The following is a 113502-nucleotide window of genomic DNA, read 5'->3' as shown; positions in this document are numbered from 1 at the left end:
GGGTTGGTGGCGGTGACCGCACGATGGTTCACCACGTCCAGCACGATGCGGTCGTGGCGCAGGCCGGTCAGCAACGACAGCGACGGGACCAGTTCGGTCATGCTTTCCACGTACACCGCCTGCGTATGCAACCGGTTGGTACGGTCGGGCGTGTAGACGATCGCCGTACCGGGTACATCCAGGAAGCGCCCTGGCGTCACCGCGTCGAGCGGCACGGTATCCACCGTGGACGACAGCGACAACGGAAACCGCGTCTGTCGGTTGTAGCTGATGTCCAGGCCGGTGGCCCATTGCGACGGCAGGCCGAACAGCTCGCCCTCGTGGGTCCACTCTAGCCGGTTGCCGTAGACCTGCTGGTCGTGACGCTGCAGCAGCGTGCCGGAGCGGATCACGCCGTCATTGCCGGCGGTCAGGCGGTAGCTCTCGACGTTGCGGTAATCGCGCAGTGCGTCGTAGTGGTAGACCGTGTTGCGCACGGTGTCGTGCTCGCCGGGCGTCCACTCCAGCAGCGACCTGACCCACAATACCTCCTGCCCGTAGTAGCCATCCGCGACGTTGTAATTGCGGCCGATGGTCTGCGGCAGTACCGAAAGTCGACCGGTCGCCGGCTGGCGCACGGGCGTGCCCCAGTAGGGACGATGGCTGTCTTCCTGCTGGTACTCGACGGCCAGCGTGTGGCGCACCGTGGGCGCCCATTGCACCAGCCACGACGCGGCCAGCGTCGACGCTTCGCGTTCCTGGCCATCGATCCAGCTCTCGCCATCGCGCGTACTGGCATCCAGGCGGACGGCCTGGCGCCCCTCATCGCCACCGATGCGCAGGTTGGCGCCCATCGCCAACGTGCCGTCGCGGACTGAGCCCCATGACGCCTGCACCGCGGCTTCGTCGCGATCCAGTCGCGGCAACCGCGTGACGTAGTTGATCGTGCCGCCGACCGCACCGGCACCGTAGAGAAAACTCGACGGACCGCCGATCGCTTCCACCCGCTCGTACTGCCACGCATCGACCGGACGCGCGGCGATGCTGGCGTACTGCACGTCGATGCCGTTGAACAGCTGGGTGATCTGGCTGCCGGAAAAGCCGCGGTAGGTCACCGCATTGCCGTTGCCGGGCGGCGAGGCCACGGTCAGACCCGGGATACCGGCCAGAGCCTCCTGCGTGGTGCGTACGCCGCGGGCATCCAGCGTGTCGCGGTCGAGCACCGTGACGGAAGCCGGCGTTTCCATGACGCTGAGTGAGAGGCGCGTGCCGGTGCCGGCGGCCTGTTCGAGGTCGGTCTTGTGACCTTTGACTTCGACCGTATCGAGTTGGGTGGCGCGGGAACCATCGGGCAGCGCGACGCTGTCGGCTGCATGGGCGGACAAGGACATCGAGAGGGTCGCGGCGACAGCCACGGACAGGCGTGACGCACGCGGCGCCACGCAGGCAAACAGGGACATGGAAACTCCAAAGCACAAGGACGCGGCGCGCGGGCCGCACGATCAACGGAAGGTCTTGTGGTTCAGAGCAGGAGGGGCGGCCCTTGTCCGCCGAGGCCGCGCAGGCGCAGCCGCCCGGGGTATGGAAGCGCCACGGCGCGTGCGATGACGTGCCCCGAAAGACGTGGGAACACCAACGCGATGCAGAGCAGCAGCAACGGCAGCGCGGCGGCCAACGTGCAGTACGCGCAATCGCCGCCCATCGGCATGCCGGCAGGCGACGGCGATTTCTCGACCGGGGATTCCGCGCGGGTGTCGACCCACTTGATGCCATCCGTGGTGCACAGTTCGGTCCAGCCGGCCAGCACCTGCGTGCCGGCGCTGGCCACCCAACGCGTGACCGACGGCGCGGACGCCATCAGCAACGCCGCCAGCAGGGCCAGGTGCAGCATCGGTCGGAGGAAGGCGGACGAGCGGATCACGGCGCGATTCTAAGCGGTCAGTTGCGCAGCGGGCAGATGCGACGAAGTGTCGCACCCGTGCGGATCAGCGGAACACCACGCGCGCGCCCTGCAGTCGCGACGCCTCGGCGGCCACGTCGGTCCACGCCAGCCATGCGGCATCGCCGTGCCATTGCAATCGGGGGATTCCGCTGGCACGGCCGCGTGCGGACAGGGCGGCGACTTCGACGCGTTGCGCGCCGCCCCATGCCTCGTCGTAACGGCCGAGCACCAGGTGCTGGCGTTCGTCGGGCGACTGTTCCAGCCAGCTGGCCAGCAAGTGGCCATCGCCGTGCGCCAACCCCAGCCGACCCAATACCTGCGCTCCCTTCGCCAGCGTCACCGGCGTTCCGAAAGTATCGCCTGCATCATCCGAGCGCGCGGCGCGCAGTTCCGGCACACCGTCCGCTTCCGTGTACCAGGCGACCCACACCCGGCGTCCAGCGGCCACCACCATTGGCCCGTTGACCGGGCAGCCGGCGATCTGCCAGCCATCCGCATGCACGTCACGCGGCGGCGTCCAGCGCTCGCCATCGAAGCGGACGATGCGCGTGTCGCGGATCTCTCCGTCACTCCGCCCGCGGTAGACGACCACCACGCCACGATCCGTCACCGCGGACGACGTGGTGCAGCAATCGCAGGTCGACGTGTCCAATGGCCACTCTCCGCCCTGCTTCGCCTCTGCGTCGTAGAGCGCGGCACGCAGCATCATCGGGGCACCGCCGCCATGGTGGCCGTCGTCGTGGTGCGCATGCGCGCCATCGACGGCTTTCTGCCGACTGTCCAGCCAGGCGATGCCGAGCCGGTCGTGCGCCTGCGGCCAGAACGTCACGAAGCCATGGTCACCCGGCGTGCCGGACGGATGCACCAGTTGAGGTGCACTCCACGTCGCGCCGCCGTCGCCGGAACGGACCAGGTCGATGCCGTAGTCCATGCGCGAGGGACCCGTGCTGCGAAGCCAGTGCGCCCACAGCGAGCCGTCCGCCAGCGCATGGACATGCGGTGTATCGGCCCAGTTGACGAACCACGTCCGGCCTTCGGCGATCGTGCGCGGCGCTTCCCAGTCGCCTGTCTGCGTCGACAGGCGACTGAAGCGCAGGCGATGTCCGGCGTCGCCCGTCGGCTCCAACCAGCTCAACAGCAACTGGCCGTCCGGCGCAGACACCAGATCGGGCTGCGCGGCCCCGGCGGGCGACGGCAGGCTGCGCGCCTCCACCGAGGGAGAACGGTTGGCGGCGGCGGGCGCCGGCGCCTCCGCAGGCGAACACCCCGCAAGCGCGGCAACCAGCATCGGCAACACGGGACGGGACCAGCGGGACAGGCGCATGCGGACGACTCCGGCCATCAGGACCCCGGCATTCCACCACGGAACGCGAGCACCCGGCTGCGACCGCATGTCGCAGGCCTTCGCATCATCCGCCGTCGCCACCGTTTATCCTTGTCGCATGACCGACACCGCGCGCGACATCCTCACGCCCACCCAGCTCAACACGCTGGCGCGCGACCTGCTGGAGGGCGCGTTTCCGCTGGTGTGGGTGGAAGGCGAGCTGGGGAACGTCACGCGGCCGGCATCGGGACATCTGTACTTCACCCTCAAGGACGCGCGCGCGCAGGTGCGCTGCGCGATGTTCAAGCCCAAGAGCCAATGGCTGAAATTCGTCCCGCGCGAGGGCCTGCGCGTGCTGGCACGCGGCCGGCTGACGCTGTACGAAGCGCGCGGCGACTACCAGTTGGTGATCGACAGCCTGGAGGAAGCCGGCGAAGGCGCGCTGCGGCGCGCGTTCGAGGAACTGAAGGCGAGACTGACCGCGGAAGGTCTGTTCGACGATGCGCGCAAGCGCACCCTGCCCGCCCACGTGCGACGGCTCGCCGTGCTCACTTCGCCCACCGGCGCGGCCGTGCGCGATGTCCTGAGCGTGCTGCAGCGCCGTTTCCCATTGTTGGACGTGGACGTGCTGCCGGTGCAGGTGCAGGGCGAAACGGCGGCCGCACAGATCGTCGACATGCTGCAGCGCGCCGCGCGCAGCGGCCGTTACGACGTGCTGCTGGTCGCCCGTGGCGGCGGCTCGCTGGAAGACCTCTGGGCGTTCAACGATGAACGCCTGGCGCGCGCCATCGCCGCCTCGCCGGTACCCGTCGTGTCCGCGATCGGCCACGAGACCGACTTCACCCTTGCCGATTTCGCCGCCGACCTGCGCGCACCCACACCCTCCGTCGCAGCCGAGCTGCTGGTGCCGGACCGGCGCGACCTGCTGGCGCGCGTGCAGGCGCTGCAGCGCCGGCTCGCCACCACCCAGGCGCATCGGTTGCGCAACGCCATGCAGCGCGCCGACCGCGCCGCGCTGCGCCTCAATGCGCTGCGCCCCCAGGCGCGGCTGGAGATGCTGCGGCGTCGCCAGGAAGACGCCGCGCGTCGCCTGCATGCGCTGTGGCGCGACCAGCTGGCACGTCGCCAGGCCGCACTCCGCCATGCCGATGCCGTCCTGCGCGCCCATTCGCCCCAACGTCGGCTGGAACAACTTCGCGCGCGGCTGCTGGCCCTTGCGCCCCGCCCCCAGGCCGCCGTCGCGCGCACGCTGCAACGCGACGCCCTGCGCCTGCGCGGGCTCGCGCGCTCGCTGGAGGCCGTCAGCCCCATCGCGACCGTTGCCCGCGGCTACGCCCTGGTGACCAAGGAGGACGGCACGCTGGTGCGCTCGGTCACCCAGGTGCAGCCGGGCGAGCGCGTCGATGCGCAGGTCGGCGATGGCCGCTTGAAGCTGCGTGCCGAATCGTAGCCTTGGTGCGGATATCGCACGCAGGCCACCAGAGCATCTTCCATGACATCCCCTTTCATCGCGCGACCATCCTGTCGCGCGCGCAACATCAGGAGCACGACATGATCACCCGCGAACAACTGGTCGAGATGTTCGACAACATGGCCAAGGAGACGCCCTGGGACCTGGGCAAGCCGCTGGTCTGGGGCTACTTCTTCACGCATGGCTCGCGTCCCGCACTGGAGGCGGTGGTGCCGCTGCTGCAGGCGCAGGGCTACCGCGTGATCGCGCTGTACCTGGAAGACAAGGACAACCGCAAGGACCCGGACCTGTGGTGGCTGCATGTCGAGAAGACCGAAGTCCACACGCCCGACAGCCTTCATGAGCGCAACCAGGCGTTGTACCGCTTCGCCGAGGAGCACGGCCTGGATGCCTACGACGGCATGGATGTGGGCGCCATCGACTGACGCGACCCGGCCCCGTGCAGGGTCCGGATCCTGAGGCACCACCCCGCTCAACCCCGTTCACCGGCCCCGCGCGTTCGACTCCCTGTCCCACACACGGAGTCACGCCATGTCGCACCGTCTGACCGTCACCCTGCTGTCCGTCGCCCTGCTGGCCGCCTGCCAGTCCAGTCCTACCGCGCAGCATTCGCCCGAAGCGGAGGCGGCCGCTGCCGCTGCCGGCGCCAGCCTCGCCAACCAGGCCGCGGATGCGGCACGGACTGAGCAGGCCACGCTGGACAGCGTCGTCGTGACCGGCAACCGCCTGCGCCGCGAGCAGGCCAAGGCCATCATGCCCGCGGGGCACGCCTACGCACCGCCTCCACCGCCGGCTCCGGTGATGGCGATGGAATACCGTGTCGCCCACGCCGCCATCGCCCCGCCCGCCACGCCGGTCAACACGGAAAAGTACGCAGGGCGCGACGACAACCCTGTGCGCCGGACGCTGGATGAACCTGTCTCCACCTTCTCTGTGGATGTGGACACCGGCAGCTACAGCAACGTGCGCCGGATGCTGCGTGAAGGGCAGCGTCCACCCGCCGATGCGGTGCGCGCGGAGGAGTTCATCAACTACTTCCGTTACGGCCACGCTGCGCCTGCGGACCGCAGCCGTCCTTTCAACGTGACCACCGAGCTCGCCCCGGCGCCCTGGAATGCGAAGCGCCAGTTGCTGATGGTCGGCATCAAGGGCTACGACGTGCCGAAGGCGACGCTGCCGCCGGCCAACCTGGTGTTCCTGCTCGACACTTCCGGCTCGATGGAGTCGCCGGACAAGCTGCCGCTGCTGAAACAATCCTTCGCCCAGCTGGTCCCGCAACTGCGTGCGCAGGATCGCGTCAGCATCGTCGTGTACGCCGGTTCTGCGGGCCTGGTGCTGCCGCCGACACCGGGCGACCGGCATGACGAGATCCTTGCCGCGCTCGATCGCCTGCAAGCCGGCGGCAGCACCAACGGCGGGGACGGTATCCGGCTGGCCTATGCGATGGCGAAGCAGGCGTTCGTCAAGGAAGGCGTGAATCGCGTGATCCTGGCGACCGATGGCGACTTCAATGTCGGCACGGTCAGCCAGGACGCGCTGGAGACCATGGTCGCCGACCAGCGCACCTCCGGTATCGCGCTGACGACGCTGGGCTTCGGCACCGGCAATTACAACGACGCACTGGCCGAGAAGCTGGCCGACGTGGGCGACGGCAACCACGCCTACATCGACACGCTGCAGGAAGGCCGCAAGGTGCTGGTGGACGAAATGCAATCCACCCTGCTGACCATCGCCCGTGACGTGAAGATCCAGGTGGAATTCAACCCCGCCGTCGTCTCGGAATATCGTCTGATCGGCTACGAGAACCGCGTGCTGGCCAACGAGGACTTCGCCAACGACAAGGTGGATGCCGGCGACATCGGCGCGGGCCACGAAGTCACGGCCCTGTACGAGATCACGTCGGTCGATAGCGGTGCCGAGCGCCTGCCCGCACTGCGCTACGGTGGCAAGCAGCTCGCCACTGGCGCCTCCACCAACGAGGTCGCGCATGTGCGTCTGCGGTACAAGTTGCCGGGGCAGGACAGCAGCCGCCTGATCGAGACGCCGATCGCGAGCACGTCGCTGACCACCCGTCCCAGCAATGCCTTCCGCTTCGCCAGCGCGGTAGCAGCCTATGCCGATCTGCTGCGTGGCGGACAGCGTATCGATGGCTGGAGCTGGAACGACGTGGCGCGCACCGCGCGCGGCGCGGCCGGCCGCGACCCGCATGGCCTGAAGGCGGAGTTCATCGGGATGATCGACCAGGCACATCGGCTGGTGGCCGTACAGAACGACGCACCTGCCATTGCGGGCGACTGAGTGGAGAAAGCCGGGGCCGAGGGATCGGCCCCGGCCCTTATCCTCATACCCGAAGAGCGTCTCCCCATGAAGCGCCTCACTCTGTTGCTCTCGTGCCTGCTGCTGGCTCCCATCCCTGCGTTCGCTGACAGCTGTGGCATCCGCATCGTCGTGGTGAACCACCGTGCCGATGCGGTCTCGGTAGCGCTGAAGAGCTTCTATGCGGATCGCGCGTTGGCCGCTCCGTCGCCCCGGGACTTCGACGCCCCCCTCTACGGCAACACGGTCCCTCCCCACTTCTCATCACTGCAGCAGATCGAGGTTCCGGCGCATGGCTCCGCCAGCGTGGCCTTCAGGCGACTCTGTGTCGGTGACTTCTGGGTGAACTGGCGGGAGGTATCCGCCGACGGGAAAGTCCATTCCTCGGGCCAAATGCAGCCGGATAACAATGAACCCATCCACATCCGCTAGCACGGCGTGTGCAGCGAATCACAGGGCTCAGGCGACGTCGGCCGCCACCGCCTCCATCTGCGCTGCCGGCCGTCCCAGCAGGTAGCCCTGGCCGAGCAGGCAGCCCAGTTCGATCAACGTCTTTCGCTGCTCTTCGGTTTCAACGCCCTCGGCGATGGTCTCGATGCCCAGCGTACCCGCCAGCGCCAGGATCGCGCGCACCAGCGCCAGGCTTTCCGGCCGCGCTTCGCTGCCCAGCCCGGAGACGAAACTGCGATCGATCTTGAGCACCGAGATCGGGAAACGGTGCAGGTAGGACAACGCCGAGAAGCCCGTGCCGAAGTCGTCCAACTGCGCCAGGATGCCGTGCTGGCGCAGCGTGCGCAGGATGCGCAATGTGCGTGGGGCATCATCCAGCAGCGCCACCTCGGTGATCTCCAGCCGCAACCGTGCGGGATCCGCGCCATGCGCTTCGAACATCGCCAGCAGACGATCGCCGAAATCGGGCGAACGGAAATGCCGTGGCGACACGTTGACCGAGATGTAGCCCTCCACGCCACGCGCGATCTGCCGTACCACCTGCTCGTACAACAGCCAATCGACCTGCTCGATCAGTCCGCTGTCCTCGCCCAACCCGATGAACTCCGCCGGCAGCAGCAGCCCGCGCCGTTCGTGCTGCCAGCGCAGCAGCGCTTCATGGCCGATCACCCGCCCGTCGTCCATGCGACGGATGGGCTGGTAGAACGGCAGGAAGTCGCGATGGTTGATCGCGCGGCGCAGGTCGGCCTCCAGGTCCAGGCTCTGCATCGCCGCTTCGCGCATGGCCTCGTCGAACAGGGCGCAACGGTCGCGCCCCTGTTCCTTGGCGCGGTACATCGCAGCGTCGGCATCGCGCAGCAACTCCTCGCCATTCCGGTAGCGCGGGTGCCAGACGGCGATGCCCAGGCTGGCGGAGGGAAACAGTTCGCGCCCCGCCACCCACATCGGCCGCCCCAGCAACGCCAGCAGGCGCTGGGCGAAGTCGCGTACGTTCTCCACGCCATCCGCATACTCGACCAGCAGTGCGAACTCGTCGCCCCCCAGGCGCGAGACCACGTCGTCGTCACGCACGCTCATGATGATGCGTCGGGCGACTTCCACCAGCAGTTCGTCGCCCGCCGCGTGCCCCATGCTGTCGTTGACCAGCTTGAACCGGTCCAGGTCGAGGAACAGCACCGCGAAGGCCTGGCCGTCGCCATGGCGCGCGCGGTCGATGGCAGCCGACAGCCGATCCAGCAGGTGTGGGCGGTTGGGCAGCCCCGTGAGTGCGTCGTGCGTCGCCTGGTACGTCAGCTGCTGTTCGGCGCGCAGGCGCTCGCCGATCTGCGCACGCAACTGGTGGTTCGCCTCGGCCAGCTCGCGCGTGCGCTCGTCGACCCTGCGCTCCAGTTCCGCGTGCGCACTGCGCAGGCGCTCCTGCGCGCGCTGCCGGTCCAGGCCGTTGCCGATGTGGTGCGCGACGAAGGTCAACAGGTTCTGGTCGTGCGAAGTGAACTTCACTTCTTCGGTGTAGCTCTGCACCACTACCGTGCCGACCACGTCTTCGCCGCGGAACAGCGGCACACCCAGCCAGCTGTACGCGGGTGGACCGTGCTGCAGGAGCTTGCCCTGCTCCGCCAGTTGGCCGATCACCTCGCGGTCGGCCAGCAGCGGCCGACCGGTGGCGATGACGTACTCGGTCAACCCGTTGGTCATGCGCCGCGACTTGCGCATCGGGTCGCGTTCGTCGATCGAGTACGGAAAGGCCAGTTGCTCGCCATCGTCCGAAATCAGGGCGATGTAGAAATTGCGCGCATTGATCAGCTCATCGACCACCACGTGCACATCGGCGTAGAAGCGCTCCAGACTCTCCGATGTGATGGCCAGGTCGGTGATGCGGAACAATGCGCGCTGCAGCTTCTCCGCGCGCTTGCGCTCCATGATCTCGGCCTGCAGCTCGCGGTTGGCGCGCTGCAGTTCGTGCGTGCGCACCGCCACGCGGTGCTCCAGTTCCACGTGCGCGTGCTTGCGATCCAGCGCGGTCAGGATGTGCTGTGCCACATAGCCGAGCAGCGCGCGATCCTCGTCGGCATAACTCGCCGGCGCGTCGTAGCTCTGCACGACGATGGCGCCGCAGACCCGGTCGTCCCGGCGCATCGGCACACCCAGCCAGTCCAGACTGTCCGGGCCATGCGAGGGATCGCGCATCACGCCCAGCTTCTGCCGGATGACGGCCGACGGTCCGCGCAGCGGCTGGCCATGGCGCAGCAGCGCGAAGGTCATGCTGTTGGCCATTTCCTCCTCGCCGAACTCGCGCTCGGGTTCGGCGACATAGGGATCGCGCTGGTCGGCGAAGTAAAGAAAGCGGACCGAACGGCGCTGGTCGTCGTACAGCACGATGTAGCAGTTCTCGGCATACATCAGCGAGTTCACCACCGCGTGGATGCGGCGGAGCATCTCCGGCATCTCGAGGTCGGCACCGGCCAGGTCGGCGATTTCGTAGAGCGCCTGCTGAAGCCGCTTGGATTTTTCCAGCGAAACGATGCGCGCCTGCGCGCGCGCGGCATCCAGCGAGGTCACCAGCAGCGTGCGGGCCAGCGACAGCCACGCATCTTCCTCCGGCGCCGCCAGCGGGTGCGGCAATGCCAGCGCCAGCGCAACGCGCGCAGTGCCATCGGCGTTGTCCCACGCGTAGGTGCGCTGCACGGGGCCATCGTGCTCCACCTGCGTTTCGGCGAGCGCATGCTCGGCGCGGCGCTTCAGCGCACCGGAAGCCCCCGGCGTGGCACCGCTGTCGTTGCCCAGCGCCCAGTCGCGCCAGCTGAGCGCCAGTTCAGCGCCGGCCGGCAGCAGCCCGCGCAGGATCGACGCAATCCGGTCCGCCGGCGAGGCGTCTGCGCTGGCCGGGTTGTCGGCGCTGATCGATGGCGTAGGCATGCCCTTGTCCCGACCGAGTCGGTGCGTGGTGTCTGGAAGTCCCCCGCGGCGAGCATACCGCCTGTGCCCCCCTGAACGGAAACGGCCAGGGCAACCCCTTCAAGGCCCGTCGCGCGTTTGAAAACGTGTGCCCCGCCCCGTTCCCCCTGCCGCCTTGACCCACCCGACCACGATCCCCGACGGGCGTCGATCACTGAACGTGTCGGCGCCGCGGCCCCGCCCCGACTTCACGGGCGTGCGCGGACGGCTTACGCTGGTGTCGGTGAACGACCTCGCAGAACCCGCCGACGAGACCCTGATGCTGGCCTACGCCGCCGGCGATGCGTCGGCCTTCGAACAGCTCTACGCGCGCCATCGCGGGCCGCTGTACCGGTTCCTGTTGCGCCACCTTCGCGACCCTGCACTGGCCGACGAGTTCTTCCAGGACACCTGGCAACGCGTGATCAGCGCGCGCCAGGGGTGGAAACCGGAGGCGGCGTTCGGGACGTGGCTGTACCGGATCGCGCACAATCGGTTGAACGACCACTGGCGCGCGTCGAAGCATCGACCCGCCGCGCCCGTGGATGCGGACGAGCGGACCGCACGCGTTCCGGACCCGGATACCCCGGAGCGCCAGCTCTCCGAGTTCGAGCAGCGGCGGCAGCTGCAGCTGGCCATGGATGAACTGCCGCCGGAACAGCGCGAGGTCGTGCTGCTCCGGCTGGAGCAGGAACTGACCCTGGAGGAAATCGGCGACATCACCGGCGTGGGCCGGGAAACCGTGAAATCGCGCCTGCGCTATGCGATGGACCGGTTGCGGACGAGATTGAATCAATGAAGACGCCCCACGAGCCCCTGACGCCCGAAGAACGCGCGCTGGCGCAGTCGCTGTCCCGGCTGGGACCGCACGGTGCGCCGTCGCCGGAGCTGGATGCGCGCATCCTGGACGCCGCGCGGGCGGCGGTGGAGGACACGCCGTCACGAGGCGGCGCGGTGCCGCCAAACCGCCGTCGTTGGCCGCTGGGCATGGGCGTGGCGGCATCCGTGCTGCTGGCCGCCGGCATCGCCTGGCAGCTTCGCCCCAGCCACGACATTCCGGTGGCCAGCGAAGCCCCGGCACAGACGCAGCGCTCGGCCCAGCTGATCGGCGAGGACGCCGATGTCGCCGCCGCGGATGCCGCCGCGCCCGCCGTCGAATCGCTCGCTCCTCCGCCCGCGATCGTGGCGACGGAACCTGCCGCCGCGACAAAGGCCATACAACCTCCTTCGCCATCCGCCGCCATCGAACGCGACGCCACGCCGTCCGGCCCGGCGCGCAAGAACGCGGAAGCGGCCGCGCGCCAGGAAGCCGTGCCGAAGCGCAGCCCCCTTGCGCTGATTCCCGCTGTTCCGGGCCTGCCTTCAGCCGAGGAGACATCGCCGCGCGAGCAACCGGCCGCACCCCAGGCCTTCCCGGCCGAAATGGACGCGTACGCGCCGCCGGCAGCCATGGCTGCGGACGTCCCGGAAGCCGTCACGGGAGCGCAGACGCAACATCGTGCGGCGATCCAGCAACAAGAGGAACAGCGCATCCGGTACGAGGAGGAGCGCAAGCAGGCAGCAGCGAATGAAAGCCGCACCCTCGACACCATCTCCGTGACCGGCAGTCGCGTGAGGACGCGCGAACGCCAGGCCCGTGCGCAGGACGGGGCACCGGTAGCTGCAACTGCAGCCGCCGCCCCACCGCCCCCGCCCGCCCTGGCCGCCAGTGCCGCAGCACCCAGCCCAGTGCCGCACGCACCGCCCTTCGGCGCACCGACCTGCAGCTACCCGTCGACGCGGACACGCGATTGCCTCCCGACGAATGGCTCGACCGCATCCGCCTGCGCCGCGACCTGGGCGACAACGCCAATGCGCTGCGCAGCCTGCAGCTGTTCGTGCAGGAGCACCCGTTCCAGCGTGTCCCGGACGACCTGCGTCCCCTGCTCGGCACGCCGTGAGCCACACCCTCGCCGCGCGCGCCTCCCAAGTGCTGGAGGTGAAGCACAGCCGTTTCCTGGCACAGGCCGCCCCCGTCACCGATACCGACGGCGCGCTCGCCTTCCTGCGCGAGGTCGGCGATCCCGCCGCGACGCATAACTGCTGGGCCTACCGGATCGGCGGCGAATACCGGTCCAGCGATGACGGCGAGCCCTCGGGCACCGCGGGCCGGCCGATCCTGGCTGCCATCGACGGCCAGGGTTTCGATCGCATCGTTGTCGTGGTGACGCGCTGGTACGGTGGCATCAAACTGGGCGCGGGTGGACTGGTACGGGCGTATGGCGGTGCAGCGGCGGAATGCCTGCGTACGGCCCCAAGGCAGGCACTCGTGGCCACCACGCACCTGGTGCTGGCCTGCCTGTTCGACGATCTGGGTGCGGTGCATGCCGCGCTCGCGCCGCATCTGGCGACCAGGCTGCAGGAATCGTTCGACGAGAACGGAGCCTTGCTGACGCTGGAACTGCCGGCGGATCGCGCCGACGCCTTGAAAAACCATCTGCGCGACGCCACCCGTAATCGGGTACGCGTTGTCGATCCGGTGTGATCGCCCGGGCTGCACAGGTGTTTGTGGAAAGGGCTTCCGGCACGAGGGAAGCGCAGCGGCCTGGTCGGGGCTGAAGCCCCTTCCACAACCGCTTTGAGAACGGATCCCCGATGAACACCCCGCTCGAGACGCCGGACGGTACTCCCTCGTCCAAAGCCAAGGCCAAGCTGGGCACCCTGCGTGCCCTGTGGCCCTTCGTGCGCCAGCACGGCGGCCTGTTCACCGCGTGGCTACTGGCGCTGGCGCTGGCGTCTGCGGCGACGCTGAGCCTGCCGGTCGCCTTCCGGCAGATGATCGACAACGGCTTTACCGACGGCGCGAACATCAACCGTGCGTTCCTGTTCCTGTTCGTGGTGGCTGTCGTGCTGGCGCTGGCCAGCGCGGCGCGCTTCTACTTCGTGTCGCTGCTGGGCGAAAAGGTCGTGGCGGACCTGCGCGGTCAGTTGTACGGCCACCTGATCGGACTGGACGCCGAATTCCATGACCGCAGCCGCTCCGGCGAACTCGTATCGCGACTCTCCGCCGACAGCGAGCTGCTGCGCACGGTGGTAGCCACCAGCATGTCGGTAGCGCTGCGCAGCAGCGTCACCGTGATCGGCAGCCTGGCGATGCTGTTCGTCACCAGCCCCCGACTGGCGGCCTTCGCACTGATCGGCATCCCCCTGGCGGTACTGCCCATCGTGCTGGGTGCCCGCCGGCTGGAGAAAGCGTCGCGCGCCAGCCAGGACCGCGTGGCCGATGCCAACACGCTGGCCAGCGAAACCCTGAGCGCCGTCCGCACGGTGCAGGCGCACGCACGCGAGCCGTACGAACGCGGCCGCTTCGGTGCCGCCATCGCGACCGCGGTGGAAACCGCCCGCAAGCGCATCCGCGCGCAGGCATGGGTGACCGCCGCGGCCATCACCCTGATCTTCGGCGCGATCACGCTCGTGCTCTGGTCGGGCGCGCATGACGTGATCGACGGCACGATGAGCGCCGGCACGCTGGGCCAGTTCGTGCTGTACGCGCTGATCGGCGGTGGATCGGTCGGTGCACTGGCCGAGGTATGGAACGAACTGCAACGCGCGGCCGGCGGCATGGGCCGCATCGCGGAGTTGCTGGGCGAAACACCTGCCATCCAGGCGCCGACACAACCACGCACATTGCCGCAGCCGGTCAACGGCGAGATCCGCTTCGACAACGTCTCGTTCCACTACCCGTCGCGCCCCGATCTTCCCGCACTGGATGGCTTCGACCTCACCGTCAATCCAGGCGAAACCGTGGCCCTGGTCGGCCCGTCCGGCGCCGGCAAAAGCACGGTGTTCTCGATGCTGCTTCGCTTCCATGATGCGCAAACGGGCGGCGTGCGCATCGATGGCGTGGACCTGCGTGAACTCGACCCGGCGCAGTTGCGCGAACACATCGCACTGGTGCCGCAGCAACCGACCATCTTCGCGGCCAGCGCAGCGGAGAACATCCGCTACGGCAAGCTGGATGCCACCGATGCCGAGCTGCAGGCGGCCGCCGAAGCCGCCGAGGCCGAGGACTTCATCCGCGAACTGCCGGGCGGCTTCGACAGCCAGCTCGGCGAGCGTGGCGCACGCCTGTCGGGTGGCCAGCAGCAGCGCATCGCCATCGCCCGCGCCCTGTTGAAGGACGCCCCCATCCTGCTGCTGGACGAAGCCACCAGTGCCCTGGACGCGCAGAGCGAGCGCGCAGTGCAGCAGGCGCTGGAAAGGTTGATGGACGGCCGCACCACATTGGTCATCGCGCACCGGCTGGCCACCGTGTTGAAGGCCGATCGCATCGTGGTGATGGACCGGGGCCGCATCGTCGCGCAGGGCACGCACGCGGAACTGCTGGCGCAGGATGGCCTTTACGCCGAGCTTGCGCGACTGCAGTTTCTGGATTGACCGTGCGCGGATCGCATCCGCCATTCCCTTGTTGCTTGGACTAGGATGCGGCGGACCAGAGCCGGAGCCCGCGCATGATCCATGAGTCACTCCCACCCTTGCTGCGTGGCCTGGGCACCACGCTGATCCTGCTGACCAGCGCACTGGTCGTCACGGTGGAACGTCGTGAAGACACTGACCCCACAGGACACGCGGCAATGGCGCGCCTGGCGTTGCAGGCGGAGGAAGCCGCTCATCGTGGCGAATCCGGATCGGACGCACTGGCCACGGAAGTACGCCTGCTGCGCCTCCAGTTGCAGGACAGCGACCTGGCCGACGAGGTCTTCGAGAATCCCTGGTTCCAGTGGCTGTGCCTGCTGGGTACGGGCCTGATCGCCGCTTCGTTCTTTGCCGAATGGCGACTCAGGCGCGACATCGCGCGTGCGGCGCGTGCCGTGGCACCACCGGGCGGCGCCGCGTAGCCCTTAGGCGACGGCTTCCGCCTGGACCAGCGCCATCGCGCGTCGCGGCCGGCTGGGGAAGGCATGCCGCACGATGCGCCAGCAGACCTGCCCGAACTGCGTGAGCAGCGTGCCGGTGTTGTAGTGCTGGCCGTAGCGGGCGCAGATCGCGCGCACTTCGCGTGCCATCTCGGCGTAACGGTTGGCCGGGATGTCGGGGAAGAAATGGTGCTCGATCTGGTGGCTCAGGTTGCCCGACAGCACGTTGATCAGGAATCCGCCGCGCAGGTTGGACGAACCACGCAACTGGCGCAGGTACCAGTGGCCACGCGACTCGTTCTTGATGCATTCCTTGGGGAATGTTTCCGCATTGGCGGTGAAGTGCCCGCAGAAGATGATCACGTAGGTCCATACGTTGCGCAGGCCGTTGGCCACCAGGTTGCCCAGCAGTACCGGCAGGAAGAAAGGCCCGGCCAGCGCCGGATAGATCACGTAATCCTTGGCCAGCTGGCGCCCCATCTTGCGCACCACCGGTGCGGACTTGCGGCGCAGCTGCTGGGTGGTCATCTTGCCGTGCCACCAGCGGCCCAGCTTGAGGTCCTGGATGGCGATGCCCCACTGGAACAGCAGCGCGAACACCACCGCGACCACCGGCTGCGCCAGGTAGAACGGCTTCCACTTCTGCTCCGGGAAGATGCGCAGCAGGCCATAGCCGATGTCGTCGTCCATGCCCCGCACGTTGGTATACGTGTGGTGACGGAAATTGTGCGTGTGCCGCCAGTTCTCGCTGGTGGCAACGATGTCCCAGTCGTAGGTCTTGCCGTTGAGCTGCGGGTCGCCCAGCCAGTCGTACTGGCCATGGATGACGTTGTGGCCCAGTTCCATGTTGTCGAGGATCTTGCCCAGGCCCAGCGACAGTGCGCCCAGCGCCCACAGCACCCAGAACAGCCAGCCCACCGCGCTGTCGGCCAGCCAGAGGCCACCGGCGATCGCGGCGGCGAGCAGCAGCACGCGGCCGGTCAGGTTGGCGTACCGCACCGCTTTGACCACGTTGCGGATATAGCGTGCATCACGCTGGCCCAGCGTGGCCACGGTACGCGCACGCAGGGCATCCAGCTCCTCGCCGAAGCGATCCAGTTCGTCGGTGGTGAGACTGCGGTTGCGGGGGGAGGTAAGGGTCGTCATTACAGATCCAGCTCGATGTCGGTGGCGGCGCTGTGGATGCACAGCTTCAACGCCTGGGTGGGCTCGTGCATCAGGTCGCCACTGGGCAGGTGGCGCGTGCTGCCCGCGGACTTGCCGCAGGCGCAGGTATTGCAGATGCCCATGCGGCAGCCGGACGGCGGCTTGAGGCCATGCTGCTCCAGGGCCACCAGCAGGGATTCGCCGCGCGGCACACGCAGCGTGCGCCCGCTGCGTTGCAGGCGGATGTCCACCTCGCCCTCGTCCACGACGAGTGCCGGCGGCGCGGTGAACGCTTCGGCCTGGAACGAGGCCACGCGCGAGGCCAGCAGGCCGCGCGCGGTTTCGACGAAACCGCCAGGGCCGCAGGCGACCACTTGTTGCATGGCGGGGTCGCCCGCCTGCGCGGAGAGCACCGCGTCATCGATGCGGCCTTCGGCCTCGTCGTCGGCCGACGCGGCTTCGCGCGTGAGCAGCAACCGGAAGCGGAAGCCCGGATGGGCGGCGGCGAGCGCACGCAGTTCGTCGAGGAAGCAGGCCTCCTCGCGCCGGCGCACCCAGTAGAGCAACGTCAGTCCGACCGGCATGCCCTGCCCGGCCAGTTCACGCACCAGCGCCATGAGCGGTGTGATGCCGCTGCCGGCGGCGAGCAGCAGGTAGGCGCCGGTCGGCGCTGCGGGCAGCGTCATGTCGCCGAACGCCTGCCCCAGCTCGACGATCTCGCCGATGCGGGCCCTGGAGTGGAGGTAACGGCTGACCTTGCCACCCTCGATCGCTTTCACTGTCAGGGGCAGCAACCCGTCCGCCCGCGGGGGCGCCGTCAGGCTGTAACTGCGGGTAACCCGCACCCCGTCGATCTCGACGCCGAGGTTCACATGCTGGCCGGCGCGATGGCCCGCCCAGTGGCGATTCGGCTTCAACAGCAGGGTGACCGCGTCCGCGGAGGCGGATTCGCGGCCCACAAGCCGGGCCAGCGGGCGCTCCCAGGTCCAGGTACGGTGCAAGCGGGTGGCCCAGAAATCGAACACATCCGGCTTGACCAGCGGCCGGATCAGGCGTTTCAGGGGACCGGGCCGGCGGGGGGTCGGACGGATCTGGGCGTTCATGGCCTCCACTATACCCATGTAAGGACGGGTGTGTATACAGTTGTATATTAATTTACGAGGCTATGATGCCCTCATCACTCCGCACGTCCGGCCTTCCCGCGTGACTTCATACCCGCAACCGCTGCCCCACGACGACAACGGCCCTGGCCGCAAGGCGTCGATTTCGCGCGAAGACCTGATGGCGGCCGCGCTGAAACTGGTGGGCCCGCATCGCAGCGTGTCCACGCTGAGCCTGCGCGAAGTGGCCCGCGAGGCCGGCATCGCCCCCAACAGCTTCTATCGCCAGTTCCGCGACATGGACGAACTGGCCGTGGCGCTGATCGATCTGGCCGGCCGCTCACTGCGCAAGATCATCGGCGAGGCCCGCCATCGCGCCTACAGCAGCGACCGCAGCGTGGTGCGCGGCTCGGTGGAAGCTTTCATCGAACAACTGCGCGCGGACGACAAGCTGCTGCACGTGCTGCTGCGCGAAGGCAACGTCGGTTCGGACGCGTTCAAGCACGCAGTGGAACTCGAGCTGCAGTTCTTCGAAGAAGAGCTGTGCATGGACCTGGTACGACTGGCCACGCGCGACAACGCTCCGCTGTACGAACCGGCGCTGGTATCCAAGGCCATCACCCGGCTGGTGTTCGCGATGGGCGCCACCGCGATGGATCTGCCGCCGGAGAAGGACCAGGAACTGATCGAACAACTTTCGGAGATGGTCCGCATGATCATCACCGGCTCGCGTGCGCTGGCCTCGCGCGGCGGCGGCCAGCGCTGACCTGTCCGCGACGCGCCCGTCAGGGTTCGATGCGGATCGGCGTGCCCACCGGCACGCGCTGCCAGATCGCTTCCATTTCCGTGTTTGTCACGGCGATGCAGCCCTCCGTCCAGTCCACGCGTGAGCCCGGCGGCGTAGCGCCATGGATCATGATGTCGCCGCCCGGATCGACGCCACGCGCAAGCGCCTGTCGACGGTCGGCGGCATCCGGATAGGAAATGCGCAACGACAGGTGGAAGCGGCTGCGTCCGTTGCGGTAGGTGATGCGGTACTCGCCTTCCGGTGTGCGCTGGTCGCCCTGCTCGCGCTTGTGCCCCACCGGCACGCCCCCGAGCACGATGCGATACGTGGCAATGGTGTGCCCATCGCGCAGCAGCGCCATGCGACGCTGGGCCTTGTGGACAACGATCGCGTCAGCCTGCTCCGCGGCAGGCAACAGGGGCGGCGGCCAATCCCCGTGTTCGCGTGCCTGCGACGACGGACCCAACGCAGCCAGAAGCGCGATCATCCAGCGCAAAGCCTTCATACCGGCAACGCCCGTGCCAGCAAAGGAGCTGCGTCCACTTCCGCCGGCAGCGTGCCGAGCGCAAGGCCATGCTCCCCGCCCAGTCGGCTGCGGATGAACAGCGCCGCAGCCGGACTGTCTGCACGCAGCAGCGCCGCGGCCTGCATCGCCAGCGCCAGCCGCTCGACGAGCAGGCGCGCACCGGCTTCGCGGGCGGCCGCCAGGTCGACACGCAGGCGATCGACAAACGCATCGAACGCCGCGTCGTGTCCGGATGCGGCGGCCAGTTCGTCCGCCACCGCCTGCACGGCCTCGGGTTCGCGCGCGAGGGCGCGCAGCACGTCGAGGCATTGGATGTTGCCGCTGCCTTCCCAGATCGAATTCAGTGGTGCTTGCCGATACAGCCGCGGCAGGATCGACTCCTCCACGTAGCCGGCACCGCCCAGGCACTCCTGCGCCTCGTTGACGAACGCGGGCGCGCGCTTGCAGACCCAGTATTTTCCTGCAGCGGTGGCAATGCGCGCGAAGGCGGCTTCGCGTGGATCGCGCGGCGCCGCATCCACCGCGCGCGCCACCCGCAGCGCGAAGGCGGTCGCCGCCTCCGACTCCAGCGCGAGGTCGGCCAGCACGTTGCGCATCAGGGCGTGTTCCACCAGCGGCTTGCCGAACGTGCGGCGATGCCGCGCATGGTGCAATGCCTGCACCAGCGCCATCCGCATCTCGGCCGCCGACCCCAGCATGCAGTCGAGCCGGGTCAGCATCACCATCTCGATGATGGTGGCCACACCGCGCCCTTCGTCGCCGACACGCCATGCCCGCGCGCCAGTGAATTCGACTTCGCTCGACGCATTCGCCCAGTCGCCCAGCTTGTCCTTCAGCCGCATCAGCCTGAATGCGTTCTTCGCACCGTCTTCCCGCCGGCGCGGCATCAGGAAGCACGTCAGCCCGCCCGGCGCCTGTGCCAGCACCAGGAAGCCATCGCACATCGGTGCGGAGAAGAACCACTTGTGCCCGGCCAGCGTGTAGGTGCCATCGGCGTCCGGCGTGGCGATGGTGGCGTTCGCCCGCACGTCGGAACCGCCCTGCTTTTCGGTCATGCCCATGCCCAGCGTGATGCCGGCCTTGCCGTCGATGGGAACGTCGCGCGGATCGTAATGGGGCGCGGCCGCCTTCGCCGCCCATTCGCGCAGCGCAGGCTCGCGCTGCAGGACGGGGACGGCCGCATGCGTCATCGTCAGCGGACAACTGGTCCCCGCTTCCGCCTGGTGATGCAGATAACTCAACGCAGCGCGCGCGACGTGTGCGCCGGGCAACGGCTCGTGCCACGACAGGCCGGCGACACCGTGCGTCTTCGCCGCCTCCATCAACTGGTGATAGGCGGGGTGGAATTCCACCAGGTCGATGCGATGGCCGTGCTGGTCGTGGGTCCGCAGGCGCGGCCGGTCCCGGTTCGCGTCGAAGCCAAGACGGTAGAGCGTGTCGCCCGCCAGCGCGCCATAGGTCGCCAGCCGTGGGGCGAACGCTCCCGCGCCCTCACGCATCACGCACTCGCGCAACACGATGTCGTCCGCCCACAGGTTGCGCGGCGCGAACGGTGGCGGCTGGTTTTCCACGGAATGCGTTTCGAACGGAAAGAGTTCGCTCATCGTCGGTTCCCGTTGCACGCCCGGATTCTCGCGCAATTCAGCGCGGCGTGCGGATGCACTGCGGGCCATGCCACCGATTGCGATGCTCCTAGCCAGTGCGGGCGAGCTCGCGAAGTGTCCCGAGGAACGCCTGCTTCAGCTCCAGCTTGCGGAAGAAGCCGTGCTGCGTGCCGCTCAGCACCCGCAGCATGTGGCCGCGCCCACCCGGCAGCCGGCCCATCGGGAGGAAGGCCAGATCGCGGGCATGCGCGATGACATCGCGGTCGGACTGGAATATCGGGGTCAGCCAGCGGCTCCAGAACTGGTACACGCCGACATGCGCGCGGCGTTCGCGCTGATACGCCTCCAGCGCCGCCGGGACATGGCCCTGCACGCGCAGCGCGTCACGCAGGGCCATCGCATCCATCAGTGCCATGTTGACGCCCTGGCCCAACTGCGGACTCATGCCATGCGCGGCGTCCCCGATCACGACGAGGCGGTCCCTGTACCACTGCCGCAGGGTCACGTCGCGATAACTGGCGCGCGCGAGTTGGCCGGCGTCCACGGTGTCGGCCAGGCAGGCGTCGGCCTCTGGCCAAAGGCGTGCCACTTCATCGCGCCATGCCGGCAGACCGCGCGCGCGCCAGGCATCGAAGTCGCTGACGGGCAGACTCCAGAAAAAGCTCAACCTCGGCGTTCCATCACCGGGCCGCGTGCCCACCGGCAGCAGCCCGATCATCTTGCGCGCGGCCACGTACCGCTGGCGCAGTTCATCGTTCCAGCGCCAATCGCCTTGCGGCACCAGTCGCCACAACGCACCCCACGGATAGACGGCCTCGCGCTTCACGGCTCCGGTCGCCACGCGAAGCCGCGAAGCCGCACCGTCGGCGCTCACCACCAGGTCGAACGGGCCATGCCAGCGACCATGCTGGTCGCGCACGCGGCGCGTATCGTCGCTGACGGCCTCGATGGCGTGGCCACGATGGATCTCGCCCTGCCCGGCCCATGCCTCCGCCAGCAGCGTGAACAACGCTCCGCGCTGCATGCCCAGCCCGAACAAGCGCGCGTCCAGCCCGGCATAGCGCATGTCCATCACCGCGCGACCGCAGGGCGTTTCGCCATACAGGCGATTGACCCGCCGGCCATGCGCCAGCACATCGGGCAACAGGCCCAGTTCCCACAGCACCTGCAGTCCCGTCGGTTGCAGCAGGAAGCCCGCGCCGACCGGCCCCAGTGTTTCCGCCTGCTCGAAGACCTCCACGCGGTGGCCGTCACGCGACAGCAGCAGTGCCGCGGCCTGGCCAGCGGTGCCGTAACCGACGATGGCGATATGCAGGGAGTTCATCGAATGCGGCGTCTCTTTCCTGCCGAAGCACGATGGGCCGGAACGCAGGCGTTAAAAAACCCCGCCGGAGCGGGGTTCAAGAAAATCGTCTTGGATCAGGCTGCCGGCGTGATGTTGGACGCCTGTGCACCCTTCGGGCCCTGGGTCAGCTCGTAACTGACGCGCTGGCCTTCCTGCAGGCTGCGGAAGCCCTTGCTATTGATGGCGGTGTGGTGCGCAAAGACATCGGCGCTGCCATCTTCTGGCGCGATGAATCCGAAGCCCTTGGCATCGTTGAACCATTTCACGGTACCGTACGGCATAGCGCTTGTATTTCCTTTTCTGGATGCGGGTGGAATGTGTGGCGGTGACGTCACACACGCCGAGTATGCAAAGGCCGGCGCGCGTTGACAATCACCCTCGCGCCAACGCGGCCACCAGGGCCGGGATGCCGGCGGAGGCAGCGGCCACGTTCGCCAGTACCTCCTCCATCGTGATTTCCTCGTCTGTGCCGCAGCCCGCCGCCCAGTTGGCCACGATGGCCAGGCAGGCATATTCCAGGCCCATTTCCCGCGCCAGACCGGCTTCGGGCATGCCGGTCATGCCGACCAGATCGCAGCCATCGCGGCGCATCCGGCGTATTTCGGCACGGGTCTCCAGACGCGGTCCCTGCGTGGCGCCATAGCACCCGCCATCCACCAGATCCACACCGGCCTCGCGGGCCGCGGAAAGGATCTGCTGGCGAAGTAAATGCGTGTACGGATCACCGAAATCGACGTGCAGCACTTCGCTGCCGGGTTCCTCGCAGATCGTCGAGACCCGGCCCCAGGTGTAGTCGATCAACTGGTCCGGGCAAGCCAGCACGCGCGGACCGCAGGCATCGGTGATGCCGCCGACGGTGTTCAACGCCAGCACCCGGGTGGCGCCCAGGTCCTTCAGCACCTGCAGGTTGGCGCGGTAGTTGACCCGATGCGGCGGCACCGAATGGCCTTCGCCATGACGGGCGAGGAAAGCCACGCGACGCCCGTCCAGCGTGCCGATGCGGACAGGACCCGATGGTGCGCCGAAGCGCGTGTGCAGCTCCTTCGTCTCCACGTCCTGCAGGTCGGCAAGCCTGTAGACGCCGGTACCGCCGATGACGGCAAGCGCGATGTCGGCCATGGTCAGTCCTTCAGCGCGTAGATGCCCGGCAGGTTGCGGCCCTGCTCGTGGTAGTCCATGCCGAAACCGAACACGTAGCGGTCCGCGACCTCCAGGCCCACATAGTCCGCGCAGATGCCCGGCACGCAGCGATCATGCTGCTTGGTGGTCAGCGCGGCGATGCGTACGTCGGTGGCGCCCTGCTCCAGGCACCACTGCTTCACCGCCAGCAAGGTATGGCCTTCGTCGAGGATGTCGTCCACCAGCAGCACACGGCGACCGTAGAGCGCGGTCGCGGGGCGGTGCTTCCACACCAGCTCCCCGCCCGTGGTCTCGCCGCGATAGCGGGTGGCGTGCAGGTAGTCGAACTCCAGGTCCAATCCCAGCGCGCCCAGTTCCAGCGACAGCTGCCCGGCGAAGGGAAGCGCACCGTGCATGATGGTCAGGTAGACCGGCACTTCGCCGGCATAGTCGCGCGCGATCGGCGCGGCCATCGTGGTGATGGCACGGTCTATCGTCGCGCGGTCGACCAGCAGGTCGGCATTGGCCAGCGCGTCGGCCAGCTTCGGCTTCGGATTGCCCAGCGATTCCATCATGCAACTCCCGTGAGACTGTCGAGCACGCGCGTCTGGGTGTCGCCATAGCGTGCATCGGCGATCAGGCCGTCCCACCCCAGTGCGCCACGGCCCAGCACCCCGAGCACGGCGGCGGTATTCAGTGTGCGGCCTTCCACCGCCTTCAGCGACTCGTCCACCAGTTTGGGCGAACACACCAGCACCACGTCGCATCCCGCGTCCAGGTGATCATGGATGCGCTGCTTCACGCCCCCCGCCGAGAACGCCGCGGCCATGCCGATGTCGTCCGAGAACACGACGCCGCGGAAACCCATCTCGTCGCGCAGGATCTTCTGGATCCAGAACGGCGAATAGCCCGCCGGTTCCGGTGCCACCGCCGGATACTTCACGTGCCCCATCATCACCGCATCGGCCTTGGCCTCGATGCCGGCGACGAACGGGACCAGATCCTCCACCCGCAGCACGTCCAGGCTGCGCGGATCGACGGCGTCGTCGAAGTGGGTGTCTTCCAGCACCGTGCCGTGGCCGGGGAAATGCTTCAGCGTGGCCGCCATGCCGGCCGCGTGCATGCCGCGGATGTACGCGCGGGTGAACTCGGCCACGATCTGCGGATCGGCGTCGAACGCGCGATTGCCGATGGCACGGTTGCCACGCGCAAGGTCCACCACGGGCGCAAAGCTCAGGTCCACGCCACTGGCGAGGATCTCGCTGGCCATCAGCCATGCGTGCTCTTCGGCGCGCTGCAGGGCCAACTGCGGCTCACGTGCATAGAGCTTGCCGAAGCCTTCCAGCGCCGGCAGATCGCTGTAGCCATCGCGGAAGCGCTGCACGCGGCCGCCTTCCTGGTCCACGCAGACCAGCTGCGGGCGAGGCGCGGCGGCGCGGATGGCCTGCGACAGTTCCGCTACCTGCGCGCGCGAGGCGAAGTTGCGGGTGAACAGGATGACGCCTGCGACGGCGTCGTGCTGCAGCCAGTCGCGTTCCTGCGTGGTGAGTTCGGTGCCGGCGATGCCGATGACGAGCATGGGGTGTTCCTCAGGGAATATCGGTGGCGGCGCGTTCGTCGTCGGACCATTGCCCGTAGGGACGCGACGCCAGCGCCAGATTGTAATAGCGGGCGGTGTCGGTGACCTGCTTGCCGGCCCAGGCAGGTTTCACGAAGTCTTCATCGGCACGGTCGAGTTCGATTTCCGCGACCACCAGCCCTGCGTTGTCACCCACGAACTCGTCGACTTCCCACAGGTGACCTTCGTGCCGCACGTAGTGCCGGCGCTTGTCGATCACGCCACCCACGCACAGCGCAAGCAGCGCGCGCGCGTCGGCGACCGGGATGGCGTAGTCGAATTCCTGCCGGCTGGCGCCCAGCTCGCGCGATTTCAGGTTGAGGAAGGCGGCCTCGCCCTGGATGCGCACACGCACCGAGGCCTTCTGTTCGCCGCGGTCCATTGCCCCCATGTCGTTGATGTAGCCCTGCGCCATCGGCACGACCTCGTGCGCGGCATCGCGCCATGCATCGCCGGTGACCAGGAATTTGCGCTCTATCTCTATGCCCATCGTGGGAGTCCTGCGCTTTGTAGGAGGGGCTTCAGCCCCGACCGCGGGCCATCGGAACAGCAGTCGGGGCTGAAGCCCCTCCTGCACGGATCAATGCCGTTCGAACAGGGCGATGGATTCCACATGTGCCGTATGCGGGAACATGTCCATCACACCGGCCGACGCCAACGTGTAGCCCTGCTCGTTGACCAGGTAACCCGCGTCGCGCGCCAGCGAGCCGGGATGGCAGCTGACGTAGACGATGCGGTCGAACTGCTTGAGCGGCAACTGCTGCAGCACTTCGATGGCACCGGAGCGCGGCGGATCGAGCAGCAGCTTGTCGAAGCCCTGCCGCATCCACGGCGTGCCGCGCTGGTCCTGGGTGAGGTCAGCGGCGTGGAAATGCGCGTTGTCCAGCCCATTGCGGGCAGCGTTGTCGCGCGCACGCACCACCAGACCCGCCTCGCCTTCCACGCCCACGACCTCGCCAACCAGGCGCGCCATCGGCAGCGTGAAGTTGCCCAGCCCGCAGAACAGGTCGAGCACACGGTCCTGCGGCTGCGGGTCGAGCAGTTCGAACGTCCGCGCGATCATCTTCTCGTTGAGCGCCGCGTTCACCTGGATGAAGTCCAGCGGGCGGAAAGCCAGCGATACATCCCACGGCGCCAGTGCGAACGCCAGCTGCGGCGCCTCCGGCCACAAGGCATGCACGCTCTCCAGTCCACCCGGCTGCAGGAAGATGGCGAAACGGGTGGCCTGGCCGAACGCGGCCAGCTTCACGCGATCGCCTTCGCTCAGCGGCAACAGGTGACGGAACACCAGCGCGATGCCACTGAAGTCCGCACTGGCGTCGCCCGCGATGAACTCGATCTGCGGGATGTGCTCGCGCGCGTCGAGGCTTTCGACCAGCTCTGCCAGGGCGGTGATCTTCGTGCCGATCTCCGGGATGACGGTGTGGCACTCGGACAGGTCGGCGACGAAGCGCGGATCCTGTTCGCGGAACCCCACCAGCGTCTTGTCCTTCTTGTTGACCCGGCGCACGGAGAAGCGGCCCTTGCGGCGGTAACCCCAGGCGGCACCGGTCAGCGGGGGCAGCACGGTCCGCGGCGTGACGTGGCCGATGCGCTCCAGATTCTCCAGCAGCACGCGCTGCTTGGCTTCGATCTGCCGGGCCTCGTCCAGGTGCTGCAGCACGCAGCCGCCGCAGGTACCGAAATGCGGACAGCGCGGGGTGACGCGGTCGGGCGACGCTTCCAGCACATCGAGTGCTTTCGCTTCGTCGAAATGGCGGTTCTTCGCGGTCTGTTCGGCCATCACCCGCTCGCCCGGCAATGCACCGGAGACGAATACGGCCTTGCCGTCGCGGCGGGCGACGCCCCGTCCGTCGTGGGTCAGGTCGGTGATGGTGGCTTCGAAGGGGGTCTTGTCGATGCGGGGGGAGCGGGTACGTGCCACGTGGCGTCAGGCTGCGTGTGTTGGCGGGGCCGCATTGTCGCATGGGCGCCGCCCGCCCCCGCCGACGCTAAGATGGGACCAGTCCGCAGGATGCCCGACCATGACCCACACCGACGGCACGATGCCCCTGCTCCTGCTGGTGGAAGACGACCCCATCAGCGCCGAGTTCCTGTCGGCCGCCCTGTCCGCATTGCCTGCACGTGTGGAGCGCGCGGCGGACTGCGCGCAGGCGCTGGCGTTTCCGCTCGCCTTCGACGCGTGGCTGATCGACGCCAACCTGCCCGATGGCACCGGAGCGGCGCTGCTGCAACGCCTGCGCGCGCGCCATCCGTCCACGCCCGCCCTCGCGCATACGGCTGATGCGACGCCTGAGACACGCAAGCGGCTGGTCCAGGCCGGCTTTGCCGACGTGCTGGTCAAGCCGCTCCCGGCACAGGCGCTGCAACGCGCCGTGCGCAGTGCGCTGGCAGGCGGCGCCGGCATCCCGTCGGCACAGGCCCTCCCCGACTGGGACGAGGCCGCCGCACTCGCCGTACTCGCCGGCAATCGCGAACATGCCGCGCTGCTGAGGGAATTGTTCCTGTCCGAGTTGCCCACGGCGACTGCAGCCTGCCTGGAGGCATTCACCCGTGCGGATGCGGCTGCGCTGCGTGCCCAGTTGCACAGACTGCAGGCCAGCTGTGGCTTCGCCGGTGCCTGTGCGTTGGCCGGCATCGCGGGCCGCTGGCACGCCGCCCCCACCGATGTGGCGCTGCGCGACGCCTTTGAAGACGCGAGCAGGCGCCTGCTGTCGCCGACGGACTGACGGCGTCAGCCCGTCGGCACGCCGCGTTGTTTCAGCCGCCCCAGGTCACTGATCATTTCCCAGGATTTCAGCCCCCTCGGGCCAAGGTGGTGCGCCAGTACCGAGCGCATCGGCAACCGCAGGCTGGCGAGGTCGTCGGGCGAAGGTGCTGCATCCTCCGCCAAGGCGAGCAGCGCGCGGCCGGTGGCCGCCTGGCTTCGCTCCCCGTGGCCGCGATCGCTGAGCAGGCGACGCGGGCCGTGTTCCGGATCGAGCAGGTAGCGCGCCGCCGGGTCCACCGGTTCGCCATCGCCATCCACATCCAGCGCGAAGCCGACACCCAGTGCGTCCAGCAGGTCACGTTCGAACCGTCGCAGCGACCATGCCAGTCCGTCACGCAACCGCAACCGTTCGCGGGCCTGCGCATAGGCGTCGAAGAGCTCGGGCAACGGGTCGTGCCGCGGCACCAGCCGCAGTACGAGTTCGCTGAGATAGAACGCGGCCAGCATGGCGTCACCTGCGGGCTGCGGTGCCGCGTCCAGCGCTTCGGCGCTCACCAGTCGTGCCAGTTCGCCGCGCAGGTCGCAATCGAGCCGGATGTGTTGCAGCGGCTGCAGCGCGGCACGCAGGACGTGCTTCTTCGGCCCTTGCACGCCCCGCGCGACCAGGCCCAGGCGCCCCTGTTCCCGGCCCAGCACTTCGACCAGCAGGCTGGTCTCGCGCCAGGGGCGCGCATGCAGGACGAAGGCGGTCTCGCCGGTGATGCGCATTCAGGCCCGCGCGGGCTCACTCATACCCGAAGGCCTTGAGTGCCGTCTCGTCGTCGGACCAGCCCTCGCGCACGCGTACCCAGGTTTCAAGGAATACCTTGCGGCCGAACAGGTGTTCCATCTGCTGGCGCGACTTGCTGCCGATCTCCTTCAGCCGCGCGCCGCCCTTGCCGATCACGATGGCCTTCTGGCTCTCGCGCTCCACCCAGATCACCGCACCGATGCGGGCCAGCTCGCCTTTGGGCGAGTCTTCGGTGGTGAAGTTCTCGATTTCGACGGTGGTGGCGTACGGCAGTTCCGCACCGAGCTGGCGCATCAGCTGTTCGCGCACCAGTTCGGCCGCGAGGAACCGCTCGCTGCGGTCGGTGATTTCGTCTTCGCCGAACATCGGCGGCTGCTCCGGCAGCAGCGCCAGGATGTCCTTCACCAACGCGTCCAGGCCATTGCGCTTCAGCGCCGACACCGGATGCACCGCCGCGAACTCGCGACCCTGCCCGACCTCGGCCAGGAACGGCAGCATCGCCGCCTTCTCCTTGATCCGGTCGACCTTGTTGACCACCAGCACCACCGGAATGCCTGCATCGCGCAACACGTTGTAAGCCAGGGTGTCTTCCTCGTCCCAGCGGCCCGCTTCGACCACCATCAAGGCCGCCTCGACCTCTTCCAGCGCACCACGGGCGGCCCGGTTCATCACCCGGCTCATCGCCGAGGCGGAGAACTTGCCCTGCTGCTTGTGCAGGCCGGGGGTATCGACCAGCGCGATCTGGCCTGCCGGCCGGTCCTTGCCCGCCGCGAAGGTCGCGATGCCGAGCAGCCGGTGCCGCGTGGTCTGCGGGCGGTTGGAGGTGATGCTGACCTTGGCACCGACCAGCGCGTTGGTCAGCGTGGACTTGCCCACGTTGGGACGACCGATGACGGCAACACTGCCGCTGCGGTAGGAGGAGGAATCGCTCACCTGGGGGTACTCATTTCAGAATGTCGAGCTTGTCGAGCAGTGCCGCCGCGGCGACCTGTTCGGCATTGCGGCGCGAGGTGCCCTCGCCGTCCGCCGCAAGGGGCGGGTCCAGCGTGGTGCAACGCGCGAGGAAGAGTTTGGCGTGGTCGTCGCCGCTTTCCGAGACCAGTTCGTAGACCGGCAGCGGACGCTGGCGCCCCTGCAGCCATTCCTGCAGCCGCGTCTTGGCGTCCTTCTCCGGTCGGCCGACCGGGAGGGCGGCCAGCGAGGCTTCGAACCACGGCAGGACGACCGCGCGGCAGCCCTCGAAACCGGCGTCCAGGTAGATCGCAGCGACCACCGCCTCAAGGGCGTCGGCGAGGATGGAATCGCGGCGATGCCCGCCGGACTTCATCTCGCCCGGCCCCATCGTCAATCGCTCGCCGAGTTGCAGTTCGCGGGCGATGACGGCCAGCGCCGCTTCACGCACCAGTTCGGCGCGGGCGCGGGTCAATGCGCCTTCATCGGCCTTGGGCCAGCGCTGGAACAGCGCTTCTGCCACCAGCAGGTTGACCACGCTGTCGCCCAGGAACTCCAGCCGCTCGTTGTGGGGAGCCCCCGCGCTGCGATGCGTCAGGGCCTGCGCAAGCAGGCCCTGGTCGGCGAACGCATGGCCGATGCGGTCAACCGCCAAATCCCTATTCCGCGCCGCGACGCGTCATCGCCTGCTCGGCGGCGAAGTTGCCGACCACATCGAGGTTGCCGACCAGCGGCCGGCGCACTTCATAGGCGACCTTCATGTTCCAGCCGCCCTCCATCCGCTCGATCTTCACGTGCGAAGGCTTGATGTTGGTCGCGTAGTTGATGTCGAGGCGGCGGAAGAACAGCTCGTGGATCCGGGCCGGGTCCATGTCCGCCACGCCCGCCTCGTTGGCCAGTCCCTTCATGGAGGACTTGACCGCGTAATACTCCTGGTACATCGGGAACAATCGCATGGCGATGTAGGCGGCGAAGCCCACCACGGCCAGCACCATCAGAAAGCTCATCAATGTCATGCCGCTTTGCTTGCGCTTCATTGCCATTCCCCCGTGCTTCCCCGTTAGCGTTGAAAGATCACTCGATGCCGTTGCCGATACGCGAGGCATCGAAGCCATTCTTGCAGAACCAGCCTTCGCAGTTCAGCCAGACCAGGAAGGCCTTGCCGCGCAGGTTCTGTTCCGGCAGGAAATGGGTCTGCGTCCAGAACCGGCTGTCCTCGCTATTATCACGATTGTCGCCCATGACGAAATAATGCCCGGGCGGAACCACCCATTCGCCCTGCCCCTCCGGGCGTGCGCTGTCCAGCCATTCCAGCACCGTATGGGGCCGTCCAGGCAGCTTTTCCTTCAATAGTGCGGCCCCGGTCTCGCCGGCACCGCTGCCCTTGCCCACGTAGTCGCCCAGCTTCTCGTAGGTCAGCGGCTGACCGTTGATCGACACGGTGTCCCCATGGAACCCGATCTTGTCGCCCGGCAGGCCGATCACGCGCTTGATCCAGTTGTTCTGGGGGTCGTGCGGCGGCTTGAACACCACCACGTCGCCGCGGGCCGGCTCACCGAGGGCCAGGAACTTCTGGTTGGTGATCGGCAGGCGCAGGCCGTAGGAGAATTTGTTGACCAGGATGAAGTCGCCGATCAGCAGGTTCGGCATCATCGAGCTGGACGGGATCTTGTACGGCTCGGCGATGAAGCTGCGCAGCACCAGCACCACCGCCAGCACCGGGAAGAACGCACGCGAGTAGTCCACCAGCACCGGCTCTTCGTCCAGCAATCCGCTCCTGGCGCGGCGGCGCTTGGCCAGGAACAGCTTGTCGGCCAGCCACACCAGGCCGGTCAGCAGCGTCAGTACCACGAGGATCGTTTCAAACCAGACCATACACACTCCGTTGGATGACCCCTCTCCCACCGGGAAAGGGGTTGGGATAAGGGTACGGCGAAGTCCACGCGCGCCCTACTTCGCAGACTTCGCCGTACCCTCACCCGGCGCTACGCGCCACCTTCTCCCGCGGGGAGAAGGACAACGCTACTTGCTGTCCACCTGCAGCACGGCGAGGAAGGCTTCCTGCGGAATCTCCACGCGTCCCACCTGCTTCATCCGCTTCTTGCCCTCTTTCTGCTTTTCGAGGAGCTTCTTCTTGCGGGTGATGTCGCCACCATAGCATTTGGCCAGCACGTTCTTGCGCATGGCCTTGACCGTGCTGCGCGCGATGATCTGCGAGCCCACGGCGGCCTGGATGGCCACGTCGAACATCTGCCGCGGGATCAGCTCCTTCATCTTCTCGCACAGCTCGCGGCCGCGCCGGTCGGCGTGGCTGCGGTGCACGATCAGACTTAGCGCGTCCACCTTGTCGCCGTTGATCAGTGTGTCCAGCCGCACGAACGGGCCGGGCTGGAAGCGCAAGAACGAGTAGTCCAGCGACGCATAGCCGCGGCTGACCGACTTGAGCTTGTCGAAGAAGTCCAGCACCACTTCGGCCATCGGCAGCTCGTAGCTGATCTGTACCTGGCTGGCGAGATACTGGATGCCGATCTGCGCGCCACGCTTCTCCTCGCACAGCTTGATGATCGCGCCGATGTAGGTTTCCGGGGTGAGGATATTGGCGCGGATGATGGGCTCGCGCACCTCTTCGATCAGGTTGGACTGCGGCAGTTTGGCCGGGTTGTCCAGCGAAACCACCGTGCCATCGGTCCTGAGGACTTCATACACCACCGTCGGCGCGGTGCTGATCAGGTCCAGGTCGTACTCGCGCTCCAGGCGCTCCTGCACGATCTCCATGTGCAGCATGCCGAGGAAGCCGCAACGGAAGCCGAAGCCCATGGCTTCCGAACTTTCCGGCTCGAAGCGCAGTGCGGCGTCGTTGAGGCGCAGCTTTTCCAGCGCCTCGCGCAGGGCCGGATAGTCCTCGGCGTTGACCGGGAACAGGCCGGCGAACACGCGTGGCTGCATCTCCTGGAAGCCCGGCAGCGGGCCGGGGGCCGGGTCGGACGCGAGGGTGAGGGTGTCGCCCACCGGCGCGCCGTGCACGTCCTTGATGCTGGCGGTGATCCAGCCCACTTCGCCTGCGCCGAGCTTCTTCAGCTCCTTGCGCTTCGGAGTGAACACGCCGACCTTGTCCACCTCGTGGGTGCGGCCGGTGGACATGACCAGGATCTTGCTCTTGGGCCCGATCTCGCCCTGCATCACGCGCACCAGCGAAACCACGCCCAGGTAGTTGTCGAACCACGAGTCGATGATCAGCGCCTGCAGCTTGTCGGTGTCGCGCGGCTTCGGCGGCGGGATGCGCTGCACGATGGCTTCCAGCACCAGGTCGACGTTGAGTCCGGTCTTGGCACTGACCGGCACGGCATCGTCGGCATCGATGCCGATGACGGCCTCGATTTCCCGCTTGGCGCGCTCGATGTCGGCCGTCGGCAGGTCGATCTTGTTGAGCACCGGCACCACTTCCAGGCCCTGCTCCACGGCGGTGTAGCAGTTGGCGACCGACTGCGCTTCCACGCCCTGGGCGGCGTCCACCACCAGCAGCGCGCCTTCGCAGGCCGCCAGCGAGCGGCTGACTTCGTAGGAGAAGTCCACGTGGCCGGGGGTGTCGATGAAGTTGAGCTGGTAGACCTGCCCGTCCTTGGCCTTGTACGGCAGGGACACGGACTGGGCCTTGATGGTGATGCCGCGCTCGCGCTCGATGGGATTGGAGTCGAGCACCTGCGCTTCCATCTCGCGGGCCTCGAGGCCGCCACAGAGCTGGATGATGCGGTCGGCCAGGGTCGACTTGCCGTGGTCGACGTGCGCGATGATGGAGAAGTTGCGGATGTTCCGCATCGAATCAGAAGACATGGGGAATGCGCGGCGGCCTGTGCGGTCGTCAGGAATAACGGGACATTATCGCACGGACACTGGCCGGTCTCGCCGATCCGGGTCCCGGCCCCCGGAAACGCCGTCGCCCCGCGGAAGCGGGGCGACGGGGGTCACCTGCGCTCGCGAGTGTTGTTCAGCCTTTTTCCACGGTTACGGCGATGAAGCGGGTCACGCCGCGATGGCGCACCAGCAGCATCACCGTGTCACCCGCCTTTGCAGAGGCCAGTTCCCGGTCGAGCGCCGCAGGGCTGTCGACCTTCGTCCGGCCGACCTGCAGGATCACCATGCCCGGCGCAAGGCCCGCCTCGCGGGCGGCGGCACTGTCCACGCGCGCCACCAGCACGCCGTCAGTGCCTTCGACGCCCAGTTGCTTGCGGCTATTCGCGTCAAGCGGCTGGGTCTGGATGCCGAGCGCATTGCGCCCTGCCGGAGCCGCCGGCCGGTCGGGCGAGGCCGGGGCGACACTCGTTCCCGCCTCGCCTTCGTCCAGTTCGCTGAGCGTCACGGTCAGGTCACGTGGCTTCCCATCGCGCAGGACGCCCAAGGTGACTTTGGTTCCCGGCGCCATCGCACCGATGATCGGCGGCAGATCGCTCGAATCGTTGATCGCCCGGCCATTGACCGAACGGATGACATCTCCGGGACCGATGCCGGCCTTCGCCGCAGGGCTGCCACCCACCACGTCATTGACCAGCGCACCCCGGTTGTCGGGAAGCCCGAAACCCTTCACTGCATCGGAGGTCACCGCGCCTACCTGCACGCCCAACTGCCCGCGACTGACCTTGCCGGTGCTCTTGAGCTGCTCCACCGCGCCCATCGCCAGATCGATCGGGATGGCGAAGCTGATGCCCATGTAGCCACCGGACACCGAGAAGATCTGCGAATTGATGCCGACCACCTCACCGCGCGTATTGAGCAGCGGGCCACCGGAGTTGCCCTGGTTGATCGCCACGTCGGTCTGGATGAAGGGCACGTAGCGTTGCTCGGCCGACGCACTGCGCCCCACGGCGCTGACGATGCCGGCAGTCACGGAGTGATCCAGTCCCAGCGGCGAGCCGATCGCCACCACCCACTGGCCCGGCTTCAGCGCGGCCGAGTTGCCGATCCGCACGGTCGGCAGGCCCTTGGCCTCGACCTTCAGCAGCGCCACGTCGTATTGCTGGTCGCTGCCCACCACCTTGGCGGTCAGCTCGCGACGGTCCGGCAGGGTGACCTTGACCTCGTCGGCGCCATCCACCACGTGATGGTTGGTCAGTACGTAGCCATCGGCCGAGATGATGAAGCCCGAGCCCATCGAGGTGCCGCGGCGCTGAGGCCCCTGCTGGCCAGGACCCGGCATCGGGAAGCCCGGCGGCAGCATGCGCCGGAAGATTTCAGGTATCTCGGCCTCCTCGGCCTGCGCACTGCGGCGCGATCCCACCGTCGCCTCGATGTTCACCACACCCGGACCGACCTGCTCCACCAACTGGGTGAAGTCGGGAAGGCCGGTCACCAGTTGTGGAGCCGACGACTGCGCGACGACAGGCGCCGTCGCCGCCGTGGGCACAGGCGCCTCCGGCTGCTGCGCGCAGGCGGCGAGAGGGGTAGTGAGCATCAGCACGGCCAACAGGCCGGAACGGGCGTGAGGAGTCATCGAACGCATGCCTCGATCAGGAAAAGGTGGGGATTTCATGTCGCCTCCGGTCAACGACCGGAGGCAGGGATCATTCGCGCGGCGCGTCGATCGGCGGTGTCGCCGGCGGCGCGGACTGCAGGCGCGGCTCGAACGGATAGAAGGTCCGGGCACCCGAATCCGAGCTGTAGCCCGTCGTCAGGCCGCCATTGGCTGATGGGTACCCCGACAGCGCAGACCGTGGCCACGGCCGGGACGATACGTTGCCTGCATCCTCCGCACGGTGCGCGAAGGGATTGGCGGCGAGTTGCGACGGTGCGGCCGCCACCAGCGTACCGACGCTGTCCATCGGCACGGTGTGCGCGGTGCCCGTCGCACGGACCGGAGCTTGTGCGCGCGCCACGCGCTGCGCGCTGCGCGCTGCCTGCTGGCTGCGCGTGGCGCTGCGACGGGCGGCATTGTCCTGCCGGCGTGGCACGCTGGCCACGGCAGCGACAGCGGCCACCGCGTAAGCTTCGGCGTCCGGCGCGGGCGCTGAAGGCGTCTCTGCCGGAACGGCCGGGGATGTCGTCTGCGTGGATGCCACCTGGGTTCCCTCACCCACCGGCACGTCCTGCGGCGATTGCTGGCGCGCCATGAACAACGCCACCAGAGCCACGGAGGCGGCGAGCGCGCCCCCACCCCAGCGCGCAAGCAGGTTGCGCGAGCGCGGGGCCTGCATCTGCGATGCGGCGGATGCAGGAACGGATTCGGCTGCGATCGCCCGCGCCACGCGCTCGGCGAAGCCCGCGGGCGCCGGCGCGCGACCTTCACCGCGCAGCACGTCGCCGCACAACTGCCAGCGTTCCCAGCAACCGGCCAGGTCCTGGTCGTGCTGCAGTCGCCGCAGCAGGAAGCGCGCTTCATCCGCAGGCAGGTGGCCGTCCATCAGGGCGGACAGTTGCTGGCGGTGATGGGTTTCTAGCTTATCGATGATCGGAGTCTCGTTGCGGGCGGTCATGAGCGGGCTCGCTCCCGGGTTGCACTGTCGTTGTCCAGCAAGGGACGCAGTTGTTCGTCGATGGCCTCGCGCGCCCGGAAAATGCGGGAACGCACGGTACCGATCGGGCAATCCATCTTCTGCGCGATCTCCTCGTAGCTGAGGCCTTCCACCTCGCGCAAGGTGATCGCGGTCCGCAGTTCCTCGGGCAGGCCGTCCACGGCCTTCATCACCGTCGCCTCCATCTCCTGGCGCATCAGCTCGCGCTCGGGGGTGTCGGTGTCGCGCAGCCGGGCGCCGATGTCGTACTGCTCGGCGTCGGCGGCATCCACGTCCGCCGTCGGGGGACGGCGATTGTGTGCGACCAGGTGATTCTTGGCGGTGTTCACGGCGATACGGTGCAGCCACGTATAGAACTGGGAATCGCCCCGGAAATTTCCCAGCGCGCGGTAAGCGCGCAGGAAGGTCTCCTGGGCCACGTCCTGGCACTCGCTCCAGTCATGGATGTACCGCCCGATCAGCGCCACCACGCGATGCTGGTACTTGCGCACCAGCAGGTCGAAGGCCGCGCTGTCGCCGCGTTGCACGCGCCTGACCAGCTCGAGGTCCAGCTCCTGGGTTGGATCTGTTTCGGCCATGCCGGGCCGCACTCCTGTCGGCTCGGCGTTGGCCGTGCCCTGTGACCGCGCTAGCGGAGGAAAGTTCAACGCCTTGTCCAAACCGTTGCCCTATCAAGAATTTAACCGGCGCAGCGGGAACATCCCCCTGCCGCCGGTCACGCCCGTGACGACGTTCTCGTTGATATGTGGATTTGACGGGGATGAAACAACCTCGGGATGATAGCGGCCTTATCCATACGTGAACGGATGGTCCCTGCATGGCCGCAAACTTCGATGGGCTGCGATTCAGTCACTGGCAGACCGAGCTGCGCGCCGACGGCATCGTCGTGCTGGCCTTCGATCGCCAGGGCGCGAGTGTCAATGCGTTCTCGCAGGATGTGCTGATCGAACTGGCCGACATCATCGAGCGCCTGTCCATCGATCCACCCAAGGGCGTGGTGCTGCGCTCGGCCAAGGCCAGCGGCTTCATCGCCGGTGCGGACCTGAAGGAGTTCCAGGAGTTCGACCGCAAGGGCACCGTCAACGACGCGATCCGCCGCGGCCAGGCCGTGTTCCAGAAACTGGCCGAACTGCCCTGCCCCACGGTGTCGGCCATCCACGGCTTCTGCATGGGCGGCGGCACCGAGATTTCGCTGGCCTGCGATTACCGCGTGGCCAGCAGCGACCCGTCCACCCGCATCGGCCTGCCCGAAGTGAAGCTGGGCATCTTCCCCGGCTGGGGCGGCAGTGCACGCTTGCCACGTCTGGTGGGATCGCCGAAGGCGATGGACATGATGCTCACCGGCCGCACGCTGTCGGCCGGTTCGGCGAAGGCCATGGGCCTGGTCGACAAGATCGCGGAACCTGCCGTGCTGATCGATGCCGCGGTCGCATTGATCGCTTCGCGCCCGCAGCGCGCGTTCAAGCAACGCTTCACCGGCTGGATCAGCAACAGCTGGATCGCGCGCCAGATCCTGGCCCCGCAGATGACCAAACAGGTGGCACGCAAGGCACCGAAGGCGCACTATCCCGCGCCGTATGCCCTCATCAACGTGTGGAAGACGGCGGGCGGCAAGGGCATCCAGACGCGCCTGGACGCCGAACGCAGGGCCGTGGTGAAACTGGCCGGCACGCCGACCGCGCGCAACCTGATCCGCATCTTCTTCCTGACCGAACGTTTGAAGGGCCTTGGCGGGAAAGACCACGGCATCGCGAACGTGCACGTCGTCGGCGCGGGCGTGATGGGCGGCGACATCGCGGCGTGGTCGGCCTACAAGGGCTTCAACGTCATCCTGCAGGACCGCGAGCAGCGCTTCATCGATGGCGCCCTGTCGCGTGCGCAGGAACTGTTCGCCAAGAAGGTGAAGGACGAGAGCAAGCGTCCCGCCGTGGCCGCGCGCCTGAAGGGCGACCTGGCCGGCGACGGCGTGCCGCAGGCCGACCTGGTGATCGAGGCCATCATCGAGAACCCCGAGGCCAAGCGCGATCTGTACCAGACCATCGAGCCGCGCCTGAAGGCCGACGCGCTGCTGACCACCAACACCTCATCGATTCCGCTGACCGAGCTGCGCGAGCACATCCAGCGCCCGGCGCAGTTCGCCGGCCTGCACTACTTCAACCCGGTGGCGTTGATGCCGCTGGTGGAGATCGTGCAGCACGACGCGCTCGACGACGCCAACGTCAAGCGCCTGGCCGCATTCTGCAAGGCACTGGACAAGTTCCCGGTGCCGGTCGCCGGCACGCCGGGCTTCCTGGTCAACCGCGTGCTGTTCCCCTACATGCTGGAAGCCGCGACCGCCTATGCCGAAGGCATCCCCGGCCCGGTGATCGACAAGGCCGCGGTGAAGTTCGGCATGCCGATGGGGCCGATCGAACTGATCGACACCGTCGGCCTGGATGTGGCGCAGGGCGTGGGCGCGGAACTGTCGCCCTTCCTCGGGCTGACGTTGCCGGCGGCGCTGGCGACGGTGGAGCCCGGCAAGCGCGGCAAGAAGGACGGCCAGGGCCTGTACAAGTGGGAAAACGGCAAAGCCGTGAAGCCGCAGGTCCCGCAGGACTACAAGACGCCTGACGACCTGGAAGACCGCCTGATCCTGCCGCTGCTCAACGAAGCCGTTGCGTGCCTGCACGACGGCGTGGTCGCCGACAGCGACCTGCTGGATGCCGGCGTGATCTTCGGCACCGGCTTCGCGCCGTTCCGCGGCGGCCCGATCGAGCACGTCAAGGCCGTCGGCCCCGATGCCCTGCTGGAAAAACTCAAGGCCCTGCAGGCCCGCCATGGCGACCGCTTCGCGCCGCGCCCCGGTTGGGACAACCCGGTATTGCGGCAACAGACGGTGTAGCCCGCACGAAAAAGGCCGTTCATCCGAACGGCCTTTTTTGTCGTACCCCGCAGCGCCAATGGCGCGGGGCATTCACCCCGCCGGCAGCACCTGCGTCATCACCCAGTCTTCCTTGGGATCATCGCCCACGTGGAAGAGGGAGCGACCGACGATCTCGAAGCCATGCTTGCGCCAGAACCGGATGGCCTGCGGGGCCTCCTGCCAGACCGTCAGCCACACCGAGCGCGACCCGCGCAGCCGCGCTGCCGCCAGCAGGTGCGACACCAGCACGGCGGCGATACCCTGCCCGTGGAAGGCTTCGTCCAGGTAGATGCGCGCCAGTTCCACCGTCGGCCGCAGCCCCACTTCGGCTGGCGGCACCGTACCCCAGCGCAGTTGCGCGAAGCCCGCCCAGACGCCGTCCTGTTCGACGATCAGCGTGAGCGTGTCGGGGTCGCGGATTTCCTGGGCCTGCCGCTCGGGCGTATAGGCCTGCGCGACGAAGGCCGAGACGTTTTCCGGCGTACTGCAATGGCCGTTCGCGGCGAGGAAGGTACGCCGCATCATTGCGGCCAGTTCAGCGGCTTCGGACAGCCTTGCGGGGCGGATTTCGGTTTTCATGCAGTGCGCATGTTACGTGCTTCCATGCCTTGCAGAACGCAGGCGCGCCGCGGATGAGGTCAGTGTGAGTCGTCCGCACCCCTGATCGCCTACCATGGCGCGCCCCACGCCATGGAAGTACCGCATGTCCCGCTGGCTGATCCTGTGCCTGCTGCTCGCCCCCATCTTCAGTGTCCACGCAGCCGACGACGAAGCCGCGGTGCGTGCCGCGTTCGCGGCGTACAAGTCCGCCGTGCTCGCCCGGCAGGGCGAACACGCCGCCGACCAGGTCACCCCCGGCACGCTGCGCGAGTACGCGCGCTATCGCGAACTGGCGTTGAGCGCCCCACGCACCGAACTGGAAGCCCTGCCGATGACCGAGCGCCTGCAGGTGCTGATCATCCGCGCACGCGTCCCGGCCCATGACCTGCGTGCGATGGACGGGCGCACGGTGTTCACGCATGCGGTGGATCGCGGCTGGATCGGCCGCGAAGGCGTCGAGCGCAGCGAACTGGGCACCCTGCAGGTGGACGGCGACCGCGCGGCGGCGCGACTGAAGATCGGCACCGTCGAGATGCCCTTCGACTTCGAGTTCGAACGCGAGCAGGGCCGCTGGCGCTTCAACCTGATCCCGCTGGTCACGATGAGCGAGGACGTGTTCAAGCAGCTCGCGCGACAGAATGGCGTCAGCCAGAACGAGATGGTGATGACGCTGGCGCGGGGACTGTCCGAGACGCCCGTGGATGACAGCCTCTGGGACCCGCCCGCGCAGTGAGCGCCACTAGCGCCGCACGAACACCTCGGGCGGGGCGCGCACCGGGCTGCGATGCGTGGGCAGGTCGCCCATCAGGCCCAGTTGCGCGGAGAAGTCCGCCAGCCGCGCCCACACGTAGGGTTGCAGATCGTCGGGGGCGGCGTCGTAGACCTGACGCCACAGCTGGTCCATGAACACGCGCGGGTCCTCGCGCAACGCACCGCGTTCGATGCGTTCCCCGGCGACGGCCAGTGCGGCCCGGATGGTGGCCAACGTGTCCATGCCCGCAGCGTAAGCGGGGTGCATGCCGGTTGTGTGACATGGCGGTGGTTTTTCCGACGACCGGCAGCGTTCTGTGAACGCGGTTACGGTCCGTGCGCGCTCAGCGGGCCGGCGCCGGCGCGTCGTTCCCCTCGCGGAACAGCCACAGCATCGCGCGCCGGTAGGTTTCCCCGATGCTGGCCGCATGGGTGCCGTCGGCGATCTCGATGAAGCCGACCTGCCACGGCGCATCCGCGCGGGACGTCCACGCATCGGCCCACTCCCTCGCCACCTGCCGGCGTTCGACGGTGTCGCGCGTGCCGCTGGCCACCGCCACACGCAGGTCTCCGCGCGCATGCGGCAGCGCCTCGGCGAACAACGCCTCGCGCGCCGGGCCGTGCGCCGGATTGCTGGCGATGCGGCCCCAGAACAGGTCCGGCGCCTCCCGCGCCGACCACAGCACGAAGTAGCCCGCGCGCGACTGCCCCACCAGGACGCGTCGCGCCGGGTCGGCGGCGTAGCGACGCTCCACTTCGGGCACCAGTTGCCCGCGCAGGAAGGCCAGGAACCCGGGCGACCCGCCCTGCTCCGGCGTGGCGTCCGCACCCGGCGCAGTGAAGTCGATGTGGCGCTTGTTGATGGCCGGGTCGAAGCCGCCATAGGCGATGCCCACCAGGATGGCCTCCGGCAGCTTCTCGTCGTAATGCAGGAACAGATGCGTGGGCGCCAGCAGCGGGAACAGGCTGTCGCCATCCAGCAGGTACACCACCGGATAACGCGTCGGTGCCGACGCGTCGTAGCCCTCGGGATAGCGCACGTAGACGTGGTACACGCGCCCGGATCCGCGGTCGGTCAACGGGAAATAATCCCCCTTCAGCGCGGGCAGATACTCCAGCGGTACGCGCGGGCCGGTGCCGTCTTCCGCACTGGGCGCAGGCGGTGCCGCCAGGGCCGTCGGCATCGCGGTCACCAGCAGCCACGCCAGGATGGCCATCATGCAGCGGATCATGCTCTTCCCTCCCATGCCCGCGCGCACGGCGGGCCCGGCCGCATTCTCGCAGGATCGGCAGGCGGCCGACCGGGATCATTCCGCAGCGGACTTCAACGCCTGCGCATGCTCCCAGACATCCTTGAACAGCTCCGCATACACCTTGCCGTCGCGTTCCGCCAGCGAGGTATTGGTGAACAGCACCACGGCCACGTCTCCCTCCGGCGTGGCGAGCATCTCGGTCCGCACGCCCGGGTCGGAGCCGCCGTGGCCGACGAAGCGGCCATCGTACTTGGTGGCCCAGAACAGGCCGGAATTCTTCTCCGCCAGGACGATGTTGCCCGGCTTGTTCGCCGCGGTGTACTGCAGCCTCATCATCTCCGCGGCCGAGGCAGGCTGCAGGATGCGCGCGCCCTCGTACTGGCCGCCGGCAAGCAGTGCGATGAAGAACCGCGACAGTTCCGCCACCGATGTCCGCACGCCGCCATCGGGATAGGTGGTCAGGCCGTAGGGCGGAAGGGGAATGCTGAAGCCATCCTGCGCCACGTACAGCGTGGCATGCGCCTCGGCCGGCACCTCCGACAGCAACCAGCCGCTGCGTGCCATCCGCAATGGCGCGAAGATGGTGCGGCGCGTGTAGATGTTCAGCGGTTCGCCGACCGCACGCTCAACGATGTAGCCCGCCAGTGCCGCCCCGATGTTGGAGTAGTCGCGGTGCGTGCCCGGCGCATGCGGCACGAAGTTCTCCGGCGCGTAGTCCTTGCCGCCCGCTACCAGATAGCCCGGCAGGAAATCTCCCAGCGTTTCCGGTGCATCGCCGCCCCAGTGGTACAGGCGCTCGTACACCGCCCAACGGTCCGTGATGCCCGAGGTGTGCGTGGCCAGCTGGCGCAGCGTGATGCGCGCCTCCGGGAACGCGGGATGCGCCACCTTGAAAGGCAGATAGCGGTTGATGTCCTCGTCCAGCGACAGCCTGCCGTCCTGCACCGCCTGCATCATCGCCACGCCGGTGAAGGTCTTGCTGATCGAGCCGATCGCCATCACCGTGTCGGGCGTGAACGGCACGCCGCGCTGCTTGTCGGCGAAACCGTAGCCCTTCGACCACGCCACCTTCCGGTCGATGATCACCGCCGCGCCCACGCCCACCAGGCCGGCCTCGGCCATGCGTGCCGGAATGCGGGCATCGATGCCCGCGGGCGCATCCGCAGCCCCCGCCAAGCCCGACACCAGCATCGCGACCAGCACCGCAGCCATCCGCCATGACGTCCTGAAACGCATCTGTCCTCTCCTGCCGGTCCCGGCGTGTCGTGATGGCCATGCCAGGCGAAGGAGACCCGCGCCTGTCCAGCCCGGGAGGATGCACGCAGACCAGCCTGCCGGCCAGCAGGATGCGACGAAGCCGCGATGGGACCGATGAATCACCCGGCCCCTTGCGCACGTTACTCCGGCCAGCGCACCACGCTCATGCCCGCGGGCATGGAGGCCCGGACCTCCTGCTGCGCGCCGGCGGGCGTCCACATGCCCTGGCCGATCCGCGAGACGTCGTCGAACGTGCCCAGCAGGCGGTAGCGCGCGAACGTGTACGCGATGCCTTCGCTGGCCAGTTCATCCGGGCCGTCGGTGAGGGCGAAGTGGAGTTGCGGATTAGAGGCGCTGCCACTGAACCCGACCTGCGCGATCCTGTCGCCCGCCCTGACGCGCATGCCCGGCGTGACCGTCGCACTGCCGGGGCGCAGGTGGCCGTAGTGCGCGTAGTAGCCGTTGTCGAGCTGCAGGACCACATGGTTGCCTTCGGTGCCGGTGATGCCGTCCGAAAGCCGCGTACGCTCCGGCGAGCGATCGTGCACGCGGCTCACCACGCCATCGGCCACGGCATACACAGGCTGTCCATGGCTGTAGGTGCGTGCGGCAAGATCGTTGCCCGGCGGTGCCTTGCGCCCGGAAGCATCCAGCTTCACCCAGTCGGCCGCATGGCGACCCGGGGTGCGCAGGGCACCGTTGAAGGCATAGCCCACGCGGCGATGCCCGCGCGCCCAGCGTGGATCATGGACGGCGACCCAAGGACCGCCGTCGAGCGGCGGCGCCAGCACCGGGGTCTTGCCGGCGATCACCGGTGTCGAACCGCCTTCGATCGTGTCGATGCCCGCATCGGCCTCGGCCTCGGCCTCGGCATCCGCATCCGCATCCGCAAAGCCGACACGATGGCGCAAGGCGCCGGGCAACGTGCCCGTCAATGGCAGTTCGATGAACACCACGCCGCGCCGCCCCGACGGGATCGCATCGAAGGTCTCGGCCTTCCATTGCACGCCCGAGCGGTCCAGCCGCTGCTCCAGCGCCGCGCCTTCGTAGGCGGCCAGCACGCGCCCATCAGCCGCATCCAGCACCTCAACGCGCACGGGCCGCAGATCGCGGCGGGCATGGTTGTCCAGGTGCAGTTCGTAGACCAGTTCCTGGCCTCCCTGCATCGCGCGCGCCATGGGCGCCACGGGTACGCGCAGATCGAAGGACTCCCTGGGTTGCGCTGCCCACGCGGGAAGCGCACTGCAGGCCAGCATCGCGATCACGGACCAACGGCCAAGGTGGAACCGCATGCAGGATTCTCCGGGATGAACAGGGTGGGCGGATGCCGCGGCGGCGTCGATGCTCCACGCCCGCGCAGGCCGCCGCACTGTGCCATGGAACGGTGCCACCCGGCCCGCTGTCCTGCCCTTGATGCGATCGCCACCCTCGCGGGGCGGTTCAACCGTCGACATCCGCCAGGTGCGGCGCCTGTTCGAAACATCCGATCAGCAACTCGGTGAGCGCCCGCACCTTGAGTGAGGGATGCGGGCCGGGCGGCCGGATGACATAGATGCCGGCCGGCGGCGGCGGATAGCGGGTCATGACCGGCACCAGCGCGCCGGAGGCCACGTAGTCGCGGGTGAGGCCATCGGGAAGCCACGCGATGCCGAGCCCCGCGACGGCGGCGGCGATCAGCGCGGTGCCGTTGTCGGCCTTGAAGCGCCCGCGCGGGTGCACGGTGATGACCTCGTCGCCGTCCATGAACTGCCACGCTTCGGTTCCCTGCATCAGCGCTTCATGCATGGCAATGTCACCCGGCACCTCGGGGGCGCCATGCGCATCGAGATAGTCCGGGCTGGCGACGAGCCTTCCGTACAGCGGCCCCACGCAGCGTGCGACCAGCGTGGAATCCTGCAGGTAGCCCACGCGGATCGCGCAATCGAACCCTTCCGCGACAAGATCGACGAAGCGATCGCTGTAGGCGGTATGCACGTGCAGCTGCGGGTGGCGCCGCGCCATTTCCGCGAGCACGGGAGCGAAGTGGGTCGGCCCGAACGACAGCGGCGCCGCAATGCGCAGGCGGCCACGCAGGTCACCGCTGGGCAGGATGGTGTCCCGGGCCGCGTCGATCTCGGCGCAGGCCCGGGCGGCGTGCTCGCGGAAGGTGGCGCCGGCCTCGGTGAGCGCGGCGCCGCGCGTGGTGCGTGCAAGCAGTTGCACGCCCAGTTCGGCCTCGACCCGGCCCAGCCGCCGACTGACGATGGACTTGGCAACGCCGAGCCGGCGCGCAGCGGGGGAAACGCCGCCGGCATCGGCCACTTCCACGAATGTCCGCAGGTCTTCGATATCCAACGTGGTCTCCCGGATGCGCGACATAGCCTGCCACAGCCCTCGCGAATCCCGTGTTCCCGACTCCGCGACACAGCTTGGCACGAAAGGGCGCTACCGCCCCGCGCAGGGGGATGACAAGGTTTGCGCCGGGACGATGCAGCCACCGCTGCTCCCGTCCCTGCACCTTCCCTCACCACAGGATGTATCCATGACTTTTCGCAACGGTCTCGCGTCGCTGCTTCGTCCGGAAGACTCGGTCCTCGTTCTGATCGACCACCAGCCGTACCAGCTCGCCAACCTCAACAGCCACGACCCGCACATGGTGGTCAACAATGCCACCGCGCTGGCGAAATCCGCCAAGGCGTTCGGTGTGCCCACCATCCTGACCAGCGTCGTCGCCGAACGCGGCGGCCTCATCTTTCCGCAGATCACCGACGTGTTTCCGGGGCAGGAGGTGATCGACCGGACGTTCATCAACACCTGGGAAGACCGCAAGGTGGTGGACGCGGTCAAGGCGACGGGCCGCAAGCAACTGATCATCGCCGGCCTGTGGACCGAGATCTGCGTCGCCATGCCGGTGATCCAGGCACTGGGCGAAGGCTGGGATGTCACCGTCATCACCGATGCCTCCGGCGCGGTGTCGGTCGAGGCGCACCAGGTGGCCATCCAGCGCATGATCGCGGCCGGCGCGAACATGATGACCTGGCTTGCACTCGCGGCCGAGTGGCAGCGCGACTGGGCCCGGACCGACCACGCCGCCGGACTGACCGAGGTGCTCAAGCAGCATGCCGCAGGCAGCGGGATCGCGTACCTGTGGGAACAGCAACTGCTCAACACGCCGGTGCCGCGCAACGCAGGCTGACCCGCGCGGGATGACGGGTAACCGGATTGTCGCGGCGGGAAAATCCCGCGACACATGTGCCGGATCCCGGTGAAACGACACACCGCATCCAGTCGGGTGCAGCCTGGGCACCAGGCCGCACCCGACCTTCGCCACTCGGATGTTCAGCGCGGAATGCGCGCGATGACCTTGATCTCGAAGTCGAAGCCCGCGAGCCAGGTGACGCCGATGGCGGTCCAGCTCGGATAGGGTGCTTGCGGAAAGATTTCGTCCTTCACGGCCAGCACCGTGTCGAACTGGCGTGCGGGATCGGTATGGAAGGTGGTGACGTCGACGATGTCGTCGAATCCGCATCCGGCGGCACGCAGGGTCGCTTCGAGATTGGCGAATGCCAGGCGGACCTGGGCTTCGAAATCCGGTGCGGGCGAACCGTCGTCGCGGCTGCCGACCTGACCGGACACGAACAGCAGGTCATCCGACCTGATCGCGGCGGAATAGCGGTGGGTGGCGTACAGCTCATGCCGGCCGGCGGGGAACACAGCATCACGGGTACTCATGGGATATCTCCTTGGGGGGCCGGTGATTCCGGCACGTGGGATCACTCTAGGCAGCCGCGTCCGCGCGATAAACACGCGGGTCCGGGGATCACTGTTTGTAGAATCCAAACAATCCCGTTCGGCCCTCCGGAGACCACATGGACCGTATCGATGCGATGCAGGCCTTCGTCCGCGTGGTGGAAACCGGCAGCTTCACCCAGGCCGCCGACACGCTGCAGACCAGCAGGACGCGCGTGACCCAGCTCGTGCAGCAGTTGGAAACCCACCTGCGCGTGAAGCTGCTCCACCGCACCACGCGCAGGGTCAACGCCACTGCCGACGGGACCGCCTACTACGAGCGCGTCGTGCGCCTGCTGGCCGACCTGGACGATGCCGAGACCAGTCTGTCGGCAGCGTCCGCCTCGCCGCGCGGCCGCCTGCGCGTGGACGTGCCCGCGCCGTTGGCCACCCTGATCGTGGTGCCTGCCCTGCCCGTCTTCCACGCGCGGTATCCGGACATCCAGCTGGATCTGGGCGCCAGCGACCGCAAGGTGGACCTGATCGACGAGAACGTGGACTGCGTGGTGCGCGGCGGCGAACTCACCGAGCCGTCGCTGCGCGCGCGGCACGTCGCCGACCTGACGCTGGGGGTGTACGCCGCGCCGGACTATCTGGCGCGCGCGGGCGAGCCGTCGCATCCGCAGGCACTGGAAGACGGCCACCACCGCATCATCGGATATCGCGGTTCACGCACCGGCGCGCCGCTGGCGTATGCGATGTGGCGCGGCGACGAGCAGGTGCGCGTGCACGGCCGGCATGTGCTGTCGGTGGACGATGGCAATACCTACCTGGCCGCGGGCATCGCAGGCCTGGGCGTGTTGTGGCTGCCGCAGTACATGGCGCGCGCACCGCTGGCGCGCGGCGAACTGGTGCCGCTGTTCGAGGACTGGCAGCTCGACCCGATGCCGCTGTACGTGGCCTTCCCGCCAAGCCGCCACGTCAGCCGCAAGCTGCGGGTGTTCATCGACTGGATCGTGGAGCTGATGGCGCAGCATGCGCCGGCCATACAGCCGCCGCGTTGAGTGGGCGCGCTCACTCCGTCTGCTTGAGCGTGAGCAGATGGGTCGCCATCACGCCGAAGCCGAAGCCGCAATCCAAGTCGGAGCCGACCTGCTTGATCTCCACCTCATCGCCGACGAACGCGAAGGCCAACGCGCACCCCGGGAGTTCGTAGGGCTGATAGATGCCCAGATGGTGTTCCAGGGGGAACTGCCCGGAGGCCCGGCCGAGGTTGTACGACGGTTCCCCCCGGTTCAATTCGAGGCTGAACGTGACCGTGCTTCCGCGCTTCTCTGTCTGCAGCCACGCACCCGCCTCACCGGGGCCGTGCCATTCCCATTTCTTGCGCTCGGTCTTCTCCGTTGCGAGGGTGGAAAAACAGGTGAGGAGAAGCAGCAGGGCGGCGACTGGGGTCTTCATCGGGGCCTGTCGTCTGTCGTGGGTGGGCCTGCGGAGTATCGATGATTCATCCGGTTTCCTGTCGCCACTGCAAGCGGCGGTCCTAGTTCGCTTCATGCAACAGGCAGACCGGTTGCGCCGTTGAAGGCCATCCGCGACTTACCCGTCCTGCGAGCCGCAGGTGATCACGCAGGTAGATGCGTTTACCTGAAGTTATCCGATGTGCGGTTGCCCGGATTTCATCCTTTGACCGTGACAGCAGGCGTAAGGTCACGTGCCAGGAACGGTGGATCAGGAGCAAGGAATGTCGGAAGCCAGACGATTGGACGGAAATCAGGCGCGTCGGCTGGAGATACTGAGCGGTATTGCGGATGACCTGGTCGCCGCGACCATGTACGTGGATCGGATACTGGATGCAGCGCCAGACAGCGATGTCGAGGCGTGGTGGACGGCGGCCCTGGTCCACTATGGCCGGTGCTTCGGCAAGGGCGTCGCGCCCTGGGGTGCTGCCGAGGTGATCGGGAGCCTCCCGGAACTGCTTCAGGTGCGCCACCGACACTTCAGGAGGCTGCGCGACACGCTGATTTCGCATCCTGGCGGCGTCGATCACACCTACGCCGCAAAGGCCGTGCGTGATGGCGACGGCTACCTCCGTATCGGCTGCGAACGGGTCCCGATGTTCTCCCTGGGCCGTCTTGAGGCCATGGATTTTTCCGAACTTCTGGATGCGCTGCAGACCCTGGTCAACCGGCGGAGAGTCGAGGTGGAGAACGATCTCCGGATCCAACTCTCCGGAATGACGGAGGAAGAGTTCGGGCAGATGTCGCCTTCCAATGCAGCGGGCATGACCGACCGTGGCGAGACGAACGTCGTGCGCCATGCACCGCGTGACCGGCCGAATTGACGATGCCCCGTTACGACGGAAGCGCGCGTAGGATGGGTTGAGCCGAAGGCGGCTTTCAACGGCGAAGCCGGTCTACCCATCGATACGACGGCATGGCAGAGACTGAAGTCTGCGTTGCGCTGCTTCTTTCGCCGTCACAACTCGCTGTTGTCGGTCCCTGCACGCGATGGGTATCGCCTTCGGCTCAACCCATCCTACGGCTGCCGCTCATCTGTTCTTCAAGCCGGCAACCACTTCCCGCACGCTGAGTCCCAGTTCGAGCTGGAGGCGCACGTACTCGCGTTCTTTGCGCGATAGATTGCGCCCCATTTCGATGCGCACGTCCTCGGCCTCCAGGATGCGCAGGATCCTGGGCATCGCCGAGCCGATGGCGTCCTGCCCGTAACCCGCCTCGCGCAGCGCGGCACTCAGAAGGGCTTCGATGTCCATGATGCGTCCAGATCAAATAAAGGTGCCGCATTGTGCACCAGCAACCCGGGATAGGTTGGGCTGAACGAAGTGAAGCCCAACGGCGCTGGCTTTCCGGCATCCCGATGTTGGGGTTCGAAAGCTCACCTCTACGTAGTTGGGCGCGTAGCTATCGGCGACCAAACTCAGCGCCCCCTCAACACCCCATCGGCGGCAAAAACCCCACCGTCGTCACCTCGATCCATTTCCCCTTCCGCAACACTTCCACCCTCACCCGCACCGCGCTGATCGCCACGAACGGCACCACTGTGCCCAGCGCGTCGCCCTCTCCGATGCGGGGAATCCAGTCATCGGCCATCGCCGGATCGCCCTGCGCCACCGCGTACGCACGCACCGCCTGCTCAAGTTCCGCACGCGTGTAGCTGGGGAAACACGCGTGCTGTTCCGCTGACGGCGTGGGCAACACGAACGACACCGCATCGACCGCCTCCGCCACCTCCCAGTCCGACACACAGTGCTTCCAGTCCGTGAGATCCAGGTGCGGACCTTCCGCACTCAGGCCCAGGCTGGTTTCGTATTGCACCCGCACCCGGTACGTTTCGCCCGCCTTCGCCGGCTGCACCTGCAACGTCGCGCCGTACACCTCGTCGCCCAGCTCCAGCGGCACCGTCAACGCCGCCGGCACCGCACCCTCGCTCTGCCACCCGGAAAACGAAGAGTCCGGACCTTCATGCGGCAATACCCGCAGGCCCGACAACGCCTGCGCCTGCGCCAGCCACGGCGCGCACACCATCAACACCGACAACAGCACGGCCCACGAGCGCGGCGGCTGGATTGCGCGTGATTCCTTCATCCCCTGCTCCCTGCGGGACTCCGACGGCCCCGGGGAGGATGGTAGCGCGGCGTGAAGAGGTTGCGGGGGGTGGAGACTGCGCTCGCCCCTCATCCGGCCTTCGGCCACCTTCTCCCCGCCGTGCGAGGAGAAGGCACATGGCGTGCATTCCTGCAAACGGGACTGGAAAGGCTTCGCTGGTACGTTCGCGGTCATGTTGCGACGGAATGCCGCTTGCCATTGCCCTGCGTGAAGAAAACGTGCTGAACGCAGCTCCACTGACACCGGGATGACTTCACGAAGGCGTGACCGGGGCCGCCCTATGTTCGGACGAACCGCGAATGCGCGCGGCACGAGGGAAGAGCATGACCATGATCAGACTGCGAGCCACCGGCCCGCGCATCGGCTTCGATGCGCTGGTGACGGCGTTGCATGGACTGGACGGCGTGGAACGCGTCGAGGAACTGGCGGACCTGATGCCGCACATGGACGACGACGACTCCAGTTCCGCCGGCCTTGCCGACGACATCGGCGGCGGCGACGTGCATGCGCTGGAGATCGAAGTGGGTTCGTCGCACGCCGATGCCGTGCGCGATGCAGCCGACGATGTCGCCGCGCAGTACGGACTGGTGCTCGAGTACGTCGACGACTTCTGAGGCGCGATGGGCAGCCTGCACTACACCACGGATGCGATGCCCGGCCTGCGCAGGCGCCGCCGCGGGCGTGGCTTCACGTATCTGGATGCGCGCGACCGCGCGGTTCGCGATCCCGCCACGCTTGCACGCATCCGCCAACTCGCCATTCCGCCCGCCTATACCGACGTATGGATCTGCGCCGATGCGCGCGGCCACCTGCAGGCCACCGGCCGTGACGCGCGCGGGCGCAAGCAGTACCGCTACCACCGCGCGTGGCAGGCCGAGCGCGGGGCACGCAAGTACGACCGCCTGATCGCCTTCGCCGAAGCCCTGCCGCACCTGCGCCGGCAGGTGCGTGCCGATCTCGCCCTGCCGGGCTTCCCTCGCGAGAAAGTGGTGGCGCTGGTCGTCGCCCTGCTCGGCCACACCCTGCTGCGGGTGGGCAACGCAAGCTATGCGAAGGAGAACGGTTCGTACGGCCTCACCACCCTGCGCAACGTGCACGCGCACTTCATCGCCGGGGGCGAAGTGCGTTTCGCCTTCCGTGGCAAGGGCGGCAAGGCACTGCTATCCCGCGTCAGCGATGCGCGACTGGTACGGCTGGTGCGCCAGTGCCGGCAACTGCCCGGCCAGGCGCTGTTCCAGTATCGCGAGCACGGCCGCGTGCAGCGCATCACCTCGGGCGATGTCAACGACTACCTGCAGACGCACCTGCATGGCCCGTACACCGCGAAGGATTTCCGCACATTGGGCGCCACGCTGTTCGCGTTCCGCGCACTGGCTGCGCTGCCAGCGCCGGCCCCGGAAGATGCATCGGCCCGCGCGCAGGTGCGGCGGGACGTGCTGCGCGGTGCCGCCGACTTGCTGGGCAATACACCGCGCATCTGCGAGAAGAACTACGTGGATCCGCGCGTGTTCAGCGGTTGGGAAGATGGCCGCCTGCGGCAGGCCGCCCGCGGCGCAAGCGGCCCGCGGCAATGGGAAGCCGCCACGATCCGCTACCTCCGCCGGGCCACGCGCAAGGCGTCGTGAATCCGGGCGGGCGTGCCGCTACTTCGCCGGTTCGAACAGCAGGTCGTGGTAGTCGTAGCTGAAATCGGCCAGCGGCGAGGCGGCCTTCATCGTGATGCGGGCCACCCGGCCTTCGGCATCGAGCGCGAACGTCACGTACCCCGGTTCGATGGATGCGTCATCCCACTCGGCGCGGAAGGTGTCGTACTGCCAGTGGCGCAGCGTGCCCACCATGCCGGGCGTCTGCCGGAAGTCGATGCGCAGCGCGCCGGCCTGCTCGGCGATGCGGACCGGGCCATACCACGCGTCCGCGTAATCGCCGGCATAGCCGGCCAGCGGCAGCGACGGGCGCGATGCCGCCGCGGTGGCGCTGCCGGCCTGCGCCAGTGCCTCCAGGCCGCCGGCCAGCCGTTCGCGGTTCCAGGTGGAGAACGCGTCCACCCAGTCGCGCGCCTCGAAGCCCAGGTAGTGGTCGAGCAGTTCGTAACCGAGGCCACGCATCACCTCCACGTCCTCGGCGTTGATCTGCAGCGCGATGCCCAGGTTGCGCTCGGGCACCAGCACCACGAAGGCGAGCACGCCGAACACCGCGCCGCCGTGCTGCACGACTTTCACGCCGCGGTAGTCCTGCACGCTCCAGCCATAGCCGTAGCCGGAGAACTGCGGCGTGATGTCGCTGATCGGTGCGGGAAACGGCCTGATCGGCACGGGCACCTGCGGCGTCCACATCGCGCGCGCGGAAGCTTCGCTGTACAGGCGCGCGCCGTCCCCGCCGGGGACTGCGCCGAGCGCCAGCTGCACCTGCATCCAGCGCGCGAAATCCTTCGCACTCCACGACAGCCCGCCCGCGGGCGCACCCACCTGCCCCAGCCCCTCGCGTTCCGGCAACACCTGCTGCGGCCCCAGCCCGCGCAATCTCGAATCCAGGCGCGCATGCGGCTGCACGCGATTGGCCGTGGCGAAACGGTCTTTCTCGTCGCTCACCGCCGTCGTCATGCCCAGGGGCTTGAAGATGCGCGCACGCACGAAGTCTTCCCAGGGCTGCCCGCTGACCCGGGTGACCAGTTCGCCCGCGACGATGTACAGGATGTTGTCGTACGCATAGCCGCTGCGGAAGCTGGTGGCTGGCTTGATGCCGCGCAGCGCGTGCACGATGTCGGTGCGGCTCCGCGACGTGCGGGGGATGAACAGAAGATCGCCGGCACCCAGCCCCAGCCCACTGCGATGCAGCAGCAGGTCGGCCACTGTCATCTCGCGGGTGACCCATGCGTCATGCATGCGGAAATCCGGCAGGTGGTCGATCACCTTGTCGTCCCAGGCGAGCTTGCCGTCGTCGACCAGGATCGCCAGGGCCGCGGCGGTGACGGCCTTGCCGGTGGAGCCGGTGGGGAAGATCGTGTCCGCGTCGACCGGCGTGGGACTACCCAGCCGGCGCACGCCGTAGCCCCGGGCGTGCACGATCTTTCCATCCTTCACGATCGAGATGGCCATGCCCGGCACATCGCGCGAATGCATGGCCTGCTCGACGCGGGCGTCGAAGCCGGCGGGCACCTGCGCGCCTGCCTGCGGCGCGAGGCCCAGCAGCAGGAGGGCAAGCATCGCCTTCATGGTTAGGGTCATGCGGAATCTCCTTCAGGCATCGGGTCCGGCGAGGCAGCGGGCCGCGGCGGCCGCCACAGTCGCCAGACGCCAAGGGTGAACAGCGGCAGCACGTAGACCACCAGGAACAGGTACGCCAGGCCCCGGTAGCCCTGGGCGATCAATGCCACCAGGCCGACCCGGTCGGCGATGAAGATGGAGCCCGTCAACAGCAGCGCGGCCACGCCGAGCCGCCAGGTCTTCGTCAGCACGGCACCACGGCGCGCATGCCACGCACCGGCGATGCGTTCGTTCGACGCATGGATCACGGCGGTGCCGCTTTCCAGCAGCGCGCTGAAGATCATCAACTGGAACAGGAGATGGAACACGGGCATGTCGAGCTGCCGCAGGATGTAGTCCGACGGCAGGGCTTCCTGCCCGATCTGCGGATACCACGCCAGCATGCAGACGAAGAACAACAGGCCCGGCAGCATCGCCAACGGACCTGACAGCACGCCGGCCACGATGGCATCGCGTTGACTGAGGAAGTGCCGCACCAGCGGCAGCACGATCACGGCGCCGACGATGTTGTAGCCGGCGTAGGTCAGGCCGCCCTGCAGCCAGCCCGTGGTCGGCTGCGGCGTGGCCAGGGTGGCGAAGGCGCGGTCGCCGAAACCTGCCAGCACGATCAGCACGAACAACGCGTAGATGCCGTAGAGGAACACCGAGACCCACTTGAACAGCGCCTCGACGGTGTCGTTGCCGAACGCGGTGAACGCCCCGATGCCCGCCATCAGCAGCAGCGTGCCCGCCAGCGTGGGCCACCCGGACTGCGCCGCGAATATCTCGCCCGCCGCGGCGCCGAACACGGCGAGGATCAGCACCATGAACACCAGGTAGGCCAGTTCGAACAGGAACGCGAAGGGCCCGAGCAGGACGGCGAAGAAACTGCGGTAATCCAGGCTGCGGGTGGCGTGGGCCAGCGCGAAGGTCAGCGCGCAGACCAGGCTCCAGCAGATCATCGCCGTGAGGATGGCCAGCATGCCGCCCTGCGGCCCGCTGGGGATGAAGTACTCGGCCAGTTCGCGCCCGGTGGCGTAGCCGCCACCGATCACCGCGGCCTTGAACGCCAGCCCCGGCAGGATGAAGCGCTGGAAGCGCGTGGGCGCGCCGCTCACCGGCTCACCCTGGCGCGCTCCGTTGCAGGCAGGCATCGACCAGCGCCGTGAAGCCGGCGCCACCGCGGACGGGGTCCGCGACCGGCAGGCCGAGGCGGTGGGCGACTTCGTCGATCGTGCGTTGCGCCCCTGCGGCGTCGAGTTTTCCCGTGTTGAGGCTGACGCCCGCGCAACGGATGGCGGGATTGGTGCGCGCGCCGAGTCTGAGGGCGAGGTGGAGGGTCTCCTCGATCGATGGAAGCGCGTAGTGCGGATAGCCGAGCGCATGCGCACGGCCGGGTTCGTGGCAGACCACGATGACGTCCGGCTGGCTGCCATGCAGGATGGCGAGCGAGACGCCCGCGTAGGCCGGATGGGACAGCGAGCCCTGCCCTTCGATCACGTCCCAGTGCGTCGGCGCCGCCGCCGGCGAGAGCGCTTCGGCGGCGCCCGCCGCGAAGTCCGCGACCACCGCATCCATCGGCATGCCGGCGCCGGCGATCAGGATGCCGGTCTGCCCCGTGGCGCGGAAATCGGCATCCACGCCGCGGGCGCGGAACGCACGCGCGAGTGCCAGCGCGGTGTACTTCTTGCCGAGTGCGCAATCGGTCCCGACCGTCAGCAGCCGGTTGCCGGAACGCTTCGCACCGGTGGCGACCGGAATGTTCGGCGGCGGTTCGCGCACATCGATCAGACGACGCCCCAGGGTCAGCGCCGCCTGGCGCAGGGGCTCGACCGCCGGCAACCGGGTATGCATGCCGCCGATCAGGTCCAGGCCGGCTTCCAGCGCCTGGATCAGCGGCGGTATCCATGAAGACGGAATATGTCCGCCCGGATTGGCCACGCCGATCACCATCGCGCGCGCGCCGGCCGCGCGGGCTTGCGCCGGGGTCAACCATGGCAGTCCCGTGGTGACGGTGGCCGCTTCGCAGGCGAACTCGCCCACGCAGCGCTCGGGCGCCCAGTCGCGCAGCCCGAAGGCGGTCTTCGCGTAACTGGGCTCGACGGTGTCGCCCAGGAACAGGAGATAGGGGTGCGGAAGCGTGTCGGCTTCGGACACCCACGAAACGGCGGTCTGCATGCGCGCTGTATCCGGATCCTGGAGGGGTGCGAGCGCCGTCCGCATAGCGGACGGCGTGCGATCAGAAGCGGAAGTCGATTTCCACGCCGAACGTGCGGGGCTGGATCGGCACGGCCAGCAGGTGCGAGCGCGCGCCGGTGATCTCGCTGTCGACCGGCGACATCGACGAATACGCCTGCTCGCCGGTGACGTTGTTGACGTACGCGCGCAGTTCCCAGCGCCCGTTGCCGATCCCCGCGTACACGTCGAGCGCGCGGTAGCTGTCCAGTTCCAGCGGTGCGAACACCTGCTCGTCCAGGATCGTCGACGGATCGCCCGACGCGGTGACGCGCTGGCGTTCGGTGGTGTCGTTCAGCTGGCTGCCCACGCCGCGCAGCATCGCGCCGACCTGGCCATTCAATCCACCGGCGGTCGAGAACGTGTATTCGCCGAACGCCGTCCACGTCAGCTTGGGCGTGTAGGGAATGCGGTCGCCCGCCAACCCGGTGTTGAGGACCACGTCGAACCCGGCCTGCGGGATCACCGTCGGCTCGAAGTCGTTCTTCACTTCGGTCTTCGTGTACGCCGCGTTCACGCCCAGCGACAGGTTGTCGCCAACGCGGAACAGCGACGACAGTTCGACACCCTCGCTGGTCGCTGCGCCACCGTTGACCAGGCCGCCGATGCCGTTGAAGGAGGACGCCACCTGGATATCCTCCCAATCGATGCGGAACGCCGCCAGGTCCAGCGTCACCCGCCTGTCGGCGAACTGGGATTTCAGGCCGATCTCATAGCTGTCCAGCATCGAGGAATCCACCTGCGGCGGAATGCCGGGCAGCGCCACGTTCGGACCACCGGGCTGATAGCCGGTTGCCGCACGCGCATACACCATCACGCTGTCGCTGAACCTGTACTGCGGACTCAGGCTCCAGGTGAAGACGTCTTCGCTCGACTCACCGGGCGATTCGCCCAGCGGCACCAGGATGCCCTCGGTGACGTTCTGGCTGAACCACTGGTCGTTGCGCGCCTGGCGCACGCCGGCATCCAGCTTGAAACGTTCGCCGAAACGCCACGAGCCGTTGGCGAACACCGCCGTTTCTTCATACGTACTGGGCAGGGTCAGCAGCGCAAGCGTGCCGAACATGCTGTCGAACGGCACCGGCAGCGGCGACCCGTCGAGCTGCCCCAGCCATACGTTCTGCGCCTGCACCGCGTCTTCCTTCGTGTAGAACGCGCCCACCATCCATTCGAACGTACCGCCGCTCTTCGAGCTCAGGCGGAGTTCCTGGGTGAACTTCTCCAGATCGAAGGTGTAGCGCACGTTGGAGCTTCCGGGCTCGGGAAGACCCAGCAGGGCATCGGCCACGCCGCCGAACTGCACGGTCGCATCGATCTGGTCCAGCGTGTCGGTCTGCGACCAGCCGGTCGCGGACACCAGGTTGCTCCAGCCCAGGTCCCAGTCCAGGCTCAGCGAGGCCAGCGTCAGCTCCTTCGAGAAGGGCCGCGGCTGCCAGGCCAGATCGTCGTCCTCGCCGGACAGCGGCTGCCGGGTATCCGCATCCAGTGCCACGCCCGCGCGGTCATCGCTGCGGATCCGCTGGTGCAGCACGGCCATGTTTAGATCGAAGGCGTCGCCATCCCATGACAACGCCGTGCGTGCACCGAGCTGTTCGCCGCCGTTGATGTCTTCGCGCCCGTCCACCGCATTGTCGGTGTATCCCGGGATGTCGTTGCGGACGAAGCTCATGCGCAGCGCCATGCGGTCCTGCTGCAGCGGCAACGTGGCGCCGAAACGCAGGTTGATGCCCTGGTCGCCGTCCTCAACCGAGCGCACGCCCACCCCGACGCGCGCTTCCTCGGTGGCCATGTCAGGTGAACGCGTCACGTACTTGAGCAGGCCACCGATGGCGCCGGCACCGTACAGCGTACCCTGCGGCCCGCGCAGCACTTCCACACGGCTGACATCGTAGGGCAGCAGGTCGAGCATCAGCGTGTTGGCGCCCTGGTAGATGCCACTGGAGCCGACCGGTACTTCGTCGATGTACGTGGCCACCGTGGCGCTGGAGGACATGGCGGAAATGCCGCGCAGCGATACCGACGTCAGACCTGGGGCACCACCGTTCTGCACCTGCATGCCGGGGATGAGGGCTGCGTAGTCGGACAGCGAGACGGCACCGATGTTCTCCAGTTGGCGTTCGCCGACCACGCTGATCGAGGCAGCCACCTCGCGCACGTTCTCCACGCGCTTGTTGGCGGTGACCACCACAGTATCGAGGTTGGTCGCCGCGTCCGCGGTGCCGGCGGAAGACTGGGCGTCGGCACCCGGGCTGTCCTGCGCCAATGCGGGAACGCCGGCACAGGCCAGCGCACCGGCGATCGCGAGGGAAAGTTGCTTGCGGTACCACGGCCGTGCGGACTGGAACGCGTTCATGCCTGCTCTCCCGGACGAAGAAGGATCAGCGGAGGGGTGGTTCCGGCCCCGACCGGAACGCACAGAGGGATATCCTGATCCGGACTATTTATCTCAATCAGAGAATTGTCAACAGGAACGGAAAATTTCAGTCGGGCGCCTGTCCGGCCGGCGCCACCCAACCGGGGCCGCGCACGACCCGGCCCGGCGTGGCCCCGGTGTGCTCGCCCGCACGCAGCACCTGCACGCCGTTGACGAAGACCTCGTCCACGCCCGTGGCGTACTGCTGGGGCTTGTCGTAGGTGGCGTGATCGGTGATGGCCACCGGATCGAACACCACGATGTCCGCATGGCAGCCGGGGCGCAGGCAGCCGCGGTCGGTCAGCTTCCAGTTCGCGGCAGGCAGGCCGGTGAGGCGATGGATGCCCTCCTCCAGCGACATGAGCCTGCGGTCGCGCACGTAGTGGCCGAGGAAGCGCGCGACATTGCCGTAGGCGCGCGGATGCGTGCTCGACTTCAGGAACACGCCTTCCGGCGCAGAGGATTCGGCGTCGGAGCCGAGGCTGACCCAGGGCTGCTTCAGGCCCAGCTCGACGTTCTCCTCGCTCATCAGGAAGTAGGCCGTGCCGATGCGGTAGTCGTCCTCCAGGACCAGGTCGATCACCGTGTCCTCGACCGGCGTACCGCGTTCGCGCGCCACCGATGCCAGCGTCCTGCCCGTCAGCGGTTTCAGCGCCGGGTTCTTGAAGTCGATCAGCACCAGGCGTTCGTCGGAGCCGGCTAGCAGCCGCAGGTTCTCCCAGGCGACGCCGGGGTCGCGCATCTCGGCCACCACGCGCGCGCGGATCGCGGGGTCCCTCAGCCTCTGCATCATGGCGTCGTGGCCGCCGGCCTGGACCCACGGCGGCAGGCTCGCGGTCAGGCCGGTGCCGCCCGCGGTATAGGCGTACATGTTGGCGCTCACCTTCAGGCCTTCCGCGCGTGCCGCTTCGATCCTGGCGATGGCCTGGCCCATCTTCGGCCAGTTCTTCTCGCCCGCGGCCTTGAGGTGGTAGACCTCGGCGCGCTGACCGGTGGCGCGCGCGATGGCGATGGTTTCGTCCAGCGATTCTAGGAAGCGGTCCGCCTCGCTGCGCATGTGCGACACGTAGCCACCGCCCGACTCGGCCGCCGCCTGCGCGAGTGCGATGAGCTCAGGGGTGTCCGCGAACGAGGCGGGCGGATAGATCAGCGAGCTGCCGACGCCCAGCGCGCCCTCGCGCATGCCCTGGCGCACCACGTCCTGCATCTGGCGCAGCTGTCCGGCATCGGGCGTGATGTCGTCCTCGCCTAGGGTCTGGATGCGCACGGTGGTCGCGCCGATGAACGAGGCGACGTTGGGCGTGACGCCGCGCTTCTCGAGGAAGTCGAGGTAGCCGCCGAGCGTGCTCCACGGGATGTCGTAGCGGATGTCGCCCTGCTGCTTCAATGCATCGGCCTTCATGCGCGCGTTGACCGGTCCCATCGACCAGCCTTCGCCGAAGATCTCCAGCGTCACGCCCTGTTTCGTGTCGCTCACGCCGCGACCATCCACGATCAGGGATTCGGTCGCCCAACTGAGCGTGTTGATGAATCCGGGCGACACCGCCCTGCCCCGGGCATCCACCACGTGGCCGGCCGTCGCAGGCTGGCCCGCCGGAAGCAGCGCGACGATGCGGTCCGCGTTCACCGCCACGTCCAGCGCGCGTGGCGCGGCGCCGGTACCGTCGTACACCAGCCCGTTGCGGATCAGCAGGTCGTAACGGGGCACGGATGCTTCGCCCGCATGCGCCGTACTGCTGGCGGCAAGCGCGAGTGCAAGCAATGTCAGCGGCAGTCGTGGCATGGTCGGTGCTCCGTCAGTCAGTGAAGGTCATGGCAGGGTGCGGATCGGGCGGTCCAGCCGCCACAGCAGCGCAGCCGCCAGCACGGCCAGCGCCGCGAGCAGCAGGAAGAAGCCGGCATGGCTCATCGTCGACCACAGGGTTCCCACCAGGCCGGCCAGCAGACTGCCGCTGAACACAGCGAGGAACCACGAGGCGACCGTGGTGGCGCCCAGCCGCGGCGGCGCCAGTTTCGCGAACAACCCCAACCCCGTCGGCAGGATATAGAGCTCGCCGAAGGTCAGGATGACGAAGAACGCCACCAGCCAGGGCCACCCCACGCGCGCATCGCCGTGGACGCCGGCGACCACGGCCAGCAGCACATACGCCACGGCGACGATCAGCGCGCCGATCGCCATGCGGAGGGCGGGTGATGTGTCGCTGCCCCGCTCCGCGCGACGACGCCAGTGAAGCAGCAGCAACGGGGTCATGCTGATGACCAGCAACGGATTGAGCGACTGGAACCATGTCATGGGGATCACGAAGCCCGCCGAAGCACGCTCGACGCTGCCGTCGATCCACAGTGGCAACGTATTGCCGATCTGCTCGTAGGCACCCCGGAAGATCGTGGCCGCGATGCCTACGCCCAGCAGCAGCCACCACAGCCTGCGATCCTGGCGACCCGGTGCCGCGTCGGCCGGCGGACGCGTGCGCGGCGGCTCCGGCGGCAGGTAGCCGCGACCGAACACGTACACCAGCAGACCGATGAACATGCCGATGCCGGCCGCGCCGAAGCCGTAGTGCCAGCCGTAGACCTCGCCGAGCGTGCCGCAGACCAGCGGCGCCATGAAGCCGCCGATGTTCAGGCCCACGTAGTACACGTTGTACGCGCGGCCCCGCCGCGGATCATCGGCTGCATACAGGTCGTTGATCTGGCTGGGCAGGCTGGGCAGGAACAGCCCGTTGCCCAGTGCGATGGTCGCCAGCGCCAGGTAGAACATGGGCTCGAACGTCATCACGAAGTGGCCGATCGCCATGATGGTGCCGCCGATCACCACCGCATTGCGCTTGCCCAGGTAACGGTCCGCGATCATGCCGCCGAGGATCGGCGTGAAGTACGCCATCGCAGTGTAGGTGCCGTAGATCAGCGAAGCTTTTTCCTGCGCGAACAGCAGTTGCTTGGTCATGTAGTAGACCAGCAGCACCCGCATGCCGTAGTAGGAGAACAACTCCCACATGTTGGTGAGGAACAGGATGGTCAGTCCGCGCGGATGGCCGAACCACGTCTTGTCGACCACGGCCGTCATGCGCGCGCCTTCGGCCCCCACACCTCGTCGCCACAATGGATGCGCCCGTCCTCGTAGCGCACCGACGGCGTGCGGTCGCGCGCCATGAAGATGGGGCCGTCCAGATCGACGACATCGCAGTACTGGCCCAGCACGAAGGCCGGCGCGGCCGCCAAGCTGGTGCCCGCCATGTTGCCGACCATCACCTGCTTGCCCAGCTCGCGTGCGCGGCGCGCCATCATCAGGCCTTCGGTAAGCCCGCCGCACTTGTCGAGCTTGATGTTGATGACGTCGAAGCGGGCGTGCCGTGCTTCCAGTTCGGCCAGGTCGAGGATGCTTTCGTCGGCGGCGAACGGCACCGCCCGTGCAATGCCGTCGAGCTGCTGCTCTTCGCCGCGCACGCACGGTTGTTCCAGCAGCGAGATCCTCGCTTCCACCAGCACCGGCAGCAACGACGGCAACGTATCGGCTGCGTAGCCCTGATTGGCGTCCACGCCGATCCAGGCGTCCGGGCATCGCGCGCGCACCGCACGCACCCGCGCGATATCGAGCGACGCCTCACCGGTCAGCTTCAACTTCAGGGCACGGGCCTGCCGATACGAGGCGGCGCGTTCGGCCATGACGTCGGGATCGTCGGCGCCGACGGTGAACGTGGTCACCAGCGGAGCAACGCTTTCCAGGCCCGCAAGCTTCCACACGGGTTGCCCGCTGCGCTGGGATTCCAGTTCCCACAGCGCACAGTCGAGTGCGTTGCGGGCGCCACCTGCGGGCAACAGGGTGCGCAGCGTTTCGCGGTCCAGGCCGGCCTCGATGCGTGGGCGCAGGCGTTCGAGCGTGGCCAGCATCTGCCCGGGATGGTCGTCGTTGTAGTAGACGCCCGCGGCCTCGCCACGCCCGATGTGATCGCCATCGCGCAGCGTGACGATGGTGGCCGGCATGGCCTCGAACACATGGCCCGCGATCCGGAAAGGTGCGGACAGGGGCAAGGGTTCGTTGTGCAGTTCGAGTTCGACGGGCACGGCAGCCTCGCGCGGATGCAGGCGGATACGGAATGCATGGCCGGCGCTGGTGCGCGCCGGCCATGCGCGGGTCAGTAGTTGGCGCCGAAACCGATCAGATGGTGGGCGAAGCCGATCCAGAGCAGGAACAGGCACGCCAGCGCCAGCAACAGCGCCCACAGTTTGGCGAGCAGCCTGCGGCGACTACCCAGCACCTGCCATGCGTTCCAGACGGCGATCAACGCGCTCACCGGAAGCGCCACGGTAGCGAACAGGCGCAGTGCGATGATCAACCCGTCAGTGCTCGGGCTTGTCATCTCCAGCTTTGTCAGCATGGCCGTCACAAGCCCCAGCGCACCACCGACGGCCAGCAGCGACAGCAGGGCCGCGATGCGCACCAGGCGGTGCGTGCGCGCATCGATTCCACTCAACGCGTAGCGCACGCCGTAGTACCGGCGCACCAGCGCCGACACCGGCCACGCCACCACGGTCAGCAGCACGACCAGCAGGCTGGCGACGAGCAACGGCATCGAGAGCGAACGCCACATCGACAGCCGTTCGAACACCATGATCGGCGCGTACGGTTCCATGCTGAAGCGCGTCACCTTGCCATCCACGACATCCGCCGCGAGCCGGTCGGTGCTGGTGGTGTCCTGCCACAGGTAGGGGGCGACCTCGCGCCATTTCCTGGGTGCGCCACCCGGACCCAAGGCGAGCGTGACGCTGATCGTGCCGTCTTCGTTCGCGACCACCTTGACCGGGCCAAGAAGATTGGCCAGCGACACGAAGTTGCTGTCGGGACGGCGACTGCTCGTATAGGTGCCGGCGAGTTGCGCGGCATGGAGCTTCGCATCGTCCTTCGACACGCCGGCCGTCTTGTCCGGTGTGCCGGGCAGATAGCGGTCGGCGAAGCCGCGCGAAAGCGCGTAGCGGATATGCCCGGTCGCACCATCGCGGCCTGAGCTGTTCATCGACACGAACAGGCCGATGCCGTCATCGAGGAACAACTGCAGGTCGCTGTGGAACCACTGCGTGTCGCCACCATGCGAAATGGCGCGATGCCCGTTCACCGACGTCTCGTAGAAGCCGAGCATCATGCGGTTGAGCGGACCCACCGATGCCTGGCCGGTGGAGTGCATCTTCTCCGCGGTTTCCGCGCTCAGGATGCGCGCATCGCCGTAGGCACCGTCCTGCAGGTGCGCGATCATGAAGCGCGCCATGTCCGGACCGGTCGCGGCAAGGCTGCCTGCCGGTGCAAGGCTGATGAACTCGTAGGGTTTGGCTTCGCCTTCCGACGCCTTCGCATAGCCTTTCGACATACCTTCCAGCAGCGGCGCCGGCAGCGGCTGGCGGAAGCTCGACCGGGTCATGCCCAGCGGCTTGAAGATGTGGGCATCAAGGTAGTCGTCGAACGACTGGCCCGACACGCGCTCGACCACATAACCGGCCAGCGCGGTGGCGTAGTTCGAATACGCGGGCGTGGTGCCAGGCGGATGGATGCGTTCGGGCACCCAGCGCTTCAGTGCGTCGCCCAGCGGCGTGATCTCGTCGGCGCGCGCGGTGATCAATCCGCGGATCTGTTCTTCCATGCCGGTGGTGTGCGTCATCACCTGCCGCAGCGTCACTGGCTTGCCATCGCGCGGCGGGATATCGAAGTCGATGTACTGGTTGACGTCGGCGTCGAGATCGAGCTTGCCCTGTTCGACCAGTTGCATCACAGCGGTCCAGGTGAACAGCTTCGAGACTGAGCCCGGGCGGAACAGCGTCTTTTCCGGATCCACCGGTGTGCGCTTTTCGAGGTCGGCATAACCGTAGCCCTTCTGCAGCAGCACCTGCCCGTCCTTCACCACCACCACTACCGCGCCCGCGATGTCTCCGGCGGCAAGCGCATAGGGGAAGAACCCGTCCAGCCAGGCTTCCGCATCCTCCCGGGTGAGGACCGGGCCGACCGTCTGTGGCTGCACCGGGACAACGGGGCCTGCGGTCCCAGACGCTGGCGGCACGGACGCGGCTGGTACGGCGGCCTCCTGGGCCAGCAAAGGCAGTGCGACCATGATGGACATGACGGCCCCGCACAGGACCTGATGAATCGAACGCATCGAACGGTCTCCCCACTGAAGCAAGTTGATGGTCGCCGCCTCCGTTGCTTGGCGAGGCTGGCAGATATATCCTGATTCGGCGATAATGATCCCAATCAGAGAATTGTCAACCCGTGCCGAAAGTCGTGCACCGGATCCTTTCACTCCGGCCACTCTTTCCAGAGGTCGGCATCGGAAGCGATGATGACCGTATGCCGGGCATGCCAGCCCAACGCGGACGGGTCCAAGGAGATCCCGCAAGGATGACTGCACAACACCCCACCATCGGCGGACTGCTGCGCTCGCTTCGCGCACGCAAGGGATGGACGCTCAAGCAGATGAGCGAACATTCGGGCATTCCGCTGTCGACGCTGTCCAAGGTCGAACACGACCGCCTGACGCTCACGTACGACAAGCTGCTGCAGCTCAGCCAACGGCTGCAGGTGCGGATGTCCGAGCTGTTCGCCGAGCAGGTCGAGATACCGGAACCCGCGGTCACGGCGCGGCGCAGCATCGGACGCATCGAAGATGCGATCCGCGTCAACACGCCCAACTACGATTACTACTACCTGTGCCCGGAACTTCGCCGCAAGCGGATGATCCCGGTCCTGACCCGCGTGCGCGCGAAGAGCATCGAGGAATTCGGCGCGCTGGTGCACCACTCCGGCGAGGAATACATCCACGTGCTCGAAGGCCGGATGGAAGTGCACACCGAGTTCTACGACCCGATCGTGCTGGAGACCGGCCAGTCGGTCTACATCGACTCCAACATGGGCCATGCCTACATCGCGGCGGAGGGCTGCGACGAAGTCCTGCTGCTCGGCGTATGTTCCAGCGCGGACGAACAGTTGATGGAATCCCTGCTCACCCTGCACGGCGAGGAGCACGCGCCGCAGCATGGCAAGGTCGAGCGCATCAAGCCGCCGGTCGCGAAGGTGGAGAAGCGCGCGCAGAAGAAGGTGCCCGCGAAGACGAAGTCGTGACAGCGACGCGCCTCTGCCCGGGATCCTGACCCGCCCACGCGCATTCATCGCGAGAACGGCATCGTGCCGGCGGGAACCTGGCCGGTTTCACCTGTAATGTCCTGTCCGCAACCCTTCTGTTGCCGGATCACGCCTCCGGAGCGTCAGTTGCCTGTCGGGCAAACACGTGCCGCTTTGCGTCGATGGAATCGGCTCCTCTGCGCTGCTTGCGGCAGATCCATCCACTGCAGGCAGCGCCAACACGCGTAGCCTGAAATTTCGATCTGCCGATGCGCGCCCCGACTCACTTCATGGAAGCGGTCTGGCACGCATGCGAACGGCCACTGCGCGGCATCCCGGCTGCTTCAACGACAGCAACCGCACCAGCTGCCGCAAAGGCCGCCGATCACAAGCCGGTTGCGGTGACGGCGCACTGCAGGGAAACCGTCACCTGCCCGCCCACCGGCAAGCTCGGAATCGTGATGCCGGCGCCAAGGAGGCTGCTCACCGGCACGGTCGGCGACGGACAGCTGGCTCCGTCTGTCGCGGTGCAGGTCGCCGTCGTGCTGGGCACGGTGCAGTCCTGCCCTGCCCCTGCCACGTCGGTCAGCAGGACGTTGCTGGCCGCCTGCGGACCGTTGTTGCTGGCCACGATGGAATAGGTGACCACGCCTCCACTGAGCACCGGGTCCGGCGAGGCCGTCTTCACCACCTGGATGTCCGCCTGCTGCAAGGTGTTGGTGAACGTGCACACGATATCGCTGCCGGGCGCCGTGGCGGCAGCGTTCAGTGCGACCGTGCGCGCGGCGAGATCCGGCGTGGCCGTGCCACCTGCACCCAGCCCGGTACAGGTGATGTCGGTGACGCGGTACGTCGCCGGCGAGGTGTTCTCGGTGATGGTGGTGGCGGTGGATGTGGCCGTGAGCGGCTGCGTGACCCCGGCCTCCGGCGTGCCGTCCGTGATCGTGGTCAGTGTCTGGGTCGCCACGCCATTGCTGCCGCTGAACCCGAAGCTGTCCACGCCGCCGAGGCTGATCTTGCGCAAGGTCAGCTGCGTCACCGAGCCATCGGTATCCGTGGCGGTGTTGTTCGCCGGCGTCGCGTCCACATAGCCATCGGGTACCCGGATCGTCGCCGTATTGGTGACGGGCGATATGCCGGCGGCCACCGTCGCGGTCACCGTGAACGTCATCGTACTGTTCGGCGGCAGGGTCGGAATGGCGATACCGCCAGCACTTTCCAGCGCCGCCACGGTCACGTCGCCCGAGGACGGACATACGGCCCCGCCGGTCGTTGCCGTACACGCCACCGCCGTCTTGGTCAGTCCGGTGGTCGCCGGGTCGATGAGGGTCGCCAGGTCGGCGTAGTTCATCGATGGGTTACTGACAACGAGGGTGTACGTGGTCGTGCTTCCGGGCGCCACCGTGTCGTTCACCTGATCGACGTTGCCATTGATGCCGGGGGTGTTTGTCTTGGTGATGGACAGATCCACCAGCGCGCGCGTCAGCGTGAACTTGGCCGACATGCCACCCGAGGTACTCTGCGCGGGGGTCAGCGCGCCGTTCTGCGATTGCAGGGTGACGTTGGCGCTGGGTATTCCGCTGGCGAACTGGAACGAAGTGCTGAAGCCGTCGGATTCCGTGGCGGCCAGGAAGTGCGCACCGGCCACGCCCGTTGTGCTGGGGTCTGTGTTGATCACCGCGGGATTCAGTATCTCGGTGAAGCCCGGCACCGTGGCAAAGTCCATCGGCCCGCTGCGGGCGTATCCATTGATGCCCACCAGCAACACGCCATCGCCCGCATTCACGGGCGCCTGGCCTGCGTCGTAGCCGTTCAGGCATGACGACCAGTTGCCGGGGGCGTTCGTGCCCGGCAGGTAGATCAGGCCGGTGCCGCAGTTGGTGGTGGCGGAATCGATGCCGGAACGTACGATGCCGGTGCCGGGTCCACCGGTGGCCAGCTGGCTCACGTGATTGAACTGCATGGCCGACAGCAGGGCTTCGTCGCCCGCGCGATTCGGCGCGTCCACGTTCGGCAGGGTGATGGTGAGCGTGCCGCTGTCGGCACCGCCCAGCAGGATGCGCAGCTGCGACTCGTAGAGCGCAGTGAAGTAGATCTCCTGCGAATATGCCGTCCGATCAGCACCGCTGGCGGCCGCGGCCGTGGCGTAGATATTGATGAACCGGAGATCGCCGGCCGGGGGCACCAGAGGATTGGTCACCGTCGTCGACCCGCCCGGCCCGGTTACGGTGAACTGGATCTGCACGTTCGCCCCCCCCATCGCCCCGAAGGCGGGAGACGCGAAATTGCTGTTGGCGGAGGTTTCGTCGACACAGGTCGACGAGACTTCGGTGGTATTCGTCGTGCAGTGGTCACGCTCGAACGTGGCCGTGATGAAGACGATGCGATTCTGCCCCGCAGTCACGTTGAAGCTGAGCGACGGCGTACCGGTAGCGCCCGCACCGGTCGCGGTCGCCGCGCCGCCATGATCGAACGCGACGGTCTGCGCCTGCGTCGGCGCGCCACCGCCCAGTGCCAACGCGAGCGTGGCCAGCCCGGCGAATAGTCTGTTCTTCATGCAGAGTCCCTTTCCTTCCGATGGATGCGCATCCGGCTCGCTATCGCGTCATTCGCGATGACGCACCCGGGATTCTTCCGGGCGCGCCATCGTGCCGACCGCATCCACAACGGCGATGCAGCGAAGACCACGGATCAGCCGTTGCCGCCACCAGGATTGCCGCTGCTGTCGCAGGTGCCGGTGCCGATCAGACCGTTGTTCCAGTCATCGAGCACACGCGACACCGCGATCATTTCCTGGCGCAGTTCGCTGCTCTTCGGCATCGCGGCGATCTGGGCCGGCGTGTACTGGGCCATCAGCTGGTTGGCGCGCGCCAGGGCGTCCGCGACGAGGGTGGAAGCCTGCGCGCCGAGCACGTAGTTGGCCTGGGCAGCCACCTGCTGGTGGGCCAGGATCCAGTACGCATTGCCGCGCGAGGGTTCCTGCAGTACCTGCTGATAGGTCAGGCCCGACAGGTAGAAGGGCTGATAGCGAAGGGTCAGCCAGACGTCGGTGCTCAGGTCGCCGGCGTTCTGCGCACGGTTCTGCCAGTAGCCCTGGGTGAACTGGCAACCGCTTTCCGCGCGGGCATCCACGGCCGCGGTCAGACCGGCGGCCGCCATCAGCAGGCCCGCCGTTACGTTACGAAACAACATCATGGGTGTGATCCTTGATCCGGGTGATGGTGGAGCACGGCGCATCGCGCCCGTGCTGTCGACCTCCACTCACCTCACGCATGCACCGCCTGCGTCGTTCGAGTGAGGTCAACTCCCGATCAATTCGTGACGGCCGTCAAAAAAAGGACAGGTGAGTTCAACCCGTCGACGCAACGGCTTGGCTCAGCTTAGCGGCTGGCGTCTGGAAGCCCAAGGTCTTACGAGGTCTTTCGTTGAGACGTCTGGCGATCTTGTTCAAGAATGCCTGCGAATGGCGGGATAGATCCGTGCCGTCGGGGAAGTACTGCCGCAGAAGGCCATTGGTGTTTTCGTTCGAACCGCGCTGCCAAGGGCTTTGCGGATCGCAGAAGTAGACCTGCGTGTCGGTCGCCACGGTGAAGTTCTTGTGGCTGGCCATCTCACCGCCTCGATCCCACGTCAGCGATTTTCGCAGCGCGGTTGGCAGTGTTTTCACTTGCCGGCTCAGCGCCGAGACGACGCTGTTGGTGTCCTTACCCTTCACTTTCACCAGCATCACGAAGCGCGAGTGCCGTTCCACAAGCGTCGCGATGTGGGAATTGTTGCTGCCCGTGATCAGATCACCCTCCCAATGCCCTGGCACGGCGCGATCTTCGACCTCCGCCGGACGCTCCCGAATCGATACCGCGTCGATGATCCCGCCGCGAGGCATCGCGGTGGCCAGCTTTGAGTGGCGCATACGACGACGCGTGCGCAGGTGCGCCAGGAGTTCCTTCTTGAGCAGGCCGCGCGCCTGGATGAACAAGCTCCGGTAGATCGTTTCGTGCGACACCTGCAGTGCCTGGTTGAGCGGGAACCTCAGCTTAAGCCAGCCGGCGATCTGTTCCGGCGACCACTGCTGGCCCAGCTTGCAAGCCACCAACCAGCGCAGACGAGGGTTATCGGCCAACCGGCAAGACTGTGGCCTCCGGGCTGCCTCCCAAGCGGCCTCATCGGCATGTGCGGCCCGATATCGGTCACGGTCACCATGCCGTGCCACTTCCCGGCTAATCGTCGAGGTAGGCCGCCCTAGGCTGAGCGCAATCTGGCGAAACGACTGGCCAGAAGCTAGGCATCGAGATATCTCTTCGCGGTCCATTAAGCTCAGCGACCGGGCGGATCGGCGACGTTCCCTCGGCGCGATCCCGCCTTGCGCGGCCAGAACCCCGAAAATCGAACCCGGATTCTTGTCAAAGAAGCGGGCAATGTCGCTGAGCGACTGGCCGCCCTTCCATCGTCGCCATAGATCTCGCTTCTGGGCTCGAGACATGCCGGGCCGTCCCATCCTTGCCATATCGTTCGCTCCTATCAGTGCAACTGTTGATCATGTTGCATTGACGGGTTGAACTCACCCAGCGCTTGCACACGGAAGTGAGTCGGCCACGCGTGGTGGTCGACTCACTTTTACGTCGTGTTGTTCACGTCGTGTGCGGCGCGACGGAAAGCCTGTCCGGTTTCAGGGTGTACCTGTGGCCGTAACGGTGCACTGCAATTCAACGGTAATCTGACCGCCCACCGGCAGGGTCGGTATGGTGATGCCTGCGCCCAGCAGGCTGCTCACCGGCACCGTCGGCGAGCAGCTCGCGCCACCTGCAGCAGAACAGGTCGCGGTCGTGCTCGGCGTGGTGCAGTCCTGCCCTGCCCCGGCCACGTCGGTCAGCAGGACGTTGCTGACCGCCAGCGGACCGTTGTTGCTGACCACGATCTGGTAGGTCACCACATCCCCCGACACGACCGGATCAGGCGACGCGGTCTTCACCACCTGGATATCCGTCTGCTGCAGCGTGTTGGTGAACGTGCATTCGATGTTGGCACCCGTCGCCGTCGCCGCGGCATCGAGTGCCACGGTGCGGTTGGCCAGGTCAGGCGTGGCCGTGCCACCTGCGCCCAAGCCCGTGCAGGTGATGTCGGTGAGCTGGTAGGTTGCCGGCGTGGTGCTTTCGGTGATCGTGGTGGCGATGCCGGCTGCCGTCAGTGCCTGGGTGGCGCCGCTCACCGGGCTGCCGGCGGTCGTGGTGGTCAGGGTCTGGTCGACCACGCCATTGGTACCGGTGAAGCCGAAGCTGTCCACGCCCCCGACACTGATCTTGCGGATCGTCAGTTGCGGTGCGGACTGGTCCACATCGGTGGCGGTGTTGTTGGCGGCATTCGTATCGTTGATCGTGCTCGGCGGTGTGATGGTCACCGTGTTCGTCAGGTCGCCGGTGAAACCGGCGGGTACCGTCATCGTCACGGTGTAGGTCGCCACCGAACCCGACGGCAGGTCCAGCGCGGTGTCGTTGAGTGCGCCCGTGCCGCTGGCCGCGCCGCAACGCGATCCGCCCGAGGTGTTGGTGCAGGTCCAGCTCACGGTGGCCGCATCGATGCCCGCCGGTACCGGGTCGCTCACCGTGACGTTCTGCGCGCCAAAGCTGGTGCTCGGATTGCTCACCACGATGGTGTACGTGCGCGTCGCACCGGGCGTATAGGTGTCCGTCGGCAGATCATTCGGCCCCGAAGCGGGCGTGTTGGTCTTGGTGACCGACAGGTCGCCGTTGAAGGCAATGTTCGCAGTGGGACAGTTGGCACCGTCTCCGTTGTTGGCAGAAGGCGAGATAACGCTCAATAACGTGCCCGCACCCGAAACGGGATCGAGGGCATAGATGGCTCCCCCGGATGAACCCAGCAACATGTTGTTGAAGCCCCACATGGCCAGCGCATTGGTCAACGGAAAGGTCGACCCAATGGTCGTCACCGCGCCACTGACGGGGTCGATGCTGACCAGTTGGCTCGGGCTCGACGTGATGTCCACGCCATACAGCAGCCCGTTGTGCCAGGCCAGATCGAAGGTCTGTACCGGTTGGCTCAGGGTGATTGGGATGGCGGTGTATGGCAGAGTGGCCAGATTCACACGGTAGAGCGTCGTGGTCGACAAACCGCTCTTCAGGTAATAGTCGCCGGCCGGTGAAATGACGCCGTTGTTCCAGACGGTCCCTGTTGGCAGACCCGCGATGGCGCCCAGGTTCTGGCCAGTGCCGTTGGCACCTACACGGATGAGCTCAACGATGCTTCCGCTCGTCGGCCACCGGATGCCGTAGATGTAGTTGTCCAGCACGTTGTAGCCAACGCCATTGCGGCCGGTGGTGGAGGTGGAGGACCCCAGTGAGGTCAGCGTGAACGGCGCCGTGGTGTAGTTCACGTTGTACAGCGTCGAGATGTTCGAGGGCACCTGGTCCATGAACATCCGCGCATCACAGGTGCCGAAGCTGGGTTGCGATGTATCGGTATCCGACGCCGTGTTGTTGCCCGGCACCGGATCGGTCTGTCCGCTCGGCGTGGCGATGTTGGCGACATTGGTCAGGTTGGCCGTGGTGCCGGCGTTGACCGTGGCGGTCAGCTGGAACGTCACACTGCTGCCAGATGGCAGACTGGGAATGACGATACCGCTGCCCTGCACCAGCGCAACCGTGGTGTTGGCGGCCGTGGGGCACGTGGCGCCGCCGGTCGGGCTGCCGCAGGTCACGCCTGTCTTCGTCATGCCGGTCACCGCAGGATCGGTGAACACCGCATTGTTGGAGGCACCCGGGCCAAGGTTGCTGACCACGATGGTGTAGGTCATCGCCTGGCCCGCCGTGTACACGTCCTGGTTGTTGGTCTTGGTGATGGACAGGTCGGCCGGTATGGGACAGCCATAGAGCGCGGGACCGGAGAAGAAGAAGTCGTCCGCCGTCGAACCGCCGGTGTACACCATCTGCACGCTGGTGATGGTGGTGACCGAGGCAGGCAACGTGACCCAGAAGTTCTCGTTCGAGGTGCGGTTGGTCTCCACCGTGGTGGTGCCGTCGAACAGGCTCGCGCCATTCTGGGCCACCAGGGTTGCGTAGCCGGCGTAGCCCGCCTGCGTGGTCATGGTCGCGTAGTCGGTGCCATTGACGCGCAAGGACATGGTCGACGCATTGGATGGCAGCGGGAATCCGGGACTCCAGCGCCAGTTCATGTCCACGACGAAGCGCCCACCGGTGCCGGTGCCCACCGAGTAGCCGCCCGCCGTGGCGAGCAGCGTCGCCGTGCGTGTTTGCGTGGCGTTGTCTGTGAAGAAGTTGCTTTGGAAGGGTGCCGTGGCGAACAGGTTCACCGCCGTGGTCGCCGTGCAGGTGGCAGGCGCGGGCGGCGAGGCCGTGACCGCCGTCGACACGCTGGCGCAGTGGTCGGCATCGGTACATGTGGCGCCCGCGACGGGGGCGGTGCCGCCATTGAACGGATCGCCGCCACCGCCGACGGAGGCATGGTTGGTCACGGAAGCCGGCGATGCCGACGTCACCAGCACGGGGATCGTCAGTGCCACCGTGCCGCCGGCCGGAATGGCCGTGGTCGAGGTACAGGTGACCACCATGCCGGTGTTGGGAACGATGGTGGTCGCATTCTGCGCCGCCTCGTCGGAGTAGCTGCAGGTCCATCCCGTCGCCGCCGTGAATCCGGTCGCGGGACGGATGCCGATGCCGGTGGGCAACTGTTCGCGCACGGTGACGGTACCGGACGTCGCACCGGTACCGTTGTTGGTGACGTTCAAGGTATAGGTGGCGCCGGTCTGGCCCACCGTCCACGGCCCGTTGCCGGCCTTGGTGATGGAGAGCGCCGGCACCGCGGCGGCGATCGTGAGGCGGTAGTCTTCGACCTCGCCACTGTCTGCACGGCCCTTGCCGTCGGCGGTCTGGATCTGCGCGGTGGTGTAGCCCGCGCGCAGGCGCACGTAGTTGTTGCCGGCGCTCATGCCCGTGGGCGCATTGCCGTTCGCGCTGTTCCAGGCCAGGGTGACACTGCTCGCACCGCTCGCGAAGGTCGAGCATGCGCGCTCGGTGGCGACGAAGGCGTTGTTGCGGTTGAAGTCGATCCAGCCGCATACGATGCCTGCCTTGCTGGCGCCGCTGATGGGCACGACGAGGCTGTAGCTGGTGACGGCCGAGTGGATGGTGGGGAAGGTGGTGATGGCGTCTTCGTCGGCACCCGCGAGGTTGTCGCCCACACCGATGGTGTTGTCGGCACCGGCAGCGACCGGGAACGGGCTTGCGGTGGCCGCGGTCACGTTGACGTTATCCGCATCGAGCGCGGCGCCGAGCCGCAGGTCGCCCACGATGTGGGTGGGCGCCTGCGCCGAGTTGAAGTTGGTGGTCGGCGCGTCGCTGAAATCCTCGTCCACCGTGACGGTGATGCCGAAGGTGTCGAATTCCGTCGAAGCCAGTGCGCCTGACGCACGCAGGTCCACCGCGAACGTCAGCGAAGTGACCGTGCCGTTGACGCGGATGCTGCCGCAGCCCGCACCTGTGCCCGTCGCATTGCAGGCGGTGGCGCCGTTGAGCGTGCCGCTTGTGAACGACGTGGCCGTGATGTTCATGTTCGTGGGCGCGCCCTGGCTGCTCAGGGTGACGCCGGTTGCCGGCGATGTCAGGCGGAGAACCGGCGCGTGGTTGTCCCCGCCACTGGCGCCACCCAATCCCGACACATGCAGTACGGGATCGGTCACGGGTTGGCTGAAGGTGATCGTTATCGTGCCGCGATCGAGGCAGACTCCCCCCGACGGTGTGCAGGGCCCATACACGCCGATACTCGATGAAGAACTTCCCGCCCCCACCGCAATGCCGGGCGAGTAGTACGCCGTCGCCGGGCTGCCCGTCTGGTTCAGTGCCCCCTGGCCAGCGAACTGGAACGGCACCCCGCTCGCGCCGGACAACGTGAGCGTGTAGGTGAGTCCCGACGGATAGGTCTTGGTCACCGTGGTGCTGGTGGCGACCGTTCCTCCCGAGGAGGCCGTGGGAATCTGGTTGGCGTTCGCGGGCATGACCCACGCGATCAGTCCAAGGACCGTCAGTTGGAGAAAGCGTCTCGTCATCGATTTTCCCGGATATGCAAGGGTGGTCATCGCTGCTTCCCCTGCTGCCACGTGTCAGTCCTTCGCCCGGCAAGGGCGCCATCGTTTTCCTGCCTTTCTGTAAAAGCAGGATTCCGCACACGCACCGCCATCGGCAATGGTGAACGTCGAATACGAGGACGGTATGCGCCCATGCCGCCAAGCAGCATGGCCTCCGCATGTTGTGCCTTCATACCCCTTCCCCTGTACGCGTTGGGTAGTGCACCCGATACTCGACCAGAGCGACGGCATAGCCGGCGACTCTCACATTTGGCAAAGATATTCGCACCAGTGGGCATTCACCGGACACGACGAGTCGACGGACGTAACGGCATTTACAGAGCGGTGCCGACCACCATCGGCACTCGACGCTTCAACAGGGCATCCTGTTACAAGCCATCTGCGGACACCGAACACTGCAGGCTGATGGTGACCAGCCCCCCCACGGGCAGGACCGGAATCGTGATGCCTGCGCCCAGCAGGCTGCTCACCGGCACCGTCGGCGACGGGCAGCTCGCGCCACCTGCAGCAGAACAGGTCGCCGTCGTGCTCGGCGTGGTGCAGTCCTGCCCCACTCCCGCGACATCGGTCAGCAGGACGTTGCTGGCCGCCAGCGGACCGTTGTTGCTGACCACGATCTGGTAGGTCACCACCTCACCACTGACCACCGGATCAGGCGACGCGGTCTTCACCACCTGGATGTCCGTCTGCTGCAGCGTGTTGGTGAACGTGCATACGATGTTGGCGCCCGCCGCCGTTGCTGCGACATCGAGTGCCACGGTGCGGTTGACCAGGTCCGGGGTCGCCGTACCGCCTGCGCCCAGACCCGTGCACGTGATGCCGGTCAGCTGGTAGGCGGCCGGCGTGGTGCTCTCGGTAATTGTGGTGGCGGTGCCGGCCGCCGTCAGTACCTGGGTGACACCGCTCACCGGACTACCAGCCGTCGTGGTGGTCAGGGTCTGCGCAACCACGCCATTGGTACCGGTGAAGCCGAAGCTGTCCACGCCACCGATGCTGATCTTGCGGATCGTCAGCTGCGGCGCGGACTGGTCCACATCGGTGGCCGTGTTGTTGGCGGCATTCGTATCGTTGATCGTGCTCGGCGGCGTGATGGTGACCGTGTTGGTCAGGTCACCCGTGAAACCGGTCGGCACCGTCATCGTCACCCGATAGGTGGCCACCGCATTCGGCGGCAGGTCCAGGCCGGTATCGTTCAGCGCACCGGTCCCGCTGGCGGCACCACAACGCGAACCGCCCGAGGTGTTGGCACAGGTCCAGCTCACGGTGGCCGCATCGATGCCTGCCGGAATCGGATCGCTGACCGTGACGTTCTGCGCGCCGAAGGAACCGCTGAGGTTGGTCACCACGACGGTATATGTGCGCGTCTCGCCGGGCGAATAGGTGTCGGTCGACAAGTCGTTCGGGCCCGAACCAGGCGTGTTGGTCTTGGTGACCGACAGGTCGGCGTTGAACTGGATGGTTGCACCGGGGCAATTGGCGCCGTCGGCGTTGGTGGCGCCCGGCGCTGTACTCATCAGCGTTGCCGCACCCGTAGCCGGATCGATGGCGTAGATGGTGGAACCACCGCTGGCGAACAAGCCGTTGTCGAAACCCCACATCGCAATCGCATTGTTGACCGGAAATGATGATCCGATCGTAGTCACCGCACCGCTGGCGGGATCGATGCTGACCAGCGTGCCTTCGTTGGAATTAATGCCCCACAGCAGTCCGTTATGCCAGGCAAAGTCGGAGACGCTGATGGACGAACTCAGCGTGACGACCGTGGCCACCCGAGTGGTGAGGTTGACGCGGTAGAGTGTCGTCCCACCAAAGCCGGGCATCACGTAGTAATCGCCGGTCGGCGAAATTACGCCGTTGTTGTAATTGGAAGCCGGAAGGCCAGTTACCACTCCCAGGTTGACGGTGCTGCCATCCGAACCCACACGCACCAGCTCATTGCCCGAGAAGCCGCCCCACTCCATGGCGTAGATGTAGTTATCCAACATGTTGTAGCCGATGCCATTGCGTGGCGCCCCCGATCCCAGACTGGCATAGGTGAACGGCGTACTCGCGTAGCCGACGTTGTACAGCGTCGATAGCGTCGCCCCGGAGTTCGTCTGATCCAGGAACATCCGCGCATCGCAGGTGCCGAAGTCCGGTTGTGGCGGCGGGGTGTTGAGGTAAGTGCATTCGACCTGCGGAGTGTTCCCGCCAAGCGTCACCCCGGGTATCACTACACCGTAAGCGCGGCTGGTCCCCGTCGTGGTGACGGCTGTCGCCGGTACAACGACGTTGCTATTGGCTACGTCCCGGCAAGTCAATGAAACGTCGTAGTTGTTGAGCACCGCCGTACCCTGCTGGGTCTCGGTCAGCGTATAGGTCTCCCCGGCGATCACCGGCAGGTGGCCAACGCGGGCAGTTTGCACGCCATTGGTCGAACCCGTCGTGGTTGCAGTGTTGCCCGGCGCGGTGCCGGGAGTGATCTGCAGCTGGAACTGATCCGTGGACACCAGCCGCGTCGCGTCCTTGCTCAACCGCAAGGTTGGCGCGGTGTTGCAATCGGCAAGGTCAAGTACGTACGCAGCACCTCCAGCTCCGGAAACCGCGACCGGGTAGCCTGCAGCGATGGCACCGGTGGTCGGATTGATCTTGAAAATCTGGGTGGTCGTCGTGGCGTAGAGCCACCCGTCGCCGTCGAACGCCAACCCGGGCAACAGGCCCGCCGAGGACGGAATGGTGCCGATCGAGGTGGAGGGGACGAGCGCGGTAGACGAGGATGTAGGAATCGAACCCTGGTCGATCCGATAGATGTAACTGCCGTTCGCTCCGGACGCGACCAGGTACATGTTGCCGTAGGCGTCAAACGTAAGGTCGCCGTTGCCAGTATTCGTTACACTTGCAACCCGTGCCACCTGGCCGATGAACGTATTGGCGCTGGTGTCGAACGCGTAAACCAGTTGCTCCGACGCATTGCTCGCGTTCGGCCTGCTGATGTAATAGACGCCGTTCACCGGACTGACCGCTCCGCGCGGAATCTCTGTCAGCCCGCCGGCATTGGCCTGGCCGGGGATGGAGACGTTGAAGTTCGACCACGCCCCACTGACTGCATCGTAACCGCGCACCTGTAGCACTGAACTGCCGCCGCTGGCGTAGGCTTCGATCATCCAGGCGGCGGAGCCATCCACCGTCAAGCCAAGCGCATTCGATAAACCAGTGTACGGCGTACTCGCCACGACATTCGTCCACGTGCCGTTCGACAGGTTGAGACGCCTGAGTGCCGTTGTCGCTGGCGTCGTGGTGTTGTTCAGCATGAGCATGTAGGCGTAACCGGTGTCGCACGACAGTTGCGCCTGTGCCTGCTGGCTGAAACCAAGAAGTGGCAATGCCACCAAGCCGAGCAAAGATTTCGACCACCTGAGCAGGTGCCTCCTGACGTGCGAGAGGCATGTATGACTATTCATTAGGAATTCCTTGCATTGCACATTCGCGGGGACTGCCCGCAGGTCGCCCATCCAGCCCTTCGGCCACTCCTGCCTGCTCTTTCTTGATCATTACTGCGTGTTTCCGATGGTTGTTCCGCAGAACTGCCAAGCCCGCATCCCCGATGGACAATGCGTCCGGCCTAGCCACTCATTCAAATGTACGTGCCCAGCGGCAAGGTCCGGTTGACGGTATAGCGGATGCGGCCACCCAACCCCAAGCCATTGATCGCGCTCATTTCCGGTATCTGCGGCGTGGTCGCCGGGTAGCCGGAACCTGCGCTGAGAATTCCGGACACGAACTGCGACACGTTGCCCGTCCCCGAAGCGATGTCCATCTGGGTGACGGTGAAGGTATGCAGTGTGGATGTCTGCCCCGTTGTCGCCGCCGCACCGTTCGCGCCTGTGAACGTGCTGAACAGATGGCCGTTGAAGTAGTTGGAGCCAGCGGGCGTTGTGAAGGTCGCCGAATGAATGACGGCAGATACTAGGAGGAGAACCAGCGGCAACCGGATCGACTTGAGGCGGCACGTCACGACACGGGAAGCCGCATACGCTGCTAGCCGTGGCAAAGATCCAGCGCGCTGGTCGAGCAAAACGTCATCAAGAGTTGCGATTTCCATCTTGGTCCCCAGTGTTCTGCCAACAATGCCTGCGCCTCCTTCATTCGTTATCGCGATGTCGTTGGCAGGCAGCTTGAGCAGTGACGGGGCATCGACAATATCTGTCACATCTGACAGGTTTTTCGCACCGACAATCTCAGACCGGACACTACCCAACCTGGTGCGTAACAGTGTTTACGGAGGGACAGGATCGAGGACGACCACACCGTTATCGCGCCGGCTTAGAGGCCACTGGCCGATATCGAGCACTGCACGGTCACGGTGACCTGCCCCCCCACGGGCAGGACCGGAATCGTGATGCCTGCGCCCAGCAGACTGCTCACCGGCACCGTCGGTGACGGGCAGCTCGCGCCACCGGCCGTCGAACAGGTCGCCGTCGTGCTCGGTGTGGTGCAGTCCTGCCCCACCCCCGCGACATCGGTCAGCAGGACGCTGCTGGCCGCCAGCGGACCGTTGTTGCTGACCACGATCTGGTAGCTCACCACATCACCCGACACGACCGGATCAGGCGATGCGGTCTTCACCACCTGGATGTCCGTCTGCTGCAATGTGTTGGTGAAGGTACAAGTGATATCGGCGCCGGACAGCACCAGCGATGCCGCGTTCAAGCTGAGCGTGCTGCCCGACAGCGTGCCCACCGTGCCTGTGTTGCCGGTGACCGCACTGTTGGCATCCGTGCAGGTGGTCGAAGTCAGAACCCAGCCGGAAGGCAGGCTCTCCGTCACCGTGACATTCGCGCCGGGACCGCTGATTTCATGCGCGCCAGGACTGGCTGGTGTCGGCGTATCGGCCACCGTGGTGGTAATGCCCGCGGGTGCGGTCAGCAGATTGGTCTGCGTGAACGCGAAAGGCCCGCCTACGCCTCCATTGGTGAGCTTCTGCACGCGCACTGCACCCGAATCCCAGCTCAGGTCATCGATGGTCACGGTCTGTCCCAGCCTGGCGCCTGAGCTGGTGGGGCCCGCCACGTAGCGCACCGTCACCGAGGTCACCGGCGTGGCGTACTGGAAGCGGATATTGCCCGTGGCATCGAAGATGCTCGCATTGGAGATCGCCTGGGCAGTGCGTGTCGCCGCGTTCCACGACACCTGGCTGCCGACAAGAGGGGTGGTTGGCGTCAGGAGAGGTGTCGAGCTCACGGTGACGATGTCATTCCAGCTGCCTGACGGGCCACCATCCAGATCGACCACCGTGAAGGCCAGATTGGTCACCGGTCGAGAGAAGGTGAACGTCACCTGTGTCCACGACGACGATGTCCCAGTCGACGCGTCCATCGACATGTAGATGACACCGCTCGTTCCATTGATTCCGCCGTTGCTGCGGAAGACCGCGGGTGGCGCGTCCCAGGTTCCACCCGATTGCTGCGCTGCGGTTGTCACCGTGATACCGCCCACCGTGCTGATCATGGGCGTCGTCAACAAATCGGTTCCGCCTGTCTCGGTGCCGAAATTGAGGATCTCGACGGCGAGCGATTGCCCGACAAGGGCACAGTACAGCGCAGCCACGGCCAACAGGCGGACGACTATTGTCCGGAACGGCGTCATTGCGCCTGCGCGGACAACACCCTCGGCCGGCCCCGAATCGACGCCCGCTTCCGGCGCACGCATAGGGACAGCGCACGGCACAAGCGCAAAGAAATGGCCGACATGTTTCTTGATCATTACTGCATGTTTCCGATGGTTGTTACGTAGACCTGCCAATCCCGCATCCCCGATGGATGACGCGTCCGGCACGGTCATTCAGTACTCCGCCATCGATGCATTCCGCGATGGCGCGCGGACTACACCGAACGAAGCAGACAGATTCGTGATGACCCTATCCCCAGCCCCCAGCCTTCCCTGAAAGGCAAGGAGGAGGTGACCCGGCGCCACCCGGCGCTTCGAATCACTCTTGCTCTAAGTTCGCAAAAGCCCGACGTTTCCGGTCAACACTCCCGAAAACAGCTGTCCCTCCGGGCAGAGGTGCTTGGAAGAGATGCGGATCGCGCGGCGCGAATATGCTTTGGGCACCCGGCCGCTCCCGTCGACTGCAGGCATCCTCAGCCCGCTGCTCGCAACGTGACGCCAACGCGTCCTGATGTCTGGTCGAGTCCGGCGAATGCGCCACGCTTATGCCCGAACGCGCGGCACCGCCGGGTAACGGCAAGTACGCACGTCCGGATTCGGCTCGCTGCAGGCGGATGCCCTGCGCGATCTTCCTGGAACCGACACCGTCCCCGTGGGCGGGCGCTCCGGACCTGTTCCGATGATGCTTGACGTCAGGGCCATGTTCGGCCCACACCCGTACGTGCCGCCAACGACGCCGCGTTGCAGGATCGTGCGGAAGCGTGCCGCGTTCCGGCTTACATCGTGTGGGTGGGCTTCTCGCCGCCGAGGCTGCCTGCCAGCATCGTTTCGATGCGGTTCTTGATGGCTTCGCCTTCACTGTTCTCGGCGAACTGCACGCCGATGCCGGCGGCGCGGTTGCCCTGCGCGCCGATGGGCGTCACCCACACCACCTTGCCGGCGACAGGCAGACGATCGCTGGATTCCGGCAGCGTGAGCAGCAGGAAGACCTCATCGCCGAGGAAATAACGCTTGGGCGTGGGCACGAAGATGCCGCCGCCTTTCACGAACGGCATGTAGGCGTTGTACAGCGCGGCCTTGTCTTTCACTGCCAGCGACAGGATGCCCTGCCGTCCACCTGCTGCATTCATTCCCCGTCTCCGTGCGTATCGGTCATCCGCGCCGCGCCCCGACAGCGCGACCGCGGTCGCTGCCGGCCCAGGCCAGCAGCAGTTCCACCATGGCCAGATCGCCGCGCACCGTGGTCCGCAACAGGTCGCGGGTGCGGTTGGCGGCATCGAACCAGGTGGCCAGCTTGTTCAATCGGGCCGGATCGGTCAAGCCGGCACTTCCCGCCTGTTCCAGCGCCAGGTCTGCCGCATGGCGCAGGCGCGCATCCGCCAGTTCGTCGTTGGCCCAGCGCTGTGCGGTTTCCACCACACCGATCTCGCCCTGCTCCAGCCGCTGCAGATCGCGCGCCACCGCCTCGCGCAGGGCCAGCCCGTCGTTGCGCAGCCAATCGTCTGCCAAGCCGGGATGGCCGCGTGCCGCGTCCAGTGCGCGTGCCGCATCGGCGGCAGCGTGGCCTTGCGACTGCAGCCACGCCAGCGCTTCGTCACGCGGAGGCAGCCGGAATTCGATGCGCTGGCAGCGGCTGCGGATGGTGGCCGGCAGGCGTGCGGGCTGCGCGCTGACCAGCCACAGGTAGCGCTCCGGCGCCGGCTCTTCCAGTGTCTTCAACAGGGCGTTGCAGGCCGAGCGATTGATCGCATCGGCCGGATCGATCAGCGCCACCTGCGCACCGCCGTACTGCGGCGTCAGCGCCAGTTTCTGCGACACCTCGCGGATCTGGTCGATCACGATCTCGGTGCGCAGCTTGCTGCCGTCCTTGGTGGCGACAAATGAGATGACCTGCAGATCCGGATGCGTACCCGCGTCGATCAGGCGCGAGCTGCGATCGCCCGGCGCAGGTTCGCCGTTTGCGTCCCGCTGCTGTGCCAGCACGCGGCGGGCCAGGCGATCCAGCACGGCACGCTTGCCCAGGCCGGCGGGACCGCAGACCAGCAGGCCATGGCCAAGGCGGCCCGACGCCAGCGCCGCGACAGCGTGGTCATAGGCGCGTTGCTGCCAGGGCGAAAACGCGCCGGTCGCAGCAAGGGTGCTCATGCGAAATCGCTGTCCGTCAGCGTGCGCAGGTACGCGGCGATGGCGTCATCGACGGCCGCGCCCACGCCGGCCGGCGGCTGCGCGGCATCGATCACGCGGAAACGCTGCGGCTCGGCGGCGGCACGCGCACGGAAACCGGCGCGCACGCGCTCGAAGAAATCATCCTGCTCGCTTTCGATGCGGTCCGGCCACAGGTCACGACCCGCGGTACGCGCACGGCCTTCGCGCACGTCCAGGTCCAGCAACAACGTCAGGCCGGGCTTCAATCCCACTGCACGACGCTCCAGCGCGGCGATCCACTCGGGGTCCAGTCCACGACCCGCCCCTTGGTAGGCGTAGCTGGAATCGGTGAAGCGGTCGCTGACCACGAACGCGCCACGCCGCAGCGCCGGGCGTACCACCTCGCGCACATGCTGCGCACGCGAGGCGAACATCAGCAGCAGTTCGGTCTCGGCGGCCAGCGCTTCGTCCTGCGGATTGAGCAGCAGCTCGCGAATGCGTTCCGCCAGCGGCGTGCCGCCAGGTTCGCGCGTCAGCACCACCTCGTGACCTTCGGCCTGCAGGCGGTCGCGGATGGCCGTGATGGCGCTGGTCTTGCCGGCACCCTCGCCGCCTTCCAGCGTGATCAGGCGCGGCTGCGACAACAGGGCCTCGCTCATGGCGCTTCCGCCTTGCGCAGGGTTTCGCGGCGCGTGACCAGGTAACGCGCGACCGCAGCATTGTGCTCGGCGAGCGTGGCCGAGAAGATGTGCCGGCCGCTGCCGTCGCCGACCGCAACGAAGTACAGTGCGTCGCCGTCCGCCGGATTCACCGCCGCGCGCAGCGCGTCCACGCCGGGCATGGCGATGGGCGTCGGTGTCAGGCCCTTGCGGGTGTAGGTGTTGTACGGCGTGTCGGTGGTCAGGTCGCGGCGGCGGATGTTGCCGTCGTAGCTGCTGCCGATGCCGTAGATGACGGTGGGATCGGTCTGCAGCGGCATGCCGATCTTCAGCCGCCGCGCGAACACGCCGGCGATGGCGGGACGTTCCTCGGCGATGCCGGTTTCCTTCTCGATGATCGAGGCCAGAATCAGCGCCTCTTCCGCCGACTGCAGCGGGATGTCCTGCGCACGCGCCTGCCAGGCGGCATCGACCGCCTTCTCCATCGCCGCGTACGCACGCTTGAGCACGTCGAGGTCGGTTTCGCTGCGCGTGTAGACGTAGGTTTCGGGCAGGAAGCGGCCTTCCGGATGCTGCCCTTCGTGACCGAGCGCCGCCATCAGTTCGGCATCGCTCATCTGCGCGGTCTTCTGCTGCAGGGGCGTGGCGTTGCGCAGCGCGGCGCGCACCTGGCGGATGTTCCAGCCCTCGACGAGGGTGAAGCGGTACTGCAGCGTGCGCCCTTCGCGCATGCGTTGCAGCAGTTCGCGCGGAGTCAGCGCCGGATCCAGCGCGTACTCGCCCACCTTGAGCTGGCTGGCGGTGTTGGTCTCGCGCGCGAGCAGGCGCCATTGCAGGTCGGTGCCATGCGACACCCCTTGTTCGCGCAGTTTGCGCAGCACGGTCGGGAAGGCATCGCCGCTGGCGACCTCCAGCGTGGCGTCGGCGCTGACACCGCCCATGGCGGAGTCGGCGAACCCGCGGTGGCCCTGCCACAGCCAGAACGCCGCGCCGGCCACCAGGGCCAGCAACAGGAGGAAGGTGATGACGATGAAGCGGCAACCGCGCTTGAGAGCTGACGCCACGTAGTCCTCGGTGCTTGAAGCAGGCTGTGCAGGATACCCGGTCGCCGTCTCAGGCTGTAGGCGTGGTAGCCAAGGCGGTTCACCCCCTCCCGGTGCACGGGCCGAAGACCGATGAGGGGCGTGACGACGTCGGGCGATGTCGCGGTGCGGGAAAGCTCCGCGGGCATCTCGGCGAGAGATGCACCCGGCAAGTACGGAGGACTGACCTTACGTCGGCTCCGTCGCCCCTCATCCGCCCTTCGGGCACCTTCTCCCCGCTAACGCAGGGAGAAGGCATCAGCAATCAGGCTTCCAGCGCCCGCAGCACGCCACGGGCCTTGGCGCGGGTCTCGTCCAACTCCTTGTCCGGGACCGAATCGGCCACGATCCCGGCGCCGGTGCGGAAGCGGGCCACGCTGCCGGGGCCGTCGGCAACGATCTCGGCGCTGCGGATGAGGATGTTCAGGTCCAGGTCGCCGTCGCGGTTCAGCCAGCCGAAGGCGCCGGTGTAGGCACCGCGGGGGGTCTGCTCCAGCTCGGCGATGATCTGCATGCAGCGCACCTTGGGGCAGCCGGTGATGGTGCCGCCGGGAAAGGTGGCGCGGATGACCTCGCCGGGCGTGGCATCGGCGCGCAGGTGGCCACGCACGTTGCTGACGATGTGGTGCACGTGCGCGTAGCTCTCCACCGTCATCAGCTCGTCCACCTGCACGCTGCCGGGCGTGCAGACGCGGCCCAGGTCGTTGCGCTCAAGATCGATCAGCATGACGTGTTCGGCGCGCTCTTTCGGATGGCCGACGAGTTCACGGATGCGTGCGGCATCGTCGTCGCCCGCGAAGCGGGGGCGCGTGCCGGCGATGGGGCGGGTTTCGACCACCTCGCCACGCACGGAGACCAGGCGCTCGGGCGACGAGCTCACCACGGTCCAGCCTGGCGTGGCGAACAGGCCGGCGAACGGCGCGGGGTTGGCGGTGCGCAGCCGGGCATACAGCGCGGCCGGATCCAGTCGCGCTTCGAAGCGCGCATGCCATGCACGCGATAGATTGACCTGGAAGATGTCGCCGGCACGCAGGTAGTCGAGGATGCGCTCGACGCCGTCGGTGAAGTGCTGTGGTGCGTCTTCGTCGATGCGGAACGGCGGCTGCCATGCCGGCAGTGGCGGCATGTGTGCCGCGCGTGCGACGTCATCGAGCGTGCGCGCCATCAATTCGCTCCGCCCCGCTTCCGCGACGACGACGCAGTCGCCCGTGCTGCGGTCGCGCAACACGGCGGCGGGGCATCGCAGTGCGAGCGCGACGGGTTGCGTATCGGGTGTCTGTGGCAGTCGCAGGACGGGTTCGACCTGCTGCGCCAGTTCGTACGCCAGCAGCAGCGCCCAGCCGCCGCGGAACGGCCAGCGCGGCTCTTCGCGCGGCGTGCGCTGTGCCTGCCAGTGCCGATCGAGCGCGGCCAGGAAGTCACCCGCCTCCACATCGCCGTGCAGGTTGCGGGTGATCCCGTCCGCATCCAGGCGCAACCCGGTGCCGTCGGCCACCAGCAGGAAATCCCAGCGTCCCTGCGCCGTGCCCGACGCGACGGATTCCAGCAGCACGGGGTAGCGCTGCGGATCCTGGCGATGCAGTGCCAGCAGGTCGGTGTCTGAAGGAAGCGCGCGGGTTTCGATCATGCCATCGTCGTTCCAGCGAAAGCTGGAACCCAAGTTGCTTTACTTGTTCAGGGAACAGGAAGCGAAATCAAGATGGATCCCGGCCTTCGCCGGGATGACGATCTCTTGTCCGCCGTTGGATCAGATCCGCTTGAACACCAGCGTGCCGTTGGTGCCGCCGAAGCCGAAGCCGTTCGACACGGCCACGTCGATCTTCTTCTCGCGCGCCGTGTGTGGCACGTAGTCCAGGTCGCAACCTTCGCCCGGTTCGTCCAGGTTGATGGTCGGCGGGATGATGCCGTGGTGGATGGCCAGCACGGAGAAGATCGCTTCCGCGCCGCCCGCCGCACCCAGCAGGTGGCCGGTCATCGACTTGGTGGAACTGACCATGATCTTGTACGCGTGGTCGCCCAGCGCGCGCTTCATGGCCAGCGTTTCGGCCAGGTCGCCCAGCGGCGTGGAGGTGCCGTGCGCGTTGAGGTACTCGACCTGGTCGGCATTCAGGCCCGCATCCTTCAGCGCGGACAGCATGCAGCGTGAAGGACCCTCGCCGTTCTCGCTGGGCGCGGTCATGTGGTACGCGTCCTGCGAGGCACCGAAGCCGGCCAGCTCGCAATAGATGCGTGCGCCACGCGCCTTGGCATGTTCGTATTCCTCCAACACGAGGATGCCGGCACCGTCGCCCAGCACGAAGCCGTCGCGGTCCTTGTCCCACGGACGCGACGCGCGTGCCGGATCGTCGTTGCGGGTGGACATGGCCTTCATCGCGCAGAAGCCGCCCACCGACGTCGGCGACGAGCCCCGCTCGGCGCCGCCGGCGACCATCACGTCGGCGTCGCCGTACTGGATGCTGCGCATGGCGATGCCGATCGAATGGTTCGAGGTGGCGCAGGCGGACACTGCCGAATAGCCGGGGCCTTTCAGCCCCTTCATGATGCTCAGGTGGCCCGGCAGCATGTTGATGATGGTGCTGGGGATGTAGAACGGGGAAATCTTGCGCGGACCGCCTTCGTGCAGCTTCACCGCGGTTTCCTCGATGCCGAGGATGCCGCCGATGCCCGCGCCGATGATGGCGCCGATGCGCTCGGCATTGGACTCAGTCACTTCCAGCCCGGCGTCGTCCATCGCCATCAGCGATGCGGCCAGTCCGTAGTGGATGAACGAGTCCATCTTCTTCACGTCCTTCGGCGGCACGAAGGTAGTGGGATCGAAACCGCGGATCTCGCCCGCGATCTTGGTGCTGTAGCCCTCGGTATCGAAGGTGGTGATCGGGCCCAGGCCCGACCGTCCGTTGACGATGCCGTCCCAGCTGCTGGCCATGTCATTGCCCAGGGGGGACACCAGGCCCATGCCGGTGATGACGACGCGACGACGCTGGCTCATATCGGATTCCTCGTGGATCTTGCGGCCGCGCCCGGCAGTACGCGGGCGCATGGGGGCCGGATACGCGCGGGGCCGCATGCGCGGCCCCGACACGGTTTGCTGCAGGTGCGGGACTTACGCCTTGACGTGCGCCTTGACGTAATCGATGGCCTGCTGCACCGAAGTGATCTTCTCGGCTTCCTCGTCCGGAATTTCGCATTCGAACTCTTCTTCCAGCGCCATCACCAGTTCAACGGTGTCCAGCGAGTCGGCGCCCAGGTCATCGACGAACGATGCGCTGGTGGTGACTTCCTCTTCCTTCACGCCGAGTTGTTCGACGACGATTTTCTTGACGCGTTCTTCGATGCTGCTCATGGATTCGCTCCAGACGGAGATGGGTGACTTGTTGGATTCTGCCGACGCGGTGCGAAGGCAAACCGGGGATAGTGTAGTGGAAACCGGCGACGGCGGGCAGGTATCGCCAATCGCCACCGAATCAACCACTTACAGCTAATTCTTTAGGGCATGTACATGCCGCCGTTGACGTGCAGGGTCTCGCCGGTGATGTAGCCGGCCGCCGGCCCGGCAAGGAAGGCGACCGCATTCGCGATGTCGGCCGGCTCGCCCAGGCGGCCCAGCGCGATCTGTTCGCCGAGCGCCTTCTTCGTTTCTTCGGGCAGGTCCCTGGTCATGTCCGTGGTGATGAAGCCGGGAGCGACCACGTTGACGGTCACGCCACGGCTGCCGATCTCCTTCGCCAGCGACTTGGAGAACGCGATGATGCCGGCCTTGGCGGCGGCGTAGTTCGCCTGCCCTGCGTTGCCGGTCACGCCGATCACCGAGGCGATGTTGATGATGCGGCCCTTGCGTGCCTTCATCATGCCTCGCATCACCGCCTTGGACGTGCGGTAGACACTGGTGAGGTTGGTATCGAGGATGGCCTGCCAGTCCTCGTCCTTCATGCGCATCAGCAGGTTGTCGCGGGTGATGCCGGCGTTGTTGACCAGGATCGAGATGCCGCCGAATTCCTTGGCGATGGCATCGATCAGCGCATCGACCGCCGCACCATCGGTGACGTTGAGTTCGCGGCCGTGGCCACCGGACGCGGCCATCCGTTCACCGATGGCCTGCGCCCCGGAGGCAGTGGTCGCGGTGCCGATGACGGTGGCGCCCTGGGCCGCCAGTGCGTCTGCGATCGCGGCGCCAATGCCGCGACTCGCGCCGGTGACCAGTGCGATTTCACCCTGCAGGGGCTTGCTCATGATGATGTCCTCGGAACGGCTCCGCGCAAGCGCGGAAGGTCAGGATAAGGGAAAGGCGCCGCGCGGGCGTCAGGCCTGCCAGTCGGCGAGCGCGCCCTGGAAGTCGCCCACGCCGCCAATGGCGCGCGCGTCCAGGCCCTTGTCGATGCGCTTCACCAACCCGGCCAGCACCTTGCCGGGGCCGCATTCGGCGATACGCGTGGCACCGTTGGATGCCAGCACCTGCACGCATTCGGTCCAGCGTACCGGCAGGTACAACTGGCGCACGAGCGCATCGCGGATGGCATCGACGTCGCCCTGCACTTTCGCATCGACGTTCTGCACGACGGGCAGCGATGGCGCGCGCCAGCTGAGGCCCGCCATCACCTCCGCGAGGCGATTGGCCGCTTCGCGCATCAGAGGCGTATGCGACGGCACGCTGACCGCCAGCTTCACCACCTTGCGGATGCCGCGCTCGGTAAGCAACGCGATCGCGCGATCGACCGCTTCGGCGTCGCCGCCGATCACGATCTGGCCCGGCGAATTGAAGTTGGCGGGTACGACGACCTTGCTGTCGGAAGCCTGCGTGCAGACCTCCGCCACCATCGCATCTTCTGCGCCGAGCACGGCGGCCATCGCACCGACGCCCGCCGGCGCGGCATCCTGCATCAGCTGGCCACGCAGGCGCACGAGGTGCGCGCCATCCTTCAGCGACAACGCTTCCGCCGCCACCAGCGCGGTGTACTCACCGAGGCTGTGGCCGGCGAGCTGCGATGGCTGCGGACCGCCCTGCTGCTGCCATGCGCGCCACACGGCGACGCCGGCTGCGAGCAGCGCCGGTTGCGTGTATTCGGTCCGGTTGAGCATTTCCTCGGGGCCGCCCTGCGACAGTGCCCACAGGTCGACACCGGCACCCTCGGACGCTTCGGCGAACGTCTCGCGCACGATCGGATGCAGTTCGGACAGCTCGGCCAGCATGCCGACCGACTGCGAGCCCTGGCCCGGGAAGACGAAAGCGAGTTGCGTGGAAGTCACTCGGACACCCTGCGTGAAATCAGGCGGCGATGATACGGGCGAACCCGCTCGATTGTCTGTACCGGTGCGTATGCGCATGCGACGCCGTGTCGCACGCAGCAACGCCATGTGCAACGGAAAACGCAGCGCCGGAAACGAAGAAGGCGATGCCTCCCGGCATCGCCTTCGATCATCCCAGAGGTGCGGACCTCAATAGCGCAGCAGCACCGAGCCCCAGGTGAAGCCGCCGCCGAACGCCTCCAGCAGCAGCAACTGGCCGCGTTCGACGCGGCCCGACCGGACGGCCGCATCCAACGCAAGCGGCACGGACCCGGACGATGTGTTGCCATGCTTGTCGACGGTCACGATGACCTGGTCCATCGACATGTCCAGCCGCTTGGCGGTGGCTTCGATGATGCGCAGGTTGGCCTGGTGCGGGATCAGCCAGTCCAGGTCGTGCTTGTCCAGGCCGTTGGCCTCGAGCGTCTCATCGACCACGCTGTCGAGCGCCTTCACCGCGTACTTGAAGACGTCGTTGCCCTTCATGTGGATGCGGATGCCGTTGTTCGGCTCGTCCGGCTTGAAACCGGCCGACACGCCGACCGGGTTCCAGAGCAGTTCCTTCTTGCTGCCATCGGCATGCAGGTGGGTGCTGAGGATGCCGGTATCGCCGTCGGCCTTGAGCACGGCCGCACCAGCGCCATCGCCGAACAGCACGCAGGTGGTGCGCTCGGTCCAGTCGACGATGCGGCTGAGCGTCTCGGTACCGATGACCAGGGCCGTCTTCGCATCGCCGCAGCGGATGAACTTGTCGGCCACGCTGAGGGCGTAGATGAAGCCCGAGCAGGCCGCATTGACGTCCAGCGCCGCGCAGCCCGCAATGCCGAGCCGTGCCTGGATCAGGCAGGCGGTCGAAGGAAAGATGAGGTCGGGCGTGGTGGTGCCCACCACGATCAGGTCGATCTCGGAGGCATCGACGCCGGCCGCTTCGAGGGCGCGGAGCGCCGCCTGGTAGCCGAGGTCGCCGGCGGTTTCGCCTTCGGCAGCGATGTGCCGCTCACGGATGCCGGTGCGGGACTGGATCCATTCGTCGCTGGTATCGACCAGCTTCGACAGGTCTTCGTTGGTCAGCACCTTTTCGGGCAGATAGCTGCCCGTTCCGGCGATGCGCGCGTAAATGCGCCCCTTGTTGCCCGGCTCGCTCATGCACGCTCCCATTGCCAGCCCGACGAAGGGCCCTGGTTGTCACTGATCATGCGGAAAGCGCGCCCTGCGGGAGGGCGCGCCGCACGGATCAATCTTCTTCGACGGCCGTCGTCTTGGTGGCGATGACCTTCTTGCCACGGTAGTAACCGTCGGCGGTCACGTGGTGGCGCAGGTGGATCTCGCCCGTGGTCGGGTCGGTCGACAGCTGCTTGGCGGTCAGCGCGTCGTGCGAACGACGCTGGCCACGACGGGACGGGGTGACGCGGGATTTCTGCACAGCCATGGGATTGCTCCAGCTCTTGTATCTGTTGGTGAACCTTGCGGTTCGTGTTGCCAGACCGCGGTAGCGGCTAGTTCTTCTTCAGCGAGGCCAGTGCCGCGAACGGACTGGTCTTCGCCACCTCTTCTTCGTCAGCGGCCCACTCACGCTCGACCGCCTCGGACATCGGATCCACCGCCACCACCGGCACGGCGAGGACCAGTTCGTCCTCCACCAGGTCGGCGGGGCGAAGCATGCCGTCCTCCGGCACCAGCAGGGCCTCGTAGCCCGGCGGCAGCGCGGATTCCTCATCCTCGCTGCGCACCAGCCCCAGCCGCTGTTCGACCGTCACCGGCAGCACGAACCGCTTCAGGCTGCGCTGGCATACCAGCGGCAGTTCCGCCTCGATCCGCAACCCGATGAAAGGCACCTGCAATGCGTCGCGATCGAACTCGATCGCGTAACGCACCTCGCCCTCGGTATCGACCAGAAGGCCCTGCAATCGGGTCATGGAGGACAGCGGCAGGCGGCCTTCAAAGCTGCGCCGGGCCGCGACCATGCGCCAAGCATCCAACATCTCGGGCGTATTCGCGGACATAAGCCGCTGAATGTTAAGGATGAAGGACCGAACTGTCAAACCACCCCGTCGGACGAGGATGGCTTGCCGGGCGCCCCGCCGCCCGTCAGACTCCCCCGCCCGCCCCTGCCGGTCACCCAACGCCATGCCGCTGATGCTTGCCTCGACTTCCCGCTACCGCCGCGAACTGCTGGAGCGGCTGCGCGTGCCGTTCCACATCGCGCGCCCGGAAGTGGACGAAGTGCTGCTGGACGGCGAGTCCGTGCCCGCCATGGCCGGCCGGCTGGCCCGTGCCAAGGCGGGCGCCATCGCCCACCAGCATCCCGGCAGCTGGGTCATCGGCGCCGACCAGGCTGCCGAACTCGACGGCCAGCCTCTGGGCAAACCTGGGCAGCGCGAGGCCGCCATCGCCCAGCTGACCGCGATGTCGGGCCGGGAGGTCCGCTTCCACACAGCCGTGTGCCTGGTACGCGATGAACAGGTCCTGCAGGCGCAGGACGTCACCACGGTGCGCTTCCGCCGCCTGGATTCCGCCGAGATCGAGCGGTATGTAGACGCGGAGCAACCTTTCGACTGTGCAGGAAGCTTCAAATCGGAAGGGTTCGGCATCGCCTTGTTCGACGCCATCGAATCGTCAGACCCCACGGCCCTGGTCGGCCTGCCCCTGATCGCGGTGGCACGGATGCTGCGCGAGGCCGGCTTCGAACTTCCCTGAAGCGCGTCACCGCACCACGACGGGCTGCTCCGCCCACGTTTCAACACTGCCGTCCCCGCCGGTCACCCGCAACCCCAGCCAGTGCCGACCCGCCGGCAACGCGCCGATGTCGACCTCGACATTGAACTGCACGCGCGGCATGCGCGGATCGCGCGAGGCGCCCTTCAGGAAAACGGTCAGCCAGTCATTGGCGCTGGCGTCCGTGGCTTCGGCAACGACCCGGCCGTCCATCAGTACTTCCACCTTCGTCACGCCCACCACGTCCTTCACCGCCCAGCCTCCCACGCTGAAGCGCCGGCCGACGGTGGCACCCGCTTCCGGCACGTCGATGTTGGCGACCACCGGCGTGATGCATTCACCGCCCGCCGTTTGCGCGGGCAGCGCGAACAGCAGGAAACGGCGCGCGCCGTGATCGATGTTCACCGCTTCCGCCGGCGGCAACGGCCCCACCACGGCGCACAGGCGCTGGTAGTGCGCGAGCAATGCGCTGAACTTCACGTCGGTGGCGGCGACCACCAGCAAGGTGGGTGCACTGCGCTTGCCATCGTGTTCCAGGCCCCATAACTGCAGCTGGGGCGCCCGTCCGTGCTTGCGGTTCAACGGATGATCCAGTGTCGGGATATCCGCATCACCCAGCGCGAAGCCGAGTTCGGCGCCGGTCTTGAAACTGTCCGCAAGCAGCACGGTCCCCTCGGGCAGCCGCGCCTGGGCCCTGCGTACTTCCGCTGCCAGCGTGTCCCAGCCCGCGAAGTTCTCGGGGTAGTACTTGCTGCCAGCCATCTGCGCGCGCAGGCCGGGCAGCGATACTACGACGTAGTAGCCCAGCATCAGCATCGCACCGACCCCGGCGAGTCCCCAGGTCGCCTTGCGCCGTGCGGGCGACCACGCGCGCAACAGAAGCGGCACCACCACGACAAGGGCGAGATAGCCCGGCAACGGCCAATGGAAACTGACGCGCTCGTTGTCGGCGAAGAAGCCGATGAGGAAGAAACCGAGTGTGGAGATGGCGCCGAGCAACGCGAAATAGCGCCATGCGGTGCCGCCCTCTTCGCCACCACGCAAGCCGCGCAGCGAAACGACGAGCATGGCCCAGAACAGCAACGGCGTGACCATCGCCGCCTGCACCAGCAGGAAGCGTACGCCATCACCGTGGAAGGCCCAGGGATGGCGATCGAGCAACTGGAAACGCAGGCCGGCGTCGGCGTATTCGAGGTTCCACGCGAGCAATGGCGCCCAGGCGAGCAGGCCCACCGCAAGCGCGACCCAGACCCGCGCATCACGCAGCACTTTCCGGCCCTCGGGCAACCACAGCAGGGCGACCAGACCCACGCCGATCACGCCCACGAAACGGTAGTGGCTCAGCGCGCCCAGCATCAGTCCAAGCGCCAGTTCGGTCGCCGACATCGCGTCGACGTCACGCAGCAGGCGCGCACCGGCATCGGCGCAGAGCACCGTCGCGACCGCCATCGGCACGTCCGGCAACGCCAGCAGGCCCAGCGTGCCCGACAGCGGCATCAGCACGGTCAGCAGGGCCGCCTGCCATCCCACCGCTGCACCGAACCAGTGGGCGGCGCTCCGGGCCACCAGCCATGGCAGCACCGCCGCCAACAGCAGGAAGGGCGCGCGCACCGCCAGTACATGATGTCCGCCAAACTCGGTACCGAGCCGCGTCAACCAGGCGGTCAATCCCGGCAGGTCAGAATAGGCGGCCGCAAGATGCTGGCCTTCCTGCCAGTAGAACGCTTCGTCCACGAACAACGGCAAGCGCGTGGCGATCGCGATCTTGACGACCGTCACGATTGTCCACACCGCAAGGAACCATTGGCGCGCGCGTCGTTCTTCTTCCATCTCGCTACACTTCCCTGAACCCACGATCGGAAACCGAGAGCGCGATGTCCGCCATTCCCAGCACCCGCCCTATGCTATCCGAAGGCTTGGCCGACGCTCTCAAGCGCGCGCAGGCACAGGTCAACTCACTGGTGCTGGGCAAGGCCCATGAAGTCCGCCTCGCCTTCGTGGCGCTGCTGTCCGATGGCCATCTGCTGATCGAGGATCTGCCGGGGCTCGGCAAGACCACGCTGGCGCATGCACTGGCGGCCACGCTGGGCCTGACGTTCCAGCGCGTGCAGTTCACCTCGGACCTGTTGCCGGCCGATGTCCTCGGCGTGTCGGTCTACGATGCCCAGGCGCGCGCCTTCAGCTTCCATCCGGGACCGGTCTTCACCAACGTGCTGCTGGCGGACGAGATCAACCGCGCGCCTCCGCGCACGCAAAGCGCGCTGCTGGAAGCCATGGCCGAACACCAGGTCACCCTGGATGGCGTGACCCATGCGTTGCCGGAGCCTTTCTTCGTGATCGCCACGCAGAATCCCGTGGACCTCTCCGGCACGTATCCGCTGCCGGATTCGCAACTGGACCGCTTCCTGCTGAGGTTGGCGCTCGGCTATCCGAATGCGGAATCCGAGCGCGCGCTGCTGGCCGGCACCGACCGGCGGATGATGATCGCGCAGGCGATGCCGCTGCTGTCGTCCGAAGAAGTGGTGGCGCTGCGGCAGGCCGTTGGCGAAGTGCATGCCAGCGATGCCCTGATCGACTACGTGCAAGCGTTGCTGGCCCGCAGCCGGCAGCACCCCGGCGTGCGGGTCGGCCTGTCCCCGCGCGCGGGCATCGCCCTGCTGCGTGCAGCCCGAGCCTATGCGTTGTTGGTGGGCCGCAACCACGTGCTGCCCGAGGACGTGCAGACGCTGTTCCTGGCCGTGGCCTCCCACCGCATCGTCGCGGAAGCCGAAACCGATAAGGTGGTCGCGCTGACCAAGGCCATCCTGCACGCGGTGCCCGTGGACTGAGCATGGCAAGCACGCCGCGCGCACGCCTCGCCCGCCGCTTCGCCCGGCTGGCGCGACCCCGTCGACCCGAATCCCTGCCCGTGCAGTTGGACCGCCGACGCATCTATGTGCTGCCCACGCGGTTCGGACTTTTCTTTGCGGCGCTGGTGTTCACGATGGCGCTGGGGGCGTTGAACTACAACAACAATCCGGGGTTGCTGCTGGCGCTGTTGTTGGGTGCCACGGCGATGGCCAGCCTTATCTTCGCGCACCTGCAACTGGCGGACCTGCGGATCGATGCGATCGCCGCCGATCCCGTCCCGGCAGGTACTCCACTGCACCTGCAGGTGGCCTTGTCCTCACGCGACGCGCGCGCGCGCCACGGCTTGCGGGTGGATGCCTGCGACCGGCACGTCTTCGCCATGCTGGCGCCGCTGGATGGCGCCGTGGCCGAACTGTCGCTTCCCACCCACCGTCGCGGATGGTACGACCTTGACCGTATCCGCCTGTCCACCACCCAGCCGCTCGGACTCGCGCGGGCCTGGGCCTGGATATGGCCTTCCTCCCCATTGTTGGTCTATCCGGCCCCCGAGCCGCAGGGTCCACCGTTGCCAGACATCTCGGGCACTGGAAGCCGCACGCGTGTGCATCCCGGTGGGGAGGACGTGCACCAGTTGCGCAACTACCGTGCGGGCGATGCTCGGCGTTCCATCGCATGGAAACCGTCGGCCCGGCACAACCAGCTGCTGGTACGCGAATACGAACAACCGCTTGGGCAGGAAGTGGAACTCGCATGGACCGCATTGCCATCGCTGCCCCACGAGCACCGCATCCAGCGCCTGGCGCACTGGATCGACCTCGCCGAACGCGAAGGTCGTCGGTACCGCCTGCTGCTGCCTGGCCAACCTCCGCTCGGGCCCGGCGCAGGCACCGCCCATCGACACCTTTGCCTGCGCGCGCTGGCGCTGATGCCCCATGCCTTCTCCTGAGTCCGTGACGCTGGATCCTGCCAGCCGCCGATGGACGCTGGCAACGGCCGGCGTCTGCCTGCTCGCCCTGCTGATCCACCTGCCACCCACCTTGGCGGCGGGCTTGGGCGCAACGGGCCTCATGCTCGCCTTCGCCTCATGGAAGCGTCCGCTGCCCGCGCTTCTGCGTGCGCTGCTGGCCATCGCGATGGTGGCCGCCGTCATGGCCTTCACCGGCATGCAGTTCGGCCGTGACACGGGTTGCGCATTGCTGGCTGCGATGCTGGCCATCAAACCCACCGAAACCCGCAGCCTGCGGGACAACCGCAGCCTGCTGGGTTTCGCGCTGTTCGCACCGTTCGCTGCTTTCCTCCTCGACCAGGGACCACTGAGCATGGCCCTGGGGCTGGTCGGCGTCTTGAGCAGCCTGGTCGCGCTGCATCGCCTTGCCGATGCCGAGGTGACTTCGCTCGCTGCCCCGGCGCGCCCGCTGCAGCAACTCCGCCAGGTCGGGAAACTCGTGCTGATCGGCGTGCCGCTGGTGATGGCGGCATTCTGGCTTTTCCCGCGCTTTCCCACGCCGCTGTGGGGTGTGCCCGAGCGCGCGCTTTCCAAGCCCGGCCTGAGCGACGAAATGTCCCCAGGCGGCTGGCTGGACCTGATCGCCGACGATACCCCTGCCCTGCGCGTGCAGTTCTTCGGCGCAACGCCGCCGACGTCCCAGATGTACTGGCGCGGCCCGGTGCTGGCGGACTTCGATGGCCGGACCTGGACCCGCGGCAATCCGCTGGCCGGTTGGCCACCGGCACCCAGCACGCGCGCGCCCACGGTGTGGGATTACCAGATGGACGTGGAGCCGACCGACAACCGCGACCTGGTGATGCTGGACCTTCCCGTCGCCGCGCCGGAAGGCACCAGCCTGACACGCGACTACAGCGCGCGCACGCGCCTTCCATTGAATGCACTGAGCCGCTGGCGCGTGCAGTCATCGGCGCCGACCCGCTTCGATGTCCAACTGCCCGACGCGTTGCGCCGGCAGGCACTGCAGCTGCCCGCCGGTTTCAACCCGAGGACGCGCGCGCTCGGCGCGCAATGGCGACGCGAGGCCGGCGGCAACGACGCCGTCCTGGTCGGGCGTGCACTGACCTGGATCCGCTCCAGCTTCGCCTACACGTTGAACACCCCCTTCCCCGGGCGCGACACCGTCGATGAGTTCCTCTTCGACCAGCAGGCAGGATACTGCGAGCACTTCAGCTCGGCCTTCGTCTTCCTGATGCGCTCCGGTGGCGTTCCGGCGCGCGTGGTCACCGGCTACACCGGTGGCACCTACAACCGGCTGGGCGATTACTGGATCGTCCGCAACATGGACGCGCATGCGTGGGCCGAGGTCTGGCTGCCACAGAGGGGCTGGGTTCGCGTGGACCCCACCGCAGCGGTCGCACCGGAGCGCATCTACGACACCCTCGAGGACAGGCTTGGCGATGCCCGTGCCGGCGGTGCCGGATTGATCAGCATGGATGGCCTTGGCCAGGTGAGCGACTGGCTGCGCCGCGGCTGGAACGACATGGTGCTGGGTTTCGATGCCAAGCGGCAGGCGCGCATGCTGCAGCAGTTCGGTGCGCAGCAACTTGGTGCATCCGGACTGGCCGCGCTGTTCGGCATGTTCGCAATGATCGCGGTGGGCTGGATGGCATGGCTGCTGGCCCGAGGCGAGCGCGAGCGCGACCCGCTGCTGCGTGCCTGGCACCGCCTGGGGGCACGCTACGCCCGGCGGGGCCTGGGACGCGAGCCACACGAGACCGCCGGCGCCTGGGCGCACCGAGTGGCCGCCCAGCGCCCCGAGGGCGCCGACTCGCTGGTTTCGCTCAGCCGGCGTTTCGCTGCAGCGCGCTACGCTGCGGATGAGGGGGACCACCGCGCACTGATCGAAGACCTGCGCCGCCATCGCCCATAAACCCGCTGGAGACTGGCCATGAACCTTCGCTTTGCCGTTGTCGTCGCAGCCGCCGCGCTGCTCTCCGCCTGCGCCACGGCACCCGCGCCGTTGCAGGGCACCTTCACCCCGGTCAACCCGCGGGATTCCGTCGGTACGCCGCAGGTAGGCGCGCCGGTGCGCTGGGGCGGTCGCATCATCAGTACCACTCCGGCCCAGAACGGCACCTGCTTCCAGCTTGTATCGCGTCCGCTCGCCGCCACCGGCAGGCCGCTGTCGTCGGCACCGGATGCGACCGATGGCCGCTTCATCGCGTGCCGCGCGGGCTTCTACGACCCGGCCGTGTTCTCCGAGGGCCGCGAGGTCACCTTCGTTGGCAAGATCGAGGGCTACGAGAGCACGCGCATTGGCGACTACGACTACCAGCTTCCCCGTGTCGCGGCGGACGTGGTGTATCTGTGGCCGGAAGTGCGCGAAGTCGAGGTTCGTCCCTACCCGTACTACGACCCCTTCTGGGGACCGCGCTGGGGCCGTTGGGGCTGGTGGTAACACCTCGCCAGCAGACGAAGAAAAAGCCGCTCGAACGAGCGGCTTTTTTTCTTGCGTGGCCAATACGCCGGTCTTTCAGTCCTGCGTACCGAAACGACCCAGCGGCGCACCGGCTAGCAGGTGCAGGTGGATGTGGAACACGGTCTGCCCCGCGTCCTCGCGACAGTTCATGACCACCCGGTAACCATTCGCGGCAAAGCCTTCCCGGCGCGCGTACTCCGCCGCGGCCAATGCCAGCTTGCCTATCAGGTGCGCCTGGTGCGGCTGCACGTCATCCAGCGTGGGGATGGCATCGTTCTTCGGGATGAAAAGCACGTGCACCGGCGCCTGCGGCGCGATGTCCTTGAAGCCCAGCACCTCATCGTCCTCGTAGACGATGGTGGCGGGAATCTCGCGGCGGATGATCCTGGCGAAAATGGTGTCGATCATGGTGTTTGCGCGTCCCCGTATGAGTGCGGTCAGGTCATTTCACTGCGGCCGCCGAATGCGTGCGCCAGCGTGCCGCGGTCGACGTATTCCAGTTCGCCGCCCAGCGGTACGCCATGGGCAAGCCTGCTCGGACGCACGCCCTGCTGCCGCGCCAGCTGCGCCAGGTAATGGGCCGTGGCCTCGCCCTCGACGGTGGGATTGGTGGCGATGATCAGCTCGGTGACCTCGCCCTGCGCCAGCCGCCCCGACAGCGCGTCCAGCCCCAGCTCGCGCGGGCCAATGCCGTCCAATGGCGACAACCGGCCGTGCAGGACGAAGTAGACGCCGCGGTATCCCGTCGCCTGTTCGATCGCCAGACGATCCGAAGGCGACTCCACCACGCACAGCTGGTGACGGTCACGGCTGCCACTCGCGCAGAGCGTGCAGATCTCGCCCTCGGTGAAATCACGGCACTGCGCGCAATGCCCGATATGGTCCAGCGCCTCGGCAAGCACGCCGGCCAGACGCTTGCCCCCGTCCCGCTCGCGGTCGAGCAGGTGATAGGCCATGCGCTGCGCCGTCTTCTGCCCGACTCCTGGCAGGACGCGCAGCGACTCGATGAGCTGTTCGAGCAGCGGACTGGACATGATCGTCATCGGGACCGGCGATGGCGGGCGGGCCGCACGGGCCGGCCACGGGCGAACATCAGAACGGCAGCTTCATGCCCGGCGGCAACGGCATGCCGGACGTCGCTGCGCCCATGCGCGTCTTGGATTCGGCATCGACCTTGTTGGATGCGTCATTGAAGGCGGCGGCGATGAGGTCTTCGAGCATCTCCGCGTCGGACAGCAGCGAGGGGTCGATGCGTACCTTGCGGCATTCCTTGGCGCCGGTCAGGGTCACGCTGACCATGCCGCCGCCGGCATTGCCGGTCACCTCGAGCTTGGCGAGTTCTTCCTGGGCGCGCTGCAGGTTCTCCTGCATCTTCTGCGCCTGCTGCATCAGTTGGGCGATGTTTCCACGCATGTCGTGATCACTCTTCGTAAGGTCGGATGGAGTCCGGGACGAGCCTGGCGCCATGCTGCTGCATCAACTGCCGTACGTCCGGATGGTTCATGAAGGTTTCTTCGGCCTCGCTCTGGCGTTCGTCGCGCTGCCTATGGCTGCGTTCCTTCAGCGTTTCGGCATCGCTCGCCGCTGCGGCGAACGCCAGGCGGGGAGCCACGCCATAGCGACTGGCGATGGCGTCGGCAAGTTCACCGAGCGTGCGCTCGGAGCGCAGGTAGTCGAAGCCGCTGTCCAGCGCCAGCGTCAGCGTGCCGTTCGCGTAGCCCGCGAACGCGACATTGTCGACCAGTTGCTTGCCGACACCCTTCAGCCCGCAGCTGCCGGCGAAGTGCAGCCAGGTCTCGGCATCCGTGATGCCGATGTCAGCGGGCATGGACGATGCAGCCGGCGTGGCGGGTGACGGTTTCGCCTGCGCCGGAAGCCAAGGCGGCGCGTCCTCGGCGACAGGTGCCGCCATGCGCGGCGGCGCCGGGGATTCTTCGCGCGCCATCTGCTGCGGCTGCGCCAGGGATTCCGGCGCAGGCGGCATGCGAGCAGGGCCGGCAGCGGGTGCCGCGGCCGTGGTCTGGACGGGCGCGGCCGTTGCTGCAGCGCGCGCATCGCCGCGCATTTCACCCGCCTGCGCTGGCCGGAACGCCAGCATGCGCAGCACGCTCATCTCGAAGCCGGCGCGCCCGCTGGGCGCCAGATGCAGGTCGCGACGACCGTTGATCGCCATCTGGTACCAGAGCTGGACCACTTCGGGACGCAGCTGCCCGGCGAAAGCCTCCACATCGACCCCCTCCGCTTCTACACCGGCCGACGGCACCAGTTGACGCACCTGGATGCGGTGCAGCGCTTCGGCCACCGCATCCAGCACGCCCGCCCAGTCCGGGGAAAACTCCGCCAGCCGCGCGACCACCTTCAGCAATGCTTCGCCATCACCCTGCGCCAGCGCCGCCAGCATGGCGTTGACCTGGGTGCGGTCTACCGTGCCCAGCATGGTGCGCACACCATCCTCGCGGAGCGCACCACCGGCATAGGCGATGGCCTGGTCCAGCAATGAAAGGCCGTCGCGCAGCGAGCCGTCGGCGGCGCGCGCGAGTTGGGCGATGGCGCCCGCGTCGGCCTCGATGCCTTCGGCGCCGAGGATCTTCGTCATCTGGCCGCGGATCTGCTCTTCGTCGAGCCGCTTGAGGTTGAATTGCAAACAGCGCGACAGCACGGTAACCGGCAGCTTCTGCGGGTCGGTCGTGGCGAGCAGGAACTTCACGTGTTCCGGCGGCTCTTCCAGCGTCTTCAGCAACGCATTGAACGCGGCCTTCGACAGCATGTGCACTTCGTCGATCAGGTAGACCTTGAACTTGCCGCGCGAAGGCATGTACTGCGCGTTCTCGATCACCTCGCGCACGTCGTCAACGCCGGTGTTCGACGCGGCGTCGATCTCCAGCAGGTCGATGTAGCGGCCGGCATCGATGTCCAGGCACGCCGCGCACTGACCGCAGGGGTCGGCGCTGGTGCCCTTCTCGCAGTTGAGCGACTTGGCGAAGATGCGCGCGATGGTGGTCTTGCCGACCCCGCGCGTGCCGGTGAACAGGAAGGCGTGGTGTACACGGCCGCTGTCCAGCGCATTGGTGAGCGCCCGGACCACGTGTTCCTGGCCCACCAGTTCGGCGAAACGCTTGGGGCGCCACTTGCGGGCGAGGACGAGATAGGACATGCCGACATTGTGCCACGCCCCCGCCCGAGGTCTCTCCGCCGGCGGATGCCGCAAGGCTTCGCTTGTGGCCGGCCTCGGCGGAGGCTAGAATTCACGGCCCTGAAAGCGGCCCATGGCGGTGTTCAGGTCCCGGAGAGGTGTCCGAGTGGTTGAAGGAGCACGCCTGGAAAGTGTGTAAGCGTCTAAACCGCGCTTCGGGGGTTCGAATCCCCCTCTCTCCGCCAGATTCATCCATCCCGAGCCATCGGGATGAACGACGCAGCCGCGCCCGAGCGCGGTTTCGTTTTCTATGGTGGCCCCGTCGGCCCCTCGCGACGCTAGGTTGAAAACTCCGCCAGGGCCGGAAGGCAGCAACGGTATCGACTGACGCGGGCGCCGAGGCCAGCCGGCGGGGTCACCGCCTTTTCGGGCATGCGATGCCCGGGAATCGCCGCCTAGTCCGCGACGATGCCCAGCGCATCCGGTTCGCGGCCGGTGACCCAATAGTCGATCACCTGCCAGCGCTGCGTGTCGATCACCGCGATCCTGTCGCCGCCACTGACCGCGACATAGGCACGCGGACGGTCCGCCGCGACGGCAATCCCGATCGGCAACGCGGCATTGCCCAGCATCGTGGGCTGATAGGTCACGTCCTCGCGCGACAACGACAGGGAGGCCACCGGCACCCTGGTGCGCGCGTTGAATACGGCCAGTGTCGCCGCCCGTGCATTGGTGACGAACGCCAGCGCGCCATCGGGCGAGAACACCACCCGGATGGGGAATCCCTTGCTGCTCATGCGCCGCTTGACGACCAGCGTCCGGGGATCGTGCACGGTGATCGTGCCGTCCTCGCGATTGGTCACCCAGACTTCGGCGCCATCGGGGCGGACCGCGACACCTTCCGCGCCTTTACCGGCAGGCCGCTCCACGGTCTTCATACCCGTCTGCAGATCGATGCGGCTCAGCGTGCCGGCCTGGATCTTGGTGAGATAGGCCACATGCCCGTCCGGCGACACCGCCACCATGTGTCCGGTGCCACCTCCCACCTCGATCACGCGCACGATCTCGCCGCTTGCCACGTCGACTACCAGCAGGCTGGCGGATCCTTCGGTGGTGACCAGTACCCGACGGCCATCCGGCAGGAAACGGAGCCCGTGCGGGGCGCTGTGCTGTCCAAGATCGATGGACCGCGTTGGCTTGCCGCCCCGCAGGTCCAGCACTGAAAGCGAGTTGCCGGATTCCGCGGCACCGTAGTTCGTCACCACGGCGAGACGGCCATCCGGCGCCACTGCGATTTCGTGCGGCGCCGCGCCGGTGCGGAACTCGCCGATCCTGCGCCCGTCGCGCAACGACAGGCGCCAGACGGTATCGGCGGACTTGTTGCCGACAAGAAGTTCCGCCGCACGGCCAACTTGCGCGGCGAGACAGGTGACGGCGGCCAGGCCCGCAGAAAGAAGAACGGTGCGCAGCGTACTCAAGGCCCATCCCCCATCGGATGCAGCCAGTCCGCATCGCCCTCGCGGTAATGCTCCCGCTTCCAGATCGGCACGCGCTGCTTCACTTCATCGATGATGTAGCGGCAGGCGTCGAACGCGGCACCGCGGTGCGCGGCGCTCACGCCCACCCATACGGCCAGGTCTCCGATGGCGAGCGTGCCCACGCGATGGACGCAACTCGCCGCCACCACGTCGAACCGCGCCACCGCTTCGGCCAGGATGCGCCCACCCTCGATCTCGGCCAAGGCTGCATAGGCTTCGTAGTCGAGGCCATCCACCGCGCGCCCGGCATGATGATCGCGCACCCATCCCTCGAAGCTGGCATATCCGCCGGCGCGCGCATCGAGGAGGGTTCCGCGCAGTGTGGGCACGTCGAGTGGGACTCCGGAGAGTCGGAAACTGTGCATCCTCAGCCTCCGCTCACCGGGGGAATGAAGGCGATCTCGCTGCCCTCCGCGGGCGCATCACGCCAGTGGGCGAACTCGCCATTCATCGCCACCCGCAGATGTTCGCGCGGCCAGGCGATGCCATGCCGCGCCTGCACTTCGGCATAGAGCCCGGCGAGATCGTCGGCACTGGTATCGACCGTCTCGCTGGCAGCGCCTGTGCGCTCGCGAAGGCTGGCGAAATAGAGCAATGTCACGGTGACCATCAGATCCTTCCCACATCGTGCTTGCCGCCCCGCTTGCCCACCAGTTTCGCGGGACCCAGCACGATGGCGTGCGACAGCGCCTTGCACATGTCGTAGACCGTCAGCGCGGCAATCGTGGCGCCCGTGAGCGCTTCCATCTCCACGCCGGTACGGTGGACGGTGCGCACGAGGCAATCGATGCGCAGCGTGGACTCGCCGTCCCAGTCCACGGTCAACCGGCAGCCGTCGATCGGCAGCGGATGGCAGAACGGGATCAGCTCGTGGGTGCGCTTCACCGCCATCGTGCCGGCGATGATGGCGGTGTCGACGATGCCGCCCTTCGCGCTGCGCAAGCGGTTCTGCCTTAGCTGGCGTGCGACCTCCGCCGGGAAGCGTACGCGGCAGGTGGCACGCGCTTCGCGTGCGGTGGCTTCCTTGCCGGATACGTCCACCATCGCGGGTCGGCCGTCGGCGTCCAGATGGGTCAGGGCTTTGCGGGGCATGCGGATCCTGGGGATTCAACCGCCGATAAGATACATCTCGACGCGTCGCCGGTCCCGCACTTCCGGGCTGCCGCGGAGTTCGCTGTAGCGATCCCCGCGTGCGCTCCACAGGCCGGCGACATGCGCGGCCAGTGCCTCCTCGCCCTGCCCCACCACCGCGCGCAGGTCGGCGCCTTCCGAGGCGAACAGGCAGGTGAAGAGCCGGCCGTCGGCCGACACGCGTGCCCGGTGGCAATCGCCGCAGAACGGGGTACTCACGGAGCTGACAAAGCCGACTTCGCCGCCGCCGTCGTCGAAGGCATAGCGTTCGGCCACTTCGCCGCGATAGTCCGCCTGCAGCGCATGCAGCGGCCAGCGCGCGCCGATCCGGTCGCGCAGCACGGAGGACGGAACCATCCGGTCGCGACGCCAATCGTTGCTGTCGCCGACATCCATGAATTCGATGAAGCGCACCACGTGCCCCGTGCCGCGGAAGCGTTCGACCAGCGGCAGCACTTGAGCTTCGTTGACGCCACGCTGGACGACGGCATTGATCTTGAGGCGGGTGAATCCGGCCGCCACGGCCGCCTCGATGCCGGCCAGTACGTCGCCTACCTGTCCGCGTCGCCCCGACATATCGGCAAACACCTCGGGGTCCAACGCATCCAGACTGACCGTGATGCGTCGCAGGCCCGCATCGTGCAATGCACGTGCCTGTGTCGCCAGCAACATGCCATTGGTGGTCAGCGCGATGTCTTCAAGTCCGGCGATGCCCGCCAGTCGCCGTACCAGGTCGGGCAACCGCTTGCGCAGCAGCGGCTCCCCACCGGTCAACCGGAGCTTGCGCACGCCGAGCCGCGCGAAGGCGCGGACCAGCGTTTCGATTTCGTCGAAGGAAAGCCGCTGCGAGGCGTCGGTGCCGTAGTCCTCGGGCACGCGGTCGGCCGGCATGCAGTAGCCGCACCGGAAATTGCAGGCATCGATGACCGAGAGGCGCAGATCGTGCAGCGGCCGTCCCAGCAGATCACGTGGCAGTGCGGAGATATTCACGGCAACATCGTCGGGAGAGGCTGCGCCAACGGGATCACCTCATCGGGCATCGCCACGCGATGGCCGCGGGCGCGCAGCGCAACACCGTCTTCCGCACTCGCGTAGTGGTACAGCACGCAGCGGGCCAGCAAGGAGGCCGGGTATTCGCGCTCCAGATCGTCGATACCACTGTGCGAAGGATTGCCGTGCAGGGCGCAGTCGTGGGCGATCAGTTCACCGGCATCGGCGTGGCGTGCCAGCATCTCCGGGATGGGGCGCGTGTCGCCGGTCCAGACCACGCTGCCGCGCAGACGCAGCCCGAATGCCGTGTCAGGCCAGTGATGGCGCACGGGAAACACCTCCAGCCGCTGGCCGTCATGCCAGAACGCGCCGCCCACCGGCACCAGGTGGAACGCATCCCAGAAGTTCGCGCCGCCCTCGGCCAATACATTCGGGTAACTGGCGATGCGCTGATGCAACAACGGCACCAAAGGTGCCGGGACGTAGAGGCGAACCTTGCCTCGCCGTGCCGTGTCGAAATAGCTGGCCACGAACAGGCGTTCGAAACCGGCGACATGGTCGAGGTGCAGGTGGGTGACGAAGACCGCATCGGGCATCGCGCCATAGCGGGTCTGGTACGCCGTCAGCCCTTCTCCGCCGCAGTCGATCACCAGCCAGGGCCGCCCGTCGCGTTCGAGCGAGGCCATGGCCGAACCGAGTTCGACGGCGCTGGCATTGCCGACGCCCAGGAAGCGTAGCGCCCAATCCATGTCAGTAGCCTCGCGACCAGGCGTGGTCGTACGCGCGGCGGAGGTGCGCGAACTCGTAGTCGACTTCGTCCGTGCTGCGTTCGCCGCGCAGCTTGAGCAGGGAGCGCTTGAGTCGCGCGAGGTTCTGCTCGCGCCAGGCAGTGGCCGGGATGCGTAGCCGGCCGCGGTCGAAATCGATCAGCCAGCCATGCCCGCTTCCATCGAAGAGGATGTTCTGTGCGTTGAGGTCGGCGTGGTCCAGGCCCGCGCGATGGAAGCGCGCCACCAGCTTGCCGGTGCTTTCCCATGGCGCATTGCCACCGGTCTGGCCCGCGATGTCGGCCAGTGTGCGCACCTCCATCACCCGCTCCAGAAGGATAGCGGCGCGATAGAACATGCCGTCGCGCACGTAGCTCGCGGCCACCGGGCGTGGCACCGGCAGTCCGCGCGCCAGCAGTGCGCGCGTCAGCCGGAATTCGGCGAAACTGCGTGTGCGGTCCGGGCCGTGCCAGAGGTAGCGGTCCCGGCTGAAACGCGCGGCCAGGCCCCCGCGCCGGTAGTGGCGCAACACGCACTGGCTGGAGGGCGCATCGATGAACCAGGCTCCACCCCGCCCACCACTGTCGACCGGTCGGGCGCGGTCTCCCCACTTCTCCGGAGCGAACCAGTCGGGATCCGCTTGCCGCAGGTGTTTGCGGTCGAACAGAATCGCACCGTATCCGCTGCCTTCGCGGAACGGCGTCAGGGATTCCGAGGCGTCAAATCCGACCATCCAGCGAGTCTAACAACACTTGTCCACGATTCCCCAATCACTCTGCCTGCTTCGCCTGTCCGCACTCGGCGACGTGACCCATGTCGTGCCGCTGGTGCGCACCCTGCAGCGGCACTGGCCCCGGGCGCACCTGCATTGGGTGATCGACAAGGGCGGATTCAAGCTGCTCGAAGGGCTGGAAGGCGTGACCTTCCACACCTACGACAAGAAGACCGGGCTGGCCGGCATGCGGGCCTTGCGCCGCGCGTTGCCTGCCGGAGGATTCGACGCTCTGCTGCAGATGCAGGTGGCCCTGCGCGCCAACCTGTTGTCGGCCTTCATTCCTGCCCGGCGCCGGATCGGCTACGACCGCAGCCGCTCGAAGGACCTGCATGGCCTCGTCGTCAACGAACGCATCCCTGACCGGCCCGGCATCCATGTGCTCGACGCGATCGGAAGCTTCTGCGAACCCCTCGGCCTGAAACAGACCGAGGTGGTGTGGGACCTGCCGGTACCCGCCGATGCGCACGCCTGGGCAGCCGCGCAGTGGAGCGCAGACGGACAGCGCACGCTGGTGATTTCGCCCTGCTCCAGCCACGAACGGCGGAACTGGTACGCCGACCGCTATGCCGCGGTGGCCGATCACGCCGCCGCGCAGGGCTGGCGCATCGTGGTGTGCGGAGGCCGCAGCGACCTGGAGCGACGCACCGCCGACGCGATCATCTCGGCCATGCGCTCGCCGGTGCTGGACCTGGTGGGCAAGGACACCCTCAAGCAGCTGCCGGCCCTGCTGGCGCGCGCGGACCTGGTGATGACGCCGGATTCCGGCCCCATGCACATCGCCAATGCGATGGGTGCGGCCGTGCTGGGATTGCATGCGGCCAGCAACCCGCTTCGCAGCGGCCCCTACTCCAGCGTCCGCTATTGCGTGGATCGCTACGATGATGCCGCGCGCCGCTACAAGGGCCGGCCCGCGGCCGCGCTGAGGTGGGGAACCAAGATCGAGCACGATGGCGTGATGGAACTGATCACCGTGGAAGACGCCATCGCCGCCTTCGAACGTCGCCGCAACGATCTTGACGGATAGCCCGCGGCCCCGTCAGGACGTGCCGTCGGACCGGTAGTCCTGGTACGACTTCTCTTCCACGTAGCTGGACCCCAGCGCGAGGTTGATCGCCTTCTTGATCCGGGCCCGCTCATCGTTTTCGATGTAAACACTACGGGCCAGGCGAATGAAATCCTCATCGAAGGCCTGCGCCTTCTCCTTCAGCCGTACATCATCCTCGATCACCCACAGGCGCTCGTTGACGGCCTTCAGCTGCGCGCGCAGTTCGGCGATGTTGTGACCGGCGACCGGATGCGCCATCCAGCTGTGTTCCAGTGCGGCCAGTTCATCGCGCACGTGGGCGAGTTTGGCGGGGTCGCTCATGCGCTCGGACTTGATCTGGAGGATGGCGATCTTGTCCAGCAGCTCACCGAAGGACACGGGGACGAGGATCTCGGACATGGAAGGCTCCGGTGAAAAGGGTGTCATTCTAGCGCTGCGGTCACCACAGGCATCTTCACGACAGGCGACCGCAAACGCGAAAGCCCCCTTGCGGGGGCTTTCCTGAAACTGGCGGAGAGGGAGGGATTCGAACCCTCGATACGCTATTAACGTATGCCTGATTTCGAGTCAGGTACATTCAACCACTCTGCCACCTCTCCGGTGGCCCCGGGCTTCCCCGGGGCCGTGAATGATACGTGGCGGAGCGCATCCGGACAAGCCGACGGCACCGATCCACATCACCTCGTCACTCCGCCTGCACCTGGATGAACCCTTGTCGCCCGCCGGAAGCACATCAACCTTGCCCGATGTCCTGTCCGACCGGATCATTGCGTATGACCGGATAGGCGAAATCCGTCCGCACAGACAGGGCACCATGATCGAATTCGGCCACATCTCCCACGTCGGGCTCCGGCGCGAGCTCAACGAGGACACCTACTACGGCGACAGCGAGCTCGGGCTCTGGCTGGTGGCCGATGGCATGGGCGGCCACGCCTGCGGCGAGGTAGCCAGCGCACTGGCGCGGGAGACCATCGTGCGCGAGATCCGCGACGGCACGCCGCTGGCCCAGGCCATCCGGATCGCCGACGAGGAGATCATCCGCACGTCGCGCCGCCGCAACGACACCCTGCCGATGGGCACCACCGTGGTGGCCGCCCGCATCCAGGGCAACCGGTTCGAAGTGGCATGGGTCGGCGACAGCCGCGCCTACCTGTGGCGGGAAGGCCAACTGGCGCAACTGAGCCAGGACCACAGCTACGTGCAGGAACTGATCGCGCAGGGCGCGCTCACCAGCGAGCAGGCCCGCACGCACCCGCACCGCAATGTCGTCACCCAGGCCCTGGGCGTCACCGACCCCAACCACCTCAACGTGGAAACCATGACCGGCGAACTCCGGCCCGGCATGCAGCTCCTGCTGTGCAGCGATGGGCTGACCGAAGAAGTGGACGACCGCAGCATCGCCGCGACCTTGAAGTACGAAGACTGCAGCGCCCAGGAATGCGTGGATACCCTGATCGCCGCCGCGCTGGATGGCGGCGGTTCGGACAACGTCACCGCCGTCCTGGTGCGCTGCCACTGAAGTATCGGTGGCCGGTCAGCCGGCCTCGAACACCGGCGGATCCCACAGGCACCGGCCACCCGCCTTCTTCCGCAATGTCGCCAGGCGCGCTTCGTGCGCGGCCAGTTCGTCCACCGTGGGCGACACGCGAGGACGTGCGCCGGCAACGGCTGAATCGAACTGGTGCACCACCGTCGTGGAGGTTCCGGGCGCTGCGTCTTCCGCTCCCCCGAATCCGATTTCGCTCTGGCCGGCGGTGAGGTTCAGGTACACGTCGCACAACAGTTGGGCGTCCAGCAGGGCGCCGTGCAGCTGACGGTGGGTGTTGTCCACGCCCAGCCGCTTGCACAGCGCGTCCAGCGAGTTGCGCTGGCCGGGATAGCGCTGCCGCGCCAGCAGCAGCGAGTCCTCGACGGTGACACGGTCGGCCAGGCGACCATAGTGCTCACCCAGTCGCGACAACTCGTAATCCAGGAACCCCACGTCGAAGGCGGCGTTGTGGATCACCAGCTCCGCACCGTCGATGAAGGCCAGGAATTCGTCCGCGATGGCGGCGAAGAGCGGCTTGTCGGACAGGAACTCCAGGCTGAGCCCGGTGACTTCCGCCGCCCCCTGCTCGAATTCGCGCTGCGGGTTGATGTATTGATGGTACGTACGCCCGGTAGGCCTGCGTTCCAGCAATTCCACGCAGCCGATTTCGACCACCCGGTTGCCTTTCTTCCATTCCAGGCCGGTGGTTTCGGTGTCTAGGATGATCTGGCGCATCAGGCGTTGGCTTCCATTGGGATATTCAGGTGGAACAGATCGAGCGCATGCTCGACGTGCGGCAAGGCGACCATTCTCTCGAATTCGAATCCCAGCTTCTGCAACAGACCGATGGACGTTGCGTTGTCCGGATTGACGATGGCATGGAGCCGCGTGATGCCGAGCCGGGTCCTCGTATCGGCGATCACCGCGCGCGCCGCCTCGCATGCGTAGCCCTTGCCACAATGGTCGGGCAGCAGCGCATAGCCCAGATCCGGCCCATCCAGGCCCTCGCGCCGCACCAGCCCGCAGTTTCCGATCAGCGCACCGGTGTCCTTCAGCTGGACGGCGTACATCCCGAACCCATGTTCGGCGTAGCTGCGCAGGGCGCCATTGCGCAGGTAGTCGCGCGCCTGCTCCAGCGTGCGTACGCCGCGGTCCGCGATGTTGCGGATGAAGGCGGCATCGTTGAGCAGTGCCAGCATCAGCGCTGCATCGGCGTGCGCGTCATCGGACATGGCGTACAGGCGCAATCGGTCTGTCTGGGTGACGACCTGCCCCGGCAGGAGCCGCACGGTCACGCCACGGCGCCGCTGCGGAAACGTACGGCCGCGTTGCGCGCAAGCACGTCCACGCGTTCGTTGTCGGGGTCGCCGTTGTGTCCCTTGACCCACTTCCAGTCGATCTTGTGGCGAGCCGTGGCCGCGTGCAGGCGCTCCCACAGGTCGCGGTTCTTCACCGGATCGCCGCCGGCGGTCTTCCAGCCGCGTCGCACCCAGCCGGGCATCCATTCGGTGATCCCCTGGCGGACGTACTGCGAATCGATGTGCAACGTGACCTCGCAACCCTCGGTCAGTACCTCCAGCGCGGCGATGGCGGCCATCAGCTCCATGCGGTTGTTGGTGGTCTGCGCTTCGCCGCCAACCACTTCGCGCTCCTTTTCGCCGTAGCGCAGGAGCGCCGCCCAGCCACCTGGGCCCGGATTGCCCAGGCAGGAACCATCGGTATGGATGCTGACGTGCTTCATGTGTCCTCTTGGTGGAATGTCAGGCTGCGGGCGCGGTGCGCCACGCGCGCGCCACGGGCGCGGGGGGGATCAGGCCGGCCACGCGCTTCTCCGCCTCCAGCAGGCGGGCGGCGCGGAATGGCGCAGGCCCGCTGCCGGGGGCGTCCGGCATGCCACGCCAGACCGGGCCGTAGTGCAGCACGTGCTGCGACATCGTCAGCCCCGCCGCCGTCAGCTGGAGGCGCCACTGGTCCAGCGCACGCGGCTTCAAGCCGCTGCCGCGCCAGCGCAGGCGATACGGGCTCCATGGGTTGAGAGCGAACAACCACAGGCGCCCGCCGGGCTCCAGCACCCGGGCACATTCCTGCAGCAGCGGCTGCGGATCGCCAGCGTCCAGCGTGTGCTGCAGCACAATCACGCCCACGGCCTCGGTGGGCAGCGGCAGGGGCAACCCGCAATGCACAGGCCCGGACAGGCGGTGCGAGCCGGCCGTCGCCCTCAGGCGCAACCCGCGCGTCGCGGGGACGGTGATGGAGGGGTCTGCGCCCTCCGGCAATACCCAGAGCCAGGGCTGCGGGATGCGACTGGTGAGCGCCTGGTTCACCCGGGCATGCTCCGAGGCGAGGATCGGCCCGCCGCAGCCCGTCCCGAACCACGCCAGGGCATCGGGTTGACGGGTAAACGCGAAGGCAGGCATGTTCGGATTGTAGAGGACGCCGCGCCCGGCCGTCCGTTCCAGTCCGGAGCCCGTCCGCCGATGCGCCTGCTTGCCCTGCCCGCCTTCGACGACAACTACATCTGGGCGCTGGTCGACGACGATGGTGACGCACTCGTGGTCGATCCCGGCGACGCGGCGCCTGTGCTGGCGGCGACCGGCAACGGCTTGTGGCCTGCTGCAGTCCTGGTCACCCACCATCACGCCGACCATGCCGGTGGTGTCGCCGCCCTGAGGGAACGCTGGCCGACGCTGCCGGTGTTCGCCCCTGAAGACGAACGCATTCCCGATGCCACGGAGCGCGTGGGCGACGGCAGCATCGTGCAGGTGAAGCGTTGGCGCCTGTCGGTGCTGTCGGTGCCCGGCCACACCCGCAGCCATATCGCGTTCCATGGGGGCGGCAGCGAGGGGCCGCCCCATCTGTTCTGTGGAGACACCCTGTTCAGCCTGGGCTGCGGCCGGTTGTTCGAAGGGGCGCCGGCACAGATGCTCGCATCGCTGGAACGCCTGGCCGCCTTGCCGGGCCCGTCGCTGGTCTGTTGCGGCCATGAGTACACCCTGGCCAACGCTGCTTTCGCCGAAACCGTCGACCCGCACAACCGGGCACTGCGCCTGCGGATCCAGGAAGCCCGCGCCATGCGCCATGCCGGCCGCCCCACCCTGCCCACCTCGCTGGCCGGCGAGGTGGCAACCAATCCCTTCCTGCGGGTGGACGACGAAGCCGTGCACGAGGCGGTCGCACACCGCCTGGGAAGGCCGCCTGCCGACCGGGTGGAAACGTTCGCGACGCTGAGACAATGGAAGAATGATTTTCGCGCATGAGCAGACGCAACCGGATGCGTAGGGCAATCCTCGCCGCAGGCCTGGCCATCACCTCCCACGCTGCGATGGGCGCCGATCCTGCGCCCTCCATCGAGATGCAGGCGCCAGTGCCTGGAGAGCCCGCGGTAGACGCCCTCGCGCCTGCCAGCCCGGCCGCCCCGCACCAGCGCAGCGGCCTGGACATCTACCAGCGCTTCCGTGACGGGCTCGCCGACCCGGAGTGCGACAGCCAGGCAACGAATGGCCGCTGGAAAAAGCACTTCAGCCATGCGCCAGGCCAGCTCGCCAGTGCACAGGACGACCTGCTGCCGTTGTTCGGCTACGTGGTCGACGCCCTGCGCGACGCCCACCTGCCCACCGAGTTCGCGCTCATCCCTTTCGTGGAGAGCGGCTACAAGCCCGGCGCGCGCAATCCAAGCGGCCCGGCAGGGTTGTGGCAGTTCATCGGCATCACCGCCCGCAACCAGGGCGTACCCATGCGCGAGGGCTACGACGGGCGGCTGTCGCCGGTGGATTCCACGCAGGCCGCCGTCCGCTACCTCAGGACCCTGCACGGCATGTTCGGCGGCGACTGGCGGCTGGCCGTGATGGCCTACAACGCGGGGGAATACCGCGTGCTGCAATCCATGCGCCGCGCAGGCATGAACGCACGCAACGCGAGGCCGGCGGAACTGCCCGGCCTCTCCGGCATCACGTACGCCTACGTGGAAAAGCTGCACGCGCTCGCCTGCATCTTCCAGCAGGCCGACGACCGCGACGCATGGCTCCGACAGATGGACCGTCCCGTGCCGCGTTTGGCGGCGCACACGCTGCCAGGGGACGCCACGCTGGAATCCTGGGCGCGCAGCCAGCAACACCCTCTCGCGCTTCTCAAACGCCTCAATCCTGCGCTTGCAGGCCGTTTCAGCCGTGGGACAAAACCACTGCGATTGCTCGCACCCACCAACGCAGCGGACGACAGCCCAACAGATGCCGTGCATACGCCTGCCGTCGCATCTGCCGTCGCAACCGCGAACACGCCAGGCCGCGAACCCACCCCTTCACGCACTCATGTCGTGAAAAGCGGCGAGTCGGCGTGGACCATCGCCCGCCGCTACGGCATTTCTCCCGCACAGCTGCTGCGCTTGAATGGCCTGGAGGCGAACGCCATCCTCCGGCCGGGGATGGTGCTGAAGCTGGACGACGATCCGGCCTGACGCTCCGGCCGACTGAAAAAAATCCCGCCATCAGGCGGGATTCTTCCATCGCGACGGCGGCCCGGTTCAGAGCCGGTCTTCGAACACCTCGACCTTGAAACGCTTGCGCAGCGCGTCGACGTACGCCTGTGTCGCAATGCCGCCGTTCAACTGCGTCATCTGCTGCTGCATCGTCGCGCGCTCTTCGGGCGGCATGTCGGCGATCGCGCCCTCCGTCACCTTGTCGACTGTGAAGATGGCGTAGGCACCGTCACCCAGCGCCACCTTGCCCGCCGTCACCTTGCCTTCAGCCGGGCGCGCTGCGGCGAAGATCGCTTCGTTCGCCTCGGCCGTCGGCATCGGCATGCCACGACGCAGACCGGGCAGTTCGTTGTAGCGCAGACCGTCGGCCGTGGCGATGGTCGCCAGCGATTCGCCCTTCTGCACCCGCGCGACCAGTGCGTCTGCGGCAGCCTGCGCAGCTTTCTCCCTGCGGTCGGCACGGATGGCCACCACTACCGCATCGCGCGCCTTGTCCATCGGCAATGCCTGTTCCGGTGTGTGCTGGGTGACCCGGATGACGACGCTGTGGTTGGGGGCGATCTCGATCGGATCGCTGATCGTGCCGTCCTGGACCAG

At 67.2% G+C, this 113502-nt stretch carries 107 protein-coding genes, 2 tRNA genes and 1 other RNA gene (2 of these 110 only partly in view); 30 read left to right on the top strand and 80 right to left on the bottom strand.

Annotated features, from left to right (window positions below; genetic code table 11):
- The 3 genes from OY559_RS07675 to OY559_RS07665 form a co-directional block, all read right to left on the bottom strand.
- Positions 1-1439, bottom strand: the 5' portion of a protein-coding gene (locus OY559_RS07675) for a TonB-dependent receptor (RefSeq protein WP_277729447.1). The gene continues 763 nt to the left of window position 1, outside the view; the window shows 1439 of its 2202 coding nt (coding positions 1-1439); its start codon is at positions 1437-1439; its stop codon lies off the left edge, out of view.
- Positions 1440-1501: 62 nt separating this feature from the next.
- Positions 1502-1900 carry a DUF2946 family protein gene (locus OY559_RS07670; protein WP_277729446.1) on the bottom strand — a complete coding sequence of 133 codons (399 nt, stop codon included), beginning with the start codon at positions 1898-1900 and terminating at the stop codon, positions 1502-1504.
- A gap of 64 nt (positions 1901-1964) precedes the next feature.
- Positions 1965-3245 (bottom strand): sialidase family protein, encoded by a 1281-nt coding sequence (locus OY559_RS07665; RefSeq protein ID WP_277729445.1) that lies wholly within the window; start codon positions 3243-3245, stop codon positions 1965-1967.
- Between the two features lie 118 nt (positions 3246-3363).
- Between OY559_RS07665 and xseA the strand changes: the two genes are divergently transcribed.
- The 4 genes from xseA to OY559_RS07645 all read left to right on the top strand — a co-directional run bounded on the left by xseA (position 3364) and on the right by OY559_RS07645 (position 7464).
- Positions 3364-4695: an exodeoxyribonuclease VII large subunit gene (gene xseA, locus OY559_RS07660; RefSeq protein WP_277729444.1), complete on the top strand. Its 1332-nt coding sequence runs from the start codon at positions 3364-3366 to the stop codon at positions 4693-4695.
- Between the two features lie 101 nt (positions 4696-4796).
- Positions 4797-5141, top strand: coding sequence for a ribonuclease E inhibitor RraB (locus OY559_RS07655; protein ID WP_277729443.1), 345 nt, complete (start codon positions 4797-4799; stop codon positions 5139-5141).
- 106 nt (positions 5142-5247) lie between these two features.
- The gene (locus OY559_RS07650) at positions 5248-7014 is read left to right on the top strand and encodes a vWA domain-containing protein (protein ID WP_277729442.1); all 1767 of its coding nucleotides are present in this window, start codon (positions 5248-5250) and stop codon (positions 7012-7014) included.
- Positions 7015-7080: 66 nt separating this feature from the next.
- On the top strand, positions 7081-7464 hold the full coding sequence (locus OY559_RS07645) for a hypothetical protein (protein WP_277729441.1): 384 nt from the start codon (positions 7081-7083) through the stop codon (positions 7462-7464).
- 27 nt (positions 7465-7491) lie between these two features.
- Here OY559_RS07645 and OY559_RS07640 read toward each other — a convergent pair whose 3' ends face one another.
- Positions 7492-10398: a bifunctional diguanylate cyclase/phosphodiesterase gene (locus tag OY559_RS07640; protein WP_277729440.1), complete on the bottom strand. Its 2907-nt coding sequence runs from the start codon at positions 10396-10398 to the stop codon at positions 7492-7494.
- 262 nt (positions 10399-10660) lie between these two features.
- On the opposite strand from OY559_RS07640, the gene OY559_RS07635 reads away from it, so the two are divergent.
- The 5 genes from OY559_RS07635 (at position 10661) to OY559_RS07615 (ending at position 15293) form a co-directional block, all read left to right on the top strand.
- Complete coding sequence (locus tag OY559_RS07635) at positions 10661-11215, top strand: RNA polymerase sigma factor (protein ID WP_277729950.1); 555 nt, start codon at positions 10661-10663, stop codon at positions 11213-11215.
- 991 nt (positions 11216-12206) lie between these two features.
- On the top strand, positions 12207-12356 hold the full coding sequence (locus OY559_RS07630; protein ID WP_277729439.1) for a hypothetical protein: 150 nt from the start codon (positions 12207-12209) through the stop codon (positions 12354-12356).
- Positions 12353-12940: an IMPACT family protein gene (locus OY559_RS07625; RefSeq protein WP_277729438.1), complete on the top strand. Its 588-nt coding sequence runs from the start codon at positions 12353-12355 to the stop codon at positions 12938-12940. Before OY559_RS07630 ends, OY559_RS07625 begins: the two co-directional genes overlap by 4 nt.
- 110 nt (positions 12941-13050) lie before the next feature.
- The gene (locus OY559_RS07620; RefSeq protein WP_277729437.1) at positions 13051-14832 is read left to right on the top strand and encodes an ABC transporter transmembrane domain-containing protein; all 1782 of its coding nucleotides are present in this window, start codon (positions 13051-13053) and stop codon (positions 14830-14832) included.
- 74 nt (positions 14833-14906) lie between these two features.
- Positions 14907-15293 (top strand): hypothetical protein, encoded by a 387-nt coding sequence (locus OY559_RS07615; RefSeq protein WP_277729436.1) that lies wholly within the window; start codon positions 14907-14909, stop codon positions 15291-15293.
- A 3-nt stretch (positions 15294-15296) separates the two neighbouring features.
- On the opposite strand, the gene OY559_RS07610 is transcribed toward OY559_RS07615, so the two are convergent.
- Both OY559_RS07610 and OY559_RS07605 read right to left on the bottom strand, forming a co-directional pair.
- The gene (locus OY559_RS07610; protein WP_277729435.1) at positions 15297-16457 is read right to left on the bottom strand and encodes a fatty acid desaturase family protein; all 1161 of its coding nucleotides are present in this window, start codon (positions 16455-16457) and stop codon (positions 15297-15299) included.
- On the bottom strand, positions 16457-17560 hold the full coding sequence (locus OY559_RS07605) for a ferredoxin reductase (RefSeq protein WP_277729434.1): 1104 nt from the start codon (positions 17558-17560) through the stop codon (positions 16457-16459). Before OY559_RS07605 ends, OY559_RS07610 begins: the two co-directional genes overlap by 1 nt.
- A 121-nt stretch (positions 17561-17681) precedes the next feature.
- On the opposite strand from OY559_RS07605, the gene fabR reads away from it, so the two are divergent.
- Positions 17682-18323, top strand: coding sequence for an HTH-type transcriptional repressor FabR (gene fabR / locus OY559_RS07600; RefSeq protein ID WP_225590959.1), 642 nt, complete (start codon positions 17682-17684; stop codon positions 18321-18323).
- 19 nt (positions 18324-18342) lie between these two features.
- Here fabR and OY559_RS07595 read toward each other — a convergent pair whose 3' ends face one another.
- The 9 genes from OY559_RS07595 to rlmD all read right to left on the bottom strand — a co-directional run bounded on the left by OY559_RS07595 (position 18343) and on the right by rlmD (position 26480).
- Complete coding sequence (locus tag OY559_RS07595; protein WP_277729433.1) at positions 18343-18831, bottom strand: L,D-transpeptidase family protein; 489 nt, start codon at positions 18829-18831, stop codon at positions 18343-18345.
- A gap of 14 nt (positions 18832-18845) precedes the next feature.
- Positions 18846-20474, bottom strand: coding sequence for an acyl-CoA dehydrogenase family protein (locus tag OY559_RS07590; protein WP_277729432.1), 1629 nt, complete (start codon positions 20472-20474; stop codon positions 18846-18848).
- Positions 20475-20562: 88 nt separating this feature from the next.
- Positions 20563-21798: an FAD-dependent oxidoreductase gene (locus OY559_RS07585; protein WP_277729431.1), complete on the bottom strand. Its 1236-nt coding sequence runs from the start codon at positions 21796-21798 to the stop codon at positions 20563-20565.
- A 95-nt stretch (positions 21799-21893) separates the two neighbouring features.
- A complete protein-coding gene (locus tag OY559_RS07580; RefSeq protein WP_055942196.1) occupies positions 21894-22100 on the bottom strand; it encodes a cold-shock protein in 207 nt (68 codons plus the stop codon).
- Positions 22101-22191: 91 nt separating this feature from the next.
- Complete coding sequence (locus OY559_RS07575) at positions 22192-22938, bottom strand: S-methyl-5'-thioinosine phosphorylase (RefSeq protein WP_277729430.1); 747 nt, start codon at positions 22936-22938, stop codon at positions 22192-22194.
- Between the two features lie 2 nt (positions 22939-22940).
- Positions 22941-23510 carry a hypoxanthine-guanine phosphoribosyltransferase gene (locus OY559_RS07570; RefSeq protein ID WP_277729949.1) on the bottom strand — a complete coding sequence of 190 codons (570 nt, stop codon included), beginning with the start codon at positions 23508-23510 and terminating at the stop codon, positions 22941-22943.
- The gene (nagZ, locus tag OY559_RS07565) at positions 23510-24517 is read right to left on the bottom strand and encodes a beta-N-acetylhexosaminidase (protein WP_277729429.1); all 1008 of its coding nucleotides are present in this window, start codon (positions 24515-24517) and stop codon (positions 23510-23512) included. The genes OY559_RS07570 and nagZ overlap by 1 nt, the downstream gene beginning before the upstream one ends.
- 10 nt (positions 24518-24527) lie before the next feature.
- Positions 24528-25046: a CYTH domain-containing protein gene (locus OY559_RS07560; RefSeq protein ID WP_277729428.1), complete on the bottom strand. Its 519-nt coding sequence runs from the start codon at positions 25044-25046 to the stop codon at positions 24528-24530.
- Between the two features lie 90 nt (positions 25047-25136).
- Entirely contained in the window at positions 25137-26480 is a 1344-nt protein-coding gene (gene rlmD / locus OY559_RS07555) for a 23S rRNA (uracil(1939)-C(5))-methyltransferase RlmD (RefSeq protein WP_277729427.1), read from the bottom strand.
- A 100-nt stretch (positions 26481-26580) separates the two neighbouring features.
- Between rlmD and OY559_RS07550 the strand changes: the two genes are divergently transcribed.
- On the top strand, positions 26581-27285 hold the full coding sequence (locus OY559_RS07550) for a response regulator (protein ID WP_277729426.1): 705 nt from the start codon (positions 26581-26583) through the stop codon (positions 27283-27285).
- A gap of 5 nt (positions 27286-27290) precedes the next feature.
- Here OY559_RS07550 and recO read toward each other — a convergent pair whose 3' ends face one another.
- The 9 genes from recO to rpoE form a co-directional block, all read right to left on the bottom strand.
- Complete coding sequence (recO, locus tag OY559_RS07545) at positions 27291-28034, bottom strand: DNA repair protein RecO (RefSeq protein WP_277729425.1); 744 nt, start codon at positions 28032-28034, stop codon at positions 27291-27293.
- A 16-nt stretch (positions 28035-28050) separates the two neighbouring features.
- The gene (gene era, locus OY559_RS07540) at positions 28051-28989 is read right to left on the bottom strand and encodes a GTPase Era (RefSeq protein WP_277729424.1); all 939 of its coding nucleotides are present in this window, start codon (positions 28987-28989) and stop codon (positions 28051-28053) included.
- A gap of 10 nt (positions 28990-28999) precedes the next feature.
- Positions 29000-29662, bottom strand: a complete 663-nt coding sequence (rnc, locus tag OY559_RS07535) for a ribonuclease III (RefSeq protein WP_277729423.1) — start codon at positions 29660-29662, stop codon at positions 29000-29002.
- A 4-nt stretch (positions 29663-29666) separates the two neighbouring features.
- Entirely contained in the window at positions 29667-30044 is a 378-nt protein-coding gene (locus OY559_RS07530; protein ID WP_142125079.1) for a DUF4845 domain-containing protein, read from the bottom strand.
- 37 nt (positions 30045-30081) lie between these two features.
- On the bottom strand, positions 30082-30882 hold the full coding sequence (gene lepB / locus OY559_RS07525; protein WP_142125078.1) for a signal peptidase I: 801 nt from the start codon (positions 30880-30882) through the stop codon (positions 30082-30084).
- A 147-nt stretch (positions 30883-31029) separates the two neighbouring features.
- Positions 31030-32823 (bottom strand): translation elongation factor 4, encoded by a 1794-nt coding sequence (lepA, locus tag OY559_RS07520; RefSeq protein ID WP_277729948.1) that lies wholly within the window; start codon positions 32821-32823, stop codon positions 31030-31032.
- A 169-nt stretch (positions 32824-32992) separates the two neighbouring features.
- Positions 32993-34492, bottom strand: a complete 1500-nt coding sequence (locus OY559_RS07515; protein ID WP_277729947.1) for a DegQ family serine endoprotease — start codon at positions 34490-34492, stop codon at positions 32993-32995.
- A gap of 70 nt (positions 34493-34562) precedes the next feature.
- The gene (locus OY559_RS07510; protein WP_277729422.1) at positions 34563-35471 is read right to left on the bottom strand and encodes an RseA family anti-sigma factor; all 909 of its coding nucleotides are present in this window, start codon (positions 35469-35471) and stop codon (positions 34563-34565) included.
- On the bottom strand, positions 35468-36088 hold the full coding sequence (rpoE, locus tag OY559_RS07505) for an RNA polymerase sigma factor RpoE (protein ID WP_192200827.1): 621 nt from the start codon (positions 36086-36088) through the stop codon (positions 35468-35470). The genes OY559_RS07510 and rpoE overlap by 4 nt, the downstream gene beginning before the upstream one ends.
- Before the next feature lie 239 nt (positions 36089-36327).
- Here rpoE and OY559_RS07500 point away from each other — a divergent pair, with 239 nt between their 5' ends.
- Positions 36328-38391 (top strand): 3-hydroxyacyl-CoA dehydrogenase NAD-binding domain-containing protein, encoded by a 2064-nt coding sequence (locus OY559_RS07500; RefSeq protein WP_277729421.1) that lies wholly within the window; start codon positions 36328-36330, stop codon positions 38389-38391.
- 72 nt (positions 38392-38463) lie between these two features.
- Here the strand turns inward: OY559_RS07500 and OY559_RS07495 are convergent, their stop codons facing one another.
- Positions 38464-38991 (bottom strand): GNAT family N-acetyltransferase, encoded by a 528-nt coding sequence (locus OY559_RS07495; RefSeq protein ID WP_277729420.1) that lies wholly within the window; start codon positions 38989-38991, stop codon positions 38464-38466.
- Between the two features lie 124 nt (positions 38992-39115).
- On the opposite strand from OY559_RS07495, the gene OY559_RS07490 reads away from it, so the two are divergent.
- Positions 39116-39745: a hypothetical protein gene (locus OY559_RS07490; protein WP_277729419.1), complete on the top strand. Its 630-nt coding sequence runs from the start codon at positions 39116-39118 to the stop codon at positions 39743-39745.
- 6 nt (positions 39746-39751) lie between these two features.
- On the opposite strand, the gene OY559_RS07485 is transcribed toward OY559_RS07490, so the two are convergent.
- The 5 genes from OY559_RS07485 to OY559_RS07465 all read right to left on the bottom strand — a co-directional run bounded on the left by OY559_RS07485 (position 39752) and on the right by OY559_RS07465 (position 44606).
- Entirely contained in the window at positions 39752-40006 is a 255-nt protein-coding gene (locus tag OY559_RS07485; protein ID WP_277729418.1) for a hypothetical protein, read from the bottom strand.
- Between the two features lie 100 nt (positions 40007-40106).
- On the bottom strand, positions 40107-40994 hold the full coding sequence (locus OY559_RS07480; protein ID WP_277729417.1) for an alpha/beta hydrolase: 888 nt from the start codon (positions 40992-40994) through the stop codon (positions 40107-40109).
- A 75-nt stretch (positions 40995-41069) separates the two neighbouring features.
- Complete coding sequence (locus OY559_RS07475) at positions 41070-42251, bottom strand: serine hydrolase domain-containing protein (protein ID WP_277729416.1); 1182 nt, start codon at positions 42249-42251, stop codon at positions 41070-41072.
- Positions 42252-42412: 161 nt separating this feature from the next.
- Positions 42413-43564 (bottom strand): peptidoglycan DD-metalloendopeptidase family protein, encoded by a 1152-nt coding sequence (locus OY559_RS07470; RefSeq protein ID WP_277729415.1) that lies wholly within the window; start codon positions 43562-43564, stop codon positions 42413-42415.
- A 148-nt stretch (positions 43565-43712) separates the two neighbouring features.
- Positions 43713-44606, bottom strand: a complete 894-nt coding sequence (locus tag OY559_RS07465; protein ID WP_277729414.1) for a LysR family transcriptional regulator — start codon at positions 44604-44606, stop codon at positions 43713-43715.
- 187 nt (positions 44607-44793) lie between these two features.
- Between OY559_RS07465 and OY559_RS07460 the strand changes: the two genes are divergently transcribed.
- A complete protein-coding gene (locus OY559_RS07460; protein ID WP_277729413.1) occupies positions 44794-45447 on the top strand; it encodes a hydrolase in 654 nt (217 codons plus the stop codon).
- Between the two features lie 143 nt (positions 45448-45590).
- Here the strand turns inward: OY559_RS07460 and OY559_RS07455 are convergent, their stop codons facing one another.
- Complete coding sequence (locus tag OY559_RS07455; RefSeq protein WP_277729412.1) at positions 45591-45983, bottom strand: RidA family protein; 393 nt, start codon at positions 45981-45983, stop codon at positions 45591-45593.
- Between the two features lie 137 nt (positions 45984-46120).
- Between OY559_RS07455 and OY559_RS07450 the strand changes: the two genes are divergently transcribed.
- Positions 46121-47044 carry a LysR family transcriptional regulator gene (locus OY559_RS07450; RefSeq protein WP_277729411.1) on the top strand — a complete coding sequence of 308 codons (924 nt, stop codon included), beginning with the start codon at positions 46121-46123 and terminating at the stop codon, positions 47042-47044.
- Positions 47045-47054: 10 nt separating this feature from the next.
- Here the strand turns inward: OY559_RS07450 and OY559_RS07445 are convergent, their stop codons facing one another.
- Entirely contained in the window at positions 47055-47441 is a 387-nt protein-coding gene (locus OY559_RS07445) for a hypothetical protein (RefSeq protein WP_277729410.1), read from the bottom strand.
- A 283-nt stretch (positions 47442-47724) separates the two neighbouring features.
- Here OY559_RS07445 and OY559_RS07440 point away from each other — a divergent pair, with 283 nt between their 5' ends.
- Positions 47725-48324 (top strand): hypothetical protein, encoded by a 600-nt coding sequence (locus OY559_RS07440; protein WP_277729409.1) that lies wholly within the window; start codon positions 47725-47727, stop codon positions 48322-48324.
- 207 nt (positions 48325-48531) lie between these two features.
- Here the strand turns inward: OY559_RS07440 and OY559_RS07435 are convergent, their stop codons facing one another.
- Positions 48532-48753, bottom strand: a complete 222-nt coding sequence (locus OY559_RS07435) for a polyprenyl synthetase (RefSeq protein ID WP_277729408.1) — start codon at positions 48751-48753, stop codon at positions 48532-48534.
- A 175-nt stretch (positions 48754-48928) separates the two neighbouring features.
- Positions 48929-49585 carry a hypothetical protein gene (locus OY559_RS07430; RefSeq protein ID WP_277729407.1) on the bottom strand — a complete coding sequence of 219 codons (657 nt, stop codon included), beginning with the start codon at positions 49583-49585 and terminating at the stop codon, positions 48929-48931.
- Positions 49586-49935: 350 nt separating this feature from the next.
- Here OY559_RS07430 and OY559_RS07425 point away from each other — a divergent pair, with 350 nt between their 5' ends.
- Both OY559_RS07425 and OY559_RS07420 read left to right on the top strand, forming a co-directional pair.
- Positions 49936-50220, top strand: a complete 285-nt coding sequence (locus tag OY559_RS07425; RefSeq protein WP_277729406.1) for a hypothetical protein — start codon at positions 49936-49938, stop codon at positions 50218-50220.
- Positions 50221-50226: 6 nt separating this feature from the next.
- Positions 50227-51231 (top strand): DNA topoisomerase IB, encoded by a 1005-nt coding sequence (locus OY559_RS07420; RefSeq protein WP_277729405.1) that lies wholly within the window; start codon positions 50227-50229, stop codon positions 51229-51231.
- Between the two features lie 18 nt (positions 51232-51249).
- Here the strand turns inward: OY559_RS07420 and OY559_RS07415 are convergent, their stop codons facing one another.
- The 8 genes from OY559_RS07415 to OY559_RS07380 all read right to left on the bottom strand — a co-directional run bounded on the left by OY559_RS07415 (position 51250) and on the right by OY559_RS07380 (position 63504).
- The gene (locus tag OY559_RS07415) at positions 51250-52830 is read right to left on the bottom strand and encodes a serine hydrolase (RefSeq protein WP_277729404.1); all 1581 of its coding nucleotides are present in this window, start codon (positions 52828-52830) and stop codon (positions 51250-51252) included.
- On the bottom strand, positions 52827-54002 hold the full coding sequence (locus OY559_RS07410; RefSeq protein ID WP_277729403.1) for a YkvI family membrane protein: 1176 nt from the start codon (positions 54000-54002) through the stop codon (positions 52827-52829). Before OY559_RS07410 ends, OY559_RS07415 begins: the two co-directional genes overlap by 4 nt.
- Positions 53971-55026 (bottom strand): N-acetyltransferase DgcN family protein, encoded by a 1056-nt coding sequence (locus tag OY559_RS07405; protein WP_277729402.1) that lies wholly within the window; start codon positions 55024-55026, stop codon positions 53971-53973. Before OY559_RS07405 ends, OY559_RS07410 begins: the two co-directional genes overlap by 32 nt.
- 61 nt (positions 55027-55087) lie before the next feature.
- Positions 55088-57436 carry a TonB-dependent receptor gene (locus tag OY559_RS07400; protein WP_277729401.1) on the bottom strand — a complete coding sequence of 783 codons (2349 nt, stop codon included), beginning with the start codon at positions 57434-57436 and terminating at the stop codon, positions 55088-55090.
- A 127-nt stretch (positions 57437-57563) separates the two neighbouring features.
- Positions 57564-59279 carry an N-acyl-D-amino-acid deacylase family protein gene (locus OY559_RS07395; RefSeq protein WP_277729400.1) on the bottom strand — a complete coding sequence of 572 codons (1716 nt, stop codon included), beginning with the start codon at positions 59277-59279 and terminating at the stop codon, positions 57564-57566.
- 27 nt (positions 59280-59306) lie between these two features.
- The gene (locus tag OY559_RS07390; protein WP_277729399.1) at positions 59307-60563 is read right to left on the bottom strand and encodes a peptide MFS transporter; all 1257 of its coding nucleotides are present in this window, start codon (positions 60561-60563) and stop codon (positions 59307-59309) included.
- On the bottom strand, positions 60560-61561 hold the full coding sequence (locus OY559_RS07385; RefSeq protein ID WP_277729398.1) for a dipeptide epimerase: 1002 nt from the start codon (positions 61559-61561) through the stop codon (positions 60560-60562). The genes OY559_RS07390 and OY559_RS07385 overlap by 4 nt, the downstream gene beginning before the upstream one ends.
- A gap of 71 nt (positions 61562-61632) precedes the next feature.
- Positions 61633-63504, bottom strand: coding sequence for a serine hydrolase domain-containing protein (locus OY559_RS07380; RefSeq protein WP_277729397.1), 1872 nt, complete (start codon positions 63502-63504; stop codon positions 61633-61635).
- A 377-nt stretch (positions 63505-63881) separates the two neighbouring features.
- Between OY559_RS07380 and OY559_RS07375 the strand changes: the two genes are divergently transcribed.
- Positions 63882-64601, top strand: a complete 720-nt coding sequence (locus OY559_RS07375) for a helix-turn-helix domain-containing protein (protein ID WP_277729396.1) — start codon at positions 63882-63884, stop codon at positions 64599-64601.
- A 385-nt stretch (positions 64602-64986) separates the two neighbouring features.
- Here OY559_RS07375 and OY559_RS07370 read toward each other — a convergent pair whose 3' ends face one another.
- The 19 genes from OY559_RS07370 to OY559_RS07280 form a co-directional block, all read right to left on the bottom strand.
- A complete protein-coding gene (locus OY559_RS07370; RefSeq protein ID WP_277729395.1) occupies positions 64987-67158 on the bottom strand; it encodes a prealbumin-like fold domain-containing protein in 2172 nt (723 codons plus the stop codon).
- A gap of 134 nt (positions 67159-67292) precedes the next feature.
- Positions 67293-67796: a hypothetical protein gene (locus tag OY559_RS07365; RefSeq protein WP_277729394.1), complete on the bottom strand. Its 504-nt coding sequence runs from the start codon at positions 67794-67796 to the stop codon at positions 67293-67295.
- A 154-nt stretch (positions 67797-67950) separates the two neighbouring features.
- Entirely contained in the window at positions 67951-69096 is a 1146-nt protein-coding gene (locus tag OY559_RS07360) for an IS30 family transposase (RefSeq protein ID WP_277729946.1), read from the bottom strand.
- A gap of 171 nt (positions 69097-69267) precedes the next feature.
- Positions 69268-73677, bottom strand: a complete 4410-nt coding sequence (locus OY559_RS07355; RefSeq protein ID WP_277729393.1) for a beta strand repeat-containing protein — start codon at positions 73675-73677, stop codon at positions 69268-69270.
- A 407-nt stretch (positions 73678-74084) separates the two neighbouring features.
- The gene (locus OY559_RS07350) at positions 74085-77084 is read right to left on the bottom strand and encodes a DUF11 domain-containing protein (RefSeq protein WP_277729392.1); all 3000 of its coding nucleotides are present in this window, start codon (positions 77082-77084) and stop codon (positions 74085-74087) included.
- Positions 77085-77329: 245 nt separating this feature from the next.
- Positions 77330-77905: a hypothetical protein gene (locus OY559_RS07345; protein ID WP_277729391.1), complete on the bottom strand. Its 576-nt coding sequence runs from the start codon at positions 77903-77905 to the stop codon at positions 77330-77332.
- A 113-nt stretch (positions 77906-78018) separates the two neighbouring features.
- Entirely contained in the window at positions 78019-79458 is a 1440-nt protein-coding gene (locus OY559_RS07340; RefSeq protein ID WP_277729390.1) for a prealbumin-like fold domain-containing protein, read from the bottom strand.
- 680 nt (positions 79459-80138) lie between these two features.
- Positions 80139-80492: a PilZ domain-containing protein gene (locus OY559_RS07335; protein ID WP_277729389.1), complete on the bottom strand. Its 354-nt coding sequence runs from the start codon at positions 80490-80492 to the stop codon at positions 80139-80141.
- 22 nt (positions 80493-80514) lie between these two features.
- Complete coding sequence (locus OY559_RS07330; RefSeq protein WP_277729388.1) at positions 80515-81507, bottom strand: DNA polymerase III subunit delta'; 993 nt, start codon at positions 81505-81507, stop codon at positions 80515-80517.
- On the bottom strand, positions 81504-82166 hold the full coding sequence (gene tmk, locus OY559_RS07325) for a dTMP kinase (protein WP_277729386.1): 663 nt from the start codon (positions 82164-82166) through the stop codon (positions 81504-81506). The genes OY559_RS07330 and tmk overlap by 4 nt, the downstream gene beginning before the upstream one ends.
- Entirely contained in the window at positions 82163-83230 is a 1068-nt protein-coding gene (gene mltG / locus OY559_RS07320) for an endolytic transglycosylase MltG (protein WP_277729385.1), read from the bottom strand. Before mltG ends, tmk begins: the two co-directional genes overlap by 4 nt.
- A gap of 283 nt (positions 83231-83513) precedes the next feature.
- Positions 83514-84875, bottom strand: coding sequence for an aminodeoxychorismate synthase component I (locus OY559_RS07315; RefSeq protein ID WP_277729384.1), 1362 nt, complete (start codon positions 84873-84875; stop codon positions 83514-83516).
- Between the two features lie 120 nt (positions 84876-84995).
- A complete protein-coding gene (fabF, locus tag OY559_RS07310; protein WP_277729945.1) occupies positions 84996-86204 on the bottom strand; it encodes a beta-ketoacyl-ACP synthase II in 1209 nt (402 codons plus the stop codon).
- Between the two features lie 147 nt (positions 86205-86351).
- Entirely contained in the window at positions 86352-86591 is a 240-nt protein-coding gene (gene acpP / locus OY559_RS07305) for an acyl carrier protein (protein WP_014161144.1), read from the bottom strand.
- 143 nt (positions 86592-86734) lie between these two features.
- A complete protein-coding gene (gene fabG, locus OY559_RS07300) occupies positions 86735-87478 on the bottom strand; it encodes a 3-oxoacyl-ACP reductase FabG (protein ID WP_277729383.1) in 744 nt (247 codons plus the stop codon).
- A gap of 69 nt (positions 87479-87547) precedes the next feature.
- The gene (gene fabD, locus OY559_RS07295) at positions 87548-88492 is read right to left on the bottom strand and encodes an ACP S-malonyltransferase (protein ID WP_277729382.1); all 945 of its coding nucleotides are present in this window, start codon (positions 88490-88492) and stop codon (positions 87548-87550) included.
- A 189-nt stretch (positions 88493-88681) separates the two neighbouring features.
- Positions 88682-89677 (bottom strand): beta-ketoacyl-ACP synthase III, encoded by a 996-nt coding sequence (locus OY559_RS07290; RefSeq protein ID WP_277729381.1) that lies wholly within the window; start codon positions 89675-89677, stop codon positions 88682-88684.
- Positions 89678-89765: 88 nt separating this feature from the next.
- Complete coding sequence (gene rpmF / locus OY559_RS07285) at positions 89766-89960, bottom strand: 50S ribosomal protein L32 (protein ID WP_055942113.1); 195 nt, start codon at positions 89958-89960, stop codon at positions 89766-89768.
- Positions 89961-90027: 67 nt separating this feature from the next.
- Positions 90028-90534: a YceD family protein gene (locus OY559_RS07280; RefSeq protein ID WP_277729380.1), complete on the bottom strand. Its 507-nt coding sequence runs from the start codon at positions 90532-90534 to the stop codon at positions 90028-90030.
- A 124-nt stretch (positions 90535-90658) separates the two neighbouring features.
- Here OY559_RS07280 and OY559_RS07275 point away from each other — a divergent pair, with 124 nt between their 5' ends.
- Entirely contained in the window at positions 90659-91228 is a 570-nt protein-coding gene (locus OY559_RS07275; RefSeq protein WP_277729379.1) for a Maf family protein, read from the top strand.
- A 6-nt stretch (positions 91229-91234) separates the two neighbouring features.
- Here the strand turns inward: OY559_RS07275 and OY559_RS07270 are convergent, their stop codons facing one another.
- Positions 91235-93076: an ArnT family glycosyltransferase gene (locus tag OY559_RS07270; RefSeq protein WP_277729378.1), complete on the bottom strand. Its 1842-nt coding sequence runs from the start codon at positions 93074-93076 to the stop codon at positions 91235-91237.
- Positions 93077-93147: 71 nt separating this feature from the next.
- Here OY559_RS07270 and OY559_RS07265 point away from each other — a divergent pair, with 71 nt between their 5' ends.
- The 4 genes from OY559_RS07265 to OY559_RS07250 are packed head-to-tail and all read left to right on the top strand — an operon-like array spanning position 93148 to position 97503.
- The gene (locus OY559_RS07265) at positions 93148-94074 is read left to right on the top strand and encodes an AAA family ATPase (protein ID WP_277729377.1); all 927 of its coding nucleotides are present in this window, start codon (positions 93148-93150) and stop codon (positions 94072-94074) included.
- A 2-nt stretch (positions 94075-94076) separates the two neighbouring features.
- A complete protein-coding gene (locus tag OY559_RS07260) occupies positions 94077-95042 on the top strand; it encodes a DUF58 domain-containing protein (RefSeq protein ID WP_277729376.1) in 966 nt (321 codons plus the stop codon).
- The gene (locus OY559_RS07255) at positions 95029-96975 is read left to right on the top strand and encodes a transglutaminase TgpA family protein (RefSeq protein ID WP_277729375.1); all 1947 of its coding nucleotides are present in this window, start codon (positions 95029-95031) and stop codon (positions 96973-96975) included. The genes OY559_RS07260 and OY559_RS07255 overlap by 14 nt, the downstream gene beginning before the upstream one ends.
- A gap of 18 nt (positions 96976-96993) precedes the next feature.
- The gene (locus tag OY559_RS07250; protein WP_277729374.1) at positions 96994-97503 is read left to right on the top strand and encodes a Slp family lipoprotein; all 510 of its coding nucleotides are present in this window, start codon (positions 96994-96996) and stop codon (positions 97501-97503) included.
- Between the two features lie 75 nt (positions 97504-97578).
- On the opposite strand, the gene OY559_RS07245 is transcribed toward OY559_RS07250, so the two are convergent.
- From OY559_RS07245 to dnaX, 4 genes are read right to left on the bottom strand one after another with little or no spacing between them, the layout of a single operon-like run.
- On the bottom strand, positions 97579-97932 hold the full coding sequence (locus OY559_RS07245; protein ID WP_277729373.1) for a histidine triad nucleotide-binding protein: 354 nt from the start codon (positions 97930-97932) through the stop codon (positions 97579-97581).
- Between the two features lie 29 nt (positions 97933-97961).
- Positions 97962-98558, bottom strand: a complete 597-nt coding sequence (gene recR / locus OY559_RS07240) for a recombination mediator RecR (protein WP_277729372.1) — start codon at positions 98556-98558, stop codon at positions 97962-97964.
- 58 nt (positions 98559-98616) lie between these two features.
- Positions 98617-98937, bottom strand: a complete 321-nt coding sequence (locus tag OY559_RS07235; protein ID WP_142123999.1) for a YbaB/EbfC family nucleoid-associated protein — start codon at positions 98935-98937, stop codon at positions 98617-98619.
- A gap of 7 nt (positions 98938-98944) precedes the next feature.
- Positions 98945-100678, bottom strand: coding sequence for a DNA polymerase III subunit gamma/tau (gene dnaX / locus OY559_RS07230; protein WP_277729371.1), 1734 nt, complete (start codon positions 100676-100678; stop codon positions 98945-98947).
- Between the two features lie 131 nt (positions 100679-100809).
- Here dnaX and OY559_RS07225 point away from each other — a divergent pair.
- Positions 100810-100902 (top strand) — tRNA-Ser (locus OY559_RS07225).
- Between the two features lie 74 nt (positions 100903-100976).
- Positions 100977-101073, top strand: an RNA gene (ffs, locus tag OY559_RS07220) — signal recognition particle sRNA small type.
- A 39-nt stretch (positions 101074-101112) separates the two neighbouring features.
- On the opposite strand, the gene OY559_RS07215 is transcribed toward ffs, so the two are convergent.
- From OY559_RS07215 to OY559_RS07185, 7 genes are read right to left on the bottom strand one after another with little or no spacing between them, the layout of a single operon-like run.
- The gene (locus tag OY559_RS07215; RefSeq protein ID WP_277729370.1) at positions 101113-102135 is read right to left on the bottom strand and encodes a YVTN family beta-propeller repeat protein; all 1023 of its coding nucleotides are present in this window, start codon (positions 102133-102135) and stop codon (positions 101113-101115) included.
- Entirely contained in the window at positions 102132-102560 is a 429-nt protein-coding gene (locus tag OY559_RS07210; RefSeq protein ID WP_277729369.1) for a molybdenum cofactor biosynthesis protein MoaE, read from the bottom strand. The genes OY559_RS07215 and OY559_RS07210 overlap by 4 nt, the downstream gene beginning before the upstream one ends.
- A gap of 2 nt (positions 102561-102562) precedes the next feature.
- Complete coding sequence (gene moaD / locus OY559_RS07205) at positions 102563-102808, bottom strand: molybdopterin converting factor subunit 1 (RefSeq protein ID WP_277729944.1); 246 nt, start codon at positions 102806-102808, stop codon at positions 102563-102565.
- Positions 102805-103287 (bottom strand): cyclic pyranopterin monophosphate synthase MoaC, encoded by a 483-nt coding sequence (moaC, locus tag OY559_RS07200; RefSeq protein ID WP_277729368.1) that lies wholly within the window; start codon positions 103285-103287, stop codon positions 102805-102807. Before moaC ends, moaD begins: the two co-directional genes overlap by 4 nt.
- A gap of 15 nt (positions 103288-103302) precedes the next feature.
- Positions 103303-104310, bottom strand: coding sequence for a GTP 3',8-cyclase MoaA (moaA, locus tag OY559_RS07195; protein ID WP_277729943.1), 1008 nt, complete (start codon positions 104308-104310; stop codon positions 103303-103305).
- Positions 104311-104312: 2 nt separating this feature from the next.
- Positions 104313-105065 (bottom strand): MBL fold metallo-hydrolase, encoded by a 753-nt coding sequence (locus OY559_RS07190; RefSeq protein ID WP_277729367.1) that lies wholly within the window; start codon positions 105063-105065, stop codon positions 104313-104315.
- A gap of 1 nt (position 105066) precedes the next feature.
- The gene (locus tag OY559_RS07185; protein ID WP_277729366.1) at positions 105067-105816 is read right to left on the bottom strand and encodes a 3-deoxy-D-manno-octulosonic acid kinase; all 750 of its coding nucleotides are present in this window, start codon (positions 105814-105816) and stop codon (positions 105067-105069) included.
- Between the two features lie 19 nt (positions 105817-105835).
- Here OY559_RS07185 and OY559_RS07180 point away from each other — a divergent pair, with 19 nt between their 5' ends.
- The gene (locus tag OY559_RS07180) at positions 105836-106882 is read left to right on the top strand and encodes a glycosyltransferase family 9 protein (protein ID WP_277729365.1); all 1047 of its coding nucleotides are present in this window, start codon (positions 105836-105838) and stop codon (positions 106880-106882) included.
- A 12-nt stretch (positions 106883-106894) separates the two neighbouring features.
- On the opposite strand, the gene OY559_RS07175 is transcribed toward OY559_RS07180, so the two are convergent.
- Positions 106895-107302 carry a DUF6165 family protein gene (locus tag OY559_RS07175; RefSeq protein WP_277729364.1) on the bottom strand — a complete coding sequence of 136 codons (408 nt, stop codon included), beginning with the start codon at positions 107300-107302 and terminating at the stop codon, positions 106895-106897.
- Positions 107303-107411: 109 nt separating this feature from the next.
- Positions 107412-107502: transfer RNA gene (locus OY559_RS07170), tRNA-Ser, on the bottom strand.
- 215 nt (positions 107503-107717) lie between these two features.
- Between OY559_RS07170 and OY559_RS07165 the strand changes: the two genes are divergently transcribed.
- Positions 107718-108422, top strand: a complete 705-nt coding sequence (locus tag OY559_RS07165; protein ID WP_277729363.1) for a PP2C family protein-serine/threonine phosphatase — start codon at positions 107718-107720, stop codon at positions 108420-108422.
- A 15-nt stretch (positions 108423-108437) separates the two neighbouring features.
- On the opposite strand, the gene dnaQ is transcribed toward OY559_RS07165, so the two are convergent.
- From dnaQ to OY559_RS07145, 4 genes are read right to left on the bottom strand one after another with little or no spacing between them, the layout of a single operon-like run.
- Positions 108438-109166 carry a DNA polymerase III subunit epsilon gene (gene dnaQ / locus OY559_RS07160; protein WP_277729362.1) on the bottom strand — a complete coding sequence of 243 codons (729 nt, stop codon included), beginning with the start codon at positions 109164-109166 and terminating at the stop codon, positions 108438-108440.
- Positions 109166-109726 carry a GNAT family N-acetyltransferase gene (locus tag OY559_RS07155; protein WP_277729361.1) on the bottom strand — a complete coding sequence of 187 codons (561 nt, stop codon included), beginning with the start codon at positions 109724-109726 and terminating at the stop codon, positions 109166-109168. The genes dnaQ and OY559_RS07155 overlap by 1 nt, the downstream gene beginning before the upstream one ends.
- Positions 109723-110172, bottom strand: coding sequence for a ribonuclease HI (gene rnhA, locus OY559_RS07150; protein ID WP_142123987.1), 450 nt, complete (start codon positions 110170-110172; stop codon positions 109723-109725). Before rnhA ends, OY559_RS07155 begins: the two co-directional genes overlap by 4 nt.
- 19 nt (positions 110173-110191) lie before the next feature.
- Positions 110192-110848, bottom strand: coding sequence for a methyltransferase domain-containing protein (locus OY559_RS07145; RefSeq protein ID WP_277729360.1), 657 nt, complete (start codon positions 110846-110848; stop codon positions 110192-110194).
- Positions 110849-110908: 60 nt separating this feature from the next.
- Here OY559_RS07145 and gloB point away from each other — a divergent pair, with 60 nt between their 5' ends.
- Both gloB and OY559_RS07135 read left to right on the top strand, forming a co-directional pair.
- The gene (gloB, locus tag OY559_RS07140; RefSeq protein WP_277729359.1) at positions 110909-111688 is read left to right on the top strand and encodes a hydroxyacylglutathione hydrolase; all 780 of its coding nucleotides are present in this window, start codon (positions 110909-110911) and stop codon (positions 111686-111688) included.
- 14 nt (positions 111689-111702) lie between these two features.
- On the top strand, positions 111703-112884 hold the full coding sequence (locus tag OY559_RS07135) for a lytic transglycosylase domain-containing protein (protein WP_277729942.1): 1182 nt from the start codon (positions 111703-111705) through the stop codon (positions 112882-112884).
- Between the two features lie 66 nt (positions 112885-112950).
- On the opposite strand, the gene OY559_RS07130 is transcribed toward OY559_RS07135, so the two are convergent.
- Positions 112951-113502, bottom strand: partial view of a peptidyl-prolyl cis-trans isomerase gene (locus OY559_RS07130; RefSeq protein WP_277729358.1) — the 3' portion only. Its footprint extends 1425 nt past the window's final position; the window shows 552 of its 1977 coding nt (coding positions 1426-1977); its start codon lies off the right edge, out of view; the stop codon is at positions 112951-112953.

The sequence above is a fragment of the Pseudoxanthomonas sp. SE1 genome (assembly GCF_029542205.1).
Classification (GTDB): Bacteria; Pseudomonadota; Gammaproteobacteria; order Xanthomonadales; family Xanthomonadaceae; genus Pseudoxanthomonas_A.
The sequence above is the reverse complement of the archived record's forward strand: the minus strand, read 5'-3'. Positions and strand labels throughout refer to the sequence as shown.

Excerpts from the sequence above, each read along its gene's own strand:
- OY559_RS07665 (WP_277729445.1), bottom strand. The coding sequence starts at position 3,245 with ATGCGCCTGTCCCGCTGGTCCCGTCCCGTGTTGCCGATGCTGGTTGCC.
- xseA (WP_277729444.1), top strand. The coding sequence starts at position 3,364 with ATGACCGACACCGCGCGCGACATCCTCACGCCCACCCAGCTCAACACG.
- OY559_RS07655 (WP_277729443.1), top strand. The coding sequence starts at position 4,797 with ATGATCACCCGCGAACAACTGGTCGAGATGTTCGACAACATGGCCAAG.
- OY559_RS07650 (WP_277729442.1), top strand. The coding sequence starts at position 5,248 with ATGTCGCACCGTCTGACCGTCACCCTGCTGTCCGTCGCCCTGCTGGCC.
- OY559_RS07645 (WP_277729441.1), top strand. The coding sequence starts at position 7,081 with ATGAAGCGCCTCACTCTGTTGCTCTCGTGCCTGCTGCTGGCTCCCATC.
- OY559_RS07640 (WP_277729440.1), bottom strand. The coding sequence starts at position 10,398 with ATGCCTACGCCATCGATCAGCGCCGACAACCCGGCCAGCGCAGACGCC.
- OY559_RS07620 (WP_277729437.1), top strand. The coding sequence starts at position 13,051 with ATGAACACCCCGCTCGAGACGCCGGACGGTACTCCCTCGTCCAAAGCC.
- OY559_RS07615 (WP_277729436.1), top strand. The coding sequence starts at position 14,907 with ATGATCCATGAGTCACTCCCACCCTTGCTGCGTGGCCTGGGCACCACG.
- OY559_RS07610 (WP_277729435.1), bottom strand. The coding sequence starts at position 16,457 with ATGACGACCCTTACCTCCCCCCGCAACCGCAGTCTCACCACCGACGAA.
- OY559_RS07605 (WP_277729434.1), bottom strand. The coding sequence starts at position 17,560 with ATGAACGCCCAGATCCGTCCGACCCCCCGCCGGCCCGGTCCCCTGAAA.
- OY559_RS07595 (WP_277729433.1), bottom strand. The coding sequence starts at position 18,831 with ATGATCGCGCTTCTGGCTGCGTTGGGTCCGTCGTCGCAGGCACGCGAA.
- OY559_RS07590 (WP_277729432.1), bottom strand. The coding sequence starts at position 20,474 with ATGAGCGAACTCTTTCCGTTCGAAACGCATTCCGTGGAAAACCAGCCG.
- OY559_RS07585 (WP_277729431.1), bottom strand. The coding sequence starts at position 21,798 with ATGAACTCCCTGCATATCGCCATCGTCGGTTACGGCACCGCTGGCCAG.
- OY559_RS07580 (WP_055942196.1), bottom strand. The coding sequence starts at position 22,100 with ATGCCGTACGGTACCGTGAAATGGTTCAACGATGCCAAGGGCTTCGGA.
- OY559_RS07575 (WP_277729430.1), bottom strand. The coding sequence starts at position 22,938 with ATGGCCGACATCGCGCTTGCCGTCATCGGCGGTACCGGCGTCTACAGG.
- OY559_RS07570 (WP_277729949.1), bottom strand. The coding sequence starts at position 23,510 with ATGGAATCGCTGGGCAATCCGAAGCCGAAGCTGGCCGACGCGCTGGCC.
- nagZ (WP_277729429.1), bottom strand. The coding sequence starts at position 24,517 with ATGCTCGTCATCGGCATCGCCGGCACCGAACTCACCACGCAGGAACGC.
- OY559_RS07560 (WP_277729428.1), bottom strand. The coding sequence starts at position 25,046 with ATGGGCATAGAGATAGAGCGCAAATTCCTGGTCACCGGCGATGCATGG.
- OY559_RS07550 (WP_277729426.1), top strand. The coding sequence starts at position 26,581 with ATGACCCACACCGACGGCACGATGCCCCTGCTCCTGCTGGTGGAAGAC.
- recO (WP_277729425.1), bottom strand. The coding sequence starts at position 28,034 with ATGCGCATCACCGGCGAGACCGCCTTCGTCCTGCATGCGCGCCCCTGG.
- OY559_RS07530 (WP_142125079.1), bottom strand. The coding sequence starts at position 30,044 with ATGAAGCGCAAGCAAAGCGGCATGACATTGATGAGCTTTCTGATGGTG.
- lepB (WP_142125078.1), bottom strand. The coding sequence starts at position 30,882 with ATGGTCTGGTTTGAAACGATCCTCGTGGTACTGACGCTGCTGACCGGC.
- lepA (WP_277729948.1), bottom strand. The coding sequence starts at position 32,823 with ATGCGGAACATCCGCAACTTCTCCATCATCGCGCACGTCGACCACGGC.
- OY559_RS07515 (WP_277729947.1), bottom strand. The coding sequence starts at position 34,492 with ATGACTCCTCACGCCCGTTCCGGCCTGTTGGCCGTGCTGATGCTCACT.
- OY559_RS07510 (WP_277729422.1), bottom strand. The coding sequence starts at position 35,471 with ATGACCGCCCGCAACGAGACTCCGATCATCGATAAGCTAGAAACCCAT.
- rpoE (WP_192200827.1), bottom strand. The coding sequence starts at position 36,088 with ATGGCCGAAACAGATCCAACCCAGGAGCTGGACCTCGAGCTGGTCAGG.
- OY559_RS07500 (WP_277729421.1), top strand. The coding sequence starts at position 36,328 with ATGGCCGCAAACTTCGATGGGCTGCGATTCAGTCACTGGCAGACCGAG.
- OY559_RS07495 (WP_277729420.1), bottom strand. The coding sequence starts at position 38,991 with ATGAAAACCGAAATCCGCCCCGCAAGGCTGTCCGAAGCCGCTGAACTG.
- OY559_RS07490 (WP_277729419.1), top strand. The coding sequence starts at position 39,116 with ATGTCCCGCTGGCTGATCCTGTGCCTGCTGCTCGCCCCCATCTTCAGT.
- OY559_RS07485 (WP_277729418.1), bottom strand. The coding sequence starts at position 40,006 with ATGGACACGTTGGCCACCATCCGGGCCGCACTGGCCGTCGCCGGGGAA.
- OY559_RS07480 (WP_277729417.1), bottom strand. The coding sequence starts at position 40,994 with ATGATCCGCTGCATGATGGCCATCCTGGCGTGGCTGCTGGTGACCGCG.
- OY559_RS07475 (WP_277729416.1), bottom strand. The coding sequence starts at position 42,251 with ATGCGTTTCAGGACGTCATGGCGGATGGCTGCGGTGCTGGTCGCGATG.
- OY559_RS07470 (WP_277729415.1), bottom strand. The coding sequence starts at position 43,564 with ATGCGGTTCCACCTTGGCCGTTGGTCCGTGATCGCGATGCTGGCCTGC.
- OY559_RS07460 (WP_277729413.1), top strand. The coding sequence starts at position 44,794 with ATGACTTTTCGCAACGGTCTCGCGTCGCTGCTTCGTCCGGAAGACTCG.
- OY559_RS07455 (WP_277729412.1), bottom strand. The coding sequence starts at position 45,983 with ATGAGTACCCGTGATGCTGTGTTCCCCGCCGGCCGGCATGAGCTGTAC.
- OY559_RS07450 (WP_277729411.1), top strand. The coding sequence starts at position 46,121 with ATGGACCGTATCGATGCGATGCAGGCCTTCGTCCGCGTGGTGGAAACC.
- OY559_RS07445 (WP_277729410.1), bottom strand. The coding sequence starts at position 47,441 with ATGAAGACCCCAGTCGCCGCCCTGCTGCTTCTCCTCACCTGTTTTTCC.
- OY559_RS07440 (WP_277729409.1), top strand. The coding sequence starts at position 47,725 with ATGTCGGAAGCCAGACGATTGGACGGAAATCAGGCGCGTCGGCTGGAG.
- OY559_RS07435 (WP_277729408.1), bottom strand. The coding sequence starts at position 48,753 with ATGGACATCGAAGCCCTTCTGAGTGCCGCGCTGCGCGAGGCGGGTTAC.
- OY559_RS07430 (WP_277729407.1), bottom strand. The coding sequence starts at position 49,585 with ATGAAGGAATCACGCGCAATCCAGCCGCCGCGCTCGTGGGCCGTGCTG.
- OY559_RS07425 (WP_277729406.1), top strand. The coding sequence starts at position 49,936 with ATGATCAGACTGCGAGCCACCGGCCCGCGCATCGGCTTCGATGCGCTG.
- OY559_RS07420 (WP_277729405.1), top strand. The coding sequence starts at position 50,227 with ATGGGCAGCCTGCACTACACCACGGATGCGATGCCCGGCCTGCGCAGG.
- OY559_RS07415 (WP_277729404.1), bottom strand. The coding sequence starts at position 52,830 with ATGACCCTAACCATGAAGGCGATGCTTGCCCTCCTGCTGCTGGGCCTC.
- OY559_RS07410 (WP_277729403.1), bottom strand. The coding sequence starts at position 54,002 with ATGCCTGCCTGCAACGGAGCGCGCCAGGGTGAGCCGGTGAGCGGCGCG.
- OY559_RS07405 (WP_277729402.1), bottom strand. The coding sequence starts at position 55,026 with ATGCAGACCGCCGTTTCGTGGGTGTCCGAAGCCGACACGCTTCCGCAC.
- OY559_RS07400 (WP_277729401.1), bottom strand. The coding sequence starts at position 57,436 with ATGAACGCGTTCCAGTCCGCACGGCCGTGGTACCGCAAGCAACTTTCC.
- OY559_RS07395 (WP_277729400.1), bottom strand. The coding sequence starts at position 59,279 with ATGCCACGACTGCCGCTGACATTGCTTGCACTCGCGCTTGCCGCCAGC.
- OY559_RS07390 (WP_277729399.1), bottom strand. The coding sequence starts at position 60,563 with ATGACGGCCGTGGTCGACAAGACGTGGTTCGGCCATCCGCGCGGACTG.
- OY559_RS07375 (WP_277729396.1), top strand. The coding sequence starts at position 63,882 with ATGACTGCACAACACCCCACCATCGGCGGACTGCTGCGCTCGCTTCGC.
- OY559_RS07370 (WP_277729395.1), bottom strand. The coding sequence starts at position 67,158 with ATGAAGAACAGACTATTCGCCGGGCTGGCCACGCTCGCGTTGGCACTG.
- OY559_RS07365 (WP_277729394.1), bottom strand. The coding sequence starts at position 67,796 with ATGATGTTGTTTCGTAACGTAACGGCGGGCCTGCTGATGGCGGCCGCC.
- OY559_RS07360 (WP_277729946.1), bottom strand. The coding sequence starts at position 69,096 with ATGGGACGGCCCGGCATGTCTCGAGCCCAGAAGCGAGATCTATGGCGA.
- OY559_RS07355 (WP_277729393.1), bottom strand. The coding sequence starts at position 73,677 with ATGACGAGACGCTTTCTCCAACTGACGGTCCTTGGACTGATCGCGTGG.
- OY559_RS07340 (WP_277729390.1), bottom strand. The coding sequence starts at position 79,458 with ATGATCAAGAAACATGTCGGCCATTTCTTTGCGCTTGTGCCGTGCGCT.
- OY559_RS07335 (WP_277729389.1), bottom strand. The coding sequence starts at position 80,492 with ATGAATGCAGCAGGTGGACGGCAGGGCATCCTGTCGCTGGCAGTGAAA.
- OY559_RS07330 (WP_277729388.1), bottom strand. The coding sequence starts at position 81,507 with ATGAGCACCCTTGCTGCGACCGGCGCGTTTTCGCCCTGGCAGCAACGC.
- tmk (WP_277729386.1), bottom strand. The coding sequence starts at position 82,166 with ATGAGCGAGGCCCTGTTGTCGCAGCCGCGCCTGATCACGCTGGAAGGC.
- OY559_RS07315 (WP_277729384.1), bottom strand. The coding sequence starts at position 84,875 with ATGATCGAAACCCGCGCGCTTCCTTCAGACACCGACCTGCTGGCACTG.
- fabF (WP_277729945.1), bottom strand. The coding sequence starts at position 86,204 with ATGGGCCTGGTGTCCCCCCTGGGCAATGACATGGCCAGCAGCTGGGAC.
- acpP (WP_014161144.1), bottom strand. The coding sequence starts at position 86,591 with ATGAGCAGCATCGAAGAACGCGTCAAGAAAATCGTCGTCGAACAACTC.
- fabG (WP_277729383.1), bottom strand. The coding sequence starts at position 87,478 with ATGAGCAAGCCCCTGCAGGGTGAAATCGCACTGGTCACCGGCGCGAGT.
- OY559_RS07290 (WP_277729381.1), bottom strand. The coding sequence starts at position 89,677 with ATGAGCGAGCCGGGCAACAAGGGGCGCATTTACGCGCGCATCGCCGGA.
- rpmF (WP_055942113.1), bottom strand. The coding sequence starts at position 89,960 with ATGGCTGTGCAGAAATCCCGCGTCACCCCGTCCCGTCGTGGCCAGCGT.
- OY559_RS07280 (WP_277729380.1), bottom strand. The coding sequence starts at position 90,534 with ATGTCCGCGAATACGCCCGAGATGTTGGATGCTTGGCGCATGGTCGCG.
- OY559_RS07275 (WP_277729379.1), top strand. The coding sequence starts at position 90,659 with ATGCCGCTGATGCTTGCCTCGACTTCCCGCTACCGCCGCGAACTGCTG.
- OY559_RS07270 (WP_277729378.1), bottom strand. The coding sequence starts at position 93,076 with ATGGAAGAAGAACGACGCGCGCGCCAATGGTTCCTTGCGGTGTGGACA.
- OY559_RS07265 (WP_277729377.1), top strand. The coding sequence starts at position 93,148 with ATGCTATCCGAAGGCTTGGCCGACGCTCTCAAGCGCGCGCAGGCACAG.
- OY559_RS07260 (WP_277729376.1), top strand. The coding sequence starts at position 94,077 with ATGGCAAGCACGCCGCGCGCACGCCTCGCCCGCCGCTTCGCCCGGCTG.
- OY559_RS07255 (WP_277729375.1), top strand. The coding sequence starts at position 95,029 with ATGCCTTCTCCTGAGTCCGTGACGCTGGATCCTGCCAGCCGCCGATGG.
- OY559_RS07250 (WP_277729374.1), top strand. The coding sequence starts at position 96,994 with ATGAACCTTCGCTTTGCCGTTGTCGTCGCAGCCGCCGCGCTGCTCTCC.
- OY559_RS07245 (WP_277729373.1), bottom strand. The coding sequence starts at position 97,932 with ATGATCGACACCATTTTCGCCAGGATCATCCGCCGCGAGATTCCCGCC.
- recR (WP_277729372.1), bottom strand. The coding sequence starts at position 98,558 with ATGTCCAGTCCGCTGCTCGAACAGCTCATCGAGTCGCTGCGCGTCCTG.
- OY559_RS07235 (WP_142123999.1), bottom strand. The coding sequence starts at position 98,937 with ATGCGTGGAAACATCGCCCAACTGATGCAGCAGGCGCAGAAGATGCAG.
- dnaX (WP_277729371.1), bottom strand. The coding sequence starts at position 100,678 with ATGTCCTATCTCGTCCTCGCCCGCAAGTGGCGCCCCAAGCGTTTCGCC.
- OY559_RS07210 (WP_277729369.1), bottom strand. The coding sequence starts at position 102,560 with ATGCACAGTTTCCGACTCTCCGGAGTCCCACTCGACGTGCCCACACTG.
- moaC (WP_277729368.1), bottom strand. The coding sequence starts at position 103,287 with ATGCCCCGCAAAGCCCTGACCCATCTGGACGCCGACGGCCGACCCGCG.
- OY559_RS07190 (WP_277729367.1), bottom strand. The coding sequence starts at position 105,065 with ATGGATTGGGCGCTACGCTTCCTGGGCGTCGGCAATGCCAGCGCCGTC.
- OY559_RS07185 (WP_277729366.1), bottom strand. The coding sequence starts at position 105,816 with ATGGTCGGATTTGACGCCTCGGAATCCCTGACGCCGTTCCGCGAAGGC.
- OY559_RS07175 (WP_277729364.1), bottom strand. The coding sequence starts at position 107,302 with ATGTCCGAGATCCTCGTCCCCGTGTCCTTCGGTGAGCTGCTGGACAAG.
- OY559_RS07165 (WP_277729363.1), top strand. The coding sequence starts at position 107,718 with ATGATCGAATTCGGCCACATCTCCCACGTCGGGCTCCGGCGCGAGCTC.
- dnaQ (WP_277729362.1), bottom strand. The coding sequence starts at position 109,166 with ATGCGCCAGATCATCCTAGACACCGAAACCACCGGCCTGGAATGGAAG.
- rnhA (WP_142123987.1), bottom strand. The coding sequence starts at position 110,172 with ATGAAGCACGTCAGCATCCATACCGATGGTTCCTGCCTGGGCAATCCG.
- OY559_RS07145 (WP_277729360.1), bottom strand. The coding sequence starts at position 110,848 with ATGCCTGCCTTCGCGTTTACCCGTCAACCCGATGCCCTGGCGTGGTTC.
- gloB (WP_277729359.1), top strand. The coding sequence starts at position 110,909 with ATGCGCCTGCTTGCCCTGCCCGCCTTCGACGACAACTACATCTGGGCG.
- OY559_RS07135 (WP_277729942.1), top strand. The coding sequence starts at position 111,703 with ATGCGTAGGGCAATCCTCGCCGCAGGCCTGGCCATCACCTCCCACGCT.